Origin of the sequence: Mesorhizobium sp. C268A (assembly GCF_040324475.1) — a bacterium.
Taxonomy (GTDB): domain Bacteria; phylum Pseudomonadota; class Alphaproteobacteria; order Rhizobiales; family Rhizobiaceae; genus Mesorhizobium.
This window is the reverse complement of record NZ_JAMYVX010000001.1, coordinates 3852424-3963090: the sequence shown is the minus strand read 5'-3', so window position 1 is coordinate 3963090 and position 110667 is coordinate 3852424. Positions and strand designations below refer to the sequence as shown.

111 protein-coding genes, 1 other RNA gene, 2 pseudogenes and 1 riboswitch (2 of these 115 cut by a window edge) are annotated in these 110667 nt (G+C 63.2%); of the genes and pseudogenes, 47 read left to right on the top strand and 67 right to left on the bottom strand.

Translation table 11 applies throughout. The annotated features are described in order from the left end of the window. The 9 genes from NKL06_RS19285 to NKL06_RS19245 form a co-directional block, all read right to left on the bottom strand. Positions 1–280 carry the 5' portion of a phage holin family protein gene (locus tag NKL06_RS19285; RefSeq protein ID WP_023693628.1) on the bottom strand. 113 nt of this gene lie to the left of the window's left edge, so only the first 280 of its 393 coding nucleotides appear in the window; it begins with the start codon at positions 278–280; its stop codon lies off the left edge, out of view. Then, entirely contained in the window at positions 277–885 is a 609-nt protein-coding gene (locus tag NKL06_RS19280; RefSeq protein WP_023693627.1) for a hypothetical protein, read from the bottom strand. Before NKL06_RS19280 ends, NKL06_RS19285 begins: the two co-directional genes overlap by 4 nt. 260 nt (positions 886–1145) lie before the next feature. Continuing rightward, the gene (locus NKL06_RS19275) at positions 1146–1601 is read right to left on the bottom strand and encodes a manganese catalase family protein (RefSeq protein WP_081725537.1); all 456 of its coding nucleotides are present in this window, start codon (positions 1599–1601) and stop codon (positions 1146–1148) included. A 301-nt stretch (positions 1602–1902) separates the two neighbouring features. Continuing rightward, positions 1903–2406, bottom strand: a complete 504-nt coding sequence (locus tag NKL06_RS19270) for a DOPA 4,5-dioxygenase family protein (RefSeq protein WP_348625507.1) — start codon at positions 2404–2406, stop codon at positions 1903–1905. 262 nt (positions 2407–2668) lie between these two features. Continuing rightward, on the bottom strand, positions 2669–2827 hold the full coding sequence (locus NKL06_RS19265) for a DUF3309 family protein (RefSeq protein WP_023673853.1): 159 nt from the start codon (positions 2825–2827) through the stop codon (positions 2669–2671). 96 nt (positions 2828–2923) lie between these two features. Continuing rightward, positions 2924–6094, bottom strand: coding sequence for an efflux RND transporter permease subunit (locus NKL06_RS19260; protein WP_023693625.1), 3171 nt, complete (start codon positions 6092–6094; stop codon positions 2924–2926). A gap of 81 nt (positions 6095–6175) precedes the next feature. Further along, positions 6176–7354, bottom strand: coding sequence for an efflux RND transporter periplasmic adaptor subunit (locus tag NKL06_RS19255; RefSeq protein ID WP_023693624.1), 1179 nt, complete (start codon positions 7352–7354; stop codon positions 6176–6178). Between the two features lie 815 nt (positions 7355–8169). After that, the gene (locus NKL06_RS19250; RefSeq protein ID WP_023693623.1) at positions 8170–9300 is read right to left on the bottom strand and encodes a patatin-like phospholipase family protein; all 1131 of its coding nucleotides are present in this window, start codon (positions 9298–9300) and stop codon (positions 8170–8172) included. A gap of 384 nt (positions 9301–9684) precedes the next feature. Beyond that, positions 9685–10773, bottom strand: coding sequence for a citrate synthase/methylcitrate synthase (locus tag NKL06_RS19245; RefSeq protein WP_023693621.1), 1089 nt, complete (start codon positions 10771–10773; stop codon positions 9685–9687). Positions 10774–10866: 93 nt separating this feature from the next. Here NKL06_RS19245 and NKL06_RS19240 point away from each other — a divergent pair, with 93 nt between their 5' ends. Continuing rightward, positions 10867–12006: a citrate synthase gene (locus NKL06_RS19240; RefSeq protein ID WP_023693620.1), complete on the top strand. Its 1140-nt coding sequence runs from the start codon at positions 10867–10869 to the stop codon at positions 12004–12006. Here the strand turns inward: NKL06_RS19240 and ftrA are convergent. Further along, positions 12003–12995, bottom strand: coding sequence for a transcriptional regulator FtrA (gene ftrA, locus NKL06_RS19235; protein ID WP_023693619.1), 993 nt, complete (start codon positions 12993–12995; stop codon positions 12003–12005). The two genes, NKL06_RS19240 and ftrA, sit on opposite strands and share 4 nt — an antisense overlap. A gap of 89 nt (positions 12996–13084) precedes the next feature. On the opposite strand from ftrA, the gene NKL06_RS19230 reads away from it, so the two are divergent. Beyond that, complete coding sequence (locus NKL06_RS19230; protein ID WP_023693618.1) at positions 13085–13504, top strand: rhodanese-like domain-containing protein; 420 nt, start codon at positions 13085–13087, stop codon at positions 13502–13504. A 57-nt stretch (positions 13505–13561) separates the two neighbouring features. Continuing rightward, positions 13562–14029, top strand: a complete 468-nt coding sequence (locus NKL06_RS19225) for a GNAT family N-acetyltransferase (protein ID WP_050593023.1) — start codon at positions 13562–13564, stop codon at positions 14027–14029. A 49-nt stretch (positions 14030–14078) separates the two neighbouring features. On the opposite strand, the gene phaR is transcribed toward NKL06_RS19225, so the two are convergent. Then, the gene (phaR, locus tag NKL06_RS19220) at positions 14079–14693 is read right to left on the bottom strand and encodes a polyhydroxyalkanoate synthesis repressor PhaR (protein WP_023685813.1); all 615 of its coding nucleotides are present in this window, start codon (positions 14691–14693) and stop codon (positions 14079–14081) included. Between the two features lie 302 nt (positions 14694–14995). On the opposite strand from phaR, the gene NKL06_RS19215 reads away from it, so the two are divergent. After that, positions 14996–16180 (top strand): acetyl-CoA C-acetyltransferase, encoded by a 1185-nt coding sequence (locus NKL06_RS19215; RefSeq protein WP_023673832.1) that lies wholly within the window; start codon positions 14996–14998, stop codon positions 16178–16180. Positions 16181–16308: 128 nt separating this feature from the next. Next, the gene (phbB, locus tag NKL06_RS19210) at positions 16309–17034 is read left to right on the top strand and encodes an acetoacetyl-CoA reductase (RefSeq protein ID WP_023707257.1); all 726 of its coding nucleotides are present in this window, start codon (positions 16309–16311) and stop codon (positions 17032–17034) included. Between the two features lie 49 nt (positions 17035–17083). Here phbB and NKL06_RS19205 read toward each other — a convergent pair whose 3' ends face one another. After that, positions 17084–18334, bottom strand: a complete 1251-nt coding sequence (locus NKL06_RS19205) for an FAD-dependent oxidoreductase (RefSeq protein ID WP_023693614.1) — start codon at positions 18332–18334, stop codon at positions 17084–17086. A gap of 82 nt (positions 18335–18416) precedes the next feature. Between NKL06_RS19205 and NKL06_RS19200 the strand changes: the two genes are divergently transcribed. The 5 genes from NKL06_RS19200 (at position 18417) to NKL06_RS19180 (ending at position 25285) form a co-directional block, all read left to right on the top strand. Next, on the top strand, positions 18417–18998 hold the full coding sequence (locus tag NKL06_RS19200) for a TetR/AcrR family transcriptional regulator (protein WP_023693613.1): 582 nt from the start codon (positions 18417–18419) through the stop codon (positions 18996–18998). A 679-nt stretch (positions 18999–19677) separates the two neighbouring features. Further along, a complete protein-coding gene (locus NKL06_RS19195; protein WP_023693612.1) occupies positions 19678–23223 on the top strand; it encodes a helicase-related protein in 3546 nt (1181 codons plus the stop codon). A gap of 75 nt (positions 23224–23298) precedes the next feature. Then, a complete protein-coding gene (locus tag NKL06_RS19190; protein WP_023693611.1) occupies positions 23299–23685 on the top strand; it encodes an RNA-binding S4 domain-containing protein in 387 nt (128 codons plus the stop codon). Between the two features lie 253 nt (positions 23686–23938). Next, entirely contained in the window at positions 23939–24277 is a 339-nt protein-coding gene (fdxA, locus tag NKL06_RS19185; RefSeq protein ID WP_013529180.1) for a ferredoxin FdxA, read from the top strand. A gap of 426 nt (positions 24278–24703) precedes the next feature. After that, positions 24704–25285, top strand: a complete 582-nt coding sequence (locus tag NKL06_RS19180; protein ID WP_023673664.1) for a CarD family transcriptional regulator — start codon at positions 24704–24706, stop codon at positions 25283–25285. 197 nt (positions 25286–25482) lie between these two features. On the opposite strand, the gene NKL06_RS19175 is transcribed toward NKL06_RS19180, so the two are convergent. The 3 genes from NKL06_RS19175 to NKL06_RS19165 all read right to left on the bottom strand — a co-directional run bounded on the left by NKL06_RS19175 (position 25483) and on the right by NKL06_RS19165 (position 27838). Then, a complete protein-coding gene (locus NKL06_RS19175) occupies positions 25483–26250 on the bottom strand; it encodes an amino acid ABC transporter ATP-binding protein (RefSeq protein WP_023693609.1) in 768 nt (255 codons plus the stop codon). Continuing rightward, the gene (locus NKL06_RS19170; protein ID WP_023693608.1) at positions 26247–26927 is read right to left on the bottom strand and encodes an amino acid ABC transporter permease; all 681 of its coding nucleotides are present in this window, start codon (positions 26925–26927) and stop codon (positions 26247–26249) included. Before NKL06_RS19170 ends, NKL06_RS19175 begins: the two co-directional genes overlap by 4 nt. 137 nt (positions 26928–27064) lie before the next feature. Next, the gene (locus NKL06_RS19165) at positions 27065–27838 is read right to left on the bottom strand and encodes an amino acid ABC transporter substrate-binding protein (RefSeq protein ID WP_023693607.1); all 774 of its coding nucleotides are present in this window, start codon (positions 27836–27838) and stop codon (positions 27065–27067) included. A 397-nt stretch (positions 27839–28235) separates the two neighbouring features. On the opposite strand from NKL06_RS19165, the gene NKL06_RS19160 reads away from it, so the two are divergent. Then, on the top strand, positions 28236–29093 hold the full coding sequence (locus NKL06_RS19160; protein ID WP_023693606.1) for an RNA polymerase factor sigma-32: 858 nt from the start codon (positions 28236–28238) through the stop codon (positions 29091–29093). Positions 29094–29175: 82 nt separating this feature from the next. Here the strand turns inward: NKL06_RS19160 and NKL06_RS19155 are convergent, their stop codons facing one another. From NKL06_RS19155 to thiB, 4 genes are all read right to left on the bottom strand, one after another. After that, entirely contained in the window at positions 29176–30582 is a 1407-nt protein-coding gene (locus NKL06_RS19155) for a M48 family metalloprotease (protein WP_245260137.1), read from the bottom strand. Positions 30583–30912: 330 nt separating this feature from the next. Then, positions 30913–31677, bottom strand: coding sequence for a thiamine ABC transporter ATP-binding protein (gene thiQ, locus NKL06_RS19150; protein ID WP_031208755.1), 765 nt, complete (start codon positions 31675–31677; stop codon positions 30913–30915). Further along, positions 31674–33272: a thiamine/thiamine pyrophosphate ABC transporter permease gene (thiP, locus tag NKL06_RS19145; protein ID WP_023693604.1), complete on the bottom strand. Its 1599-nt coding sequence runs from the start codon at positions 33270–33272 to the stop codon at positions 31674–31676. The genes thiQ and thiP overlap by 4 nt, the downstream gene beginning before the upstream one ends. 220 nt (positions 33273–33492) lie before the next feature. After that, positions 33493–34500, bottom strand: coding sequence for a thiamine ABC transporter substrate binding subunit (gene thiB / locus NKL06_RS19140; protein ID WP_023693603.1), 1008 nt, complete (start codon positions 34498–34500; stop codon positions 33493–33495). A gap of 43 nt (positions 34501–34543) precedes the next feature. Beyond that, positions 34544–34658, bottom strand: a riboswitch (TPP riboswitch). Between the two features lie 162 nt (positions 34659–34820). Here thiB and NKL06_RS19135 point away from each other — a divergent pair. Genes NKL06_RS19135 through NKL06_RS19120 form a run of 4 tightly spaced genes read left to right on the top strand, consistent with a single transcriptional unit; the run spans position 34821 to position 37899 of the window. Next, a complete protein-coding gene (locus NKL06_RS19135; RefSeq protein ID WP_023693602.1) occupies positions 34821–35480 on the top strand; it encodes a thiamine diphosphokinase in 660 nt (219 codons plus the stop codon). A gap of 1 nt (position 35481) precedes the next feature. Beyond that, positions 35482–37302, top strand: coding sequence for an ABC-F family ATP-binding cassette domain-containing protein (locus NKL06_RS19130; RefSeq protein WP_023693601.1), 1821 nt, complete (start codon positions 35482–35484; stop codon positions 37300–37302). Between the two features lie 55 nt (positions 37303–37357). After that, entirely contained in the window at positions 37358–37600 is a 243-nt protein-coding gene (locus NKL06_RS19125; protein ID WP_023693600.1) for a type II toxin-antitoxin system CcdA family antitoxin, read from the top strand. Further along, positions 37600–37899, top strand: a complete 300-nt coding sequence (locus NKL06_RS19120; protein WP_023673676.1) for a CcdB family protein — start codon at positions 37600–37602, stop codon at positions 37897–37899. The genes NKL06_RS19125 and NKL06_RS19120 overlap by 1 nt, the downstream gene beginning before the upstream one ends. A 26-nt stretch (positions 37900–37925) precedes the next feature. On the opposite strand, the gene NKL06_RS19115 is transcribed toward NKL06_RS19120, so the two are convergent. Together NKL06_RS19115 and NKL06_RS19110 are read right to left on the bottom strand one after the other, a co-directional pair. Further along, positions 37926–39566 carry a hypothetical protein gene (locus tag NKL06_RS19115; RefSeq protein WP_286440138.1) on the bottom strand — a complete coding sequence of 547 codons (1641 nt, stop codon included), beginning with the start codon at positions 39564–39566 and terminating at the stop codon, positions 37926–37928. A 75-nt stretch (positions 39567–39641) separates the two neighbouring features. Next, on the bottom strand, positions 39642–40940 hold the full coding sequence (locus tag NKL06_RS19110; RefSeq protein ID WP_023684197.1) for an adenylosuccinate synthase: 1299 nt from the start codon (positions 40938–40940) through the stop codon (positions 39642–39644). A gap of 208 nt (positions 40941–41148) precedes the next feature. Between NKL06_RS19110 and NKL06_RS19105 the strand changes: the two genes are divergently transcribed. Beyond that, positions 41149–42054 carry a DMT family transporter gene (locus NKL06_RS19105; RefSeq protein ID WP_023684196.1) on the top strand — a complete coding sequence of 302 codons (906 nt, stop codon included), beginning with the start codon at positions 41149–41151 and terminating at the stop codon, positions 42052–42054. Between the two features lie 105 nt (positions 42055–42159). Continuing rightward, positions 42160–42624: a DUF2231 domain-containing protein gene (locus NKL06_RS19100; protein ID WP_023733022.1), complete on the top strand. Its 465-nt coding sequence runs from the start codon at positions 42160–42162 to the stop codon at positions 42622–42624. Positions 42625–42687: 63 nt separating this feature from the next. Here NKL06_RS19100 and serA read toward each other — a convergent pair whose 3' ends face one another. The 5 genes from serA to glmM form a co-directional block, all read right to left on the bottom strand. Then, the gene (gene serA, locus NKL06_RS19095; RefSeq protein WP_023694610.1) at positions 42688–44289 is read right to left on the bottom strand and encodes a phosphoglycerate dehydrogenase; all 1602 of its coding nucleotides are present in this window, start codon (positions 44287–44289) and stop codon (positions 42688–42690) included. Between the two features lie 58 nt (positions 44290–44347). Further along, positions 44348–45523, bottom strand: coding sequence for a phosphoserine transaminase (locus NKL06_RS19090; protein ID WP_023694609.1), 1176 nt, complete (start codon positions 45521–45523; stop codon positions 44348–44350). Positions 45524–45724: 201 nt separating this feature from the next. Beyond that, positions 45725–46585, bottom strand: coding sequence for an outer membrane protein (locus NKL06_RS19085; protein ID WP_023694608.1), 861 nt, complete (start codon positions 46583–46585; stop codon positions 45725–45727). A gap of 229 nt (positions 46586–46814) precedes the next feature. Continuing rightward, positions 46815–47660, bottom strand: coding sequence for an outer membrane protein (locus tag NKL06_RS19080; RefSeq protein ID WP_023694607.1), 846 nt, complete (start codon positions 47658–47660; stop codon positions 46815–46817). Positions 47661–47911: 251 nt separating this feature from the next. Continuing rightward, positions 47912–49264 carry a phosphoglucosamine mutase gene (glmM, locus tag NKL06_RS19075; protein ID WP_023673591.1) on the bottom strand — a complete coding sequence of 451 codons (1353 nt, stop codon included), beginning with the start codon at positions 49262–49264 and terminating at the stop codon, positions 47912–47914. Positions 49265–49611: 347 nt separating this feature from the next. Here glmM and NKL06_RS19070 point away from each other — a divergent pair, with 347 nt between their 5' ends. Both NKL06_RS19070 and NKL06_RS19065 read left to right on the top strand, forming a co-directional pair. Continuing rightward, positions 49612–50616: a hypothetical protein gene (locus NKL06_RS19070; protein WP_023808054.1), complete on the top strand. Its 1005-nt coding sequence runs from the start codon at positions 49612–49614 to the stop codon at positions 50614–50616. Positions 50617–50855: 239 nt separating this feature from the next. After that, complete coding sequence (locus tag NKL06_RS19065; protein WP_023744990.1) at positions 50856–51308, top strand: hypothetical protein; 453 nt, start codon at positions 50856–50858, stop codon at positions 51306–51308. A 73-nt stretch (positions 51309–51381) separates the two neighbouring features. Here NKL06_RS19065 and NKL06_RS19060 read toward each other — a convergent pair whose 3' ends face one another. From NKL06_RS19060 to NKL06_RS19050, 3 genes are read right to left on the bottom strand one after another with little or no spacing between them, the layout of a single operon-like run. Then, positions 51382–51906 carry an imine reductase family protein gene (locus NKL06_RS19060; RefSeq protein ID WP_245267184.1) on the bottom strand — a complete coding sequence of 175 codons (525 nt, stop codon included), beginning with the start codon at positions 51904–51906 and terminating at the stop codon, positions 51382–51384. A 32-nt stretch (positions 51907–51938) separates the two neighbouring features. Next, entirely contained in the window at positions 51939–52256 is a 318-nt protein-coding gene (locus tag NKL06_RS19055) for an NAD(P)-binding domain-containing protein (protein WP_245267183.1), read from the bottom strand. 28 nt (positions 52257–52284) lie between these two features. Beyond that, on the bottom strand, positions 52285–53049 hold the full coding sequence (locus tag NKL06_RS19050) for an SDR family oxidoreductase (RefSeq protein ID WP_023688966.1): 765 nt from the start codon (positions 53047–53049) through the stop codon (positions 52285–52287). 185 nt (positions 53050–53234) lie between these two features. Here NKL06_RS19050 and NKL06_RS19045 point away from each other — a divergent pair, with 185 nt between their 5' ends. Then, the gene (locus NKL06_RS19045) at positions 53235–53603 is read left to right on the top strand and encodes a winged helix-turn-helix transcriptional regulator (protein ID WP_031208982.1); all 369 of its coding nucleotides are present in this window, start codon (positions 53235–53237) and stop codon (positions 53601–53603) included. A 67-nt stretch (positions 53604–53670) separates the two neighbouring features. Here NKL06_RS19045 and ftsH read toward each other — a convergent pair whose 3' ends face one another. From ftsH to ybgC, 9 genes are all read right to left on the bottom strand, one after another. Further along, positions 53671–55596 (bottom strand): ATP-dependent zinc metalloprotease FtsH, encoded by a 1926-nt coding sequence (ftsH, locus tag NKL06_RS19040; protein WP_023673598.1) that lies wholly within the window; start codon positions 55594–55596, stop codon positions 53671–53673. Positions 55597–55699: 103 nt separating this feature from the next. Continuing rightward, positions 55700–57106 (bottom strand): tRNA lysidine(34) synthetase TilS, encoded by a 1407-nt coding sequence (gene tilS, locus NKL06_RS19035; RefSeq protein ID WP_023694602.1) that lies wholly within the window; start codon positions 57104–57106, stop codon positions 55700–55702. A 52-nt stretch (positions 57107–57158) separates the two neighbouring features. Then, complete coding sequence (gene ybgF, locus NKL06_RS19030; protein ID WP_023694601.1) at positions 57159–58241, bottom strand: tol-pal system protein YbgF; 1083 nt, start codon at positions 58239–58241, stop codon at positions 57159–57161. A 211-nt stretch (positions 58242–58452) separates the two neighbouring features. Then, a complete protein-coding gene (pal, locus tag NKL06_RS19025) occupies positions 58453–58959 on the bottom strand; it encodes a peptidoglycan-associated lipoprotein Pal (protein WP_023684182.1) in 507 nt (168 codons plus the stop codon). Between the two features lie 273 nt (positions 58960–59232). Then, positions 59233–60537: a Tol-Pal system beta propeller repeat protein TolB gene (gene tolB, locus NKL06_RS19020; protein WP_023673841.1), complete on the bottom strand. Its 1305-nt coding sequence runs from the start codon at positions 60535–60537 to the stop codon at positions 59233–59235. A gap of 38 nt (positions 60538–60575) precedes the next feature. After that, positions 60576–61733: a cell envelope integrity protein TolA gene (gene tolA, locus NKL06_RS19015; protein ID WP_023673842.1), complete on the bottom strand. Its 1158-nt coding sequence runs from the start codon at positions 61731–61733 to the stop codon at positions 60576–60578. A gap of 7 nt (positions 61734–61740) precedes the next feature. After that, positions 61741–62193: a protein TolR gene (gene tolR / locus NKL06_RS19010; RefSeq protein ID WP_023673843.1), complete on the bottom strand. Its 453-nt coding sequence runs from the start codon at positions 62191–62193 to the stop codon at positions 61741–61743. Between the two features lie 9 nt (positions 62194–62202). After that, on the bottom strand, positions 62203–62913 hold the full coding sequence (tolQ, locus tag NKL06_RS19005) for a protein TolQ (RefSeq protein ID WP_023673844.1): 711 nt from the start codon (positions 62911–62913) through the stop codon (positions 62203–62205). Between the two features lie 312 nt (positions 62914–63225). Further along, positions 63226–63696 carry a tol-pal system-associated acyl-CoA thioesterase gene (gene ybgC, locus NKL06_RS19000; protein ID WP_023673845.1) on the bottom strand — a complete coding sequence of 157 codons (471 nt, stop codon included), beginning with the start codon at positions 63694–63696 and terminating at the stop codon, positions 63226–63228. A 65-nt stretch (positions 63697–63761) separates the two neighbouring features. Between ybgC and NKL06_RS18995 the strand changes: the two are divergent. After that, positions 63762–65011: pseudogene (locus NKL06_RS18995) on the top strand (glycoside hydrolase family 5 protein). 144 nt (positions 65012–65155) lie between these two features. Here the strand turns inward: NKL06_RS18995 and NKL06_RS18990 are convergent. The 6 genes and pseudogenes from NKL06_RS18990 to NKL06_RS18965 form a co-directional block, all read right to left on the bottom strand. Beyond that, positions 65156–66055 carry a metallophosphoesterase gene (locus NKL06_RS18990; RefSeq protein ID WP_023726179.1) on the bottom strand — a complete coding sequence of 300 codons (900 nt, stop codon included), beginning with the start codon at positions 66053–66055 and terminating at the stop codon, positions 65156–65158. A gap of 134 nt (positions 66056–66189) precedes the next feature. After that, entirely contained in the window at positions 66190–67227 is a 1038-nt protein-coding gene (gene ruvB / locus NKL06_RS18985) for a Holliday junction branch migration DNA helicase RuvB (protein ID WP_023694597.1), read from the bottom strand. A gap of 43 nt (positions 67228–67270) precedes the next feature. Continuing rightward, a pseudogene (gene ruvA / locus NKL06_RS18980) lies at positions 67271–67892 on the bottom strand (Holliday junction branch migration protein RuvA). 10 nt (positions 67893–67902) lie between these two features. Continuing rightward, the gene (ruvC, locus tag NKL06_RS18975; protein ID WP_023668769.1) at positions 67903–68409 is read right to left on the bottom strand and encodes a crossover junction endodeoxyribonuclease RuvC; all 507 of its coding nucleotides are present in this window, start codon (positions 68407–68409) and stop codon (positions 67903–67905) included. 66 nt (positions 68410–68475) lie between these two features. Continuing rightward, positions 68476–69006, bottom strand: a complete 531-nt coding sequence (rcdA, locus tag NKL06_RS18970) for a protease adaptor protein RcdA (protein ID WP_023668768.1) — start codon at positions 69004–69006, stop codon at positions 68476–68478. 384 nt (positions 69007–69390) lie between these two features. Next, complete coding sequence (locus NKL06_RS18965) at positions 69391–69771, bottom strand: hypothetical protein (RefSeq protein WP_023668767.1); 381 nt, start codon at positions 69769–69771, stop codon at positions 69391–69393. Positions 69772–70082: 311 nt separating this feature from the next. Between NKL06_RS18965 and NKL06_RS18960 the strand changes: the two genes are divergently transcribed. After that, positions 70083–70634, top strand: coding sequence for a DUF2269 family protein (locus NKL06_RS18960; protein ID WP_023694595.1), 552 nt, complete (start codon positions 70083–70085; stop codon positions 70632–70634). Between the two features lie 7 nt (positions 70635–70641). Here the strand turns inward: NKL06_RS18960 and NKL06_RS18955 are convergent, their stop codons facing one another. Further along, a complete protein-coding gene (locus tag NKL06_RS18955) occupies positions 70642–71412 on the bottom strand; it encodes a sulfite exporter TauE/SafE family protein (protein ID WP_023668765.1) in 771 nt (256 codons plus the stop codon). A 231-nt stretch (positions 71413–71643) separates the two neighbouring features. On the opposite strand from NKL06_RS18955, the gene NKL06_RS18950 reads away from it, so the two are divergent. Beyond that, the gene (locus tag NKL06_RS18950; RefSeq protein WP_023668764.1) at positions 71644–72102 is read left to right on the top strand and encodes a GNAT family N-acetyltransferase; all 459 of its coding nucleotides are present in this window, start codon (positions 71644–71646) and stop codon (positions 72100–72102) included. Here the strand turns inward: NKL06_RS18950 and NKL06_RS18945 are convergent. After that, the gene (locus tag NKL06_RS18945) at positions 72099–72536 is read right to left on the bottom strand and encodes an Lrp/AsnC family transcriptional regulator (RefSeq protein WP_023704892.1); all 438 of its coding nucleotides are present in this window, start codon (positions 72534–72536) and stop codon (positions 72099–72101) included. The two genes, NKL06_RS18950 and NKL06_RS18945, sit on opposite strands and share 4 nt — an antisense overlap. Before the next feature lie 129 nt (positions 72537–72665). Here NKL06_RS18945 and NKL06_RS18940 point away from each other — a divergent pair, with 129 nt between their 5' ends. The 3 genes from NKL06_RS18940 to NKL06_RS18930 all read left to right on the top strand — a co-directional run bounded on the left by NKL06_RS18940 (position 72666) and on the right by NKL06_RS18930 (position 75484). Further along, positions 72666–73583 carry a DMT family transporter gene (locus NKL06_RS18940; RefSeq protein WP_023694593.1) on the top strand — a complete coding sequence of 306 codons (918 nt, stop codon included), beginning with the start codon at positions 72666–72668 and terminating at the stop codon, positions 73581–73583. Positions 73584–73725: 142 nt separating this feature from the next. Continuing rightward, positions 73726–74373 (top strand): thiamine phosphate synthase, encoded by a 648-nt coding sequence (locus NKL06_RS18935; RefSeq protein WP_023694592.1) that lies wholly within the window; start codon positions 73726–73728, stop codon positions 74371–74373. A 46-nt stretch (positions 74374–74419) separates the two neighbouring features. Further along, complete coding sequence (locus tag NKL06_RS18930; protein ID WP_023694591.1) at positions 74420–75484, top strand: tetratricopeptide repeat protein; 1065 nt, start codon at positions 74420–74422, stop codon at positions 75482–75484. A gap of 9 nt (positions 75485–75493) precedes the next feature. Here the strand turns inward: NKL06_RS18930 and NKL06_RS18925 are convergent, their stop codons facing one another. Next, positions 75494–76510, bottom strand: a complete 1017-nt coding sequence (locus NKL06_RS18925; protein WP_023711985.1) for a zinc-dependent alcohol dehydrogenase family protein — start codon at positions 76508–76510, stop codon at positions 75494–75496. A 101-nt stretch (positions 76511–76611) separates the two neighbouring features. Here NKL06_RS18925 and NKL06_RS18920 point away from each other — a divergent pair, with 101 nt between their 5' ends. The 7 genes from NKL06_RS18920 to NKL06_RS18890 all read left to right on the top strand — a co-directional run bounded on the left by NKL06_RS18920 (position 76612) and on the right by NKL06_RS18890 (position 82737). Next, positions 76612–77475 carry a LysR family transcriptional regulator gene (locus NKL06_RS18920; RefSeq protein ID WP_023694589.1) on the top strand — a complete coding sequence of 288 codons (864 nt, stop codon included), beginning with the start codon at positions 76612–76614 and terminating at the stop codon, positions 77473–77475. A gap of 142 nt (positions 77476–77617) precedes the next feature. After that, entirely contained in the window at positions 77618–78184 is a 567-nt protein-coding gene (gene efp / locus NKL06_RS18915) for an elongation factor P (RefSeq protein ID WP_023668757.1), read from the top strand. Between the two features lie 22 nt (positions 78185–78206). Continuing rightward, on the top strand, positions 78207–79007 hold the full coding sequence (locus tag NKL06_RS18910; RefSeq protein WP_023684166.1) for an inositol monophosphatase family protein: 801 nt from the start codon (positions 78207–78209) through the stop codon (positions 79005–79007). Positions 79008–79117: 110 nt separating this feature from the next. Further along, positions 79118–79834 carry a PAQR family membrane homeostasis protein TrhA gene (gene trhA, locus NKL06_RS18905; RefSeq protein ID WP_023688947.1) on the top strand — a complete coding sequence of 239 codons (717 nt, stop codon included), beginning with the start codon at positions 79118–79120 and terminating at the stop codon, positions 79832–79834. A 179-nt stretch (positions 79835–80013) separates the two neighbouring features. Further along, positions 80014–81039, top strand: coding sequence for a MotA/TolQ/ExbB proton channel family protein (locus NKL06_RS18900; RefSeq protein ID WP_023668754.1), 1026 nt, complete (start codon positions 80014–80016; stop codon positions 81037–81039). A gap of 1 nt (position 81040) precedes the next feature. Then, complete coding sequence (locus NKL06_RS18895) at positions 81041–82072, top strand: peptidoglycan -binding protein (RefSeq protein ID WP_023684164.1); 1032 nt, start codon at positions 81041–81043, stop codon at positions 82070–82072. A 239-nt stretch (positions 82073–82311) separates the two neighbouring features. Continuing rightward, positions 82312–82737, top strand: coding sequence for a hypothetical protein (locus NKL06_RS18890; protein ID WP_023688945.1), 426 nt, complete (start codon positions 82312–82314; stop codon positions 82735–82737). Between the two features lie 78 nt (positions 82738–82815). Here the strand turns inward: NKL06_RS18890 and NKL06_RS18885 are convergent, their stop codons facing one another. Further along, entirely contained in the window at positions 82816–83169 is a 354-nt protein-coding gene (locus NKL06_RS18885; RefSeq protein ID WP_023808051.1) for a DUF1304 domain-containing protein, read from the bottom strand. Positions 83170–83322: 153 nt separating this feature from the next. Here NKL06_RS18885 and NKL06_RS18880 point away from each other — a divergent pair, with 153 nt between their 5' ends. Then, positions 83323–84810, top strand: a complete 1488-nt coding sequence (locus NKL06_RS18880; protein WP_023694585.1) for a carboxypeptidase M32 — start codon at positions 83323–83325, stop codon at positions 84808–84810. A 10-nt stretch (positions 84811–84820) separates the two neighbouring features. Here the strand turns inward: NKL06_RS18880 and NKL06_RS18875 are convergent, their stop codons facing one another. Next, positions 84821–86623, bottom strand: coding sequence for an ABC transporter transmembrane domain-containing protein (locus tag NKL06_RS18875; protein ID WP_023668749.1), 1803 nt, complete (start codon positions 86621–86623; stop codon positions 84821–84823). A 204-nt stretch (positions 86624–86827) separates the two neighbouring features. On the opposite strand from NKL06_RS18875, the gene rpmE reads away from it, so the two are divergent. After that, on the top strand, positions 86828–87049 hold the full coding sequence (rpmE, locus tag NKL06_RS18870) for a 50S ribosomal protein L31 (protein ID WP_023668748.1): 222 nt from the start codon (positions 86828–86830) through the stop codon (positions 87047–87049). Between the two features lie 186 nt (positions 87050–87235). On the opposite strand, the gene NKL06_RS18865 is transcribed toward rpmE, so the two are convergent. After that, positions 87236–87877 carry a TetR/AcrR family transcriptional regulator gene (locus NKL06_RS18865; protein WP_023694584.1) on the bottom strand — a complete coding sequence of 214 codons (642 nt, stop codon included), beginning with the start codon at positions 87875–87877 and terminating at the stop codon, positions 87236–87238. A gap of 117 nt (positions 87878–87994) precedes the next feature. Here NKL06_RS18865 and NKL06_RS18860 point away from each other — a divergent pair, with 117 nt between their 5' ends. Together NKL06_RS18860 and NKL06_RS18855 are read left to right on the top strand one after the other, a co-directional pair. Next, a complete protein-coding gene (locus tag NKL06_RS18860; RefSeq protein ID WP_023694583.1) occupies positions 87995–88822 on the top strand; it encodes an NAD(P)H-binding protein in 828 nt (275 codons plus the stop codon). Position 88823: 1 nt separating this feature from the next. Next, complete coding sequence (locus NKL06_RS18855) at positions 88824–89300, top strand: anthrone oxygenase family protein (RefSeq protein ID WP_023694582.1); 477 nt, start codon at positions 88824–88826, stop codon at positions 89298–89300. Between the two features lie 33 nt (positions 89301–89333). On the opposite strand, the gene NKL06_RS18850 is transcribed toward NKL06_RS18855, so the two are convergent. The 4 genes from NKL06_RS18850 to NKL06_RS18835 all read right to left on the bottom strand — a co-directional run bounded on the left by NKL06_RS18850 (position 89334) and on the right by NKL06_RS18835 (position 91765). Continuing rightward, the gene (locus tag NKL06_RS18850) at positions 89334–89645 is read right to left on the bottom strand and encodes an Rdx family protein (RefSeq protein WP_023694581.1); all 312 of its coding nucleotides are present in this window, start codon (positions 89643–89645) and stop codon (positions 89334–89336) included. Continuing rightward, positions 89642–90430, bottom strand: a complete 789-nt coding sequence (locus NKL06_RS18845) for an RDD family protein (RefSeq protein ID WP_023694580.1) — start codon at positions 90428–90430, stop codon at positions 89642–89644. The genes NKL06_RS18850 and NKL06_RS18845 overlap by 4 nt, the downstream gene beginning before the upstream one ends. An 81-nt stretch (positions 90431–90511) precedes the next feature. Then, positions 90512–91261 carry a YebC/PmpR family DNA-binding transcriptional regulator gene (locus tag NKL06_RS18840; protein WP_023668740.1) on the bottom strand — a complete coding sequence of 250 codons (750 nt, stop codon included), beginning with the start codon at positions 91259–91261 and terminating at the stop codon, positions 90512–90514. A gap of 180 nt (positions 91262–91441) precedes the next feature. Next, positions 91442–91765, bottom strand: a complete 324-nt coding sequence (locus tag NKL06_RS18835; protein WP_023668739.1) for an ArsR/SmtB family transcription factor — start codon at positions 91763–91765, stop codon at positions 91442–91444. 51 nt (positions 91766–91816) lie between these two features. Here NKL06_RS18835 and NKL06_RS18830 point away from each other — a divergent pair, with 51 nt between their 5' ends. From NKL06_RS18830 to NKL06_RS18820, 3 genes are read left to right on the top strand one after another with little or no spacing between them, the layout of a single operon-like run. After that, positions 91817–92299, top strand: a complete 483-nt coding sequence (locus NKL06_RS18830) for an SRPBCC domain-containing protein (protein WP_023694579.1) — start codon at positions 91817–91819, stop codon at positions 92297–92299. Between the two features lie 20 nt (positions 92300–92319). Then, complete coding sequence (locus NKL06_RS18825) at positions 92320–92682, top strand: VOC family protein (protein WP_031208971.1); 363 nt, start codon at positions 92320–92322, stop codon at positions 92680–92682. Positions 92683–92710: 28 nt separating this feature from the next. Continuing rightward, positions 92711–93193, top strand: coding sequence for an SRPBCC family protein (locus NKL06_RS18820; protein WP_023694577.1), 483 nt, complete (start codon positions 92711–92713; stop codon positions 93191–93193). A 21-nt stretch (positions 93194–93214) separates the two neighbouring features. On the opposite strand, the gene NKL06_RS18815 is transcribed toward NKL06_RS18820, so the two are convergent. The 5 genes from NKL06_RS18815 to ssrS form a co-directional block, all read right to left on the bottom strand. Beyond that, complete coding sequence (locus NKL06_RS18815; RefSeq protein ID WP_023694576.1) at positions 93215–93976, bottom strand: TerC family protein; 762 nt, start codon at positions 93974–93976, stop codon at positions 93215–93217. A gap of 73 nt (positions 93977–94049) precedes the next feature. Then, on the bottom strand, positions 94050–94874 hold the full coding sequence (locus NKL06_RS18810; RefSeq protein WP_023694575.1) for a TIGR00282 family metallophosphoesterase: 825 nt from the start codon (positions 94872–94874) through the stop codon (positions 94050–94052). 56 nt (positions 94875–94930) lie between these two features. Beyond that, positions 94931–95458, bottom strand: coding sequence for a DUF3592 domain-containing protein (locus NKL06_RS18805; protein WP_196813862.1), 528 nt, complete (start codon positions 95456–95458; stop codon positions 94931–94933). 82 nt (positions 95459–95540) lie between these two features. Then, positions 95541–96125 (bottom strand): 5-formyltetrahydrofolate cyclo-ligase, encoded by a 585-nt coding sequence (locus NKL06_RS18800; RefSeq protein WP_023694574.1) that lies wholly within the window; start codon positions 96123–96125, stop codon positions 95541–95543. A gap of 92 nt (positions 96126–96217) precedes the next feature. After that, positions 96218–96373, bottom strand: a non-coding RNA gene (gene ssrS / locus NKL06_RS18795) — 6S RNA. A gap of 149 nt (positions 96374–96522) precedes the next feature. Between ssrS and NKL06_RS18790 the strand changes: the two genes are divergently transcribed. Then, positions 96523–97362, top strand: a complete 840-nt coding sequence (locus tag NKL06_RS18790) for an AAA family ATPase (protein WP_023694573.1) — start codon at positions 96523–96525, stop codon at positions 97360–97362. Positions 97363–97403: 41 nt separating this feature from the next. Here the strand turns inward: NKL06_RS18790 and NKL06_RS18785 are convergent, their stop codons facing one another. Next, positions 97404–98942, bottom strand: coding sequence for an MFS transporter (locus NKL06_RS18785; protein WP_196814135.1), 1539 nt, complete (start codon positions 98940–98942; stop codon positions 97404–97406). 141 nt (positions 98943–99083) lie between these two features. Between NKL06_RS18785 and NKL06_RS18780 the strand changes: the two genes are divergently transcribed. From NKL06_RS18780 to msrB, 6 genes are all read left to right on the top strand, one after another. Beyond that, positions 99084–99947, top strand: a complete 864-nt coding sequence (locus tag NKL06_RS18780; RefSeq protein WP_023698426.1) for a LysR family transcriptional regulator — start codon at positions 99084–99086, stop codon at positions 99945–99947. 58 nt (positions 99948–100005) lie between these two features. Further along, on the top strand, positions 100006–100452 hold the full coding sequence (locus NKL06_RS18775; RefSeq protein ID WP_023684144.1) for a GNAT family N-acetyltransferase: 447 nt from the start codon (positions 100006–100008) through the stop codon (positions 100450–100452). A gap of 35 nt (positions 100453–100487) precedes the next feature. After that, positions 100488–100748 (top strand): type II toxin-antitoxin system HicB family antitoxin, encoded by a 261-nt coding sequence (locus NKL06_RS18770; RefSeq protein WP_023684143.1) that lies wholly within the window; start codon positions 100488–100490, stop codon positions 100746–100748. Between the two features lie 9 nt (positions 100749–100757). Then, positions 100758–101948, top strand: coding sequence for a vWA domain-containing protein (locus tag NKL06_RS18765; protein ID WP_023694570.1), 1191 nt, complete (start codon positions 100758–100760; stop codon positions 101946–101948). 16 nt (positions 101949–101964) lie between these two features. After that, on the top strand, positions 101965–102762 hold the full coding sequence (locus NKL06_RS18760; protein ID WP_023694569.1) for an MBL fold metallo-hydrolase: 798 nt from the start codon (positions 101965–101967) through the stop codon (positions 102760–102762). Positions 102763–102862: 100 nt separating this feature from the next. Beyond that, positions 102863–103267 (top strand): peptide-methionine (R)-S-oxide reductase MsrB, encoded by a 405-nt coding sequence (gene msrB / locus NKL06_RS18755; protein ID WP_013529102.1) that lies wholly within the window; start codon positions 102863–102865, stop codon positions 103265–103267. 62 nt (positions 103268–103329) lie between these two features. On the opposite strand, the gene NKL06_RS18750 is transcribed toward msrB, so the two are convergent. The 7 genes from NKL06_RS18750 to NKL06_RS18720 form a co-directional block, all read right to left on the bottom strand. Continuing rightward, a complete protein-coding gene (locus tag NKL06_RS18750; RefSeq protein WP_031196451.1) occupies positions 103330–103641 on the bottom strand; it encodes a hypothetical protein in 312 nt (103 codons plus the stop codon). 7 nt (positions 103642–103648) lie between these two features. Continuing rightward, positions 103649–104089, bottom strand: a complete 441-nt coding sequence (locus NKL06_RS18745; protein ID WP_023694568.1) for a hypothetical protein — start codon at positions 104087–104089, stop codon at positions 103649–103651. Positions 104090–104182: 93 nt separating this feature from the next. After that, positions 104183–104443 carry a DUF2312 domain-containing protein gene (locus NKL06_RS18740; protein ID WP_023668722.1) on the bottom strand — a complete coding sequence of 87 codons (261 nt, stop codon included), beginning with the start codon at positions 104441–104443 and terminating at the stop codon, positions 104183–104185. Between the two features lie 148 nt (positions 104444–104591). Further along, the gene (gene pyc / locus NKL06_RS18735) at positions 104592–108050 is read right to left on the bottom strand and encodes a pyruvate carboxylase (RefSeq protein WP_023694567.1); all 3459 of its coding nucleotides are present in this window, start codon (positions 108048–108050) and stop codon (positions 104592–104594) included. Between the two features lie 279 nt (positions 108051–108329). Continuing rightward, a complete protein-coding gene (locus tag NKL06_RS18730) occupies positions 108330–109451 on the bottom strand; it encodes a branched-chain amino acid ABC transporter substrate-binding protein (protein WP_023694566.1) in 1122 nt (373 codons plus the stop codon). Positions 109452–109588: 137 nt separating this feature from the next. Continuing rightward, positions 109589–109936 carry a DUF6867 family protein gene (locus tag NKL06_RS18725; RefSeq protein ID WP_023668719.1) on the bottom strand — a complete coding sequence of 116 codons (348 nt, stop codon included), beginning with the start codon at positions 109934–109936 and terminating at the stop codon, positions 109589–109591. 112 nt (positions 109937–110048) lie between these two features. Next, on the bottom strand, positions 110049–110667 hold the 3' portion of the coding sequence (locus NKL06_RS18720; RefSeq protein WP_023668718.1) for an ABC transporter ATP-binding protein. The gene runs 110 nt beyond the window's last position; 619 of the gene's 729 nt are visible here — the last part of the coding sequence; its start codon lies beyond the right edge, outside the window — the gene reads right to left on this strand; it ends in the stop codon at positions 110049–110051.

The following is a 110667-nucleotide window of genomic DNA, read 5'->3' as shown; positions in this document are numbered from 1 at the left end:
CGCCGAGGACCGCCACGACCACACCGACCAGCAGGGAAGACCATCCCGCGCCAAGCCCTGCCCGCGTCAGTGCGATAATGAGCGCCTGCAGCAACACCAAGAGCGCGGCGAGCAGGCAAATCGCGCCGCCCAGCACTTCCGCGGCACCTGCTCCGGCTTTGGTAAGCTTTTCAGAGAGCTCGGCCCGAAACAGCCTCGCCTCGGTTTGCACCAGAGTGGTGACATTCTGGGCCAAATCGGTGACTAGCCCGGCAAGGCTGGGATTGTCCTGGTTGTTCATCTGTCCTGCTCCGCGATCTGCGTGGCCCCATCATCGCCGACCACGCCAAAATCTTGTGGACGATCAGCGGACCAACCCTGTGGCTGATCGGTGTGTGATTTGAGGCCTCCCGGAGCGGCCTCAGAATCGGGCCTTGCCGGCGGAGAAGCCTTGATGAACCGCCCGAGAGCCAATCCGGCCAACACCGATCCCGCAAGCAGGACACCGGGATTTTGCCGGCCGAAGGACTGGACGTCATCAAGGACTTGGCTAAAGGGCTTCTGTTTCAAGGACGATGAAAGCCGCTCAAGGCCACTGGCAGCATCCAAAGCGAACTTCGATGCGTTCCTTTCATCGTTGCTGGCAAGGTGATCGCTGGCCGCTCGCAGTGCACCACCCAACGCCGCCAAGCTCGATCCGATGTCGCGCTGCGCCTCCTCCGCCTTGTCGGAGATGACCTGCGTGGCTTCAGATGCATAGTCGCCAGCCTTACGGGTCACCTCGTCCCGCGCGTCGTGAAGCAACTCGCTGGCACGCTCATTTTCCTGGCGAAGTCTTTCGGAGACGTCGCTTTTCGCCTTGTCGAAATCGGTGGGCTGTCCACCCTGATCCTTCTCATGCTGCATGAGGCCACCTAGTGAAAACCGAGGAAGGAGAGGACCGCGAGCACGACGACGATAAGGCCGATAAGATAGATTACACTGTTCATGTGCACGTCCTCCGTAGCTTTCCAACTTCGACGAACCTGCGATGTTCCGTAAGTGAGAGCATTTATCTCAGCCGAAACGAAGAGCTTCGTCAGGCACGCACCCAGTCAACAGTGAGTTGCCCTGTCCCTCGTGGGCAGGAGCCGAGTGCCGGCTGCCTCCTGTATTGCAATCTTTGCCTATTCGGCGGCCCCGCCTCGGCGTACCGGCGACCAGGGAGAACTCTCCCTTGCCGTCCATCGACGGTCCATCCTCCAACGGCCCCGCGCTGGTTCGATACCTTCGACGAAGCAATTGATGAAGGCATAGGATACGTCCTGATACACACGGGAAGGAGTTGGGACCGGCAGAAACGCGTTAAGTCCGCCCATGTCTTCAATGGCCGTGAGCCACTGCTGTGGGTGCATGGTGTCGCGCGCAATAAGGAAGGACACGATGTCCTTCATGCCGGGATCGTTGGTCATGTTGTACAGGCGGGTAGCAAGTACGCGGCCACTTCCTTCCGCAGTGACGTTTGCGACCATATCTGCGCAAGATTGCCGCCGGCGTAGGGATGCGAAGCATTGAAGGGAAACGCCGTTGGCGTTTTCAGGCAGTGCGGCCAGGCCGGTCGACAAGATTTGGCGGACGTTCATCCCGTTGAGGGCCGAGCCGCCGACCTGTCGGGGAAAGGCGGTAGCGCTTCCGCGACCACCTTACCCCCGCTGCTTTGACGCCATGCCCACCAGCTCGCCGACTCTGCGGCTGGAGATTGCACTCATCGCTAATGACTGCTGGGCGTACTTTTCTGGGGTGGATCGTGCCGGTCCGCCTGTACGCTCGAATTTCTGCCTTTGGGATTCCGCTGGGGCCAGCTCAAAGACCTGAGGCATGCCTGAGCTAGGCTACTGGTGAACGCGTCTCCAAGGCCAAGTCTCTACTTTGCAGAACGCCTCCCTACGCCCCCAACGTCGGCTCCGTATTCACCTCCAGCGCCTCTTCCGCCTCATCTTCCTCGCCGAGCACCTCCCCATGCACCCCCAGCGGCCGGCCGATCCAGATCGGATCGACGAGATGGTCGCGTTTGGGGTTGGTGGTGTTGGGGTGGATGAGAATGCTCAGGCCGCCGTGGTTCAGCATCAGCCATGGGACCAGCGTGGCGAAGATCTCGGTGGCGAAGGAGACCTGGTACATGGCCTGCTCGTGCGGGCCGACCGGCTCGTCGCGCCAGTTGCCCAGGCGCACGCGAAAACGTTCGCCGATGCGCAGGCGCAGCCATTCGGCGTGTTGCCGCTCGGCTTGGCCGTCATAGTAGATGTGGGCGTGATAGCTGGCGATCTCGGCGAGCGGCCTTGCGGGTTGGCGGTGTTCACCTTGATGGCTCCCTCGGCGATTATGGTGCGGGCAGCGTATACGCAAGGGGGCGGGGTGGCCAAGGGGGGCACAGCGTGTGCTCGTCATCTCGATTTCGGGCCAATCGCATATGGAGCTCCCCCGCTCCGTCTCGGCTTCGCCCAGCCACCTCTACCCCCACATTCGTGGGGGAGAGGAAATGCTAATCGCCAAGATCGCTGCCTTGAAAAGCTTGGCATTTCCTCTCCCCCATGGACATGTGGGAGAGGTGGCCGCGAAGCGGACGGAGTGGGGGCGGGCGCCGCCGTATGCCTATTGCCAGCACTTCATCGGGCGAGGACCCGCTGATCGCAGAGGTCTCTTGCCCCAATCAAACCCTGCCCATCAGCACCAGGATCAGCAGCACCACCAGCACAATGCCGACGATGCCCGATGGCCCATAGCCCCAGGAGCGCGAATGCGGCCAGGCCGGTACGGCGCCGATCAGGATCAGGATCAAGACAATGATGAGGATGGTGCTGACGGTCATTAAGAGTCCCTCGCCTTGCTGGTCGGATACGAGGGGACAATGCAAAAGGCCGCCCGGTTGTTCCGGACGGCCTTTTGTCTGACTGGTCGAATGCAGCTATTCCGCGGCTTTCGGGAAGGCGATTGCCGGCTCGTCGAGCGGACCCGGTCTCGGCCCCATAGGCGCATCGGGCTTCTTGTCGCGGCCGAACAGCCGGCGGAAGAACGCGTAGAAGCGGCTGTTCTTGCTGCGCGTGAAGATCATCAGCATGGACGGCGTCACCACCAGCGTCAGCAGCGTGGCGAAGGACAGGCCGAAGACGATGGCCGAGGACAGCGAAATCCACCATTGCGTCGACGGCGCGTTGATCGTCGTCTCGTGATGGAAGATTTCCAGCCCGAGACCAAAGGCGATCGGCAGCACGCCGAGGATGGCCGATACCGCCGTCAGCACCACCGGGCGGGCGCGCTCGCGGCAGGTCTGCAGCACCGCCTCCATCTTGTCCCAGCCCTCTTCGCGCAGCCGGTCATAGGTGTCGATGAGCACGATGTTGTTGTTCACCACCACGCCGGCCAGCGCGATGACGCCGATGCCCGACATGACGATGCCGAAGGCCTCGCCGGTCAGGAGCAGCCCCAGGAACACACCGATCGTCGCCATGACCACGCAGGACAGCACCAGAAGCACGCTGGTGAACTTGTTGAACTGCATCAAGAGCACCAGGAAGATCAGGAAGATCGCCGCGCCGAAGGCCTTGCCGAGGAAGGCGCTGGCTTCGGCGCTGTCCTCGTTCGACCCCGCCAGCTTCCAGCGTATGCCGTTGTCGAGCTTCATGTCGGTGACCGCCTTGGTCACCTCCGCCTGCACCGCCGCAACCTGGTTACCGGCGGCGACGTTGGCCTGGACGACCACTGTGCGGGCGCCATCGATGCGGTTGAGGATGCCGACGGTCGGCTCCGGCTTGCGCACGACGAAGTTGGAGATCGGCACCGAGCCTTGCGCAGTCTGCACCCGGAGCTCGTCGAGCGTCGACAGCGTGCGGCGGTCTTCAGGCAGCCGCAGCCTGATGTCGACGGCATCGTCGGCGCCGGCAGGCCTGTACTCGGACAGCTTCAACCCGTTGGTCACCAGTTGCACCACCGTGCCGACGGCGGTCGGGCTGATACCGTATTGCGCCGCCTTGGCGCGGTCGACCTCGAGCGCCCAGTCGACGCCGGGCGGCGGCAGGCCGTCGGAAACGTCGATGACACCGGGCACCTTGGCAATGCGCGCCGCAACCGCGCGGGCCTGGTCGTCGAGCCCTTTGGGGTCGATGGCCGAAAGCCGCAGCTGCACCGCCTTGCCCGTGGGAGGACCGGCCTCCGGCACGCGCACTTCGACATCGACGCCGGGAATGCCGGCCATGACGGTGCGCAGCTCATCCAGGATGTTGTTCGCCGATTTGCGCTCGCGCCAGTCGATGAACTCATACTGGATGACGCCGACGACGTCCTCCGGCACGTCCTGTCCGCCGCCCTGCGTCTTGCCGACGCGGGTATAGACCGATTTGACGCCAGGCCAGCCAAGCAGCCGGTTTTCGGCGATCCTGGTCGCCGTGTCCATTTCGGCCAGCGAGAGATTGCCGCGGGCATGCACATAGAGCAGGCCGTAATCGGGCTCGACGCTGGGGAAGAACTCGACGCCGGCGCCATATTTCGAATAGGCGAAGCCGACGCCGGTGAGCAGCACGGCGGTGAGCACCAGCACGGTGATGGGGAAGCGCACCGCCTGTTTGACCAGCGCCATGTACCAGCCGTCGCGATTGTGTTCCTCGTGATGCTCCGGCGCCTTGGCGAAAAGCGCGCCCAGCGTCGGCGCGAACACCAGCGCATAAAGCATCGAGGCCGACAGCGTGACGATCAGCGTGATCGGCATGTATTTCATGAAGTCGCCGATGATGCCGGGCCAGAACAGCAGCGGCGAAAACGCCGCGATGCGGGTCATGGTCGCGGCGATGACCGGACCGGCCATGCGCTTGGCGGCCAGCGTGAAGGCTTCCGCCTTCGGCATGCCTTCGCCCATGCGCCGTTCGGCAAATTCGGTGACGATGATGGCGTCGTCGACCAGCATGCCGACCGCCAGGATAAGGCTGAACAGCACGATCATGTTGATCGTGTAGCCCATCATCGCAAGCAGCAGGATGCCGATCAGGAAGGATGACGGAATGGCAAGCCCGATCAGCAGCGAGGCGCGGCCCGACAGCGCATAGAGGATGACGATGAACACCAGGATGACGGCGATCATCACGTGGTTCTGCAGGTCGCCCAGCAGCTGGTTGACGAAGACAGACTTGTCCTGCGTGTAGGTGATGTTCATGCCTTCCGGCATCGTCTTGACGTAGGCGTCGGACACTTCCCGCACCTTGGCCAGCGTGTCGATCAGGTTGGCGCCAATGCGCTTCTTGACTTCGATGGCGATGGCCGGCTTGCCGTTGAGGCGAGTGATGGTCTCGGCGTCGGCGAAGGTCGAACGCACCGTGGCGATGTCCTTCGCCTGCACGACGGCATTGGGGCCGGCGACCACCGGCAAGGACGCGACATCCTCGGGTGTCTCGATCAGCGACGGCACCTTGACCGCGTATTTGCCTTCCGAACCCTCGATATTGCCGGCGGCGACCAGGCTGTTGGAAGCGCCGACCGCGCCGATCAACTGGTCGAGCTGCAGGCCGTAGGAGGACAGCTTCATCGGGTCGATGACGACCTCGACGAGATCGTCGCGCGCGCCTTGTATGGTGCCCTCAAGAACGCCCGGGACTTCCTCGATGCGGTCGCGCAGTTCGCGCGCCGCCGCCGTAAGCACACGCTCGGGCACATCGCCGGACAGCGTGACGACCAGGACGGGAAACTCGGAAATGTTGACCTCGGTAACAACCGGTTCTTCTGCCGCTTGGGGAAGGTCAGCCTTCGCGTCCTGAACCTTCGAGCGTGTATCAGTCACCGCGGTGTCGACTTTTATAGACGGCAGAAACTCAAGGAAGACAAAGGCACCGCCCTGATAGGCGGATGATTTCATCTCCTTTAACCCCTTGAGACTCTTAAGCTTTGCCTCCAGAGGCCTAAGCAGAAGTCTTTCAGCGTCTTCGGGCGCGATGCCTTGATAGGCAACATTTATATAAACATAAGGGGTAGGAACGTCGGGTTCCGCTTCCTTCGGCGTCGACTGATAGGCGACCCAGCCCGCCAGCAGCAGGAACACCAGCACCGCAATGGTCAGCCGGGCATTGTTGATCGCGAGTTTGACGATATCCATGGCCTGTTCTCAAGATTTCAGGAGCCGCATTGCCGCCGGTTGTCCCCGCCCCGGCTGTCCCCGGCCGGGGCCGCTCCGGCGCTACTGCGTTGTCGCTTCGCCCAACAGCTTCTGGATGGTCGCCCGGTCGGCCTCGACCGGCTTGACGACGTCGCCTTCCTTGACCAGTTCCTGGCCGGCGACGATGACGCGGGCATCGGCGGGAATGCCGCCAAGCACGAGCCCCTTCGGCGAGTCGTCGACCAGGTCGATCGGGAAGAACACCACCTTGTTGTCCTTGTCGACGGCACGGATGCCGAGGTCGCCCTTGTCGCCCAGCGTCACCACGGAGCGCGGCAACATGACGGCGTCGGTCGGCTGCGCGCTGAGCGAAATCTCGGCCGTCATGCCGGCCGGCACCGAGCCGTCGGCATTGGGCACGGCGATCTCGACGCGGAAGGTTCGGGTGGCCGACGAGGCGTCGCGGCTGATGTAGCGCACGGTGCCTTCGACGGTCTGGCCGCTGACCAGCCGCACAGCAGCCTTGTCGCCGAGCTTGAGATAGCCGAGGTCGCGTTCGCTGACTTCGCCGCGCGCAATCACTGGATCGAGCTTGAGGATGGTTGCCACCTCGCCGCCCTGCATGATGGAACTGCCGAGCTCCACCGGCACCCGGTCGATGACGCCGTCGAAGGGCGCCTTGACCAGATTGCGGTCGAGTTCGGCCTGCGCCGTTTCCAGCTGCGACTGCGCAGCGGTCAGGTTCGAACGCGCCGTGTCGAGCTGCAGCTTGGGCAGATTGCCGGTCTTCATGAGCCGCAGCGATGCGTCGAGTTCAGCCTGGCGCTGCGCGACGAGCTGCCTGGCACTGTCGACCATCGAGATCTTTTCTTCGGCCGCCAGCATCAGCACCAGGTCGCCGGTCTTGACGTGATCGCCCTGCTTGACCGGCAGCTTTTCGATGACGCCGGCGACGCGCGTCGCCAGCACGGCGCGCTTGTCGGCCTCGGTCAGCCCGGAAATGCGGATGGCGCGGGCATAGGTCTTGCGCGGCGGCGTCACCACAGCGACGGTGCGCAGCGGCGCCTTCGGTTCGGCCGCGGCGGTCTTGGCTCCATCCGGCGCCTTGGCCTGATCGCCCGGCTTGGCCTGATCGCCTGCCTTGCCAGCACCTTCGACAGCGGCGCTGCCGACGGACGAGAACGCGCCTGTTCCCATCCAGGCAGCAAAACCTATGAGCACGACAATAGCGGCAAGCTTGTGAAACCTGATCTTCGGCATCATTTTTTTCCACTGCGGGGTTCGGCCAAGTCGTTATCCAACAGGGTGTCCGTCGTCTAACAGCTACCGTGTCTTCCAACTCGGGCGCGTCGCCGATATGGGTGCGCGCCAGGCCGTGTTCAATTTGCCGTGAACGGCGAAGCCGCGCTTCTACATCAAAGTTGCATCGCAATACAGTCGAAAAGTTGCAGGAACATTGTGCCAGGCGATGTAGTGTGGCCAACGGGAAACGGTTTTGTCAGCGCCCCGTCAGGCGACAGAACCACAGCCGGCTTACGATCTTTTCCTGGCGGTCGGAGCGGTGAGCCACTTCTCGCCGCCGGAAGACGGCGCATAACCTTGGCGAACAGTTTACGCGCGGGATTGCTGATCCGTATACCGGCTTCGGCTGAGAACCATATCCATTCCTGTTGGCGAAGGATCAGCGCCTCTGTAATTGTTCAGTTTGAGCAATGCATTGGAATCGCTTGGAAAACGTCCACCCCATGTGGCTCGGATGCGCACCGCCAATGCCCGGTCCTTTCGGCGCCCAAGCGCTGGCCCCGGGTCTCACACAGAGGCGAACCGTGATGGATATCGCGGCGCAGAGAGATCCCAGTGCTTCTGGCATTTGCCGCCAGAATGCTGGAGCCGCTTGTAATGGAGGTGTTTTGAGCGGTGATCTCACCCCACGTCAGCACTAGATTTTGCGTTCATATATGACCGTGCCCTGCGTCGTCGCGCCTTGAATGGCAGTAGGCGTCAGTATGATTTTGTATACCGTCACACGCAGAAGTTGCGCCGCATCGGGAAACCGCCGGCGCTACTCCGAAAGCTCAGGCCCGCCGGCGTTCCGCCTCCGGCTTCTTGCGGGCGGCGAGAAATTCCTTCACCCGCCGTCCCGGTGCCGGCCCGCGCACCGGTTTGAAGCCGTCATCGAGTTCGCCGGAAAGATCGAGCGTCGGCCGCTTGCCGACGGCGTCGCAATTCTCCTCCAGCCAGTCGCTCGCCGCTATGCGGCCAAGGTCGCGCAAATAGGTCAAAAAAGCCCATTCGGCGTTGATCTTGGATGACGCCGACAGATCCTTGAACGCTTCGTCGGCATCGATGCGGTGCATGCGGATGTCGCGGTATTCGCCAGGCGGCAGCCGGCCGGCGGCGATCAGTTCCTTGACGAAGGCGATCGAGCGGAATTCGTTCAGCAGCCCGGCATTGAAGGTGATCTCGTCGATGCGGTTCTGGATCTCGTTGGCGCTTCTCGGCGTGCCTTCGCGCACCACCGGATTGATCTGCACCAGCAGCACATCCTCGGTCGCCGCCGTCTTGAAGAACGGAAACAGCGCCGGATTGCCGCCATAGCCGCCATCCCAATAGGGCACGCCCTTGATTTCGACGGCGCGGAACAATTGCGGCAGGCAGGCCGAGGCCATCACCGTGTCGAGGTCGATCTCGCCATCGGAAAAGACGCGCAGCTGGCCGGTCTCGACATTGGTCGCCGAAATGAACAGCTCCATCGACTTGCAGGCGTGAACATTTTTGAAATCGATCTCCTGCTCGACCACGTCGCGCAGCGGGTTCAAGCCCAGCGGATTGGCGACATAGGGCGAAAACACTCGAGACATGGTGTCGAAGAAGAAATAGCCGGGCGTGTTCTCGATCGACCAGTTGCCCCAGGCGACGTCCCACGGCATGCGCTGCACCGGGCTGAAGCGGCCCTTGGCCGCCACCGCGCGCCAGAAATCGTCGAGCTTTTGCCGTGCACCCTCGACGCCGGCGCGCACAAACCCATCGGCCAGCGCCACCGCATTCATCGCGCCGGCGCTGGTGCCGGACACGGCTGAAATGTCGAGCCTGCCATCCTCCAGCAGCCGGTCGAGTACGCCCCAGGAGAAAGCCCCGTGCGAGCCGCCTCCCTGCAGCGCAATGTTGATCTTCTTCGTTTCCTCCGCCTTGCCGTTTTTGGTCATGGCGTTCCTGTTCAGTTTGGTCGCTGCTGCCTCATTCCGCCCGGAAATCGGGCGGGTTCGACGGCAGCGGACTTATATTGCAGTGCAGCATATAAGGGATGACCAAGGCAAGAACACGAACACGGTCGCGTGATCACATGAAATTTTGGTCATGGGGAATGGTCCTCCACGCCCAGGTCTTCGCCCTACGAATACCCCCACCCTTGATCCCTCCCCACAAGGGGGAGGGAGACTTGGTAGACGCTGATCTCAGCAAACCACCGACGTTTCGGCGGCGCGCGCCAGCTGCCCTCCCCTTGTGGGGGTCCGAAGGACGGGCGAGATTCGTGGCTCGCCCCGGCAAGCTAGGGTGGGGTCCTCTTCGCAACAATCTGAACTTGGACCTCAGGCCACGAGGTCCGGCACCGGCCCGACATAGCGCGACTGTGGACGGATCAGCCGCCCCGTCGTCTGCTGTTCGCGCGCATGCGCGATCCAGCCGGCGACACGTCCGGCGGCAAAGACATTGCTGAACGCCTGTGGCGGAAAGCCAGCCGCCTCAAGCACAAGCGCTGTGTAAAACTCGACATTGGTCTGCAGCGAGCGCTGCGGCTTGGCGATCCGCAGCACTTCGAGCGCCGTGTGCTCGACCTGTTCGGCGAAGGCCAGGCGGCGGCCGGCTTCGCCCTCGCTGCCGAGCTGCCGCACGACGGCTTTCAGTACATCGGCGCGCGGATCGCGCACGCGGTAGATACGATGGCCGAAACCCATGATGCGCTCGCCATGCGCGACCTTCTCGCGCAGCCAACCGGCCGCGTCGCCATGCGCCTGGATTGCATCGAGCATCTCGATCACCGGGCCGGGCGCGCCGCCGTGCAGCGGCCCCTTGAGCGCGCCGAGCCCAGCCAGCACCGACGATGTCAGCCCGGCCAGCGTCGATGCGACGACGCGGGTGGCGAAGGTCGAGGCGTTGAGGCCGTGATCGCAGACGGTCACCAGATAGGTGTCGAGTGCCCTTGCCAGCGCCGGCGACGGGACGGATCCCTCGAGCATCCTCAGCATGTCGGCGGCATGATCGGCCTTCGCGTCAGGTGCGATCGGCTGCTCGCCACGCGCCAGGCGCAGCAGAGCCGGCGTCAGCACGGCGGGCGCCGCGATCAGCCGCAAGGCGTCCGTCGGTGTCTCGCCATCCGGCAGCAGCGCCATGCCGGCGCGCATGGCGCCATAGATCTCAATCGGTGCGAGCAGCGGCAGCGAGGGTGCAAGCCGCTCGAACAGCTCGACGCGAGCCTTGCCCAGCCTCGCTGCCAGTTCGGCATCGCCGGGAAGGCCGTCGAAGAAGCCGTCGAGCAACAGGCGAACCACTTGCGCATAGCGCCAGCGTCCCGCCAATTCCGGCAGCGAATGACCGCGGATCGTCAGGCGGCCGCCAAGGCCATCGACATCGGAGAGCACGGTCTCCGCCGCCACCACATCATCGAGCCCGTTCGGCATATCTCATCTCCTTGCAGCTTTTCTGCATGGGAGATAAGGGTTAGGCTGCGCCTCGATCAATCTTGATCAATATAATCAATGCATGGGCTGAAAATGTCCGAATGGCTGTCGCGGGATGAGGCGCTGGAACGGCTCAAGGTCCGGCCGCAGACGCTCTACGCCTATGTCAGCCGTGGCCGCATCGGCATGCGGCCGGATGAGAGCGACCCGCGCCGCAGCCAGTACCGCGCCGACGACATCGCGGCATTGGCGACCCGCCGGGCGCGGGGCCGCAGTCCCTCGGCCATCGCCGAGAGTGCGATCGCCTGGGGCGAACCCTCGATCGCAACAGCAATTTCAACCGTTCTGCACGGGCGCCTCATCTACCGAGGGCAAGACGCCGTTGCGCTTTCCAAAGCGGCGACGCTGGAGGAAACCGCTGCTGTGCTCTGGGCCTCGCCTGAACCGGTGGCTTTCAAAGCTCCGTCATCTGAAGCGCCTCATCCAGTCGGCCGCGCCTCGGCCTTTGCGCAGCTTGCCATGCTTGCAGGCCACGGGCGGCCTTCGCTAGGACGCAGCGCCGCCTCGCTGTGCACCGAGGCCGCGCGCACAGTCGGAGCGCTGGCGCAGTCGCTGGGCGCTGAAGCCGGCACAGCGCCCGTCCATAAGCGCCTGGCGCAGGGCTGGTCGGTAGATGCGACGGGAGCGGAAGCGATCCGCTGCGCCCTCGTCCTGCTCGCCGATCATGAACTCAACGCATCGACCTTCGCCGCCCGCGTCGCAGCGTCCACAGGGGCCTCGCCTGCCGCATGCCTGTTGGCCGGCCTGGCAACGCTGTCCGGCCCGCGCCACGGCGGCGCCGGCGAAGCGGTGATGCAACTGGCTGAAGATGCAGCAGCCCACGGCGCGGATGCGGCGATCCGGCGCTGGCTCGGCCATGATCGGCCCTTGCCGGCGTTCGGCCATCCGCTCTATCCCGACGGCGATCCCCGTGCCACCGCACTTCTGGCAGTCATCCCTGTCGACGAGACGCTGCAACAGCTGCAAAAAGCCGCCATGGCGGCAGCCGGTGCCCAGCCCAACATCGACTTCGCCCTGGCCGCACTAACGCGCGGCCTTGGCTTGCCGCGCGATGCACCGTTCCAGCTATTCGCGCTTGGACGCAGCGTCGGCTGGGCCGCGCATATGGTCGAACAGATCATTAGCGGCAGCATCATCAGGCCGCGTGGCCGCTATGAGGGACGCGTGACTTAAGCCGACCTGGCCGTGTTCCCGAAACGCGCACGGTACGCGACGGGCGTCGTGGCGAATTGCCGGCGGAAGTGATGCCGCAACGTGCCTGCCGCGCCAAAGCCGGCGGTCTCGGCAATCCGTTCGATCGGCATGGCGGTGTCTTCCAGCAGCGTGCGCGCCCGCGAAAGCCGTTCCGACAGCAGCCAGCGCGCCGGCGTGACGCCGGTTGCGGCCGCGAACCGGCGCAGGAATGTCCGCTCGCTCATCCCGGCAAGCTCGGCCAAGATGGCGACGGGATAGTCGGCGGCAATATCGGCGCGCATCCTGTCGATCAACGGTCCAAGCCGGCTGCGCTCATGTGGCTCGGGTACGGAACTCTCGACATACTGCGCCTGGCCGCCGTCGCGATGCGGCGGCACCACCAGGCGACGCGCCACCATGTTTGCCGCCTTGGTGCCAAAGTCGCGCCGGACCAGATGCAGGCAGAGGTCGATGCCCGCGGCACTGCCTGCCGATGTCAGCACATTGCCCTCATCGATGTACAAAACGTCCGGAATCACGGTGATGTCGGGGTACATCTCCGTCAGCTTCTCGCTGTAGCGCCAATGCGTGGTCGCCCTTTTGCCCGCAAGCAGGCCGGCGGCGGCAAGCACGAACACGCCCGAACAGATCGAAAGAATGTGAGCGCCGCGCTCGCTCGCCTTCCGCAGCGCCTCGATCAGCGCCGGCGGCACCGGAGCCTCCGTTCCGCGCCATCCCGGTACGATCACCGTGCCGGCCTGGCCGATCAGATCGATCCCGCCGTCGGCAACAATACGCACGCCGCCCAGCGCGCGCATTTCACCGCCATCGATCCCGGCAACGGCAAAACGGTACCAATCCTCACCCATTTCCGGCCGGGGCAAGGCGAAGATCTCAACCGCCACGCCAAACTCGAACGTGCACAGCCCGTCATAGGCAACGGCAACGACAAGAGGGTTGGCAGGGCGCGGATTGGCAGAGGATGGCATGATCTTGACGATATATGGCAAAGCTGCCAGCTGCAATCGCCCTGCTTCCTGTCTTATCTCTCCGTCGCATCAGCAATGGAGATACGAGGATGAGCCACGTGACAGACATTCCGGCGGCATCGCCGGCAATCGCCCGCGACCATTTTCTGCGCCGGCTTTCCGTCGAGACCGACTGTTCCGACGTCGCCGCCGCACTGCGTGCCGGGGAGCCGGACTTTGTTCTCCTGCATGTGGTCGGTTCGCCGGAAGCCTATGGACGCCGCCATGTGCCGGGCGCGGTGCATCTGCCGCACCGCGAAATATCGGCCGGGCGGATGGTGCAATGGCCCGAAAAGACGCTGTTCGTCGTCTATTGCGCGGGACCGCATTGCAATGGCGCGGATCAGGCGGCCTTCAAGCTGGCCAGCCTCGGTCGTCCCGTGAAGATCATGATCGGCGGCATAACCGGTTGGCAGGACGAGGACCTTCCTTTCGCTTCAGGCAAGGAGCCCGGTGTCTTGCACGCGTGAGGCCAAGGCCAGGCTGCCGCGGCAGCGTCCACGCGATATGGTCGGGCTGGAGCAAGCATGCAGAAGGCGATGGTTAGAATTCGTCCATTCGTGCGCCAGGATGTCGGTGCGGTGCTCGCCCTCATGCGGGCGCTAGCCGTCTTCGAGGGTTATGACGACAAGCTTCGCGTCACCGAAGCGAACCTCATCGAGCACGGGCTGGGGCCATCGCCCCGGTTCGGCGTGTTGGCGGCGGAGCGAGAGGGCGTGATCGTCGGCATCGCCGTCCACTACCTCATCCCCTGGACCTACGACCTGAAGCCGGTTGTCTGGCTGAAGGAACTCTACGTCACTGAAGCGACGCGCGGGATGGGGGTCGGCCATGCGCTTGTTGAACAGCTTCGCCAACACGCTTTGAGCATTGGCGCCTCCGCCATCAAATGGACGGTGCTGAAATCCAACTCGCCGGCCAAAGCCTTCTACCGCTCGCTCGACGGCCAGCCCGACGGTATCTGGGAATCGTGGCAACTGAAAATCGACCCGTGAGGCAAGGCCCAGCCGGGTTGAGCCGGTTCAGACCATTGCCCGGCCGCCTCTACGACATCGTGTCGAGCTTGCGCTGCATGGCGGCGATCTGTTGCTTCAGTTCCTGAAGGTCGTCGCCGCTTTTTTCCGGGACATCCTTGCGGGCCGGCTCGGGTGCAGCCGCGGCCGCAGCATTTGTGGCGGCGGTCGGGAAGGGCGTGAACAGGCGCATCGCGTTCTGGAACATTTCCATGTTGCGGCGTGTCTGCTCTTCCAGCGCCTTGATCGGCGTGGCGATCTTCATCACATCCAGCGGCGACTTGCCGATCGCGCCCTTCATCTGCTCGCGGAACCGCTCCTGTTCCTTGGAGAAGGCCATCATCGACTGTTCGAGGAAGCTCGGCACGATCTGCTGCATCTGGTCGCCATAGAAAGCGATCAGCTGGCGCAGGAACGGGATCGGCAGCATGTTCTGCCCATCCTTGTTCTCCAGTTCGAAGATGATCTGCGTCAGCACCGGATGGGTAATGTCGTCACCGGTCTTGGCGTCCTGGACGGTGAACTCCTCGCCCTTCTTGACCATCTCGGCCAGATCCTCGAGCGTCACATAGGTGCTGGTGCCGGTGTTGTAGAGCCGGCGATTGGCATATTTCTTGATAATGATAGGGTCGTCTTTCGCGGCCATCAGCATCCTCCCGGGACACCGGCGCGCCTGAGTAAGCCGCCGGTAACGATTGCGCCATTTTTAAGGATATGCGCAAAAGCTCTATAATTCCAAGCGCTTTGTGCAGTGCGGCATCATTTATTGCTGCATGGCCGGCCGATTATGCTGCGCAGCAAAGGTTGGGCGATCCCGCCGGCCGCTCACGCCCTGCTTGCGGCGCTTGGCCGGCATGCCCATTTCCGGTTTGACTTGGGGTGTGGAACGGGCAAGAAAAGTCCCAACAAGCCCCCAAGAACACGACACCTCGAAGTCTGGAGAGAAAAATGTCCGCTTCCAATTCAATCGTCGTTGCCAGCGCCGCACGCACGGCTGTCGGCTCTTTCAACGGCGCCTTCGCCGCCACCCCGGCGCATGAACTTGGCGCCGTCGTCATCAGGGAGCTTTTGGCGCGCGCCGGCGTCGAGCCGGGCGAAGTCGATGAGGTCATTCTCGGCCAGGTGCTGACCGCCGCGCAGGGCCAGAACCCCGCCCGCCAGGCGTCGATCAATGCCGGCCTGCCCAAGGAGACGACCGCCTGGGGCCTCAACCAGGTTTGCGGCTCGGGCCTGCGCGCCATCGCGCTCGGCATGCAGCAGATCGCCGCCGGCGACGCCACGGTGATCATCGCCGGCGGCCAGGAATCGATGTCGCTGTCGCCGCACGCCGAGCACCTGCGCGCCGGCGTCAAGATGGGCGACTACAAGATGATCGACACCATGATCAAGGACGGGTTGTGGGACGCCTTCAACGGCTACCACATGGGCAACACCGCCGAGAACGTCGCCCGCCAGTTCCAGATCACCCGCGACGACCAGGACCAGTTTGCGCTCGCCTCGCAAAACAAGGCCGAGGCCGCGCAGAAGGCCGGCAAGTTCAAGGACGAGATCGTCGCCTTCACGATCAAGGGCAGGAAGGGCGACACTGTCGTCGACCAGGACGAGTACATCCGCCACGGCGCCACCATCGACGCCATGTCCAAGCTGAAGCCGGCTTTCGACAAGGACGGCACCGTGACCGCCGCCAACGCGTCGGGCATCAATGACGGCGCCGCCGGCGCGCTGCTGATGAGCGAGGCTGAAGCCACAAGGCGCGGCATCACCCCGCTGGTGCGCATCGCCTCATGGGCGACGGCTGGCGTTGATCCGGCGATCATGGGAACCGGACCTATTCCCGCCTCGAAGCGGGCGCTCGAGAAGGCCGGCTGGTCGGTCAAGGACCTCGACCTTGTCGAGGCCAATGAAGCCTTCGCCGCGCAGGCCTGCGCCGTCAACAAGGGCATGGGCTGGGATACGTCGATCGTCAACGTCAATGGCGGCGCCATCGCCATCGGCCATCCGATCGGCGCGTCGGGCGCCCGCGTCTTCAACACGCTGGTTTTCGAGATGCGCCGCCGCGGCGCCAAGAAGGGCCTTGCCACGCTGTGCATCGGCGGCGGCATGGGCGTCGCTCTGTGCGTGGAAGCGCTGTGAAAGAGAAGTGAGTAGTGAATAGGGAGTAGTGAATGGGGAAGAAGGAGCAGCGCGGCGGGATATCGATCCCTACTCGCTACTCCCTACTCCCTATTCCCTTCTTCCGACAAAGGGAGGAAGAACTTTCAATGACCAAAGTAGCGCTCGTCACCGGTGGATCGCGCGGCATCGGCGCCGCCATATCGATCGGCCTGAAGAATGCCGGTTACACCGTTGCAGCCAACTATGCCGGCAATGACGAGGCAGCGGGGAAGTTCAGCGCACAAACCGGCATCAAGGCCTACAAATGGTCGGTCGCCGACTACGACGCCTGTGCCGCCGGAATCAAACAGGTCGAGGCCGATCTCGGCCCGGTCTCGGTGCTGGTCAACAATGCCGGCATTACCCGCGACGCCATGTTCCACAAGCTGACGCGCGAGCAGTGGAAGGAAGTCATCGACACCAATCTGTCTGGCGTCTTCAACATGACGCATCCGCTGTGGGGCGGCATGCGCGACCGCAAATTCGGCCGCGTCATCACCATCTCCTCCATCAACGGCCAGAAAGGCCAGGCCGGCCAGGTCAACTATTCCGCCGCAAAGGCCGGCGACATCGGCTTCTCGAAGGCGCTGGCGCAGGAGGGCGCGCGCGCGGGCATCACCGTCAATGTCATCTGCCCCGGCTACATCGCCACCGAGATGGTCAAGGCGATCGACGAGAAGGTGCTGAATGAACGCATCATCCCGCAGATCCCGGTCGGCCGCCTCGGCGAACCGGAAGAGATCGCGCGTTGCGTCGTCTTCCTCGCTTCCGAAGACGCCGGCTTCATCACCGGTTCGACCATTACAGCCAATGGCGGCCAGTACTTCGTCTGACGTCATGCCGCACTCGGCAACGCGCCGATTCGCCTGACCGTCGCAACTGTCAGGCGGCGAGCTTCAGCCCTGATTTGGCCTCAGGCTTGCTGGCGGCAATTAAGCCAGGCGCCTTTGCGGGCGCCGGCAGCCGGGCGTTTGAGGCCCGACTGAGACCCGACAGCTTCAGCGCAATGCGACGCTTCACGAACGGCAGAAGATTCACCAAGGAAAGCGACAGGTTGCGGACGAACCGCTTCGCCGGATTATGGGCAAGCGCCATCTCCGTCATCTTCCCCGCAAGATCGAGCACTTCCTGAGCCGCTGGGCGGCGCAGCTTTTCGTATAGGTCGAGTTCTGTCGCCGAGCGAATGCCGTTCACCACATCGCCAAGCAACTGGCCAAGCACGACCGCGTCGATGATGCCGGTATTCATGCCCTGCCCACCCGCGGGACTGTGTACATGCGCGGCATCGCCCATCAGGAACAGCCGGTCCTTGCGATAGGCCCTGACCAGACGATGATGCACGCGAAAGCGCGAACTCCACGTCAGGTCGAGCACGCGGGCTCTTGTCGTGGTTGGCCCGCGGCTATCGAGCAATGCCTGGATGTCGGCGGTGCCGGGCTTTTCCGGCGCATCCTTCATCGTCGCGACGACGCGGTACGAGCCATCCGGCAGCGGCGCCACCACCACCAGGCCCGCCGGTGCGAAAAACAGCGACACTTCGGCCGGTCCTACAGGCCAGTCCAGGCGAACGTCGGCCAGCACAAACGAACCATCATAGGCCTCGCCATCGAACTCGATGCCGGTCGACTTGCGCACCAGGCTCTGCATGCCGTCGGCTCCGACGACGTATCGCGCCGAGATGAGTTTTTCGTGGCCCTGCTCGACCACTGTCACGCGCGCGCCGTCACTGTCTTGAGCAACGGCCACAGCCTCGACCTCGCGATGAATGACGCCACCCAGGACCGCGATCCGTTCAGCGAACACCTGCTCGGTCACGTTCTGCGGCAGCATCATCAGGTAGGGATGCTTTGACGGCAGCTTGCCGAAATCGAGCTTGAGCAGCACCCGGCTCCGATCGCGGATGGCGAAATCGTCGAGATTCACGGAAAGCTCACTCAGCCGCTGCGTGAGGCCGAGCGGCTCCAGTGATTCCAGCGTTTGCGCATGGATGACCCCAGCGCGCGACGTTTGCAGACCCTGCGTCAGTCTGTCGATCAGCACGTGATCGACGCCAGCTTGATGCAGCGCGATTGATAGCGCCATACCAGTCGGGCCGGCGCCAATGATAAGGACTTCCGTTGTCTCAGGCAGCATTCCCCGTCTCCATTTATCAACACGTGTTGACTTCTAGTAAGTTGGATTGCATTTGTCAACGGCTGTTGGCATATGAATCTGGATGAACGAGAAGCAGCCGAACAAGCAGACCAAGTCGGACCGAACACGAGCCCAAATCCTTGAAGCCGCACGCCGGCTTTTCTCCGAGCACGGCTATGACGGCACCTCAATCCGCGACGTTGCGGCGCAGGCCTCGATCGATCCGGCCATGGTGATCCGTTATTTCCACAGCAAGGACGAGCTGTTCGCCAGGGCCGCCGTCGTGGACCTCCAACTGCCGGATCAGCGGATAGACCCTACCGCCATCGGTGAAACGCTGATCAGGCGCTTTCTGGTAAACTGGGAAGGTCAGGCCAACGGGCCAGGCATGATAATCCTGCTACGCTCGGCTGCGTCGAACGAGCACGCGGCCGAGAAGGTCCGCGACGTCTTCGCCAACCAGGTGAGGCCGATGGTTGCATCGATAGGCGACCCAGCGGACGCCGGACGGCGCGCCGGGCTGGTTGCCAGCCAGCTGCTGGGCCTGGCGACCTGCCGATATCTGTTGCGGCTTGAGCCCGTCGTCGCCCTGTCGCATGAGGAAATCATCCGGAATGTGGGACCGGTGTTGCAACGTTATGCAACAGGCCACGACGCGGCCTGAACCGGCGGGCACCGAGTGCTGTCGCGGCGATTGACCCGTTCCGGCACGCAAAGATTAACGATTTCCAGGCGCCCTGTGCAAAACCCGGTTCGCAAGCTGTGAATTCTCGATGGACAAGCTGTGGACAACACAAGATGTTGGGCGATTATCCGGTTGTTGTCAACCGGATAATCGCCAGATGTTGGGGTGAATAAACCAGGAAAATCCCGCGATCGCTGATTCGTCACCGATTCGTTCCGGCTTTGAGCGGAACGTTAACGACCAAGGCCGGAAACCACCGTCAAATGGTTAAGGCCGATTAAGAAAATTCAATAATTTCATAATGTTGACCGAGGCGTATCGGATCACGACGATGCCCCGCCGGCAAAGGTTAACGCCAATGGTCCCCTTGCAGGAATCGGGCCAGTTTCCGCGATTCAGCATATGGTGAGACTCAGGCTCGCAAAATCCACATGTAGCCGTGAACAAAAGCTGAATCTGCCGGAGTCACTGATTCGTCGCCGATTCGTTCCAGACTCGTTCCAACTGTTAATTGAGACCTCAAAGACGAACCGTGGGACTGCCGGCCGGAACATTCCGCTTTCGCTTCGCGCCTGAAGTCCCTATGTGTCGCCTGTCATACGCGCCATGCGAGGCGCGCTCCCGACAACACGATGCAGAAAGCCTCATCTCCAGGCCGATGAACATCCAGCCGAAACACACCGAGCCGCTGATCCTGTCGGGCCGCGACGTGACTGCCGTACTGGGTCCGACCAACACCGGCAAGACCCATCTCGCCATCGAGCGCATGGTGGCACATGAGAGCGGCATTATCGGCCTGCCGCTCCGCCTTCTGGCGCGCGAGGTCTATGCCCGCGTCTGCGAAAAGGTCGGCGCCCACAAGGTGGCGCTCATCACCGGCGAGGAAAAAATCCAGCCGCCCGGCGCGAAATATTCGGTCTGCACCGTCGAAGCCATGCCGCGCGAGACCGACGTTGCCTTCGTCGCCATCGACGAGGTGCAACTCGCCGGCGACCTCGAGCGCGGCCACATCTTCACCGACCGTATCCTGCACCTGCGCGGCCGCCAGGAAACGCTGCTGCTCGGCGCGGCCACCATGCATGGCATCCTGCAAAAGCTGCTGAGAGGCGTCTCGGTGGTGACGCGCCCTCGCCTGTCGCACCTGGCCTATGCCGGCTCGAAGAAATTGACCCGCCTGCCGCGGCGTACGGCGATCGTCGCTTTCTCCGCCGACGAGGTCTATGCCATCGCTGAGCTGATCCGCCGCCAGCAAGGAGGAGCGGCGGTCGTGCTCGGCGCGCTGTCGCCCCGCACCCGCAATGCCCAGGTGGCAATGTTCCAGGCAGGCGACGTCGACTATCTCGTCGCCACCGACGCCATCGGCATGGGGCTCAACCTTGATCTCGATCATGTCGCCTTCGCCCAGAACCGCAAATTCGACGGCTATCAGTACCGCAATCTCACGGCGGCCGAGCTCGGCCAGATCGCCGGCCGCGCCGGCCGCCATCTGCGCGACGGCACCTTCGGCGTCACCGGCCAGGTCGATCCGCTGGACGAGGAGTTGGTCAAGCGCATCGAGGGGCACGAGTTCGATCCGGTGAAGGTGCTGCAATGGCGCACCGCGCATTTCGACTTCGCCAGCCTCGACGCGCTGAAGCGCTCGATCGAAACCAACGCGCCGGTCGAAGGCCTGACGCGGGCGCTGCCGGCGGTCGATGCCCAGGCGCTCGAACATCTCTCCCGCGACGAGGACATCCGCGCGCTGGCTACCAATGCCAAGCGCGTCGCGCTGCTGTGGGAAGCCTGCGCGTTGCCGGACTACCGCAAGATCGCGCCGGCCCAGCACTCCGACCTGATCGCTTCTATCTACACCGACCTCGCCAAACACGGCCATGTCGACGAGAACTACATGGCCGAGCAGGTGCGCCGCGCCGATACGACCGAGGGGGACATCGACACGCTGTCGCACCGCATTGCGCAGATCCGCACCTGGACATTCGTGTCCAACCGGCCGGGCTGGCTGGCCGATCAGGCACACTGGCGGGAAAAGACGCGCGAAATCGAAGACAGATTGTCGGATGCGCTGCATGAGCGGTTGACGAAACGGTTTGTAGACCGCAGGACTTCCGTCCTCATGCGGCGCCTTAGAGAAAATACAATGCCTGAAGCCGAAATCAGTCCTACCGGAACCGTCCTTGTCGAAGGCCATCATGTCGGCGAGTTGCAAGGGTTCCGCTTCACCGCCGATCAGAGCGCCGGCGGCGAAGACGCCAAGGCCGTGCGTACGGCAGCGCAAAAAGCGCTGGCCGCCGAGTTCGAGGCACGTGCCGAACGCTTCGGCGCCTGCGCCAATGGCGACCTTGCGCTCGGCTCCGACGGCACGCTGCGCTGGATCGGCGCGCCGATCGGCACGCTGGTTGCCGGCGAGGACGCGCTGAAGCCGCGCCTGGTGCTTTTGGCCGACGAGCAGTTGACCGGTCCCGCCCGCGACAAGGTCGCCGCGCGCGCCGAGCGCTTCGTCAATTTCCAGATCGAATCCTTGCTGAAGCCGCTGGTCGACTTGAAGAATGCCGAGCAGATCGCCGGCATCGGCCGTGGCATCGCCTTCCAGCTCGTCGAGCATTTCGGCCTCATCAACCGCCGCGACATCGCCGAGGAAATGAAGTCGCTCGACCAGGAGGGTCGCGCCGCCTTGCGCCGGCTCGGTGTGCGCTTCGGCGCCTACCACGTCTTCGTGCCGGCGCTGATCAAGCCGGCGCCCGCCGGACTGATCACGCTTTTGTGGGCGCTGAAGAACGACGGCAAGGACAAGCCCGGCTTTGGCGACGTGGTGCACGCGCTGGCCTCCGGCCGCACCTCGGTGGTCATCGATCCGGCTTTCGACAAGAGCTTCTACAAGCTCGCCGGCTACCGCAATCTCGGCCGCCGCGCCGTGCGCATCGACATTCTGGAACGGCTGGCCGACCTGATCCGGCCTGCGACCAACTGGAAGCCCGGTCTGGGACAGCGCCCGGACGGCGCCTATGACGGCCAGTCCTTCATGGTGACGCCGCCGATGATGTCCATCCTCGGCGCAACCGCCGACGACATGGAAGAGATCCTGAAAGGCCTTGGCTACCGCGCCGAGCCGAAGCCGCCGGCAGAGGTCAAGGCGCGGCTCGAAGCGCAGGACAATGCCGCGCGGCAAGCGGCTGCGGCCAAGCTGGCGGAAGCCGCAGCAAAGGCCGAGCAGGCTCAGGCGGCGGAAGCCGTGGCAAGTGAAGCCGTCGCTGAGGCGCCGGCCGTTGGGTCGGAGCCGGATGCAGCCACCGAGATTACGGCTGAGGAGCCCGTCGCCGAAGTCGCAGCGGCCGTTGCTGCGGACGCTCAGCCGGGCGCGCCTCCCGAGGGTTCGGAGCCAACTGCGGCCGTTGAAGCCACCGCCGAAGCTCCAGCCATCGAGGAAGCAACGGCGGAGCCCGTCGCGGAAGAACAGGTCGAAGCTCCCATAGAAATCGCGGAAGAAGCTCCGGCTGTTGCAGAAGCTGACGACACCGTCCCCGAAAGCGCCGACGCCACCGTCGCCGAAAACGCCGACGCCCTTACTTCCCCCTCGATGGGGGAGGTCGCGGCGCGAAGCGACGCGGGTGGGGGTGACAGCGTTAACGAAGCAGGTGCAGACACAGCAGACACTTCAGGCGCAACCACCGACGCCGGCGCTGCTCCCACCCCGGCGCTGCGCGCCGACCCTCCCCACGAGGGGGAGGGTGGAAGCGCCGAGGCCGAAGCCCCAAAGCCCATCTTGTTGTGGCGGCAGGGCCGTTTCGAGCAGCGCCCGCGCCATCGGCAAGACAACCGCAGAGACAATCGCCCGCGTAACGGCCAGGCTAGCCGCGCCGATGCGCCGGCCGACGCTGCCGGCGGACAGCCGGCACCGGGCGAACGGCCGGCCTATCAGGGCCGGCGCGACCAGCGCGACGGTGCCGCCAAGCCACGCTTCGACCGTTCGAAGTTCAAGCCCAAGCCGCAGGCCGAGGGCGAACAGCGCCGCGACGGCAAGCCGCAAGGCGAGCGTCCGCGCGAGGGCCGGCCTGACTGGAAAGGCGGCAGGCCGGAAGGCAAAGGCGGACCGCAAGGCGCCAAGCCGGCTTTCCAGGCCAAGCCACGCGATGAACGCCCGGCGCGCTTCGATCCGGACTCGCCCTTCGCCAAGCTCGCCGCCTTGCGCGACCAGCTGAAGAAGTAGGCTCTGAGCATGATCCCGAAAAGTGGAACCGGTTTTCGGACAAGATCAAGCTCCAACAAGAGATAACTCGCTGCGATGGTTGCTGAAGGTCGTCAGCGCATCGACAAGTGGCTGTTCTTTTCGCGCGCGATAAAATCGCGCTCGCTGGCGGCCAAGCTGGTTGTCGCCGGACGCGTCCGCATCAACAGCGACAAAGCAGCGCAGGCCTCCGATCTGGTCAAGCCTGGCGACGTTTTGACCATTACGCACGAGCGCCGCATCTTCGTTTGGAAGGTGCTTGGCACCGGCGTGCGGCGCGGTCCGGCCGAGGAAGCACGCACGCTCTACGAGGACATGTCCCCGCCGCCGGCCCCCAAAGGCGAGGCTGTTGCCGATGCCATTCCGGCGCTGCGCGACGCCGGCAGCGGCCGGCCGACCAAGAAAGAGCGCAGGCAAACCGACCGGCTGTTCGGCGAAGACTGAAGCCTTGGCCGTCTGCGCCATGCCGGCGGTCTGGAATTTCATTCCGGACACGCGGGCCCCGCCTGCAATGGCTGCCCTTGCAAGCGGCAGGCAAAGGCGTTACCTCACCAAAAAAGCCGCCGCATCGGCCCGAAAATCGGAAATCGATTTTTCGGAAGGCACGATGCGCAGATTCAAAGTGTTAGAGCGTACTTTATGCGTCCAAGTGGACGCACGTCGCTCTAGCAAGAACGGGACGTCCCGGAGCCGACCAATGACCTATGTCGTGACCGACAACTGCATCAAATGCAAGTACATGGACTGCATCGAGGTCTGTCCGGTCGACTGCTTTTACGAGGGCGAGAACATGCTTGTCATACATCCCGACGAGTGCATCGACTGCGGCGTCTGCGAACCGGAATGCCCGGCCGATGCGATCAAGCCCGACACCGAGCCGGGCCTCGACAAATGGCTGCAGGTCAACACCGAATACGCCGAGAAATGGCCCAACATCACCGCCAAGAAGGAGCCTCCGGCAGATGCCAAGAGCTTCGACGGCGAGGCCGGCAAGTTCGAGAAATATTTCTCCGCCGAGCCCGGCGAAGGCGACTGAGCGCATGACCCTGGAATCGGAATCGATTTCGGAAAGGGTGATGCGCAAAGCAAAAAAGTGCGGCCTATTGGATCGTCATAACGCTGCGTAACGCGCATCATACATTAACTGCCTTGACAGGCGGCGATGGCGCTCGACCTTCGCGTTTGCAGCAAAACCTTGATTCTTCCGACTTTTTGTGCTACACCAGTTAAAACATGCCGGTGACACAACGTCGATTTATGGCGCAAGCGCCCCAAATCACTGAAAGGTGAAATCCCCAATCGGACCAGAGCGATCTGGGCCAGGCAGTCGCTATGTATGCGGTTTGCCGGTCCCGGCTTTTTCCGATGGGTTCATCTGTTGTGCGGCTAACGATCGGTGTCCCCGGTCGCATGCGTTCGGACCGGCAGGCCGCCGGTGCCACAACAAGGAGTTCAGGGCGTAATGGCAACGATCACCCCGCAGAAGAAGTCCACCTCGGCACGCCACGGTTTCAAGACCGGCGAGTACATCGTCTATCCGGCGCACGGCGTCGGCCAGATCGTCTCGATCGACGAGCAGGAAGTTGCGGGCCACAAGCTGGAACTGTTCGTCATCGACTTCCAGAAGGACAAGATGCGCCTGAAGGTTCCGGTCGCCAAGGCGACCTCCATCGGCATGCGCAAGCTGTCGGAAGAGGATTATGTCGAGCGCGCGCTGAAGGTCGTGCAGGGCCGCGCCCGCGTCAAGCGCACCATGTGGTCGCGCCGTGCGCAGGAGTATGATGCCAAGATCAATTCGGGCGACCTGATCTCGATCTCGGAAGTCGTGCGCGACCTCTACCGTGCCGACAACCAGCCGGAACAGTCCTATTCCGAGCGTCAGCTCTATGAGGCGGCACTCGACCGCATGGCGCGCGAGATCGCGGCAGTCAACCGCATGTCGGAAACCGAAGCCGTGCGCCTGATCGAGGTCAACCTCAACAAGGGCCCGAAGCGCGGCGCCAAGGCCGACAATGAGGAAGCCGAGCAGGAAGAAGCTGCCTGATCGCTTTCACCGTCGAAATCATGAAAAACCCGGCCTTGTGCCGGGTTTTTGTTTTTACCCCCTTGTGGGGTTCCAAGGACGGGCGAGACCCGTGGCTCGCCCAGGCAGGGTCGCTGCGAAGCAGCGAGGATGGGGACGACACCAGACCGCACCCGGACCTTCCGTCCGACACTCCCCACAAGGGGAACGTAGAAGGCTCAGCCGCCGGCTTCCTTCTCCGCCTCCTGCTTCAGCGTCGCAATAAAACGCTTGGTCCGTTCCCGCTCCGGATTGCTGAACACCACGGTGGACGGCCCCTTCTCGACGACGACACCAGCATCGAGGAACACCACCTCCTGCGCGATCTTGGAGGCAAGGCGAAGGTCGTGCGTGGCCATCACCATGGTGGTGCCTTCGCTGGCGAGCTTTCCCAGCACGTCGACCACTTCCTGCGCCAGTTCCGGATCGAGCGCCGAGGTCGGCTCGTCGCAGAGCAGCACTTTCGGCGACGGCGCCAGGGCGCGGGCGATCGCCACACGCTGCTGCTGGCCGCCCGACAGCGTTGCCGGCCAATCGTCCGCCTTGTGCGCCATGCCGACCTTCTCGAGCAGCGCCAGTGCCCGCTCGCGCGCCTTTGCCGTCGGCCATTTCAGCACCGTCACCAGGCCTTCCATGACGTTCTCGATCGCGGTGCGATGCGGGAACAGCTGGAAGTTCTGGAACACCATGCCGGTCTGCAGCCGCAGGCGCTGGATGTCGCGGCTGGGGATCTTGATGCCGGGACGGAATTCCAGCATCTCGTCGCCGATGCGCACCATGCCCGAGGTCGGGATCTCCAACAGGTTGATGCAGCGCAGCAGAGTGCTCTTGCCACCGCCGGAGGGACCGACAAGCGCGGTGACGCTGCCTTCGGCAATGGTGACCGTCACGCCCTTCAGCACCAGATTGTCGCCGAAGCGCTTTTCGATATCGGTGAGGCCGATCATGAGCGCGCCTCCAGGAAGCCGCCATAGCGGTTGAGCCGCTCCTCCAGCCGCGTCTGCAAGGCCGAAAGCACCGAGCTCATCGCCAGATAAAGGATCGCCGCCTCGACATAGAGGATCAGCGGTTCATAGGTGGTGGCGACGATGCGCTGCGCCGCCTGGAACATCTCCGGCACGGTGATGGCGGCGGCCAGCGACGTATCCTTGACCAGCGAGATGAAGGTGTTGGACAGCGGCGGCACGGCGACGCGGCCGGCTTGCGGCAGGATGGTGCGCCGCATCGCCTGGCTCCAGGTCATGCCGATCGAATAGGCCGCTTCCCACTGGCCCTTCGGCACCGAGCCGATCACGGCGCGGATAATTTCCGAACTGTAGGCGCCTATGTTGAGGGTGAAGCCAATCAGCGCCGCCGGAAAAGCATCCAGCAATATGCCGACCGAAGGCAGGCCGTAAAAGATCAGGAACAGCTGCACCAGAAGCGGCGTGCCGCGAAAGATCCAGACATAGAAGCGGACCACGGCAACCAGAGGCTTGGGGCCGAACAGCCGCACCAGGGCGACAACCAGGCCGACGAACAGGCCGAGTGCGAACGATAGCAATGTCAGCGGTACGGTGAAGATCAACGCCGCCCACAGCAGTGTCGGCAACGAGTCCAGCATCAGGTGTAGCCAGTGCGGCACGAACGGCTCCTCCCTCACAGACCGCCGCGGTGACGGCAGTGCGATTGTGTGCTTCTCATATCATGCGAATAACGGCGAGCCGTCAAAGACGGCCCGCCGCTATTTGTCATTGCCGGCAAACCGCCGGGAGATGGTCTTTACTGCGAGACATCCTGGCCGAAATAGGTATCGGCGATCTTCTTGTAGGTGCCGTCGGCCTTGATGTCGGCCAGCGCCTTGTTGATCGCCGCGACCAGCTCCGGATCACCCTTGCGCACGATGACGCCGGAATAGTCGGCGTTCTCTTCCTGCGCGGCGATCTTCACATTGGCGTCCGGCTTGTGCTTCTTGAAGTCGAGGAAAGACAGGCTGTCATTGATGGTGGCGTCGGCGCGGCCGGTGAGCAGCAGCTGGATCGACTGGTCGAAGCCGTCGGTGCCGACAAGTTCGGCGCCGTTGGTCTCGGCGAGCTTGCCGAAATTCGATGTCAACGACTGTGCCGACTTCTTGCCCTTGAGGTCGGCGAAGGTCTTGATGTCGGTATTGTCGCCGCGCACGATCAGCACGGCCTTGGAGGCGATGTAAGGATCGGAGAAATCGTACTTGGCCTTGCGCGCGTCGGTGATGCCGACCTCGTTGATCACGGCGTCGTAGCGGTTGGCGTCGAGGCCGGCGATCAGCCCGTCCCATTTGCCTTCGAGGAACTCGACCTTGACGCCGAGCTTGTCGCCGATCGCCTTGGCGATCTCGACATCGAAGCCGGCCAGCGCGCCGGAAGCATCATGATAGGTGAAGGGTGCATAGGTGCCTTCGGTGCCGACCTTGAGGGTGCCGGCCTGCTTGATCTGGTCAAGATTGGCGCCGGCATGGCCTGATGTAACAGCCAGAACCTGCAGCGTTCCGGCGACGATGAGCGAATTGAGCCATTTCATTTCTATGTGATCCCGTCCTTGGCCGGTATCCGGCGCTTGTGAGAGCCGGAAACTGACAGATACAGCGCAGCATAATAAGGAACCAGATTTCAAAAAAACGGCGATCCAGAAATCAGATTCTCAAAGCAGCTCGGATCCGTGCCAATAGTCCCGATCTGCGGTGTCGATGCGCCCTGTCGGACCGCACAAAACAACCGCCCTCGGCGGCGGAACCAATCCCCGGTATGGCACGTTCATGGCTTGTTGTAGGGCGCCGCGTTTCCATTTCAAGAACCCTTGGCTGCGCTAGGCCCGAAGCAATTCCAGGAAAGTGGGAAAGCGGTTTCCTTCGGAATTGCGTCAAACAGAGATAACGGCCGCCAGGCCGTCCGAAAATGTCCGGGAGCAGGAGCGCGGCATGATCGAAGACACGGCAGGACGGACCATGGTCCGCACGGCAATGAAAGCCCCTTACCTCGAGCGCGATGAGGAACATGTTCTCGCCTTGCGCTGGAAGGAAGACCAGGATCAGCAGGCGCTGCATCAGATTACCGTCGCCCATATGCGGCTGGTCATCTCCATGGCTTCGAAATTCCGACATTACGGCCTGCCGCTCGGCGATCTGGTCCAGGAGGGCCATGTCGGGCTGCTGGAAGCAGCCGCGCGTTTCGAGCCGGAGCGCGAGGTGCGCTTCTCGACCTATGCGACATGGTGGATCCGCGCTTCGATGCAGGACTACATCCTGCGCAACTGGTCGATCGTTCGCGGCGGCACCTCTTCGGCGCAAAAGGCGCTGTTCTTCAACCTGCGGCGCCTGCGCGCCCGTCTTGCCAATGGCGCCGAGCCGATCTCCAACGCCACGCTCTACCGCGAAGTCTCGGTAGCCCTCGGCGTCTCCGAGGCCGATGTCGAGAAGATGGATTCCAGGCTTTCAGCACCTGACTCTTCGCTCAACGCACCGCTCGCCGATGAGGCCGGTACCACCGAGCGGATGGACTTCCTGATTTCGGACGATCCATTGCCTGACGAGGTCGCCGGCGACACCATCGACGTCGAACGGCGCCTGATGTGGCTGAAGACGGCGCTCCGCGCGCTCAATGCCCGCGAACTCAGGATCATCGAGGAGCGTCGGCTGACAGACGAAGGTGCGACGCTTGAGGCGCTCGGCGAGACGCTCGGCATTTCCAAGGAGCGTGTCCGCCAGATCGAGGCCCGCGCCATGGAAAAGCTCAAGCTCGCGCTGGTCAAGCAGAACCCGGAATTCATGGCAGCGTGAGATTGCCAGGAACAGGGGTACCGCCCTGAGTTATCTCAGAAAAAAGCACTACGAAGGCTGGGGTTTCTGACGAAGACCGGCGCTATCTGTCCGTGACGATCTTGACCTTGTCGCCGGCCGAAACCGAGGCGCCCGGCGACATCGCGTTGAGCACGCGGAACAGATCGAGCTTGCGGTCGACGCCGACCATCTGCGCCGAAAGTGTGCCCATCGTCTGCCCGGCCTGTACCGTGACGACGCGGATATGCAGCGGCTTCAGTGCCGCTTTCTCGGCGGGGCTGAGCACGCGGAACGAACCGCTGACCGAGCGTGCCACCGGATCGAGTGTCGTGCTGGCCGAGGGGGCCGCTGTCAAAAGCCGGTAGACCTGACCGCCGGCGCGGATCACCGCAATGTCGAACTGCCAGCCATCGGCGCCGGCGTGCGCGGTCGCCGCCTGGTTGCCGTCGATCGTCTCCTGGCGCACACTGGTCTCGTCGAGACCGGCCACCCAGCCGCTTCTGATGTAGTCGGTCAGCGCACGATCCTTGTCGATCGACACACCGTCGAAGCGGATCGCCATGTCGCCGGGACCGGTCGCCGTCACTGCCGCCGCCGAATTGTCGATGATGAAGCCGTCGGGCACCGTGAACGAAACGCCGAGGCCCGGATGCAGGAAGGTCTGGCCGCGCACATAGCCCTCTTCCGGCGTGTCGCCATAGAGCAGGCCGTCTATCCCGGCCAGGAAGGAATCGCGGTCGCGGGTGCCGATGCCCGGCGCGCCGAACTGGCGGGCGTGGCGCTGCGCCAGATCAATTCGCTGCGGCGTGTTGGGGTGCGTGGCCAGGAAGTCGAGGCTGGCGTCGGTGGCGCCGCTGATCGAGCGGAAATCGGTATAGGCCGACATCGACTGCAGGAAACGCCCGGCGGCATAGGGATCGTAACCCGCCTCGCCGATCGACTTGATGCCGATCGCGTCTGCCTCCAGCTCCTGGTTGCGCGAGAACTGCGCCAGCCTCAGCTTGCCGCGGATCAATGCCTGCTTGGCGGTCGGGCTGTCGCCCAGCACATCGGAGACCACCTTGGTCGCCAGGCCTTCCTCGGCCTCGAGCTGCTGGCGCTGCAAGCCGTGATTGGCGGTGACGTGGCCCATCTCATGCGCGATGACGGCGGCGAGTTCGGCCGAATCATTGGCCAGCGCCAGCAGGCCGCGGGTGACGTAGAGATAGCCGCCCGGCAGCGCGAAAGCGTTGACGTTGGGCGAATTGAGGATGGTGATGCGATAGGTCTGGGTCGGATTGGCCGACACCACGGTCAGGCTGCCGACAACCTTGGCCACCATGCGCTCGAGCTTGGGATCGGAATATTCGCCGCCATAGGTGGCAAGGATGCGCGGATGTTGCGCCTTCGCCAGTTCGGCAAGCTTGCTGTTGGCGGCGACATTGTCGACCGTGATCGGCTTGTCGGAAGGCTGGAAGCCGGATTCCTGCACTTCGGGAGGCGTGAACATCTGGCAGCTGGCCAGCGCCACGGCAAGGCCGGCCAGCGCGAGGAAGCGCACCAGCGGTCTGCGTTTCAAAGTGTCAGTGCCGGTCGGCAGCACGGCGTTCCTTCAGCTCTCGGCGCATGATTTGGACCGGGGTCCGCGCCAGCGAAAAATCGGTTTTCGTTGGCAATCCTGCACACATCAAAAAACCTACAGCGTTTACGCATCCGGCCGGGTGCGGCGCTGTAGGGGCAAATCACGGCTCGTGCCGGACCAGTACTAAGCGGACCTAGCCACATCGACTGGACCATGGCAAGCAAGCGCCACATCACCTGTAGCCGGTTTGGTCGTAAATTATGTCCGCTTCCGGGCAATATCGCGTGATCCGCCCGAACTTGCGCCGATATAGCGCCGAAACGCTTCAGGGCCAGTGCCGTCGAAAAAATCGGCGGCAGGTCCCGTCGCGGCAACCCTGCCATTGTCCAGAAAAACCATCTGCTCGCCGATACGGCGAGCGTCTTCCGGCTGATGCGTGACGAACAGCACCGTCATCGCCCGCTCGGCATGAACGCCGGCCACCAGGTCGAGCATGTCGTCGCGCAGTGCTGGCCCGAGCGAAGCGAACGGCTCGTCGAGCAGCAGCACTGGCCGGTCGCGCACCAGAACGCGGGCGAGCGCCACGCGCTGCCTTTCGCCGCCGGAGAGTTCGCGGGGCAGGCGCATTTCCTTGCCGGCCAGGCCGACGCGGTCAAGCGCCTCGGCGATTGCGGCGCGATCGGCGTCGGTCAGGTTGAGCGATGGCGAGCGGCCGAGCCCGACATTCTTCTCCACCGAGAGATGAGCAAACAGATTGTTTTCCTGGAATACCATCGATACCGGCCGCGCCGAAGGCGGCTCGGCGCCGACATCGGCGGCGCCGATCAGCACACGACCGGACTCCGGCGTCTCGAAACCAGCCACCAGATTGAGCAAGGTCGATTTGCCCGAACCACTTGCCCCCATGATGGCGGTGATCTTAGATGTATCGAATTCGACATCGAACAGGAATGACGTTTCGCCATAGCTGAACGAGACCTTGTCCAGCCGGACAGTCGTGCCTTTCTCCACAGCGGACGTCACGATCTCTCTCCCCGTCCCAGCCAGTCTGCCGCGACCACCAATGCAAGGCAGACCGCCCCGAGCAGCAAAGCCAGCCCGGCAGCATCGGCCGTGCGATAGCTGCCCATGCGCGCCAGCAGGAGATAGGGCAAGGTCTGCACCGAATCGCTGCCGAACAGCGCGATGACGCCGAGATCGCCGAGCGACAGCGCCACGGCGAAGGCAAAGCCGGTGGCCAGCGGCCGCCGGAGCGATGGCCAGTCGACCAGAAGCAGCCGGTTCCAGCCCGCAATGCCGAGCTGCGCGCACAGCTTTTCGTGGCGCTCGCTGGCCGCATCATAGGCCGGGCGCATCGCGCGGATGGCAAAGGGCATCGCCATCACCGCATTGACGGTGACGACCATGACCGGTGCGATGGCAAAGACATCGCTGACCGTGCGCAGCAGGAGAAACCAGCCGGCGCCGATGACGACGGGCGGCACGACGAGGACGAAGCCGGCGCCGGTGTCGGTGGCATGCTCGAGCAATGAACGGGCACTGGACCGGCGGCGCAGCGACAATGCCCGACGCGCCATGATCAGCGACAGCGACAGCGCCACCGAAAGTAGCGCCGCCGAGAAGGCGAGACCGGCGCTGGTCAGCGTCGCCTGACGCACGGCACTCTCGCCCGCCAACCGGCCGAGATCGGCGTCGAGGCCGGACGCGACGGTGGCCGCCATTGGTCCGGCGACGAACAGCAAGGCGAGCACGATCAGGACGGCGTTGAACGCTGTTTCTGCTTTGCCGGCCAAGTGATAGCGGCGCGGCGCGACAGGCAAATTGGCGTCGCCGGTCACATTGGCGCCGAGCCGCGTCAGCGCCAGCATGACGGCAAAAGTCAGCGCGATCTGCAGCACCGTCAGCGTCACCGCTCGCGCCGGATCGAAGTCGAAACGCAGCGCCTGATAGATGGCGACTTCCAGCGTCGTCGCCGCCGGCCCGCCGCCGAGGATCAGCACGATGGTGAAGGAGGTGATGCAAAGCATGAAGACAAGCCCGGCGACGCCCGGCAGCGCGGCGCGCAGCACCGGCCACTCGATCAGCCGGAAGGCTGGCCTCGCCCCCATGCCGAGCTGGCTCGCCAGCCGCCATTGATCGGCCGGCACCGTTCCCAGCGCTTCGAGGAACAGCCGGGTGGCCAGCGGCAGGTTGAAGAAGACGTGGGCGACGAGGATGCCTGGCAGCCCATAGATGTCGGGCCAGCTCTGGCCACCGATCGCGGCGAAATAACCGGCGCGGCCATAGAGCGCCAGTATGCCCAGCGCTGCGACAATCGCCGGCAAGGCAAGGGGCACAGTAAACAGCTGCAGGATGAAGCCGCGTCCGAAGAAGCGCGGATGCCGCGACAGCGCGCGGGCGACGAACAGCGCCGGTACGACGGAAAGCAGAGTCGAGAGCGCAGCCTGCCAGAGCGTGAAGCGGACAACGCGCACGAGATAGAGGTCAAAGGCGGACGCGGCGCCGGAAAGGTCGTGCGCGCCTTCCCGGATAAGGCCGGCGAAGGCGCCACCGATCAGCAGCGCGATTGCCGCAAGCGCGACAATGCCGGCCGTGATGCGGGGGTCAGAGCGTTGCACTCTTTACCGGGCGTCGCGTTCCTTCGCGCCCCCCTCTGTCCTGCCGGATATCTCCCCCACAAGGGGGGAGATCAGCTATTTCCGCGCCCCGCTTATTCCTGCAACCTTGGCGACTGGCGAAATCGCCGACGATAGCCAATCTCCCCCCTCGTGGGGGAGATGTCCGGCAGGACAGAGGGGGGCGCCGTAGGGCACTCATCTTTCGATCATACAGCCAAAGCTACTTGCTCATCACCGCCAGCCATTCATCCACCCAGGCCTTGCGATTTGCCGCGACCTCTTCCGGGCTGAACAGCAAGGTCTTCGCCGGCTTGACCAGCCTATCAAAAGCCGGATTGAGCGGCTTGTCGGTTTTCCCGGCCGGGAACATCCAGTTGGTCTCCGGAATGACATCCTGGAATTTCGGCCCGGTCATGAAGGCCAGGAACTTCGCCGCCAGCGGGTTCTTCGCGCCCGTGGTGGTGATGCCGGCGACCTCGACCTGCAGATACTCGCCCTCCTCGAACGACGCCGCCTGGAAGCGCCCGGTGTTCTCGGCCACCATGTGGTAGGCCGGCGACGTCGTATAGGAAAGCACCATCGGCGCCTCGCCCTTGGTGAACAGGCCGTAGGCCTCGCTCCAGCCCGGCGTCACCGTCAGCACTTTGCCCTTGAGTTTCGCCCAGGCTTCCGGCGCCTTGTCGCCATAGACCGACTTGACCCACAGCAGCAGGCCGAGGCCCGGCGTCGACGTCCTCGGATCCTGGATGACGATCTTGTCGGCGGCATCGCCCTCGACCAGTTCCTTCAGGCTCTTCGGTGGGTTCTTCAGCTTCTCGGTGTCGTAGACGACGGCGAAATAACCATAATCATAGGGCACGAAAGTGTCGTCGCTCCAGCCGCCCGGCACGTTGTTTTCAGCCACCGGGCCATGTCGGACAAAAAGGCCGGAAGCCTTGGCTTCCGCGGTGAGGTTGGTGTCGAGGCCAAGCACGATATCTGCTTTGGTCGAGGCTCCTTCCAGCTTGACGCGGTTGAGAAGTGCGACGCCGTCGGCCGCCGAGACGAAGTCGACGCTGCAGCCGCACTCGGCTTCGAATTCCTTCTTCACCTGGGGGCCCGGACCCCAGTCGGCAGTGAAACTCTCATAGGTATAGATCGTGAGTTTTTCCTGCGCGGACGCAGAGCTTGCCAGTAGCGAAACAGCAAGCCCCAGCGCTGGGACAAGACGGGACAAAAACATGCGCATCGGCGCCTCCTTCATTCGTGTTGAAAGGAATTGAGGCGTCGGACTGTCCGAAGCGTCTAATCCCTCCGCCGGTACAAACCGGATCAGGTTCAGCGGGTTGGCGAGACTGCCTCTCAGCCGGTCCGCGAAGATCGCGTCCGGCACCCCGTTAGAGCGTTTCGACACATAGGCCCGGCCAAGGTGCCACGCAAGTGGAAGTTTGCCCGAGCATGATCCCGGAAAGTGGAATCCGTTTCCGGAAAAAGATCATGCTCCAACAAAGAGTGACGGTGCCGCTCGGCCTTCCGTTTCGTCGGCGGGGCTGGTAAGTGCCAGCGGATATGAGCACATTCACCATCCTGCTTGGCGGCGATCTCGTCCGCACGCCGCGGCTCGACCGCCAGGTCGCGGGCACGCGCGTCATCGCCGCCGACGCCGGCATCGATCATGCCCGCCTGCTCGGCGTGATGCCGGAGCTGTGGGTCGGCGATTTCGATTCCGTGCCGGCGGACCTGCCTGCCGATCTCGCCGCCGTGCCGCGGGAGGTGTTTCCTCCCGAAAAGGACAAGACCGATGGCGAACTGGCGATCGCGGCGGCATTGGAACGCGGCGCCACCAGCCTGGTGCTGGCCGGCGCTTTCGGCGGCAAGCGCGCCGACCACGCCTTCCTGCATCTGGCGCTCAGCCTTCAACTGGCAGAGACAGGCACAAAAGTGCTGTTGACCAGCGGAGCGCAGGAAGGCGCCCCTTTGCTGCCCGGCAAGGCCGGCTTCGACTATGCCGACGGAACGCTGTTTTCGGTGCTCGGCTTTTCCGATCTTTCGGGCCTCACCGTGTCCGGCGCGAAGTGGCCGCTCGACCATGTCGAGGTCGTGTTCGGCTCGTCGCTGACCATCTCGAACGAGGTCAAGTCCAACAAGACCGGGGGCGGCCTCGAAATTGAGCTCGGCCATGGCCGCGCGCTGCTGCTCGCCCACCCCTACCCCTTGCCTGAAAGCTGACATGGCCCCGCCCCTTCTCAACCTCGACGGCATAAGACTGACCTTTGGCGGCACGCCGCTGCTCGATGGCGCCGAATTGACGGCGTCCGCCGGTGACAAGATCGCGCTCGTCGGCCGCAACGGCTCCGGCAAGTCGACGCTCCTGAAGATTGCCGCCGGTCTGATCGAGCCGCAAGACGGCGAGGTCTTCCGCCAGCCTTCGGCAACGGTGCGCTATCTCCCGCAAATGCCCGACATGGACGGCTTTGCCAATGTGCGTGCCTATGTCGAGGCCGGGCTTGGGCCTGCCGACGATCCCTACCGCGCCACATATCTGATGGAGCATCTCGGCCTCGCCGGCACGGAGAACCCCAACGATCTCTCCGGTGGCGAGGCGCGCCGCGCAGCACTTGCCCGCGTCATGGCGCCCGAACCCGATATTCTGCTGCTTGACGAGCCGACCAACCATCTCGATTTGTCGGTCATCGAATGGCTGGAAGAGGAGCTCGTCCGGACGTCTTCGGCGCTGATCGTCATCTCGCACGACCGACGCTTCCTCGAACGCGTCTCGCGCGCCACTGTCTGGCTCGACCGTGGCCAGACCCGCCGCCTCGACAAGGGCTTTGGCCATTTCGAGGAATGGCGCGACCTTGTGCTGGAAGAGGAAGAGCGCGAACAGCACAAGCTGGGCCGCCAGATCGTGCGCGAGGAGCATTGGCTGCGCTATGGCGTGACGGCTCGCCGCAAACGCAACATGCGCCGGCTCGGCGAACTGCAGACCATGCGCCAGCGTTTTCGCGGCCATCGCGGCGCCGAGGGCTCGGCCACCATGGTGGCCAGCGACGCCGCCGAATCCGGCAAGCTGGTGATCGAGGCCAAGAACATCGAAAAGAGCTTTGGCGACCTCACCGTGGTCAAAAGCTTCTCGACCCGCATCCAGCGCGGCGATCGCGTCGGCCTTGTCGGGCCGAACGGCGCCGGCAAGACGACGCTGTTGAAGATGCTTACCGGCGAGATGAAGCCCGACGCCGGCTCGGTGCGGCTCGGCACCAATCTGGAAATCGCCACGCTCGACCAGAAGCGCGAGGCGGTCGATCCGGCCGAGACCCTGGCGCAGTATCTCACGGACGGGCGCGGCGAAAACCTCGTCATCAATGGCGAGCAGCGCCATGTCGTGTCCTACATGAAGGATTTCCTGTTCAAGCCGGAACAGGCGCGCACCCCGGTGCGCGAGCTGTCCGGCGGCGAACGGGCGCGGCTGCTCCTGGCGCGTGTTCTGGCGCGGCCGGCCAACCTTCTGGTGCTCGACGAGCCGACCAACGATCTCGACATGGAGACGCTGGAACTGTTGCAGGAACTTGTCGCCGGCTTTGCCGGCACGGTCATCCTGGTCAGCCACGACCGCGACTTCCTCGACCGCACCGTCACCAGCATCATCGCCCCGGACGGAGGCGGCCGCTGGATCGAATATGCCGGTGGCTATTCCGACATGCTGGCGCAGCGCGGCGGCACCCGGCTCGACGACCGCAAGGCGCGCGCCAAGGCCGAAACCAGCGATGCGCCGGCGCCGGGCAAGAGCGAGCCGGCAGCGCCAAAAGGGCCGTCGAAGAAACTGTCGTTCAAGCAGAAATTCGCCCTGGAATCCTTGCCCAAGAAGATCGAGGCGGTAATGGCCTCGATCTCGCGGTTGGAAAACAACATTGCCGATCCCGCCTATTACGAGCGCGACCCGGCCTCGTTCCAAAAGACCATCGCCGCCCTCGACAAGGAACGCGCCACGCTGGCCGCACTCGAGGAAGAGTGGCTGGGGCTGGAAATGCTGCGTGAGGAGATGGAGGGGTAGCATTGCCTGCGGTCTTTTATGCGCGTATATTGTGCGCATGAAAGGAGGCATCTCCGTGCTTCAATCGACGCCAAAAACTCAGCGGACCTCTGTCAACACGTCCATTGACTCTCAGCTGATCAAGGACGCCAAAGCGTTGGGCATCAACATCTCCCGCGCTGCCGAAGCAGGGATCGCGAAAGCGATTGCGGCGGAGAAAACGCGTCGATGGCAAGAAGAAAACAGGGAAGCCATCGAAAGCTCCAACGAATATGTCCGAAAGAACGGACTGCCATTGGCTAAACACCGGCCGTTCTGATGGCGCGTTACGATTTCTATCGGAGTACCGAGAGCGACGGTTATCTTCTCGACGTGCAGTCAGATATGCTTGAAGGGCTGAGCACCAGGGTGGTCGTTCCTTTGATGCCGCCCGAGATTGCCCCGCTTCCTGGCCGCCGCCTGAACCCGACCTTCGCTATAAACGGCAAAGATCTTGTGATGGTCACACAGTTTGTGTCGGCCTTCAGCGCGTCCGAATTGCGGATGCCAGAGGGAAACCTTTCTAGACATCACGACGACATCGTCGCCGCCCTCGACATGCTGTTCCAGGGCTTCTGAGCGAAGGCAGCCGCTACTGCCGCCCGTCAACCTGCCGTCTTGGCCTGCCAGGCCTTCAGCGCCTCGTCGAACACCTTCTCGCCCGGAATGCCCTTTTCCATGGTCAGCAGCGCCCGGCGTCCGGTCTTGTAGACCACCGGCACGTCGATCCAGTCCTGGCCTCGAAGCAAGGTCATATTGGCGTCCTCGTCGGCCTTGGTGTCGTTGAGCGCCACCAGGAAGAAGCCGTCGGCGATCTTGGCCGGAATGCCGATCAGCGGGCTGCCGGCATCCTGTTCCGAACTCTTCATGGCGACGCGCAGGATGTTGTCGACGCCACCGCCGTCAAAGCCCTCGGGCGTCAGGAAGATCATCTCGATGATGTGGCTGGCCGGCAGCGTCTGGTCGGTATTGCGGCGGATGGTCATGCGCAGCTGGATGTCCTTGCCGGGAATGGTCGCCTCGGCGCGGATCGCCGGCTCGGGCGGCAGGTCGCCGCCGGGCGATTCCTGCACCAGCGACCAGACGATGCTGCCGGGTTCGGCCGAACCTTGCGCGGTCGAGGTGCGTTCCTCGTAGAAGATCGCCTTCTGGCCGACCGCAACGGTCGGCGCGGGAGCGGCGGCCGCCGGCGCAGCGGGCGGCGTGGCGGCGGCATCAGCCGGTGCTGCCCCATTGGCCGGCGGAGCGACGCCATCGGCGGGCGGCGTTGCCGGTGGCGTGGCGGAAGCGTCGGGCGCCGGCGTGGCGGGCGCGCCCGTGGCTGCGGCGTCGCCGGCCGGCGGGGTCGCAGGCGCTGGAGCCGCAGGTGGCGCTGGAGCCGGGGGGGGCGGTGTGGTCAGCGCGGCGACGGACTCGCCCTCGCCGATGCCGCTTTGACCGGCCGCGGGACCGGGGTCGGTTTCACCGCCTTCGGGCGACAGGCGCTGGGTGAACTTCGTTCCCTCGCCGGCAGCGGCCGGTGCCGGTGCATCGGCCGCGGGCTTGGCCGGCGCCGGCTTTACCAGCGGTTCGGTCGAGACCGTCTTGGTGTCGCCGCCGAGGCCCAGCATCGAGCCAAAGGCATCCTTGTTCAGCCAGATGCCATAGCCGCCGCCGGCGACCACCAGAAGCGCGACGACAGCCGCGATCAACCCGCCATAGCTGCGCCTGCGCTCGGCTGGGCGCAGGCGCTGGAACGTGTCCGCGACCGGCTGCTCGTCATTGGCGAACACATCGGCGCTGTCGTCGTCGGCGTCCAGCTCCACGGCTTGCTTGTCGATGGTTTCTGCACGCGCCGCAGGCGACGGCGGTGTCGGCGCGGGCCTCTGCCAGCTCGGCTCTGTCCTGGCGGTCGGCGCCGGCTGCACCGGTTTCGCCGGCTGCCAGGCCGGCGCAGGCGTGGCGGAAGGCTTTACATGACTGGACTGGTTCTTGTTGCGGTCGATGGAGGAGAAGATGTGCTCCAGCTCCGCCAGCGGATCGGATGCCGGCACCGCCCTGGCATAGTCGCGCTCGACGCTCGAGATGGCATCTTCCAGGGATCGCTTCTGCGTGCTTATGGCTTCCGTGGCCAGCGGCGGCGAATACTCCGCAAGCTTCTTCGCCAGCATGGTACGAACGCTTTCATAGATCCGCGTACGCTTTTCGGGCGTTTCGTCGCCGTGCTTGTCGAGCGCCTTTTTCAGAATAGCAACGAAATCTGCCATGCTTCAGTCGACCTGTATTTGTTTCCGCGCCGGCCCCCGCAAATCGGCCGCGATGCCCGGAAAGGCTTCAGAAAACTAGTCTTGAAACGGATCGGTCACAAGTATCGTGTCGTCCCGTTCCGGGCTGGTGGAAAGGAGCGCGACGGGTGCGCCGATCAGCTCCTCGATGTAACGGACGTATTTAACGGCCTGCGCCGGAAGGTCGTTCCAGCTGCGCGCGCCGGCGGTGGTGCCTTTCCAGCCTTCGAGCGTCTCGTAGACCGGCTCGACACGCGCCTGCGCGCCCTGGCTGGCCGGCAGATAGTCGATCGTTTCGCCGTCGAGACGGTAGCCGGTGCAGACCTTGATCTCATCCAGCCCGTCGAGCACGTCGAGCTTGGTCAACGCGATGCCCTTGATGCCGTTGACGGCGACGGCCTGGCGCACCAGCACGGCGTCGAACCAGCCGCAACGGCGTTTGCGCCCGGTGACGACGCCGAATTCGTGGCCACGCGTACCGAGAAATTCGCCGATCTCGTTCTTCTGCTCGGTCGGGAACGGGCCTTCGCCGACACGCGTCGTATAGGCCTTGGTGATGCCCAGGACATAGCCGATGGCGCCGGGGCCCACCCCCGAGCCGGCGGCTGCCTGGCCGGCAACGGTGTTGGACGAGGTAACGAACGGATATGTGCCGTGGTCGATGTCGAGCAGCGTGCCTTGCGCGCCCTCGAACAGGATGCGTTCGCCGGCGCGGCGCTTGTCGTCGAGGATTTTCCAGACGCGGTCCATATAGGGCAGGATCTCATCGGCGACCGAGGTCAGCTCGGTCATGATCGCCTCATGCGTGACTTCGCCATGGCCAAGCCCGCGACGCAGCGCATTGTGATGCGTCAGCAGCCTGTCGACCTTGAGGGGCAGCGTTTCCAAATCCGCCAGATCCATCACCCGAACCGCGCGCCGGCCCACCTTGTCTTCATAGGCTGGGCCGATGCCACGACGCGTCGTGCCAATTTTCGTCCCGGAATTGGAGGCGGCGTCCTCGCGGAATCCGTCCAGCTCCCGGTGCAGCGACAGGATAAGCGCGGTGTTTTCGGCTATTTTCAGGCGGTCCGGCGTGACCTCGACGCCTTGCGCCTTGAGTTTTGCCACTTCGGCGACAAAGGCGTGCGGGTCGAAGACGACGCCATTGCCGATGATCGACAGCTTGCCTTGCCGCACCACGCCCGACGGCAGCAGCGACAGTTTGTAGACCTTGCCATCGACGACCAGCGTATGGCCGGCATTGTGGCCGCCCTGGAAGCGCACGACCACGTCGGCGCGCTCCGACAACCAGTCGACGATCTTGCCCTTGCCTTCGTCGCCCCATTGCGAGCCGACGACCACCACATTGGCCATGTTTCTTTTCCCTTGAGATGCCGCCCTGGCGGCCTGGATATGGTTCGAAACGACAGGCCTCTATAGCGTCAAGACCTCGCAAGCGCGACCTTTCTTTGCCGTCGAAAATGCCCTGAGGCACAACAATTTTCGGCTTTGACATCATTTACTTGCGTCGGCGGGGGCAATAGGCCGGCAAACACAACTTCCCAGGCGGCCGGAATCCCGCATGCATCGACGCGCCTACCTTTTCCTGCTGCTGACCACCCTGCTGTGGGGCGGCAATTCCGTCGCCGGCAAGCTGGCGGTCGATCACGTCTCGCCGATGACGCTGGTCTTCCTGCGCTGGGTGCTGGCCGTCGCGATCCTGCTGCCGATCGGCTGGCGCACGATCAGGGAGGACTGGCAGGTGGTGCGCAAACACTGGTTCGTGCTGGCTGCACTTGGCGCCAGCGGCTTCACTCTGTTCAACACCATTTTTTACACCGCGCTCAACTACACGACCGCGATCAATGTCTCGATCGAACAGGCGGCGATGCCGGTCTTGATCATCATTGCCAATTTCTTCTTCTTCCGCCTGCGCGTGAGCTGGGCGCAGATTGCGGGCGTGGTGCTGACCATCTTCGGTGTCATCTTGACTGCCTGCCACGGCGATCCGCGCCGGCTGCTCACATTGGAACTCAATTTCGGCGACGCCATCATGCTGGTCGCGGTCGTCCTCTACAGCGGTTATTCGGTCGGGCTGCGGCTGAAGCCGGTGATGCGCTGGCAGAGCCTGATGTTGTCCCTGGCGATCGCTGCCCTCATCACCTCGCTGCCGTTCTTCCTGTGGGAGGTCGCCGCCGGCAAGGTTATCGTCCCCGATATCAGCGGCTGGGTGGTCATCGTCTATACCGCGATCGGCGCTTCGGTCATTTCGCAGATCACTTACATCAGGGGCAACGAACTGATCGGCGCCAACCGTGCCGGGCTGTTCATCAATCTGGTGCCGATCTTCGGCACGCTGCTGTCAGTGCTGATCGTCGGCGAGACATTCCAGCTCTACCAGGCGCTGGCGCTCGTCCTGGTGCTGGGCGGCATTTCGCTCGCCGAATACAGCGGGCGCAAGATGGCGGCACCGAACCGCCGCGGATAACATTTGGCTGCTGCCGCGCTGCGCCGCCGTCGCGATAACTGCTGCCGCGCGCCGACCTGGAACATTTTACCTCTGGCGGAGTTTGCTTGCGTGGGAGGCAACAAGATGAGCCATAACCCTCGCAGCACGGCAAGCATTGCCGGTCACCCCATTCATCCAATGCTGATTCCGTTTCCGATCGCCTTCTTTGTCGGCACCTTCGTTTGCGATCTGATTTTCTGGCAAACAGCCGATCCCGGGTGGGTCACCGGATCGCTTTGGCTTCTCGGCGCCGGCCTGATCATGGGCGCCTTGGCCGCTCTTACCGGCCTGACGGACGTTCTCGGCGATGTTCAGATCCGCAATCTCACGACGGCATGGCTCCATGCCGGCGGCAACGTGCTCGTCGTGCTGATCGAGCTTTATAACTGGTACTCGCGTTATGTCGGTGGAGCGGCGGCTGTGATCCCGACCGGCTTTATCTTGTCGCTGATCGTGGTTCTGGTCCTGCTGTTTACAGGCTGGAAGGGCTGGGAATTGGTCTATCGGCATCGCGTGGGCGTCTCCGACGGCACAGATGAATTGACCTGAACCGGCCTGTGCGGCGGCCGCCCCAATGATGGGGGAGGACCGCCGCGTCCGCCACGACGTCAACTACATCGCGTTGACGTCGAACTGCAGCCGCTTGGCCGAGTCTATCGACTTGTGCGCCTTGACCTGTTCCAGCACTTTTTCCGGGAACGGCGCGTCGAGATAGAGCAGCGCAATCGCGTCGCCGCCCGGCCGGTTGCGGCCGAGCTGGAAGTTGGCGATGTTGACGCCGTTCTCGCCGCACACCGTGCCGAGCAGGCCGATAATGCCGGGCGCATCGGCATTGGTTGTGTAGAGCATGTGCTGGCCGACCTCGGCGTCGAGATTGATGCCCTTGATCTGGATGAAGCGCGGCTTGCCGTCGGAGAAGCAGGTGCCGGCGATCGAGCGCGTCATGTGCTCGGTCTTCACCGTCAGCTTGATGTAGCCGTCGAACACGCCCGACTTGTCGCGCTTGACCTCGGCGACGATGATGCCGCGCTCCTTCACCATGATCGGCGCCGACACCATATTGACGTCGGCGACCTGCGGCCGGATCAGTCCGGCAAGCGCGGCACTGATCAGGGCACGCGTGTTCATCGTCGCGGTCGAGCCGTCGAACAGGATCTCGACCTCGTTGATCGGGTCCTCGGTGACCTGGCCGACAAAGGCGCCGAGCACTTCGGCGAGCTTGACGAACGGCTTCAGCCGCGGTGCTTCCTCGGCCGTGATCGAGGGCATGTTGATGGCATTCGAAACCGCGCCCTTGATCAGATAGTCGGCCATCTGCTCGGCCACCTGGAGCGCGACATTTTCCTGCGCTTCCGCTGTCGAGGCGCCGAGATGCGGCGTTGCCACCACATTCTCCATGCCGAACAGCGCGTTGTTCTCCGCCGGTTCGACCTCGAACACATCGACGCCGGCGCCCGCCACCTTGCCGCTCTTCAGCGCCGCGACCAGGTCGGCTTCGACGATGAGCCCGCCACGCGCGCAATTGATGATGCGCACGCCGTTCTTCATTTTGGCGATCGCCGCCGCGTCGATGATGTTGCGCGTCTTGTCGGTCAGCGGCGTGTGCAGCGTGATGAAATCGGCGCGGGCGAAAAGCTCGTCCAGCTCGACCTTGTCGACGCCGAGTTCCTCGGCGCGCTTGTCCGACAGGAACGGATCGAAGGCGACGACATGCATCTTCAGGCCGACGCCGCGCGTGGCAACGATCGAGCCGATATTGCCGCAGCCGATGACGCCCAGCGTCTTGCCGGTGATCTCGACGCCCATGAAGCGGTTCTTTTCCCATTTGCCGGCATGGGTCGAGGCATTGGCCTCCGGGATCTGCCGGGCGAGTGCAAAGATCATCGCCACCGCATGTTCGGCCGTGGTGATCGAATTGCCGAAGGGCGTGTTCATCACGATGATGCCCTTGCGGCTCGCCGCGGGGATGTCGACATTGTCGACACCGATGCCGGCGCGGCCGACGACCTTGAGTCTTGTCGCTGCGTTGATCAGTTTTTCCGTGACCTTGGTCGCCGAGCGGATGGCAAGGCCATCATACTGGCCGATGACTTCGAGCAGCTTTTCCTTGTCCTTGCCGAGATCGGGCAAATAGTCGACCTCGATACCGCGGTCCTCGAATATCTGGACGGCGGTGGTGGAGAGTTTGTCAGAGACGAGAACGCGGGGCGCCATGGCGGCCTCCTTGAATTGGATTGTCGGGAAAGGGCGGCCCGCAGGCCACCACGAAATCTCAGGCTGCGGCCTTCAGCGAAGCCTTCTGCGTGGCGAAGGCCCAGTCGAGCCAAGGCAGCAGCGCTTCGAGATCGGAGGTCTCGACGGTGGCGCCGCACCAGATGCGCAGACCGGGAGGTGCGTCACGATAGGAGCCGATGTCGTACGCGACGCCTTCCTTGTCGAGCACAGAGACGATCGCCTTGGCGAAAGCCGCCTGCCCGTCGGCGTCGAGCGCCGCGACATCGGCGTCGGTGAAGGACAGACATACGGACGTGTTGGACCGTGTCGCCGCATCGACCGCGAGATGGCCGAGCCAGGACGACTTGTCGACAAAGCCATCGAGCACGGCGGCATTGGCATCGGCTCTGGCAATCAACGCATCGAGACCGCCGATCGACTTCGCCCAATGAAGCGCATCGAGATAGTCCTCTACGCACAGCATCGACGGCGTGTTGATGGTCTCGCCCTTGAAGATGCCTTCGATCAGCTTGCCGCCCGAGGTCAGGCGGAAGATTTTCGGCAGCGGCCACGCCGGCTTGTAGGTTTCCAGTCGCTCGACGGCGCGAGGCGACAGGATCAGCATGCCGTGTGCGCCCTCGCCGCCCAGCACTTTCTGCCAGGAGAAGGTGACGACATCGAGCTTCTGAAAATCGAGCCTCTGCGCGAATGCGGCCGAGGTCGCGTCGCAGATGGTCAGACCTTTGCGGTCGGCTGGAATGAAATCGCCATTTGGCGCGCGCACGCCTGAGGTCGTGCCGTTCCAGGTGAAGACCACATCGCGGTCGAAATCGATCTTGGTGAGATCCGGCAGTTCGCCATAGCCTGCCTCGATCTTTCTGATATCGGCGAGCTTCAGCTGCTTGACCACATCGGTCACCCAGCCGGAGCCAAAGCTTTCCCATGCCACCATGTCGACACCGCGTTCGCCGAGCAGCGACCACAGCGCCATCTCGACAGCACCCGTGTCCGACGCCGGCACGATGCCGATGCGGTAATCCGCCGGAACCTGGAGAATTTCGCGCGTCAGCTCGATCGCCTGTTCGAGCTTGGTCTTGCCGATCTTGGCGCGGTGGGAACGGCCGAGCGCGGCATTCTTCAGTGCCTCGACCGACCAGCCGGGGCGTTTTGCGCAGGGACCTGAGGAGAAATTGGGGTTTGCCGGACGGAGTCCGGGCTTCGTATGCGTCGTCATCGTGGTCTATCCTTCCAGATAGTGGCCCCTCGTTGGGGAGGGGTGGCCCACGGACGGCGATATGCGTTCAGCCCTCAGGCGTCAAGAGGAAAGTTTTTGTCGCTGACAAGATAGAAGCAGTCCGGGATCAGGATGTCGTGAGCCCAAACGCAAACGGCGGATCGAAGAGATCCGCCGTCGGGTTTCGTATCTGCAGCCAGCCTACCAGAGGTCGTAGCGCAGCCCGAGCTTGACCGTCTGATAATTGATGCCCTTGTGGATGTTGAAGGCGCCGCTGTCATAAGCGACGTATTTGGCGCCCGGCACCGAGAAATATTCGTAGCCAAGGTCAACCGACACGTTCTTGGCCACCTGATAGGAAAGACCGCCCCCGATCGAATAGGCAAGGTTGAATTTGCCCTCCTTATCCGTTGCACCCTCGTAACCGGCCGGATCATCACAAGAGAACCCGCCCGTGCCGGACGAATTGGGGGCCACTTCCACGCAATCCTTCGCCCCAATGCTCCTGTAATATTTATTGTATGCGACACCGACCCCTCCGCCAAGATATGGAGTGATTCCAACATAGGTGCCGAGATCCACATAGCCATTGGCCATGATGCTGTAGCCTTTGTTGGAAGCATTGTCGGAAAGATCGCATGCCTGCGTAGCCGCGACGGAATTGATGGTGCCAAAACCGTCGTCCACAAGCGTATGGCCGTCGCAAGTGGCTGCCAACTTGGCGTGTTCCCCGAATTTGTCGGTCGGAAGAATCCCGCCGTTCAGTTCGACCCGAAGATAGTCGTTGACATGATACCCCATACCGAAACTGCCTGTGAAAAGGCTGCTCTCATCGGTAAAGCTGTTAAGCGGGCCGGTTGTCGCTTCCTCATGCTCGAAGGGATGGCTGAACGCGTAGCCGACATCCCCCCGCAGATACCAGCCCGAGCCGACCTCGACCGGTTGATAGTCCGGCGCCTGATCGACATAGATCGGCGGGTCGTAGTCCGCGGCTTGCGCCGGCGTCAGCAGCGCTAGCGCGAGTGCGGCAAGTGCCGGCGCTGTCAGCAATTTGAAATTCATGGGTCCCCGGCTCCTGAAATTGGCGCCCGTCCTTAATCGCGGGCGCCGTTTCAGCAAGCATTGTTAACCATAGTGGTTAAGTCAGGGTTAAGGATAACGGAGCGTTACCGAATTGATTTCGCCGGGCTTTTTCCTGGCGGTCAACGCCGTCTGGAAGGTCTCTTTGAGACCACAAACGAAACCGCCCGGCAAAAGCCGGGCGGTTCGCGAACTGGAAGTTTCGAAGCGTTTACTTGGTGTAGATCGGCTCGGGCTCGGGCTCGTAAGGCTCCGGCGGCGGGGCGCAGTCCGACCGGCCGAACTGGTAGCGCAGGCCGCCGCGCACTTCGTGCACATTGATGCCGCGATCGAAGCCCGGACCAGCGCCGGTGGTGCCGCCCAGTCCAGAAGCGTATTCGAACATGCGGCCGCCATTGATGTGGCTGTAGCGATAGCCGACATCGAGCTTGACGCGGTCGGTCAGGCAGTAGGAGGCGCCGGCCATGAGGGCGTAGGCGAAACGCCAGCCTTTGCCGCCGCGGTGCTCGAACGAACCGTCCCTGTCGGTGTTGTGCAGCGTATCCCACTTCAGCCATGCACCGCCGATGCCGGCGCCGACATAGGGCGTCACGCCGTGCCAAGTACCGATATCGACATAGGCATTGGCGAGGAGCAACAATGCCGAATAGGACGAAGTGTCGACGGAAGTACAAGGAAGCAGATCGCCGCAGGTTCCGCTGGTCGAGCCGCGGAATTTGGACTTGCTCATCCAGTCGAGTGTGAGATCGGTACGGAAATGCTGGTTGATCTGGTAACCGACACCGGCGCCGGCCGAAAATGCGCTTTTGAGCTTGCCGGTGTCGAAGTCGTTCGTGCCGGGTCCGTAGGTAATATAGTCACCACCGCGGAACTTCGACCAGTGATAGTCGATGTCGCCGCGGATGTACCAGCCGCCGAAATCGGCCGGCTGCTCGTAGGCGATCGGCGCCGGCGCCTCTTCGACCACTGGCGGCTCCGCCAGATCGGCGGCGAATACTGGCCCGGCCACGCCTGCGAACAGCGCGGCAAGGAAAGCCATTTTTGCTGCATTGAACATGTTTGTCACCCCTGAGAACCCGTCGGAACTTTGAATCCGCTCGAATGTGTTTGACCTCAGTTGTGGATAATGGATTGCAAAAGTTAAAACGCGTTTAACCCTGTCGATTAACCACGAATTCTCGACATTTTAGCGAACGGCCTCCGCCGGCATGACGCTGGGACCAACCCTGGCCGAAACAAAAAGCCCGCCTGCAGGCGGGCTTGAAGTCTTGAGCCGGCAGTTCGCCCCTGCCGTTGGACGCAGCGCAATCAGGCGGCGCTGCGCGTTTCCGAAATAATGTCGACGATGTCGTTGACCACGGCCTCGACCAGCTGTGGGTCGTCGCCCTCGGCCATGACGCGGATCAGCGGCTCGGTGCCGGAGGGCCGTATGACCAGGCGGCCGGCCTTGCCGAGACGGTTGCGCGCGTCTTCGATCACCGCCTTGACCGTGGCTTCCTCAAGCGGCTTGCCGCCGGCGATGCGGACATTCTTCAACAGCTGCGGCACCGGCTCGAATTTCTTCGACAATTCGCTGACCGGCCGGTTCTGCCGCTTGATGCAGGCCAGCACCTGCAGAGCCGAGACCAGCCCGTCGCCAGTGGTCGAGAAATCGGACAGCACAATGTGGCCCGACTGCTCGCCGCCGACATTCAACCCGTGCGCGCGCATATGTTCCACGACATAGCGGTCGCCGACCTTGGTGCGATGCAGCTGCAGCTTCATGTCGCCAAGGAAGCGTTCGAGGCCGAGATTGGACATCACCGTCGAGACGACGCCGCCGCCGGCCAGTCGCCCGCTCTGGTGCCAGGACTCGGCGATCAGCGCCATGATCTGGTCACCGTCGACGATGGTGCCGTTCTCGTCGACGATGACGACACGGTCGGCATCGCCGTCGAGTGCGATGCCGATATCGGCGCGCACTTCATGCACCTTCTTCTGCAGGCCGGCCGGATGGGTCGAGCCGCATTCCTTGTTGATGTTGAAACCGTTCGGATCGACATTGATGGCAATGACCTCGGCGCCCAGTTCCCAAAGTGCTGCTGGCGCCACCTTGTAGGCTGCGCCATTGGCGCAATCGACGACGATCCTGAGACCCGACAGCGACATTGAGCGCGGCAGCGTGCGCTTGGCGAATTCGATGTAGCGGTCATGCACGCCGTCGACGCGCTTGGCGCGGCCAAGTCCGTCGGAATCGGCGAGCGCCAGTTCGATATCCTTGTCGAGCATGCTCTCGATGCGCTCCTCGATCTCGTCGGAGAGCTTGTACCCGTCGGGACCGAACAGCTTGATGCCGTTGTCGTAATAGGGATTGTGCGAGGCCGAGATCATGACGCCGATATCGGCACGCAGCGAGCGTACCAGCATGGCGACCGCCGGTGTCGGGATCGGGCCGAGCAGGAACACATCCATGCCGGCCGCGCACAGGCCGGACACCATGGCGTTTTCGATCATGTAGCCGGACAGCCTGGTATCCTTGCCGAGCACGACGCGGTGGCGATGGCTGCCGCGCTGGAACGAGAGGCCGGCGGCCATGCCGACCCGCATCGCGATCTCAGCCGTCATCGGAAACTTGTTGGCGCGCCCGCGAATGCCGTCGGTGCCAAAATAACGTCCTGCCATGCTTGCCAGAATCCCCGTCGGTTTTTCAGCCGGCTCGTAATGCCACAATTGGTCCGAGCCCGACTATCACATTGTGTGATTGTATATTACCAATTCTTAGAAAATCATTGTAGCAGGCTGTTCGGAGCGTTGGGCAACGTACCATGACACGGTGTTGCCGCAATATAGCATTCACACTGGGCCACACCGCGCAGATTGGGCCGGTAAGCCGGACTGTTGGAGGGGGCAGATCGCAATGGATCCATCACCTTATCGGGAGAACGCCGTTTAGCATCTGGCGCAGCCTAGCGTTGAGAGCTATTGATTGACACAGATACAACCTATGGGCGCAGCAACGGGAGAACGCCATGCTCATCCACCGACTTGCAACTTTGACGGGTCTTGCCGTCGCAACCTTGTTCATGGCGGCGCCCGCCAGCGCGCTGACCATGGCCCAGTGTAGTACCAAGTATAATGCCGCCAAGGACGCCGGCACGCTGAACGGGCAGACCTGGAATCAGTATCGGAAGGCCGAGTGCGGCACCGACGCGGCGGCCACCACCGAGACCGCAAAGCCGGCAGCCAAGAAGGCCGCTGCGGCCAAGACGGACACGACCAAGGCCGCCGCCGCTGCTGATGACGGCGCCAAAGGTCTGACGGCCAAGGAATGCAGCGCTAAATACCAGGCTGCCAAGGCCGCCGGTACGCTCAATGGCGCAAAGTGGAACGACTTCCGCAAGACCGAATGCGCCGCCGGCGCATCCGCCGCGGCAGAACCCGCCAAGGCCACGACCAAGGCCGCAGCCACAACCGACGATGGCGCCAAGGGCCTGACGGCCAAGGAATGCAGCACCAAGTACCAGGCGGCAAAGGCCGCCGGCACACTGAACGGCGTGAAGTGGAACGACTTCCGCAAGACCGAATGCGCCGCCGGGGCCTCGGCCGCGGCAGCACCCGCCAAGGCAACCACCAAGGCAGCTGCCGACAGCAGCGGCAAGGGCCTGAGCATGGCCGATTGCAGCGCCAAGTACAAGGCTGCCAAGTCTGCCAATACTCTGGGCGGCAAGAAGTGGAACGACTTCCGCAAGGCCGAATGCGGCGCAGGCGCAGATGACGACGACACCGTGCCCGCTCCGAGCGAGGCGACCTATACCAGCGAGCCCGAGAAGCCCTCGGTCACCGCTCCCAAGGGCGTGAAGTTCCCGGCCGCGATCTCGAAGAAATACGCCGGCGAGACGCCGGCCAAGGGCCGCATGCACACCTGCCTCGAGCTCTACTACGCCAACAAGGATGCCAACACGCTGAATGGCCTGCGCTGGATCCAGAAGGGCGGCGGCTTCTACAGCCTCTGCAATGCCAAGCTGAAGAGCTGATCGCGTAGCCATATTCTCCAGACAGAGGCCCGCGCATCGCAGCATGCGCGGGCCTTTTTATTGCGCTCGAACACACCCGGCGTTGATCGCGTTACATATCGCGGAAGCTGTCGGCATCATCTATTCGCCCACACTGCCCACCCCAGACATATCGGTGATTCGCAAAGATTCCAATTGAACATATGCAGAACAAATGGTATACAAAAGGACATCGAATTTTTGTCAACCAGGAGGGTCTTATGTCCAGATTGAAATTGGCGGCATTGGCTGTGACGGCATGGATTGCGTGGAGCGTCACCCCTGCAAGCGCACTGACAATGAAGGAATGCGGCGAGGCTTATCGCACAGCCAAGGAAGGCGGCACTCTGAACGGCATGGATTGGACCGCTTTCCGCACCGAGAAGTGTGCGACGTCAGCTGCGGAGAGTGCCAATGCGGATGCGGTCAAAACCGAGCCGCAGCCGCAGAAGGAAACCAGCGCGGCGGTCGCCCCCGCTGTAGCGCCGACGGGCGTGACATTCCCGACCACCCTCGCCGCCGAATTCAAGACCGAGAAGCCCTCGAAGGCGCGGATGAAGACCTGCCTGCAGGGCTACCACGGCAACAAGGACGCGGGTACGTTGAACGGCCTTCGCTGGATCCAGAAGGGCGGCGGCTATTACAGCCTCTGCAACGCCAAGCTGAAGAGCTGATCGACCAGCAGCGTTTGAAGATCGAAGGCCCTCAACCGCAAGGTTGGCGGGCCTTCTCTTGGGTCTTGCCCCGTCAAGCGCCTTGTTTCGAGAGCTGGAGCAGTGCGACCAGGCTTGTAAGATCGGCATTGGCCTGGCCGGCAGCCACCCCGCGCTTCATCAGGCTTTGCATCGGCAAGACGAGTTCGGTGCTGACATCAGCCGACCTGCTGGCATCGATGACATTGACGTAGGCATCAGCCTGTATGCCCAGGTTGGAAACGACATTGCTGGTGTGATCGCCACTGTCGATCTGTTCCGCCCATTTCGGCAGCAGGCCTTGCATCGACTGAAGCCAGGAGGCCAGCAGCGGCATGAACTCGCCGGCCGGGATCCCTGCTGCGCCCGTCAATGCCAACGCCTGCAGAACGCCCGCGAACATGCCGTACATGCCGGTCAGAAGCGAGATATCATAGAGCGGCGCGAGCCCAGCATCCTCACCGAGGAATTTGCTGGTGCCGAGCGCTCCGAGCTGCCCCGAACAGGCATCGAACGCCTGGCGCGAACCGCTGTAGAGAATCAGGGCGTGCGGCCCGCCGATCATCGGCGGCACCGCCATGATGCCGCCGTCGATATAGCTGGCGCCCTGGCTCACCGCCCAGCCCGACATCGCCCGCGCCTGCTCGGGCGTGCCGTTGGTGAGATTGACCAATGTGCGCCCGACAGCGCCTCTCGGCTTGGGCCGAGCACCTCACGAACGGTGTCATAGACAAGCAGGCACGCCACGATCAGTGGACTCGATCTGACGGCTTCCTCGACACTCTTGGCCACAATGGCGCCCTTGGCTGCCAAAGCCTCAGCCTTTGCCGGAGAACGGTTCCACACCGTCACCGCATGTCCCTGGTTCAGAAAGGCTTCGGCAAGCGCAGTGCCCATGGCGCCGAGACCGATTACTGTTATGTCGCTCATTCTGCTTCTCCTTGGTTTGGTTGCGCGGTTACGCCGGTGTCGGGGTCAGGTCCTGGCCAAGGCCACCGTCCACGGTCAGCCGCGCGCCCGTGGTGAAGGTCGCGTCGAACGCCAGGAACAGCACTGCGCGCGCCACCTCCTCCATCGTGCCGTGGCGCTTCATCGGCGTGACCGCGTCGCCGATCGCCATGAAGGCGGCCCGCTCCTCGGCCGAGGCGTCGGCCACACCCATCGTCGGCGTATCGATGAAACCAGGGCTGACCACATTCACGCGGATCCGGCGCGGCAGAAGCTCGGCGGCCAGGACCTTGGCGAAGGCGCGCAGTGCCGCCTTCGATCCGGAATAGACGCTCATGCCGCCAGTGCCGGATTCGTCGGCGATCGACGAGGTGAAGACTATGGCGCCACCATCCCTGATGAGGGGCAGCAGGCGCTGCGCGGTGAAGAAAGCGCCTTTGGTGTTGATGTCGAAGGTGCGATCGTAACTGTCCTCGGTGACCCGCTCGACGGGTTCGAGATTGGCCACCCCGGCATTGACGTGAAGGAAGTCGATCTGGCCAAGCTTCTGCCCCACTTCGGCACCGAGCGTGACGATATCGGCCATGTCTGAGATATCGGACCGCACGACATGAGCTCGCGAAAGCAGCTTGGCTCGCGCGGCCTCGATGTTGCGCTGGTCGCGGCCGGTGACCAGGACCTCGGCGCCGCTTTCGATCAGGGCTTCGGCAACGGCGAGCCCCATGCCGTGCGTCCCGCCGATGACAACGGCCTTCTTGTTTGCGTATCGTGTCATGATCCATCCGTTTTTGACAAAATCCGGCCGCCGACGGCCTTTGCAGGTCGAAGCGAGGTACCGATATGATGTTGTGGTGTTCGCCGATGCCGGCGAGCTGGTTTGAAGCTATGGACCGGCTTGGTTTTTCTCAAGTACCGACAAAAATGTAAGCTACCCACCGATTGCTCAGAATTGGATGAAACATGGGAAAGAAACAGCCAGATAGTTGCGGATTGGGGCCGGCGCTGGAGGTCATCGGCGGCAAATGGAAGGCGCTACTGCTCTGGCAGATTCACAAGGCGCCGGCACGATTCGGTGAGCTGAAGCGGCTGGTGCCTGACATCAGCGAAAAGATGCTGATCCAACAGCTGCGCGAAATGGAGGCCGACGGCATCGTCCATCGCGAAATCTTTCCCGAGGTGCCGCCGAGGGTCGAATACTCGATTACCGAATTCGGCATCGAGCTGGACAATGCCCTGATCCCGCTGGCCAAATGGGGCAAGCAACATGCTGGCCGGACTGACGGTGTGCGCCCCGGCAAAGCAAATGCATCCGCCCCGCATGCTCTTTGATCAACCCTGAACAGCAAAACGCCGCGGATCGAAGCCGCGGCGTTTTCTTGGATCACATGATGTCAGCTCAGCTCGACGGCTGAGGCTCCATGCCGCCTTCGGGCTCGGGACCCTTCTTGCGGCGGCCGGACTTCGGCACAGCCGAGCCGCGGCTTGTGGGGGTATCATCCCCCAAATCTCGCGCGGGCTTCTGCCCGGCGATCAGCTGCTTGATCTCTTCGCCCGAAAGCGTCTCGTATTCGAGCAGGCCCTGCGCCAGAGCGATCCATTCCTTCTTCTTCTTGGTCAGAATGGATTTGGCCGTGACATAGGCCTCGTCGATCAGGCGGCGTACTTCGGCGTCGATGATCTGCGCAGTCTCTTCCGAGACGTTCTGCGTGCGCGCCACCGAATGGCCGAGGAAAACCTCTTCCTGGTTGTCGCCATAGGCGACGTGGCCGAGCTTGTCGGAGAAGCCCCAGCGCGTGACCATGGCGCGCGCCAGCTTTGTCGCCTGCTCGATGTCCGAGGACGCGCCGGAGGTGATGTTCTCCTTGCCGAACTTGAACTCCTCTGCGACGCGGCCGCCCATCATGATGGCAAGCCGCGAGATCATGTATTTGTAGCTCATCGAATAGCGGTCGCCTTCCGGCAGTTGCATGACCATGCCGAGCGCGCGACCGCGCGGGATGATGGTCGCCTTGTGCAGCGGATCGGCCGACGGCACGTTGAGCGCCAGGATGGCGTGGCCGGCCTCGTGATAGGCCGTGAGTTCCTTTTCGGCCTGAGTCATGGCCGACGAGCGGCGCTCGGCGCCCATCATGATCTTGTCCTTGGCGTCCTCGAACTCGGCCATGGTGACAAGGCGCTTGTTGCGGCGCGCCGCCATCAGAGCGGATTCATTGACAAGGTTCATCAGGTCGGCGCCCGAGAAGCCCGGCGTGCCGCGTGCGATCACCTTGAGGTCGACATTCGGTGCCAGCGGCACGTTGCGCACATGCACCTTGAGGATCTTCTCGCGGCCGACGATGTCGGGGTTCGGCACCACCACCTGGCGGTCGAAGCGACCCGGACGCAGCAGCGCCGGATCGAGCACGTCGGGCCGGTTGGTGGCGGCGATAAGGATGATGCTCTCGTTGGACTCGAAGCCGTCCATCTCGACCAGCAGCTGGTTCAGCGTCTGCTCGCGCTCGTCATTGCCACCGCCGAGACCGGCGCCGCGATGGCGGCCCACAGCGTCGATTTCGTCGATGAAGATGATGCAGGGAGCATTCTTCTTGGCCTGGTCGAACATGTCGCGGACACGGCTTGCGCCGACGCCGACGAACATCTCGACGAAGTCGGAACCCGAAATGGTGAAGAACGGCACATTCGCTTCGCCGGCGACGGAGCGGGCGAGCAGCGTCTTGCCGGTGCCGGGAGGGCCGACCAGAAGCACGCCGCGCGGGATCTTGCCGCCGAGGCGCTGGAACTTCTGCGGATCGCGCAGGAACTCGACGATCTCTTCCAGATCTTCCTTGGCCTCGTCGACGCCGGCGACATCCTGGAAGGTGACGCGGCCATGCGCCTCAGTGAGAAGCTTGGCCTTCGACTTGCCGAAACCCATGGCGCGCCCGGAGCCGGACTGCATCTGGCGCATGAAGAATATCCACACGCCAAGGATCAGGATCATCGGCAGGTAGGAGATCAGATAGCTGAACAGCGAGTTGGAACCGTCCGACTCAGGCCGCGCATTGATGGTGACGTTCTTGTCCTGCAGCCGCGAGACCAGCTGCGGATCGCCAGGCGAATAGGTCTGGAAGCCATTGGCGTTGTCGGCGTAGGTGCCCGTGATGCGGGCGCCGGCGATGACCACCGTCTTGACCCGGCCGGCCGCGACCTCTTGCAGGAACTGCGAATAGGGAACGTCGGTCGAGGCCCCGCGAGTCTGCGGCGTCTGGAACAGATTGAAGAGAGCAATGAGCAGGACCGCTATGATCGCCCAGAGCGCGAGATTGCGATAATTCGGATTCATCAATTGTCCCGTTGGTGCCCGCTGGGACACGCGTCATGAGAGGAAACTTGCGCCTAACATAGGGAGAGCGCCCCCCCTTGCCAAGCATAACAGCACGTATGGGTTAAGCTTTCGCGCCATGATCAACCGGCACTGTGGCGGCCAAAGGGCAAGCCGAGACAGGCGGTGCGCCGATCAACTCGGCCACGGCCTGCGCCAACACCAGATCGAAGCACGGCAGAAAACGGGCAAAGGGCGCAACGGCGGGACTGACGGCGATTGCCGCCGCCGCCGCTACATCCCCTGCAAAACCAAGGCATTCGCCGCCGCGCCATAGCGCCGGTTCCGCAGCCAGGGCGGCGCGCACAAGGCTTGGCGGCGCGCCATCCCCGGCAATCGGCGTTTTGGCGGCGGCAGCAGCGCCAAGCGGCGCGATCAACCATGCACCCGAACTGTCGCCCAATGTGATCGCCCCGGCTTCGATGTCTGGCGTGATCCGCCGGCGACCGTCCCAAAGCAGAGTGCCAGCTATCGGCGCGGAACGCGGCAGGTCGCGCGATTCACGGCGCAGGAAGATGCCGTTTCGCCTGATATCGACGACCGCCCGCGACAATGTGGCGCAAAGCCGACCGGCCCGCATTTGCTCGAACAGCGCTTCGCCGCGCGCCTGGTCCGGCAACAAGGCGGTGCCGCCCGTCGCCGCCAGCAGGACACGCAGCGCATAGACCGCGGCTCGCGTGTCGTCAGCTTCGGCAAGACCGGGATCGAGACGGATGAGACCCCTCGCCGGCCGGCTGGCAAATTCACCGATCAGGGCGGCGGCGCGGCGACCGAGTTGTTCGCGCTCGCCGGCGGCCCGCCTGGCCAGGCCGATCGCTTCGGCAAAACGCTGCCCGCTCCGGTCTTCGCCGAGCACGGCGCGGATGCGCGGGCGTTCGAAATTCGTGTCGATGTTGGTCGGATCCTCGACCCAGCCGACATGTTCGCGCTGCAGGAAGGCGCGCAACGCCGCGCGCCGAGCGCCGAGCAGCGGCCGCGCGATCCAGATCCGCCAGTCATAGAGGGTGGCAGGCGCCATGCCGGCGAGACCTCGGCCTGCAAGCTCTCGCCCGTCATTCCGCGCGGCTCGCATCAGGACGGTCTCGGCCTGGTCGTCGGCGGTGTGGCCGGTCACGATCACACCAATGCCTTGCGCCTGCGCTGCCTCGGCCAGCAACCGGTAGCGCGCCTCGCGCGCCGCCGCGGGCAGGCCGGCCGACGGCTTGGCGCCGGACCAGTTGAGCGTCCGGTGCGCGATGCCGCGCTCGGCACAAAGCTTTGCCACGCTGCGCGCTTCGGCTGCTGCTTCCGGACGCAGGCCGTGGTCGATCGTCACCGCCAGCAGCCGGGCTGTCGGGGCGCTGCGGTCGAGGTGAGCCTTGAGGAGAAGAAGGAGGGCGGTCGAGTCGCTGCCGCCGGACACGGCCGCAAGCGCGCCGTTGGTAAAGTCGATCTGCGAAAAATTCGAAAGGTCAGGCTCGGTATCGAGCATCAATGCATGTCGCGCAAAAGCGGTCCCGGTTCAGGGACGACAAAGGCAAAGACTAGCACGCCGCCAGCGCCCTCTCCTGCTTGACGCGTTCCTTGAGCGCGGCCGAGATATCGGGGTAGCGCTTGCCGATCTCGCCGAAGGTGGCGCAGGCGACATCCTTCTGCTTGAGGCCGACCAGCGACACGCCAAGCTTCAGGAGCATGTCAGGCGCCTTCTTGGCCTTCGGATAGTCCTTGCTGGCGGAGAGGAAAACCTCGGCAGCGTCATGATACTTCTGCTGGCCAAGCAGCGATTCGCCAAGCCAGTAATGCGCGTCCGCCGCCTTGGCGTCCTTCGGGAAGCGGGCGATGTGGTCGCGAAAACCCTGCTCGGCGGTGCTGTAGTCGCCCGACAGGATGAACTGGTAGGAGTTGCGGTAGATCTCTTCCGGGTTGTTGGTGGCAGGCAGCGCCGCCACCACCGTGCCGTCCGACTTGCCGGTCTTAGCCCCGGCAGCCGGCGCCTCGGCGGCGGGAGCCGCACCTTCCGCCGGCGCCGCTGCCTGCGTGTTGCCGCCGGCGTCGATTACATTGCCGTTCTTGTCGACGGTAATGGTGCCGAAGGTCTTGGGCGGCGTGCCGTTGATCACCTTGCCGGGATCGCCGGTCTGCGATTCGACGATGACCTCGCCGACGCTCTGGCCGCCATCCGGCTGCGCGCCGGCATCGGCCGGCGCCTGGTCTGCCGGGGCCTCGGCGACGCCGGTGCCCGCGCCACCGTCCTGCGGCGCGGCCTCCGATTTCTTCTGGGCCGGCGGCTGCCCGCTGGAGCCGCCTTCCAACTGCTGGAAGCGGAACTCGTTGTCTTCCTGCTGCTTGCGCATCTGCTCCTGCATCTGCAGGATCTGGAAGTTGAGTTCCTCGAGCTTGCCGTTCATCTGCCGGAGCTGATCTTCCAGCCCCGCGGCGGCGGTGCCGTCCTGCTGCTGCGCGATCTGTTGCTGCTCCGGCTTCTCCTTCTTGCCGAAAATGCCGAGCGTCGGCAGATGGAAGGAAAAGCCGCTATCCGCGGGTTGTCCGGTGCCGCTCGCGGAAGCCGCGAAGCCTGATACGAGCAGCAGCGCAAGCGTGCCGCTCAAGACCGATCTGAAATGCATGTGCCTCTCGCCGTGAATATCGTGAGCCTGTTCGCGCCTTCCGATCACAGTGGGACCGGCACGACGCCCTCGGCTCTTAGCAGGAGGCGAGACTTCGGCCAAATTTTGTTTCCGGGTTTGTTTCCGGGGCCGAAACTGAAAAAGGCGGCCACAAGGCCGCCTTTCGCATGGAGGTGTTGCAATTATGCGACTAAGGCCGCCGTCTTACTCATCAGGAGCCGGCGCCGGAGAGCGTGGTGACGGCGCGGCGATTCTGCGACCAGCAGGAGATGTCGTCGCAGACCGCGACCGGACGTTCCTTGCCGTAGGAAATGGTCTTCAGGCGGCTCGCCGAAACGCCCCTGGCGACCAGGAAGTCGCGGGTGGCGGCGGCGCGGCGGGCGCCGAGAGCCAGATTGTATTCACGCGTGCCGCGTTCGTCGGCATGGCCTTCGACGACGATGGCGTACTGCTTGTACTGGTTGAGCCACTGTGCCTGGCGCGACAGCGTCGTCTGCGCATCGGCGCGGATCGCGGTCGAGTCCGTGTCGAAGAAGATGCGGTCGCCAATGTTGACGGTGAAGTCCTGCGCCGAGCCCGGCGTTGCGGCACCCGCGCCATTGAGACCGAGATCGGCAGCGTTGTTCGGGGTTTTCTTCGAGGCGCAACCGGTGATGGCGAGCATTGCGATCAGGGCGATCATCGCCGGGTTTCTGGTAAGTGCTGCGATACGGCCCATGCCGCCTCTCCTTCGTATTCGAGTGATCGTATTTCGAGTGATTTCGTTGATCACCCAGTAACCACGTTTGGGTTAACCGGCATTCAAGAAACACGGTTAAAATTTGGTTTCAGCCGCCGTCCCGGCCAAAATGACCTGATGCCACGATGGTCGCGGACCGTAGGCGGAAATGCGGCCAAAACGCGACTTTGGCGTGAAAAAAGCCCCAAAACGGGGCTTTTGAGGTAGTGTTGCCGAGTTGCAACGAAGCGAGCGGGCCAGGCCGAAACTTAGTTACTCCAGCAGCGGCGACCACGCCGGGTCGGAAGCAAAATTCGCGGTCGGGATCGACTGTTCGTTGCGGCCGGTGAGATCGACGGAAACCAGTTTTGGGCCGCCGGCGGAGTCGCGGAAGAACATCAGCACGCGGCCGTTGGGCGCCCAGGTCGGTCCCTCCTGCTGGAAGCCCGAGGAGAGGATGCGCTCGCCCGAACCGTCGGTCTTCATGACGCCGATCTGGAATTCGCCGCCGGTCTGCTTGGTGAAGGCGACGAGGTCGCCGCGCGGCGACCACACCGGCGTCGAATAGACGCCGTCGCCGAACGAGATGCGGGTCTGGCCCGAGCCGTCGGCGCCCATCACATAGATCTGCGCGCGGCCGCCACGGTCGGAAGTGAACACCACTTTGCTGCCGTCGGGCGAATAAGACGGCGAGGTATCGATCGCCGTCGAATTGGTGAGCCTGGTGGTCGAGCGGCTGCGCAGGTCCATGGCAAAGATGTTGGAATTGCCGTCGTCGCGCAGCAGGCTCATGATCACCTTCTGGCCGTCGGGCGAAAAGCGCGGCGCAAAGGTCATGCCGGGAAAATTGCCGACCAGTTCGCGCTGCCCGGTCTCGATCTGCAGCAGATAGACCCGCGGCTGGCCGCTTTCGTACGACATGTAAGTGATTTCCTGCCGGTTGGGCGAGAAACGCGGCGTTAGCACGATCGAGCGGCCATCGGAGAGATAGCGCACATTGGCGCCGTCCTGGTCCATGATGGCGAGCCGCTTCTTGCGCGCATTCTTGGCGCCGGATTCGTCGATGAAGACGACGCGTGTGTCGAAATAGCCCTTCTCGCCGGTGAGCTTCTCATAGATCGCATCGGCGATGATGTGGGCGACACGGCGTTGATTTGCGTCGTTGGCGAAAAACTGCTCCCCGGCTATCTGCTGGTTGCCAAAAATATCCCATAGTCGGTACTGGGCGCGGATTCGGCCGTCCGCCTCCTTGCTCACGCTGCCGGTGACCAGCGCCTGCGCATTGATCACCTTCCAGTCGTCGAAACGGGGCTGCGCATCCGGATTGGCGATCTTCTCGATGAAGGCGTTCTTGTCTATCGGTGCGAAGAGACCGGAGCGCTTCAGGTCGGCGGTGACGATCTCGGAAATCTGCGCGCCGAGCCCTCCCTGGAAATCTGGGATGGCGATCGGCATCGGTTCGACATTGCCTTTGTTGACGTTGAGCTCGAGGGTTGCTCGAGCAGGCAAGGTGACGACGGCGTTCATGCCCATCGCCATCGCGGCGACCATCAGGAGCGGCTTGAGGATGGATTTCATGTCTTCTCGCTTCTCTTGCTGATTTCTGGGTGCTCAGGCTACAGGCCAAGCATCGCTCTGGGATCGAAGTTGACGCGAACGTCGGACCAAATGTCATGCTTTCCGGCGGGCACCTGCAGGCCGGCGACATCGCATTTCTGCACAGCGCGAACCGCGCTGCTGTCGAATTGGGGGTTGCCGCTGGACTTCTCGACGGTCGGACGGCCCTCCAGCTTGCCGGAGGCATCCAGGCTGAAACGGATCACCACGGTGAAATCCTCAGAACCCTCAAGCCCAACCGGGAGGGTCCAGCAGCCACCGAGCTGTTCTTCCAATGCCCCTTGCTCGGACTTCGACAGCTTCTGGCCTTGATCCTTGTCGCCGCCTAGCGATGCCTGCTGGGTCGAGCGCTTGGCGCCGCCGCCGGATGGCTTCTGCTTGTCGAGCAAAGCCTTGATGTCAGCCTCATTGAACTGCTTGTCATCCGACTTCGGCTTCGACGAGGCTTCCTTGACCGGCTTGTCGGTGTCCTTGCGGTCCGGAGCCTTCGCGCTTTCGGCCTGCGCCGGCTGCGGCTTCGGCCGTGCTTCGGGAGCAGGAGCGGAAGTCGGAAGCTGCGCTTCTTCCAGAGGCTGCTGATCCGATATGGCTTCGGCGACCGCATCGGGCTTCACGCGTGGCTTCGGCTCTATGGCGGCGGTCGTGTCCGGCTGCGGTGTTGGTGCAGGCTCCTTCACCGGGGTCGGCTTCGGTTCAACCTGCTTCACCGGCTCGGGCTTGACCTCTTCCTTCGGCTGCGGCTCCGGCGCCACCTCCGTCGCAGGTGTCGGCTTCGGCGCTTCCTTTGGCTTCGGCGTGTCCTCGGTCTTCGGCTTTTCGGTCGGGGTCGGCGCCGGAGCAGCCGTCGCTGTTTTCTCCACCGGCTTCGGCTTGGGCTCGTCCGTCACCGGCTTGTCGGTATCAACGCTGTTCTCGCCGATTTTCTGTGCATCTGGCACGATGTCGGGACGCTTGGTCGGCATCGGCGCCGGCTTTTCGTGCATCACCGCCTTCTTGTCGCCCTGCAGCGTCTGCGCAATGGCTTCCATGGGAACGATGTCGACCGCTATCGACTCCACATCCGTGGACGGCAGCGCGGCCGGCGCCGACAGGGTGAACAGGCCGAAAGCCAGTGCCACCGTATGCAGTATCACCGATGTGGTGAGGCCGGTCTTCATCGTGCGTCTACTGATCCTGTTGCTGCAGTGAAATTAGGCCGATATTCTTGTAGCCGGCGGCCTGGATGAGGGCCATGACCTCCATCGCGGCGCCATAGTTGGTCGCCTTGTCGCCGCGGATGAAGATGCGCTCTTCGTAGCCGGTCTTGGAAATCGCCTGCAGTTTGGCGACCAGCTCTTCCCTTGGGATTTCGGTCTCCTGCAGGAAAATCTTGCCGGCCGCGTCGATCGAAACGGTGATCGGCTGGGTGTCGGCGTTCATAGCCTTGGCCTTCGTCTCCGGCAGGTCGACCGGCACTCCGACCGTCAACATAGGTGCGGCGACCATGAAGATAATCAAGAGCACCAGCATCACGTCGACCATCGGCGTGACGTTGATTTCCGACATCAATGCATGGTGGCGGCCGCGCCGCCTGTGTCCGCGCCCGCCGCGTCCTGCCATGCCAACCGACATACCCATCTTCTTACCTCAGCCCTTAGGCGCTACTTTTTCATCGATTTGGCGCGAGAGTATGGCGGAGAACTCATCCGAGAACCCTTCCATCCGCACCGCGATCTTGTTCGCGTCGGATGACAGCTTGTTGTAGGCGATAACCGCCGGTATGGCGGCGAGAAGACCGATGGCCGTCGCCAGCAGCGCTTCGGCAATGCCGGGTGCAACAACCGCGAGACTGGTGTTCTTCGAACCGGCAATCGCCTGGAACGAGGTCATGATGCCGATGACGGTGCCGAACAGGCCGATGAAGGGTGCGGCCGAACCAGTGGTGGCGAGAAAGCCGAGACGGCCCTCCAGCTTCTCCATCTCGCGCGTCAACGCCAGGTCCATCGCCTTGTCGATGCGGGTCTGCAGGCCGAGCGGCGATTTGGCCCCCTTCTCGAAGCTCTTCTTCCATTCGCGCATGGCCGCAACGAAGATCGCACCCATGCCCGTGGTCTTGCGGTCGGCAAGCGTGCGATAGAGCTCTTCCAGCGACTGCCCCGACCAGAACACCTGTTCGAAGCGATTGAGCGACAGACGCATGCGGGCATAGCTGACCAGCTTGTCGACGATGATCGCCCAGGTCCAGACCGAGGCGCAGAGCAGACCGATCATGACCAGCTTGACCACCCAGCTGGCCTGTGTGAACAGCGCCCAAATCGACAATTGCGCTGCCGGATCGGCGAGTGCGGTAGTTTCCATGCTTCAGTCCTTAAGATTTTCCGGGCATCGCTGGCGGCTGGCCCATGGGCATCCCTTGTGGTCCCTTCGCGCTTGGCTTCCGGATTAACCCCAAAATGCACCGTTGGCGGCCTTTTCAGGGCAAATATTGGTGAAAGGAAGGCGCGCGGATTCTTCCAATCTTCACCGATCTCTTCATGAACCGTTATGGTTAAGGATGGGTTAGGAAATATGGCGCGGCGCATTGCCGCGCCAAGGCACGACGCGGGCCATCCATCCACAATCGAATGCGCTGCCGATTGGCCGCTCGTTGCCGGCCGGCAGGCCTGGATATCAGCTTGCTCCTGGTAGAAAGGCCGCGATCCATTCTTTCGGAAAGCGCTTCGGCCGGCCGTTCTCGCCGATGATCGCCGCCTCGACCTTTGCTTCGACCAGAACCTCTGTCCCGCGTTTCAATTGCTGCGCCATGACGATGCGGGCGCCGGAAATATCCTGCGTTGATGTGTCGATGGTCAGGATGTCGTCCATGCGGGCAGGCGAGCGGAAATCTATCTCCATCCGCCGCACCACCCAGACGATCCGTTCGCCGTGCTTGCCTTCGTGAAGTTCTGTGTGGTGGACGCCCGCCAGCCTGAGATAGTCCGAGCGGCCGCGCTCGAAGAATTCGAGATAGCGCGCGTGGTAGACGACGCCGGAAAAATCGGTGTCGGCATAATAGACTCGCGCCATCAGCCGATGGCCGAATTCCGTCAAGGCTCCGGAAAGCCCGCCGGCAAGCGCCGCCGATTCACCATGATCGTCCATCGCGCTTTCCTTTTTGCCCCCGGCGGGGCACCTGTCTTGCCAAAATCACCAGCGCAGCAAACCGGATGGCACTGTTGACGGCGATGATCAAGACCGTGATGGCAGCGCTGCTGGTGCTGGCGGCGTCTGCGCTTCCCGGTCAGGCCGCTAGCTTTTCGATGAAGCGCGGCCTCAACCTCGACCAGTGGACGACCTGGGTCGGGGAAGACAAATGGAACGACCGACAAGCCATCCTGCCCTATCCGGAATGGCGCAAGTTCCTGAACGAGGATGACCTCAAGGCGCTGAAGGCCGCCGGTTTCGACTTTCTGCGCATGCCGGTCGACCCCTCGCCGTTTATGTCGGACCAGACGCTGGCGCTGCGCGACGACCTCTATGCCAGCGTGCGAGACTCGGCGCGCATGATCAACCGGGCCGGTCTGAAAGTGATCGTCGACATGCACCTGATCCCGGCCGGCGGCGGCCGCGAGATCGGCATGGGCCAGGTGATGGACGATCCCGCAACCTTCGAGGCCTATGTCGAGGTCGTCCGCAAAATGGCGCGCACGCTTGCCACTGAGGACCCGGCGCAGGTCGCTTTCGAGCCGATGAACGAGCCTATCGTCGACTGCGACAGCGAGGGCACCAGCCTGTGGCCGGAGCGTCAGCAAAAGCTGTTCGCGGCCGCGCGCGCCTCGGCCACCAGGCTGACGCTGATCCTGACCGGCGCCTGTTATTCCAGTGCGGCTTCGCTGGTCAGGATCGACCCAAAGTCGATCCCCGACGACAACATCATCTGGACCTTCCACTCCTACGACCCGTTCCTGCTGACGCATCAGGGCGCGACCTGGGCCGGCGATTTCATTCTCTATGTTACCGGCCTGCCCTATCCGCTGACCGCGGTGCCGCGCGCCGAGCTCGATGCGACGCTGGATGCGATCCGCGCCAAGATAAAGCCGAGGCGCCACGGACCAGACGGAACGGCCTGCTCGCCTATCTCGATGAACAAGTCGCCAGCATGGACACGGACGAAAAGCTGCTCGGCGTCATGGATGCGCCGTTCGAAAAGGTCGAGGCCTGGGCGAAGGCCAACGCCATCAAGCCGGAAAACATCACGCTGGGCGAGTTCGGCATGATCCGCCAGGAATATGGCAATCCCTATGTGATGCCGCCCAAATACCGCGCGGCCTATGTCAAGGACATGATCGCGCGCGCCGAGGCGCATGGCTTCTCATGGTCGGTGTGGAGTTTTGGCGGCGCCTTCGGCATCGTCGACGCTTTCAACGGCGAAAAGGCCGAACCCGCCGTGATGGATGCGATCCGCTCGCTCCATTAGCCCTAGGGCATGTCGAGATTCAGGTCAGGCCGAGTCGAAAATGAGGGGTCCGAAAACCGGAACGGAGCGGACTTTGGTCCGTGACTACCGGAAGCGCAGGAACACCTCATTTGCAGGCCGGCATCACCTGAATACCGGCATGCCCTAACCGAGGTCGATCTGCAGGATCTCCGGCCGCATGCCAAAGCGCACCGGCGCGATGCTGAAGCCGAGTCCGCCTGACACGATCAAATTGCGGTCATTCTCGACGACATGGCCATAGGCAAAGCGGTTGCCGAAGCGGGACGGCACCACCGGTGAATAGCCGAACAGCCTGACCTGCCCGCCATGTGTGTGGCCCGACAGCGTCAGCGAAACCCGCCACGGCACTTTCGGGAAAATGTCAGGCTCATGCGCAAGCAGGATGATCGGTGCCTGGTCGGTGATCTTGGCCAGCGTGCCGTCGAGATCGTCCAGGCCTTCAAATCTGTCGCGGCCTGCGGCCTTGTTCGGTAACAGTGCCAGCTGGTCGGCGAGCCCGGCGATCCAGAAGCCGTATCCATCCTTTTGCAGGCGCACGGCGTCGTTCTCCAGAACCGAGATGCCGGATTCCTCCAATGCCTTGCGCGCCACAGTCCCCGCTCCGGCCTGCTGCGCGAAAGGATCGTGCCACCAGTCGTGATTGCCGAGGATCGACAGCACACCAAGCGGCGCCTTCAGTCCTGACAAGGCCGGCGCCCATTCATGGGCCTCCACCCGGTTCGTCACCAGGGACATGCCTGAGAAATAGTCGCCGAGCAGTACGATCAGATCGGGCTTCAGCACGTTCGCATCTTCGACGAGCGAAGCGATCCGCTCAGGCGTCATCCAGGGACGGCAGGCGTGAATATCGGCAAGTGCTACGACGCGCAGCTTGAGATCTGCAGGCCAATGCGGCGGCGTCAGCTGGTAGCGCTTCACATGCGTCAACAGCATCGGCTCGATGCCGACCGCATAGGCACTGAGCGAAGCCAGCGAGAGGAACGAACCTCCGGCGAATTTCAGGAACCCGCGTCTGGTGATCACTTTTCTGGCTCCGACCTTGATCGGAGCAGTTCGCGCCGACATTGCGACGCCCGATACAATCGAGGAATGCGCCTTCACGCTGGCAGGTTTGAGGAGATTCTGCACAGAAATCCGTTCCGAAGAACAAATGTCCGTTACTCTTCCTGGAACAGGTTGATCTGCTGCTGTGCCAGATCCTTTGGCGCGTCGAGGCCGAGATGGCGCCAGGCGTTGGCGGTCAGCACGCGGCCGCGTGGCGTGCGTTGGATGAAACCCTGCTGGATCAGATAGGGCTCGATAATGTCCTCGATGGCGTCGCGCGGCTCGGAGAGGCCGGCGGCGATGGTTTCGATGCCGACCGGCCCACCACCGAAATTGCGCGCGATCATCGAGAGATAGCGGCGGTCGAGTGCGTCGAGGCCGAGCGCGTCGACCTCGAGCCGGGTGAGAGCTTCGCCGGCAATCTGCTTGTCGACGTGGCCGTCGCCGGCGACGGAGGCGAAATCGCGCACGCGGCGCAGCAGCCGGCCGGCGATGCGCGGCGTGCCGCGGGCGCGACGTGCGATCTCCAGCGCGCCATCGTCGCCAAGCGGCATTTGCAGGATGCGGGCGCCGCGCCGCACGATCTGCTCCAGTTCCTCGACAGAATAGAAATTGAGCCGCACCGGAATGCCGAAACGGTCGCGCAGCGGGTTGGTCAAAAGGCCGAGCCTGGTGGTGGCGGCGACGAGCGTGAAGCGGGCAAGATCGATCTTGACCGAGCGTGCCGCCGGACCTTCGCCGATGATCAGGTCGAGCTGGAAATCCTCCATCGCCGGGTAAAGGATCTCCTCGACTGCCGGATTGAGCCGGTGGATCTCATCGATGAACAGCACATCGCGGTCTTCGAGATTGGTGAGAAGTGCGGCGAGATCGCCGGCCTTGGCGATCACCGGACCGGAGGTCGAGCGGAAATTGACGCCGAGCTCGCGCGCCATGATCTGCGCCAGCGTTGTCTTGCCAAGCCCCGGCGGCCCGACGAACAGCACATGGTCAAGCGCCTCGCTGCGGCCCTTGGCGGCCTCGATGAAGACTTTGAGATTGGCCCGCACTGCGGCCTGGCCGACGAAATCGGCGAGCGTCTGCGGCCGCAAGGTCTGCTCAGCATCCTCGCCGCGCTTTTCCGGGGCAATGAGGCGGGGTGAAAGGCTCATGCGGCCTTCCTCGCACAGGGCAAAGGACCGGACAAGCAATCACTCACCGCGCCAGTTCCTTCAGCCCGAAACGAATGAGCTTCGAGGCATCGGCGTCCTCGCCGGCCGTCTTCAGCGCCGCCGCGACAGCATTGGCTGCTGTGTCGCGCGAATAGCCGAGATTGACCAGCGCCGAGACGGCGTCGGTAATCGGCGCCGGCGCCACGCCTTCGCCGAGCTCCTGCTTAAGGCCGATGGTGCCGGAGGCGGTTCCGGCATAGGCCGGCGCCTTGTTCTTCAACTCGGTGACGATGCGCTCGGCCACCTTCTTGCCGACGCCGGGGCGCGCGGCTGACCATGGCGATGTCGCGCAGCGCGATCGCATTGGCGAGGTCTGCCGGCGCCAGCGTCGACAGGATGGCCAGCGCCACCTTGGCGCCGACGCCTTGCACATTGCTCATCAACAGCCGGAACCATTCGCGCTCAAGCACCGACTGGAAACCGTAGAGCCGGATCATGTCCTCGCGCACATAGGTCTCGATGAACAGCACCACCGCCTCGCCGGGCGAAGGCAGCGCGGCCAGCGTGCGCGCCGAGCAATAGGCGACATAGCCGACGCCGTGCACATCGACGAGGCAGAAATCCTCCTCGATCTCGTCCAGCGTGCCTTTCAATTTGCCGATCATGCGTGATCCCTCATGCCAGCGCCATCCTGTAGGCGACGCTTTGCCGGTGATGCGCGTGGCAGATGGCGATAGCCAACGCGTCTGCGGCATGTTCGGTGTCGAAAACGGCTTTCGGCAACAGCACCTTTACCATCATGTGGATCTGCTTCTTGTCGCCATGGCCAACGCCGATCACCGCCTTTTTGACGGCATTGGGGGCATATTCGGCCACAACAAGGCCGGCGCGCGCCGGCACCAGCATGGCTATGCCGCGCGCCTGGCCGAGCTTCAGTGTCGCCACCGCATCCTTGTTGACGAAGGTTTGCTCGACGGCCGCTTCCTGGGGCATGGCCGCATGCAGGATCTCGGCCAGCCCGTCATGCAATTGGCAGAGCCGTGTCGCCAGCGCCGCCTTGTCGTCGGAGCGTACAGTGCCGGAGCTGATAAAGCGCAGCGAGTTGCCGAGGCTCTCGACGATGCCCCAGCCGGTGCGCCTCAGCCCCGGATCGATACCGATAATGCGAATCGCTTCCCTCATGCGCGAAGTCTACCTCCGGCGCACAGCGATGTCAGCGAAATGTGAACAAACCGGAAACGGAGGCGTTTAACCTCGAGCAAAAGCCGTGTTCAGCAGCGTGATCTGGTCGGAAACCGGATTGGCGCGGCGGGCGGCGGCAGGCGTCTCGGCAAACGCGCCGCCATAGATCTCTTCGTCCATGCGGCGCACCAGCGCCTGCAGGCGCAGCGAGCGGGTGACGAGGTCGAGGAAATCCTTCGGCAGTTCGCCCCAGCCGACCGCTTCGTCATGCGCCGAGGCGGTGTCGAGACGCACCTTGGATTTTTCCGAAGCGACCTGGTCGCGGGTCATCTCGCCGGAATTTGCCGCCCGCTGCAAAAGCAGCCAGGAGGCGACTTGCATCAACCTTGTGGTCAGCCGCATCGATTCGGCCGCATAGAGCGTCGCCGCCAGCCTGGACAGCTTCTTGGCCTCGGCCCGGCCCTTGCCGTCAAGATACTCGGCTGCCTGTTCGACCAGGCCCATGCCTTCCTGGTAGAGCGGTTTGAAGGATTGGGAGAAAACCCGGCGTTCCGCCAGCTTGATGGTTTTCGCGATGCCCTTCGAAGGCTCGTTCATCGATACGCCCCTGCACTGCCCCGTCGGCTGATTCGGCTTCTCGCCGTCACGCCGGCACCCTAGATGACTGAAGCTTGAAAATGCGCTTCGCCGCCGGCGAAGGCAAGCACATGTTTAACAAACGGTTAACGCCTGCGCAGGGGCGCCAAGCGGACCAAAAGCAGACAAAAAAGAGCCGCGGATAAGGCGGCTCTCAGGAGTTTAACAGGGAGGCGTCAAACGAAGTGGCTCCAACCACTCGGTAAGAATCCAGATCACTGGATGGACATAGTAAACACCTGTAAAGCTTAATGAACCCTTAACGGCGCGGATATTTCTTGATCGACCGCTGCCCTTCTGTGCCGTATCAGCACAACGGTGCCCTAAGCCTGATCGTCGGCTTGTTCATGCCTTCTTCCACACAGCCGGCAAGGAAATGAAGGCGAACAGCAGCATTGCCGCATAAAACCCCATCGAGGAGGAAGCCAGCACCGGCTCGATCTCCGGATGGCCGGCAAGTTCAAAGTAAAGCCCAATCATCAGTGCGATGCCGCAGATTGCCGTCAGCCAGAAATGCACGACGGCAATCGTCTTTTGCCCGACCGCTGGAAACAGGTGGTAGAAGAAGGCAAACACCGCCGACATCAGCCAGCCCGCCACCATGGTGTGCGCGTGGGTCGGCATCTGCCCATGGTCATTGGAGATCGCCATATGCAGGCCGAGCGCCATGCCGCACAGGGAATAGATGACGGCCAGGGTGAAGAAATTTCGTGCTACGCCTTGCATGGGATACCCTCGTTGGTTGTTGCAGACTTGGTCCGACCGCGCGCGGCCAAAATGGAGCGTCGGTCGCGAGCGGCTTAGTCCCCGCAGGTTTCAGGATCATGCCGCGAAACCAGCCAATGCCGACACGGCGTCTATCCGGCAAATGCCGGGTATTGTGCGGGCTGGCGGTAAAATCCGGCGACGGCGCCACCGCAACAAGCCGGCACCCACGCGGCATCTTCTGGATACATGTACGGAGATAATCCGCCCTCCTTCGGAAGCAGACGCGCGATAGCAGCGTTTACCCCCGGAACGATGCACAAGGAGCGGCAATGGACTGGTATTCTCTCTTCAAATTCCTGCATGTCATGGCAGCGATCCTCTGGCTCGGCGGCGGTTTCGCCATGCTGCTGGTTTCGATACTCGCCGATCGCGACGGCGACGACGAGACGCTGATGGTCATGCTGAGAACGACGGACAAACTCGGCTTGCGTCTGTTCGTGCCGGCGTCTATCGCGACCCTGGCTTCTGGTCTGGTGCTGACTTCGCTATGGACCGGCTTCTCCGACCTTTGGGTCGTCATCGGCCTTTGCGGCTACGCCGCCGCGTTTCTGACCGGTATCCTCGTGCTGAAGCCTTCGTTCGAAAAGCTTGCCACAATGCTTGCCGCGGACGGCATGACCCCGGCTGCCATAGCGTTTGGGCGCCGCATGATACGGATCGTCAAGTTCGATTTCGTCATCATGATCGTCGTCGTCGCCGACATGGTGCTGAAGCCGACCGCGCACGACATCGCCACTCTCGGCGCCATGGCGGTCGTGGTCGTTGGTGGTGCATCGCTGACCTTTGCGAGCGCCCCGCGAACCAAACCGGCAGCCGCCTGAGCGGGATTTAGAGCAGGCCGGCGATCCCGTCCCAAAGCAGCTTGACCGCGACCACGGCCACGGTCGCGTAGGTGAAGGGATAAAAAATCTCCGGCCGCATGCGCCGCACCAGCCAGGCGCCGGCGATGGTGGCCAGCGGCGCCAGCGGCATCAGCACGGCCGACGCCGTCAGGTTGGCGGTGTCGAACTGGCCAAGCGCGAAGTAGGGGATCAGCTTCAGCGCGTTGGTGGCGGCAAAGAAGATCGCCGATGTCCCCGACAGCACCTTCGGATCGAGCCGGATCGGCAGCGCATAGACCTGGAAGGGGGGCCCGCCGACATGGGCGACGAAGCTGGTGAAGCCGGCGACGGTGCCCCAGAAGGCGGCGGCGATGCGGTTGGGCGCCGCCGCATGGTCGGAACCGTGGCGGAACTGGAGATAGAGCCAGCGCAGCACGAAGATCAGCGCGACAGCGCCGACGATCAGCCGCACCATCTCTTCGGTTACGAGCGCTGCCGTCAGCCAGCCGAGCCCAATGCCGATCACCGCGCCCGGCATCATGTCGACCAGCATCTTTCTGTCGTAGACGCCCCACCACGTCCACACCGAAACGATGTCCATCAGGCACAGGATCGGCAGCAGGATGGCCGCCGCCTGCACCGGCGGCATGGCCAGCGCCATCAAAGGCACGCCAACGAAGCCGACAGCGCCGCCGAAGCCGCCTTTCGACAGCCCGACAAGTATCACCGCCGGAATGGCGGCGGCATAAAACCACGGATCGGCGAGCAGACCTGACATGAACTGGAAATGCTGGAGGGAAGACGGTTGCCCTGCAATAGCCCAGAAACCCTTGCGCCGCGACCGGGAAAATGCCGGCCGTGTCGATCAACTGTGCGTAAAGCGACGGTTCCGGATTTACGGCAAGATCGCCGCCGATGCATAAGGGCGCCGTCCGATGCACATCAGGTTTTGACCCCAGGTTTTGGCCCCAGGTTTTGACCCCAGGTTTTTGACCCCAGGTTTTTGACAATGAGCGAACCCCACATCCGCCGCGCCGAAGCGGCCGACCTGCCTGCCATCGTAGCCATGCTCGCCGACGATCCGCTTGGCCGCAGCCGCGAGGATGCGACCGAGCCACTCGCCAAGGCCTATCGCGACGCCTTTGCCGCCATCGACGCCGACCCCAACCAGTTTCTTGCCGTGATGACGGATAGCGGCCGCGTCATCGGCACGTTGCAGATCAGCTATCTCGCCGGGCTGTCGCTGCAGGGCGCCTTGCGCGGCCAGATCGAGGCTGTGCGCGTCGTCGCAGACCGCCGCGGCGAACGGCTGGGACAGCGTCTGCTGGAATGGGCGATCGAACAGTGCCGTGAACGTGGCTGCAAGATTATCCAGCTGACCACCAACAAGAGCCGCCAGGACGCGCATCGCTTCTATGACCGGCTCGGCTTCAAGGCCAGCCACATCGGTTACAAATTGGAGCTTTAGTTCAGCGGTGGAGGACGGCGCCGGATCGGCTGCGCCTTGATGATGGCGGTGCTGGTTTCCGCCTTGTCGGCGATGCGGTCGAGAAGCTTGTCGAGCTCGCCGATGGAGCGCACGTAGAGCCGGGCCACGAAACAGTCGTCGCCGGTGACCTTGTCGCATTCGCCGAATTCCGGGATCTCCTCGATCAGCTTCTGCACGATGTGCAGCTTGCCCGGCAGTGGCCGCACCCGCACGATCGCCTGCAACGGAAACCCCAGCGCCTCCGGGTCGATCTCGATGGTGAAGGCGCGGATGACGCCGCGTTCCTCGAGCCGCCGCAGTCGTTCCGAGACGCTCGGCGATGACAGCCCGACCTGCTGCGCCAGATCCTTCAACGAAGTCCGCGAATCCAGGATCAGGATGTCGAGAAGCTTTCTGTCCAACTCGTCCAGCATTTTCATCTCCTCGCAAAAGGGCAGCGCGCGCCTTGTTAAATAAGGTCCTGCCCCCCTATCACCTTTCATAGGGTATATAAACCCTCAAGACGGCATGAGATTATGGCCTCAACAGATAGAGGTATTGTCATGGACAACACGGTACGCGGCACGATCGAGATGACGGCGGCGATGACGATTGTCGGCACGATCGGCTGGTTTGTCGTCATGTCGGGCCAGCCCGTTATGGACGTGGTGTTCTGGCGCTGCGCCTTCGGCGCAGTGGCGCTGCTGATCACCTGCGCGGCACTCGGGCTGCTGCGCGGCAGGCTGACGCTGCGCATTGTTGCCATCGCCGCTCTTGGCGGCGCGGCTATCGTCATCAACTGGCTGTTGCTGTTCAGCGCCTTCTCCCGCGCCTCGATCTCGATTGCCACGGCGGTCTACAACACGCAGCCCTTCATGCTGGTCGGCTTCGGCGCGCTGTTCTTCGGCGAGCGGCTGACCCTGGCCAAGCTGACCTGGCTCGGCATCGCGTTCGCCGGCATGCTGCTAATCGTGCAGACAGGGCCCGATGCGGGTGTCGGTTCCGGCATAACCGGCACAGATTATGTCATCGGCATCGTCATGGCGCTCGGAGCGGCCTTCTTCTGGGCTGTCGCGGCAATCGTCGCCAAGAAGCTCAAGGGCACCCCGCCGCATCTGATCGCGCTGATCCAGGTCTGCGTCGGCGTCGTCATGCTGGCGCCCTTTGCCAACCTCTCGCATTTGCCCGCCGATGCCTGGAGCTGGGCCATGCTGGCCACGCTTGGCGTCGTTCACACCGGCCTGGTGTACATATTGATGTACGCCGCCATCCAGAAACTGCCGACGCATCTGCAGGGGTCGCTGTCCTTCATCTATCCTGTCGTTGCGATCCTGGTCGATGTGATGGCCTTCGGCCACCGGCTGCATCCGGCCCAGCTCGTCGGCGCAGCCGCGATCCTGATCGCCGCCGCCGGCATGAATCTCGGCTGGACTTTGTGGAGGGCCAAATCGCCGGCCAAAAGCCCGCAAGCCGTCAAATGAGCCGCAGAGCGTCGGCTCGCCGGCGATCGTAAACCAAAGCCAGCGCATCGTTCCCCGCCCGCCTGTTCAAGGCGGGCGCTTTGTTCTATGCCGCAATGCAACCATCTTCGCCCGGCATAGGCGAAACCCGGGATCGAAAGCCATGAACGACGCAACACCCCCCAACCGCTGCCGCATCGTGCTGATCGCACCCAAGGACGCTCCGGCGCAGCGCATTGCGGCTGCCTTCGACGGCGGTGATATCGCTTCCCTGATCCTGCCTGAGAACGGCATGGACGAGGCTGCCTTCCAGGCCTTCGCAGAACAGATCGTACCGGCCGCGCAAGCGGCCGGTATCGCCGTCATCATCGCCGGCGATACCCGCATTGCCGGCCGTGTCCAGGCCGACGGCATTCATGTCGAGGTTTCCAAGGACGCGCTCGCCGAGACCATCGAACACTTCCAGGGCAAGATGATGGTCGGCGCCGGTGGCGCCAAGACGCGCGACGACGCGCTGGAACTCGGCGAAACCAGGCCCGACTACATCTTCTTCGGCCGCTTCGACTACGACAACAAGCCGGAACCGCATCCGCGCAACCTGTCGCTCGGGCAATGGTGGGCGGACGTGATTGAGATCCCTTGCATCGTCATGGCCGGTTCCGCCATCGCTTCGGTAGAAGCGGTGGCCGCCACTGGCGCCGAGTTCGTGGCGCTGTCCAGCGCCGTCTTTGCCGAAGGCGCCGATCCGAAGGCGGCGATTGCTGCCGCCAATGCGCTGCTCGACCAAACCGCGCCGCGCTTCGAGGGCTGACGTGGGCCGACCTGGACTTCCTCTCGCGGTTCTCGTTGCGGCCTTGATGAGCGGGGCAGCGATCGCGGCGGAGACCGTTCCGCTGCCGCAGCCGAGGCCGGACACCAGCGCGCCCGCCCTCAGCGTGCCGGATGCGGTCGCCCCCGATGCGGGTGCCCCAAAAGCCGGTGCCACGGATTCCGGCGTCCATATCGACAAGCCGATCGACACCCCGCTGCCGCAGCCGGCGACAACCGCGCCGCTGCCGTCGGCCGACGCGATCAACCCCGAACGTTTCGGCGCCAAGCCGGCGGACCCCGCCTATGGCGCTTTCCAGCGCGGTCTTTACAAGACCGCCTACAATCTGGCGTTGGTGCGGGCCAAGAATGGCGACCCGGCGGCGCAAACGCTCGTGGCCGAGATTCTGTCGCGCGGGCTGGGCGTGCCGCTCAACCCGGCTGAGGCCGCCAAATGGTATGCGCAGGCCGCCGAGCAGGGGATTCCTGAATCGCAGTTCCAGTATGCGCTGATGCTGCTCGACGGCCGCTACGTCAAGAAGGACGAGAAGGGAGCCTATGCGCTGATGCAGGCCGCCGCCGAGGCCGGCAACCGGCTGGCGCAGTTCAACTTCGCGCAATTGCTCGTGCAGCAGGATCCGGGCGATGCCGGCATCGCCCGGGCTGTGCCCTATTATGAGCGTGCCGCGGCGACAGGGCTTGCCGACGCCCAGTATGCGATGGCGCAGGTCTATGCCAATGGCGTCGGCGGCAAGACGCGGGACGATGCAAAGGCGCGCAGCTTGCTGGCACAGGCTGCCAGGCAGAACTACGACACCGCGCAGATCGATCTTGCCGCCTGGATGATCGAGGGCCGGGGCGGTGTTCGCGACCTGAAATCCGGCTTCAACTGGATGAAGCAGGCAGCTGAAGGCGGCAATGTCGCTGCCCAGAACCGGTTGGCAAAGCTCTATATGGGCGGCATCGGCACCGACCCCGACCTGATCCTGGCCGGGGCCTGGTATGTGGTCGCCCGGCGCGCCGGCCTTATCGATCCGGAGATGGACGATTTCCTGCAAGGGCTGACCGACGACCAGACAAAGCAAGCCTTGCAGAAGGCCAACCGCCTGCCCTGACACGCAACGTCACTGTGTATGATCCAGCACGACCTTACCGAAGGGAGAGCCGTGTTCGAGATGGCGAAGGGCCTGTGCTGCCTCTGCCCAGGGGAAGACCCGGTCGATCACCGGCCGCAGCCGATGGACGGCGAGCGCCCGGTTCATCGCTTCGAAGGACTCGCGCGAGCCGACCGGTATGCCGCGTGCTTTCACCTGGCGGCGGAAGATGTCGAGCGGATTGATCACCCCTTCGCTGCCGCCGAGATAACCGATGACGTTGATCTGGGCGCCGCGCGCCGACGCCTTGAGCGACTGCGCGAAACTTTGGGGACCACCGACTTCGATGATGTGATCGGCGCCGCGGCCATCGGTCAGCGCCAGCACGGCCGACGACCAATCCGGATCGTCGCGGTAGTTGACGCCATCATGCGCGCCAAGCCCCTTCGCCCAGGCAAGCTTCTCATCGCTGCTCGACGTAACAATGACGCGCGCTCCGGCCGCCCTTGCGAACTGCACGGCAAACAGCGACACGCCGCCGGTGCCGAGGCTGAGCACGGTTTCGCCTGGCTTGAGCTTGCCCTCGGTGAACAACGCATGCCAGGCAGTGACGGCGGCGCAAGGCAATGTCGCCGCCTCTACGTCGCTGAGATGCGCCGGCGCGATGACAGCCGCCTGTTCGTCCAGCCGGGCGAATTCGCTCAGCAAACCGTCGATCGGGCCGCCGCGCTGGTAGGAAGGTTCGGCCATGGCGAAGCTGCCGCCGACCCATCGCTGCCAGAACGTGCCGCAGACCCGGTCGCCAACCTTGAAGCGGCTGACCTCGGGGCCAAGCGCGACGACCTCGCCGACGCCGTCGGAAAGCGGCACCAGCGGCAAGGGGAATGTCGTGTGATAGCTGCCGCGCGCGATCTCGACATCGCGATAGTTGAGCGCCGTCGCCTTGACGCGGACGATCATCTCCTGACGGCCGGGCTCCGGCATTGGTCGTTCGACCATCTTGAGATTGTCGATGCCGCCCGGCTTCTGCAGTTCGATTGCCTTCATTGTCGTCGTCCTTTCGTTTGAAAGGAAAATTGCTTGCCAGGCGATGGATTTCAAATTCATAATGTTTACAATGATTATGCTTACGAAACATAGTTCTAGCTATGCTTGAGGAATTGCGCACGCTCGCCCTGTTTGCCGAGGAGGGCTCGATCCAGAAGGTCGCCCGGCGCCTGCCGCTGACGCAGCCGGCTGTGACCCGGCAAATCCAGCGGCTGGAGGACATGCTTGGCACGACGCTGCTCGACCGCCGGCAAAAGCCGCCGCGACTGACGCCGACGGGGCTGGAAGTGCTGGCGCGCGGACGCGATATCATCGCTTCCGTAGAAGCGCTGAAATCCTTCGCCGGAAAGACCGAGCCGGAAGGACTGTTCCGCCTGGGTCTCGCCCATGGCCTCTCGGACCGCGACATCGCCGGGGCCATCGCCAACGCCGCGGCGGCGTTCCCGAAAGTGTCGCTACGGCTCAAGACGGGCTGGAGCGCCGAACTAATCGGTCAATTCGAACGCGGCGAGCTCGATGTGACGATTGTTCTGCGATCGTCGGATAAGCCAGGCCCGGAAGCGCTTGGCACTGAACGTCTTGGCGTCATAGCTGCGTCCACCGTCCCCGATCCGGAAGACGGTGGCCGGACACCCATGCCGTGGGTGCTTAGTCCGGCCCCTTGCGACGCGCGCCAGAAACTCATGTCCGTTCTGGTCGGCGGAAGGCGTTATTTCGAGATCGCGGCGGAGATACAGGATCCGGCCTTGCAGATGGAATGGGTCCGTCGGGGGCACGGCCTTGGGCTAGTGCCGTTGCGTCTTGCAAGGCGCGGACTTCCCGACGGCCTCATGCTGGTCAACACGGAAGATGTCGACCTTTCCTTGCAGGTCGCCGCACTTCGTTCGCCTCATCTCAACCGGCTGACTGAGGCTGCGGACGCCATCGTCGAGGCTGTCGGCAGAGTCATTGCGGCCCAGGTTTGAGGCTACCAGCCCTTGTCGGGCGATCTGGCATCCCCTTGCCTCTCCTGCCGATTTGTGGTCTTGGGAGCCCGAAATCGCTTGTCCAGCGACCATCCCCATACCAACGGCCAAGCCGTTGGTAGCATCCCGGATCAATCTCATCATGGCCAAGATCAATGGCAACGAAATCCGTCCCGGCTATGTCATCGAGCACGATGGCGGCCTTTGGGTGGCGGTCAGGACCAACACCGTCAAGCCCGGCAAGGGCGGTGCCTATAACCAGGTCGAACTGAAGAACCTGATCAACGGCACCAAGCTCAACGAGCGCTTCCGCTCGGCCGAGACCGTCGAGCAGATCCGGCTCGACCTGAAGGATTTTTCCTTCCTCTACGCCCAGGACGACGCACTGGTGTTCATGGACACGCAGAGCTACGAGCAGCTCGAGCTGGCGAAGGATTTCGTCGGCGACCGCGCCGCCTTCCTGCAGGACGGCATGATGGTGACGGTCCAGCTCTATGAGGACAGGCCGATCGGCATTTCGCTGCCCGACCAGGTGACGCTGACCATCACCGAGGCCGACCCGGTGGTGAAGGGCCAGACGGCCGCGTCCTCGTACAAGCCGGCGGTGCTGGAAAACGGCATCCGCGTGCTGGTGCCGCCATTCATCGGCGCTGGCGAACGCATCGTCGTCGACACCAACGAACTCACCTACATGCGCCGCGCAGACTGACGCGTAGGCAGGAACAGATACGATGGCACGCTCCGCACTTCTCAATGTCATGGTCCAGGCCGCCATGAAGGCCGGCCGCTCGCTGTCGCGCGACTTCGGCGAGGTGCAGAACCTGCAGGTGTCGATGAAGGGACCGGGCGACTATGTCAGCCAAGCCGACCGCAAGGCCGAGGACATTCTGTTTGCCGAACTGTCGAAGGCACGGCCGGGCTATGCCTTCCTGATGGAAGAGCGCGGCATGATCGCAGGGGACGACGACCAGCACCGTTGGATCGTCGACCCGCTCGACGGCACCACCAATTTCCTGCACGGCATTCCGATCTTTTCCATCTCGATCGCGCTGGAGCGACAGGGCCAGTTGGTCGCCGCCGTCATCTACAATCCGGCAATGGATGAGCTCTACACCGCCGAGCGCGGCGGCGGCGCCTTCATGAACGATCGCCGGCTGCGCGTTGCCGGCCGCAGCAAGCTCACCGACTGCGTCATCGGCTGCGGCGTGCCGCATCTCGGCCGCGGCCAGCACGGCAATTTCCTCGTCGAGTTGCGCAATGTGATGGCCGAGGTCTCGGGCGTGCGCCGCCTGGGTTCCGCCGCGCTCGATCTCGCTTATGTCGCCGCCGGCCGCATGGACGGCTTTTGGGAAACCGGCCTTTCGGCCTGGGACATTGCCGCCGGCCTGCTGCTGATCCGCGAGGCCGGTGGCTTCGTCTCCGACATGGATGGCGGCCAGGATATGCTCGAAGCGGGTTCGCTCGTCGCCGGCAACGAGGTCATACAGCGCGCGCTGCTCAAGGCGGTGAAGAAGCCGCTTTCGGCGCGCTGATCACTTGGCATGCCGGCGCGGCGTGCTGAAGCGCCGCAGTCGCAAAACCGCAATCAAAGCTTGAAATACTGCCCGGCGGCCGCCCAGATAAGGGTGACGCAGGATTTTTTATGACGAGCATACCTTCACTATCCTCGCGAGAAGCGCAGCCAGACCAGCCAGTTGAAATCCCTTATGTCGGGCGTTGGCACTACTCGCGTGCGGAGATGATCGCCGATGGCATCGTCCATGCGGTCGGCATCGTGCTGGCGATAGCCGCCGGCTCGGCGTTGCTGGCGCTGGCCGCCTTCCATGCCGGTCCCGGCGAATACATCGCCGCCGCCTTCTTCGTGGTGTCGCTGCTGACTGTGCTGTCGATTTCGCTGACCTACAATCTGTGGCCGGTGACGTCGCCGGCGAAGTGGATCTTGCGGCGCTTCGATCATGCGGCGATCTATCTCCTGATCGCCGCGACCTACACGCCCTTTCTGGCCCAGCTCGACGGCTCGCCGCTGGCGCTGCCGATGATTGTCCTTGTCTGGACCGCTGCTTTGACCGGCATTGCCATGAAAGTGTTCCTGCCCGGTCGCTTCGATCGTCTGGCCATTGTCTTCTATCTCGCCATCGGCTGGAGCGGCGTCGTCCTGGTCAAGCCGCTGGTGGCGACGTTGCCGACGACCTCGATCGCGCTGATTGTCGCCGGCGGCATCGTGTACTCCTGCGGCGTCATCTTCTTCGCCTGGAAACGCCTGCGCTTTCACAATGCCCTCTGGCACGGCTTTGTCGTCACCGGCGCCGGGCTGCATCTTGCCGCCATGGTCGACTGCCTGGTCGTCAACCGCCTCTGAACGGCGTGGTGCGGCCCGACAGTCGGGCAATATTGCCAAGCGCCATTCAATTTGGTCACAATTCCGTTTAGAGTCGCGAATTACGTGATCGGCGGCACTGGAGCGGTTCCAGGGAAGTATGAGCGGCTTCCCGTTCGGAATTGCGTCAAGGCAAATAGAGCATCGGAAACGGGGCACGGATGGCTTTTCTCAGATCCTTCGGCGTGGGCAGGCGTTCTGATGTCCTGATGTACGATCCGCACAAACTGTCGAGCCCGCAGGTCTTCCTCCTGACCATGGTCATCTTCCTGGTCATCGTCGCCTTCATCGCCGCCATCCTCACCCGCCAGATCTCGACCGCTTTCGGGAGCAATCCCGGCCTCAACGGCCTGATCGTCGGCGTCCTTGTGGTCGGCATCCTGCTTGCCTTCGCCCAGGTCGGACGACTGTTTCGCGAAGTGCGCTGGGTCAATTCCTTCCGCGCCGGTTCCGAAACCACCGAGCCGGTGCTGCTGGCGCCGATGAAGGCGATGATCGGCCGCTCCTCGACGGTCGCCTTCTCGACGTCTTCGATGCGCACCATGCTGGATTCGATCGCCACCCGCCTCGACGAAAGCCGCGACACCTCGCGCTATCTCGTCGGGTTGCTGGTGTTCCTCGGTCTGCTCGGCACCTTCTGGGGCCTGCTCAACACCATCGGCTCGATCCGCGAAACCATCGAATCGCTCGATCCCGGCACCGGCGACGCCGCCGCCGTGCTCGATTCGCTGAAGCAGGGGCTGTCGGCGCCGCTGGCCGGCATGGGTACGGCCTTTTCGTCCTCGCTGTTCGGCCTTTCCGGGTCGCTGGTGCTAGGCTTCCTCGACCTGCAGGCCGGCCGCGCGCAGACCCGCTTCTATACCGAGCTTGAAAACTGGCTGTCCTCGGTCACCGATCTCTCCTCCGACATCGCCGTCGCCGACCCGGCCAAGACTGAATCCTCCGACGAGATCCGGGTCCTGTCGGAACGGCTGCGCAGCATGCAGGAAAGCGGCGGCGGCTCCAATCCGCGCGTCGCCACCGCCATGGCCAATCTCGCCGACGGCATTTCCGGCCTGGTCAAGAACATGCGCTCCGAGCAGCAGATCATGCGCGACTGGGTCGAGGCCCAGTCGGACGAGCAGAAGGCGATGCGCAACACGCTGGAAAAGATCGCCGACGCGCTGAAGAAACCCGGGGTCCACTAGCATGGCTCTCGCCAGGGGCCGGCGCACCGATCGCCGGATCGACTATTGGCCGGGCTTCGTCGACGCGCTGTCGACGCTGCTGCTCGCCATCATGTTCCTGCTCACCGTTTTCGTGCTGGCGCAGTTCCTGCTCGGACGCGAACTCTCCGGCAAGGATACGGCGCTCACGCGCCTCAACTCGCAGATCAACGAACTGACGCAGTTGCTGGCGCTGGAGCGCTCGAGCGCGCAGGACAAGGACGATTCGCTGGCCAATCTGCAGGCGTCGCTGTCGGCCGCCGAAGCTGAGAAGAGCCGGCTCGAGCAGCTGCTGGCGCAAGGTGCCGGCGCCGGCGACGCCGCCACCCAGCGCGCCGCGGAACTCGGCGGCGAACTCGACAGCCAGCGCCAGATCAGCCAGCAGGCGCTGAGCCAGGTCGAGATCCTGAACCAGCAGATCGCAGCACTGCGCAAGCAGATCGGCGCGCTCGAGGACGCCCTCAATGTGTCCGAAACGCGCGACCGCGATTCCAACACCAAGATCGCCGATCTCGGCCGTCGGCTCAACGTCGCGCTGGCGCAGCGCGTGCAGGAGCTGAACCGCTATCGCTCCGACTTCTTCGGCCGCCTGCGCGAAATCCTCGCCGACCGCGAGAACATCCGCATCGTCGGCGACCGCTTCGTCTTCCAGTCGGAAGTTCTGTTCCCGACCGGGTCGGAAGTGATCAACGATGCCGGCAAGGTCGAGATGAAGAAGCTCGCCGATGCCATCATCGAGTTGCAAAAGGAAATCCCGCCCGAGATCAACTGGGTGCTGCGCGTCGACGGCCACACCGACAACAAGCCGCTGTCCGGCGCCGGCCGCTATCGCGACAATTGGGAATTGTCGACGGCGCGTTCGACCTCGGTGGTCAAGTTCCTGATCGAGAACGGCGTGCCCGCCAACCGGCTGGTTGCGGCCGGCTTCGGCGAATTCCAGCCGCTCGACCCCGCCGACACCGAAGACGCCCGCAACAAGAACCGACGCATTGAACTGAAGCTCACCGAACGGTGATTTTCAGTCACGCGAAATTGTTTGCCGGCTCAACTCTAGGGCGCAACGCCAGGTCGGCAAGGCCTGAAAACATTATCTTTCTTTAATTACACTTCGCGTTTCCGGGCTCCTACTTTGACGCGCAGGGCCGAGAACCGCCGGCGATGCCTCCCATCGCGACGCGACGGAACCGGACGGCCCGCTTCCGGAAGGCGGAGCGAAAGCGCTTGCCCCTTCCATAACAGGAGGAGACGCACATCATGCGCTCTTTGAAGACTCTCAGGACCGCAACCCTCACGACACTTCTGATCACTGTTCCACTCGCCGGCGCCTATGCCGCCGGACATCACAAGGGCGCCCTCGACGCCAGCGACCCGACCGACATGACCGGTCCGCGCGTGACCGGCCTGATCGAGCAGGTGCGGGGCGTCGAACAGGGCATCACGGATGCGCGCGAGACGAAGGGCATCTCGACCTCGGAAGCGCAGTGGCTGCATCTGCGTGCTGCGCATATCGGCCAGGCCGCCGAACGGGTCGCCGCTTCGGACCATGGCCGGATCCCGGCCGCGCAATATCACGATCTGCTGCGCCGCCTCGACAATGTCGATCAGAGGCTGATGTCCGACACCGGCAGCGGCTTCATGATCGGTGATGGCTCCGACGGCGGAAATTATCCGAACGGCTGAGATCCGCTCTGATATCTCCAGGAATGAGGAAGGGACTGTCTGACGCCCCCGGATCTGGCTCCGAGGGCGTCTTTTTTGTCACCAGCCCAGCCACAGCGCAGCGAGGGCCAGCACCGCCGGCACGGTCTGAATATAGAGGATCTTCCGGCTGGCAGTCGCCGCGCCATAGAGGCCGGCGACGGCGATGCAAAGCAGGAAGAACACCTTGATCTGGAATCCGGCTGCGCCGAGATAGAGGCCCCAGATCAGCCCGGCGGCAAGGAAGCCGTTGTAGAGCCCCTGATTGGCGGCGAGCACCTTCGATGCGCTGGCGAAGTCCGGCTTGAGGTTGAACGCCCTGTGCCCGCGCGGTGTGTCCCACGCCACCATCTCCAGATAGACGATGTAGACGTGGATCAGGGCCACCAGCCCGACCAGGATATTGCCGATCATCTTAGTCTCCCCTGCATGGCGGTGTTCCACCGCCAGCCAGCATTCCACGCACAAGCTCATCGGCGCAAGCTGCATCGGCGAAAGCCACCTTTGAGGGTTGCCAATCCTGGCGCGTTGGTATCTTTTCCCGCGGTCCAAAACGCGGAACCTGCCATGTCTTTTCAGAAGCTCGATGATCTCGGCCACAAGCTCGAAGCGCTGGAACATGCGCTCGCTATCCTCGGCGCCGACGAGGCGACCCACATGGCCGTCGGCGGCGGCGAGAAGCGCGCCGAAGCCATGTCGTCCCTGGCCGGGATGCTGCATATCAGGGCTACCGCGCCGGAGATCGCCGACTGGCTCGCCGCCGCCGAACAGGAGGCGCTGAACGAGGAGCAGCAGGCGGCGGTCCGCGAACTGCGTCGCCAATACACCAACCTGACCTGCCTGCCGGTCGAATTCGTCGAGCGCCAGACGGTGGCGCGTATGCGCTCCGAGCAGCTCTGGCGCGACCTGCGCGCCAAGAATGACTGGGCAGGCTTCCTGCCGGCGCTCGAAGGTGTCATCGCGCTGGTGCGCGAGGAAGCCGCTTTGCGCGCCGACGCGCTCGGCCTCGATCCCTACGACGCACTGATGGAGCAATACGATCCTGGCAACCGCGCCGCCGACATCACGCCGGTCTTCACCGAGCTGAAGACATTCCTGAAGGGCTTCGTGCCGGAAGCCCTGGCCGCGCAGGAAGCGCGCCTGGCCAGGCATCCCGTGAAGCCGCTCTCCGGCAGCTATGCGATCGACCGGCAGCGCGAGCTTGGTCTCGCCATGATGGCTTCGGTCGGCTTCGACCTCACCCACGGTTCTCTGTCCGTATCGCACCATCCCTTCTGCGGCGGCGTGCCGAGCGACGTGCGCATCACCACCCGCTACAAGACGTCCGACTTCCTGTCGGCCTTGATGGGCGTGCTGCACGAGACCGGCCATGCGCTCTACGAGCAGAACCTGCCGAAGGCCTGGGCGCACTGGCCGCTCGGCAAGGCGCGCGGCATGGCGGTGCATGAAAGCCAGAGCCTGTTCGTCGAGAAACAGGTCGGCCGCAACCCCGAATTCTGGCGCTGGGCGCTGCCCGTGGTCGAAAAGCATCTCGGCGAAGCCTGGTCGCTCGACGACATCCTGCCGCATGTGCACCGGGTCGAGCGCGGCCTGATCCGCGTCGACGCGGACGAGGTAACCTACCCGCTGCATGTCATCCTGCGCTACGAGTTGGAGCAGGAGCTGGTCTCGGGGCGGCTGCAGGCGGCCGACCTGCCCGAAGCGTGGGACGCCAAGATGCGGGAGTATCTTGGCCTTTCGACCATCGACAACCCAGCCGACGGACCGATGCAGGACGTGCATTGGCCGGGCGCCGCCTTCGGCTATTTCCCGTCCTATACGCTGGGCGCCATGATGGCGGCGCAGCAATGGGCTGCGCTGACGCGCGACCATCCTTCAGCCGACAGCGATCTCGCCAGGGGCAATTTCGCCGCCATCAATGACTGGCGCCGCGACAAGATCTGGTCGCAGGGATCGCGCTGGTCGACGCCCGAACTGCTTGAGCGCGCCACCGGCGAGAAACTGAATGCCGCGCATTTCACCGAGCATCTCCGCAAGCGGTATGGTCCCGCCTGATTGCGGGTTGCTACTCCGCGGCACCCCTGAAGGCGCTTGCTCCGGTTTCGAACTGCAGCTTGGCCAGCCTTGCATAGATTCCGCCCTTGGCGACCAGGCTCTGGTGCGTGCCTTCCTCGACGATGCGGCCGCCATCCATGACCAGGATGCGGTCGGCCTTCAGCACGGTCGCCAGCCGGTGGGCGATGACGATGGTGGTGCGGCCCTGCATCAGCCGTTCCAGCGCCGTCTGCACCAGCGTTTCGCTTTCGGCGTCGAGCGCCGACGTGGCCTCGTCGAGCAGCAGGATCGGCGCGTCGCGCAGGATGGCGCGGGCGATCGCCACGCGCTGGCGCTGGCCGCCGGACAAGGTGACGCCGCGCTCGCCGACCTGGCTGTCGTAGCCCTTGTCGAGCCTGAGGATGAACTCGTCGGCCAGCGCGTCCCTGGCGGCGGCCTCGATCTCGGCATTCGTCGCGCCCGGCCGGCCAAAGCCGATATTGTCGCGCGCGCTTGCCGCAAAGATGGTGACATCCTGCGGCACGATCGCAATGCGCTCCCGCACTTCAGCCGGATCGGCTTCGCGCACGTCGACGCCGTCAATGGCGATGCGGCCGGTTTCTGGATCGTAGAAGCGCAGGATCAGCGAAAAGACGGTGCTCTTTCCGGCGCCCGACGGGCCGACGATCGCCACCGTCTCGCCGGGCTTGACCTGAAAACTCAAGCCGTGGACGGCGGCACGGTCCGGCCTTGCCGGGTAGGAGAAGGAGACGTCGTCGAAGCTGATCGCGCCTGTCGCCTTGGCGGGCAGCGGCAGCGGATTGGCCGGCGGTTGAATCGCCGGCGTCTCGTCGAGTATCTCGGTCAGCCTTTCGGCCGCACCCGCCGCCTGGGCAAGCTCGCCCCAGACTTCCGACAGTGCGCCCAGCGCGCCTGCGGCAAACACGGAGTAAAGCAGGAACTGGCCGAGCGTACCGGGCGACATCGTGCCGGCAAGCACGTCACGCGAGCCGAACCACAACACCGCCACGACCGAGGAAAAGATCATGAAGATGGCAAAGAAGGTGAGCAGCGAGCGGGAGAAGATCGACGAGCGCGCCGCTTGGAAGGCGGCTTCCACCGCGGCCGAGAACCGCCCGGTGACCAGCGTCTCGTTGGTGAACGCCTGCAGCGTGCGCACCGCGCCGATCTGCTCGCTGGCATAGGCGGTCGCTTGCGCCAGCGTATCCTGCGCCTGCCGTGACCGGCGCCTCACCGAACGGCCGAACGCGACCAGCGGCAGCACGATGAGCGGAATGGCCGCGATCACCAGGCCCGACAGTTTCGGGCTGGTGACGACCATCATCGCCACCGCGCCAAGGCCGAGGATGACGTTGCGCAACGCCACGGAGGCGGTGGCGCCGACGGCGGATTTCACCTGCGTGGTGTCGGCGGCAAGCCGCGAGACGATCTCGCCCGACTGGGCGGTGTCGAAGAAGGACGGCGAAAGCGTCGTGACATGCGAAAACACGTCGCTGCGGATGTCGGCAACGACCCGCTCGCCGAGCGTGATGACGAAGTAGTAGCGTCCGGCCGATGCCGCCGCCAGAATGGCTGCCATCGCCACCAAAGCGGCGAAATATTCGGCGATGAAGACGGTGCCGGAAGCGCTGAAACCGTGGTCGATCATGCGCCGCACGGCCAGCGGCAGCGCCAGCGTCGTCGCTGCGGCGATGGCGAGCGAAATGAGGGCGCCTATGACCAGTTTGCGGTAGCGGAATATGTAGGGATATAGGCGCCTGAGCGGCCCGAGCGAGCGCCTGCGCCCGTCTTGCTCGCCGCTGATGTCCGCCATGACCGTTTCCTCTGGCCGCTCCAGGTGGGCGCGTTCAATATGCGCCTGCCGTGGCCTTGTGATTCAATTCCGGCTGATGTATAGGCTCGCCGACCGTTTTAGAAGCCGTGGCTTTTCAATAGCTGCGGCTTCGAGTTTTAAAAAGGGGCGCATCGACGCAGGCCGCGGGCCCGTCTGTAGCGCCGCAAGCCAGGAAGCACGACAATGAAGGCCGATATCCATCCCGACTACCACACCATCAAGGTCGTCATGACCGATGGCACCGAATACTCGACCCGTTCGACCTGGGGCAAGGAAGGCGATACGATGAACCTCGATATCGATCCGACCACGCACCCGGCCTGGACCGGCGGCCAGCAGACCCTGCTCGACCGCGGCGGCCGCCTGTCGAAGTTCAAGAAGCGCTTCGAAGGTTTCGGCCTTTAAAGTTTACCTGTATCGCTGAATAAAGAACCCGCCTTTGTGGCGGGTTTTTTGTTGCCGTCAAAGTCAGTCGCTTCAAGCTAACGCGCCGATACCTCCCGCTTGTGGGGAGGTCGGCCCAAGGGTCGGGTGCGGTCCGACGCCTCCACCCTGCTGCTTCGAAGCGACCCTTCCCAGAGTGGTGCGAGCCTACCCGTCCACCAATTCCCGCAGCGCCATGCGCTTGTAGGCGGCGACCAGCCTGTCGCCCTCCTGCCGATCGACCGAGATCGCCAGCCGCACGGCAGCCTCGCCCATCTGCCAGACCAGAAACGCTGTGGTCTCCAGCGCCACCGGATCGGCGCCGGGATGCAGCCGCTTCAGCACCATGGTCAGGAATTCGGCATTTGCCCGGCTGTCGGCGAGTTCGAGCTGGCGCAGCGCCTTGTCGGCCTGCGTGCCCGACCAGATGTCGCGCATCACCGGCTCGGCCAGGAACAGCTGATAGTAGATATCCACCAGCTCCGAAAACGCCTGCCGCAGGCCCTCGGCGTCGACGACATCCTTGAGCGCCGAGGAGATGCAGGCCTGGCTTTCGGCGGTGTAGCGCTCGGCCAGCGCCCAGACGATCGCCCGCTTGTCGGGAAAGAACTGGTAGAGCGAGCCGATCGACACCGCGGCCCGTTCCGCCACCTCGCCCATGCGCATGGCGTCGCTGCCTTGCTCGGCAATCAGCGCCGAGGCTGCGGCCAGCATGCGCTCGACCCGCTCGCGGCTGCGCTGCTGGGTGGGCGCCCGCCGCGGCGATGCTACCTGCTCCTGGGCAGATGCGGGCGCTGCTGTGTCTTCCATGACTGCCTCCGGTTCCGACAAAATTGCCAACAAACGGCTTGACTCGCAAAATACGAGGGTTTATCACGTTTTGCAAATGTGAGGATCACTCATATTTTCAAGCAAAGGAGAACCACAATGACTGACACCAAACCAATCCTGATCCTCGGCGGCACTGGCAAGACCGGCCGTCGCCTCGCAGAGCGGCTGACCGCACAGGGCGTTCCCGTGCGCATCGGCTCGCGCTCCGGCAGCCCCCGCTTCGACTGGGAGGTTCCGGCGACCTGGGAGCCTGCCATGCAAGGCGTGAGTGCCGTCTACATCAGCTACTATCCCGACATCGCCGTGCCGCGCGCCGCCGAGACAGTCGGCGCCTTCGCCAAGCTTGCGGTGGCAAATGGCGTCACCCGCCTGGTGCGGCTCTCCGGCCGCGGCGAGACCGAGGCCCAGCGCGCCGAAGAGATGGTCAAAGCCTCGGGCGCCGACTGGACGATCCTGCGCTGCGCCTGGTTTTCGCAGAATTTCAGCGAAGGTTTTCTCGTCGAGTCCCTGCTGCAAGGCGAAGTGGCCTTGCCTGTCGGCCCTGTTGGCGAGCCCTTCGTCGATGTCGACGACATCGCCGATGCTGCCTTCGTCGCGCTGACCGAGCCGGGCCATGTCGGCCAGCTCTATGAGCTGACCGGGCCGCGGCTGCTGAGCTTCGCCGACGCGGTCGCCGAGATCGCCAAGGCGACCGGCCGCGACATCCGCTATATCAAGATCTCGCATGACGAATTCACCGCCGCGACGGCGGCACACGAACTGCCGCCCGAAATCGCCTGGCTGCTCAACGAGCTGTTCACCGAAGTGCTTGACGGCCGCAACGAGACGCTGACCGACGGTGTCCAGCGTGTGCTCGGCCGCGCGCCGAAAGACTTTTCCGCCTACGCAAATGAACCCGCCGCAACCGGCATCTGGAGCAACTGAGATGATCAAGCTTCTTCCCACCCTCACCATCATCGCCGCCATCGGCTCGGGCGTCGTCGGCGGCGTGTTCTTCGCCTTTTCCAACTTTATCATGTCGGCGCTTGCCCGGCTGCCGGTCCCCCAAGGCATCGCAGCGATGAATTCGATCAACATCACGGTGATCACGCCCACCTTCATGACGGCGCTGTTCGGCACCGGCGTGCTCTGTCTGGTGCTTATCGCCGCCGTTCTCATGGGGTGGAGCCAGTCCGGCTTATACTGGCTGCTTGCCGGTGCCGTGATCTATTTGATCGGCAACCCGATCGTGACCATGGTCTTCAATGTGCCGCTCAACGATGCGCTCGCCGCCGTCGACCCGGCCAGCGCCAATGGCGTAGCCGTGTGGGCGAACCATCTGAATCAATGGGTGATGTGGAACCACGTCCGCACCATCACCGCCATCGTGTCGATGGCCTGCTTTATGTTCGCATTGCTCTGAAAAATGGCACTTCGCAAACGCAAGGACCTCGCCTCAAGCGGAGTCCTTTTGCGTGTGACCCTTGCGGTCGGAATGACCGAGATCCCGGTCCGGATCGATGACGTCGCGCACCAGCTGCTTGAGCTTGGCGGCATCGGGAAAGCCGCCGTCGCGCTTGCGGTCCCAGACCAGCACATCGTTGCAGGAAACGGTGAAGATGCCGCCTGTGCCCGGCACCAGCGTCACTTCGCCAAGATCCGTGCCGAAGGTGGAGAGCAGTTCCTGCGCCATCCAGCCGGCCCGCAACAGCCACTGGCACTGCGTGCAATAGGTGATGACCACGCGGGGCCTCTCCGGCACACTCATGTCTGGGCCTCCTGTATGCGCACCGTGGTATTTGCGAATCGATCGTGTATCGGGTCGTCGCCCAGAGCTATGGATATCGCAATCCAGACCGGCCAGATCAACACCGAAACGAGGGCAGCGGACGCAACCACTATTTCCAGGCTGGAGTAATCCTGCACGCCACCGGGAGCGGTGCCCCAAGCCTGAAAAGCATACCAGCTTCCCGTCAGGACGATCGGTAATGCGCCGAGAAACTTGATAAGTTGCCGCCGAACAGCCTTTCTCGCCGGCAGGCCGACCCTATGTCTGTCGTCCTCATCATGTACAGTGAGCTCCGTGAGCCGCTTGCCGATTGATTGGCCGGACTTCAACTCCATAATGAGGAGATAAGACGCCAGAGCGATCAGCTCGAGGAAACCCAGGTCCAATGCTGCAGGCCTGAAATTCCCTTGCGAATCCAGATCGATCGAGATGGAGGAGGTTTCTCCAGGCTTTGAGCCCGGCGCCGTACCCACGCTCCATATGGCGACCGGCAAACCAAGTACTGATGTTCTACACACCTGCCAATCATAACGGGCAAGTGTCGGGGCACCGTGAACCGTACCCTCCTGGCATAGTTTCCAGTTCAGCCAAAAGCTGCCTTTTACGCCACCGTTGGTCAGCAGAAATAGAGCCCCTACGAGCAAATAGAGGGCGATCAGGATTACAAGGTAGTCGATGAGTGCAGCGAGAAACCGTCGCCATATGCCGGGCCGGCGAGGCCAGGCCACCGCATCGGCAAAACTTGCCTCTTTATAGTCGGTCATCGGCCCCCCCTGATAACTGACTAATCTATAGGCAGGCCGCCGTCATACAGCAATATTCGCATCCGACTGTATTGCACGGACCTACGCCGCGCTGAGCTTGGCCATGGTCTCGTCGTCGACCTCGAAATTGGCGTAGACGCTCTGCACGTCGTCATCGTCCTCGAGCGTTGCCACCAGTTTCATCAGCGATTGCGCCCGCTCTTCGTCGACCGGGACATTGTTCTGCGGCTGCCAGATCGGCTTCACCGATTCGGCCTCGCCAAGCGAGGCTTCCAGCGCCTTAGACACTTCGCCCATACTCTCGAACGCACAGTAGATGGTGTGGCCTTCCTCGTCGGACTCGACGTCATCGGCGCCGGCCTCGATCGCCGCGTCCATCACCTTGTCGGCGCTGCCGGCGGAGGCCGGATAGTAAATCTCGCCGGCGCGGTTCCACATGAACGACACCGAGCCGGTTTCACCAAGCGCACCCCCGGCTTTGGTGAAGGCGGCGCGCACGTTCGAGGCCGAGCGGTTGCGGTTGTCGGTCAGCGCCTCGACGATCAGCGCCACGCCGCCTGGCCCATAGCCTTCATAGCGCACCGCTTCGTAGTTCTCGGCATCGCCCATCGATGCCTTGTTGATGGCGCGCTGGATGTTGTCCTTCGGCATCGACACCGCCTTGGCGTTCTGAATGGCCAGGCGCAAACGCGGGTTCATCGACGGATCCGGTGTTCCGCTCTTGGCGGCGACGGTGATTTCGCGCGCCAGCTTGGAAAACATTTTCGACCGCACCGCGTCCTGCCGGCCCTTGCGGTGCATGATGTTCTTGAACTGTGAATGGCCGGCCATGGCACCCCTGTCGTCTTCGGCTAGAGCATCCCGAAGCGAGGTGGTCTCACCTCGTCCTCCCGGGTACTCGAATTCAAATTTTCAGAGCCGTCCAAGGTGCAACGCGATGGATGCACGGCGTTCTCTGTCGGAATGGCCGGCTTATAGATAAATCGGCTCAATTCGTCCAGCCGCGCCGGTTCAGCCCTCCAGATCGGACTTCAGCCGGTCGATAATGCTGAGCGCATGGCCGGCATACTGGCTGATCCAGCGGTCGTGGATGTGCTTGATCGGCAGCGCGTTGAGATGGTTCCAGCGCTCTCGCCCTTGGCGCTTTGCCACCACCAGTTCGGCTTCTTCCAGCACCTTGAGATGCAGCATGACGGTGCAGCGATCGATGTCGGGAAACGCCTCGCACAACATGCCGGTCGTCTGCGGTGCATCCTTCAGCCGATCCAGCAATTCGCGACGGCGCGGATGCGCCAACGCCTTGAAAACGTGATCGTCTGCGGTTTGGCTTGACATGTTATGTTTCTATAACATATCGTCGAGCCAATCAAGGAAGGAGCTGTGGATATGTCTCTTGGATTCAGAGTTTCCGGGCGCATCGGCAAACCGGTCGCCGAAGTCTTCGACGCCGTCGTCAATCCTAAAAAGCTGAGTGGCTATTTCACCACCATCGGCGGCGCCAGCGCGCCGCTGAAGGCCGGCATCGGTGTCGTCTGGTGGGGAAAAGTGCCGGTCGAGGTCGATGAAGTGGTCAAGGACAGCCGCATCGTGTTGCGCTGGGATGCCACAGATGCCGACGACAGGCCCGCCTACAAGACACGCATCGAGATGAACTTCGAGCCGCTGGACGATGGCGGCACCCTTGTGACCATTGCTGAATCCGGCTGGCCGGAAGGCGTGGTCGGCCTGCAGAAATCCTACCTCAATTGCGAGGGCTGGTCGCAGATGCTGGCCTGCATGAAGGCCTATGTCGAATACGGCATCAACCTGCGCGACGGCTACTACCGCGGCGAGATGAGGGGCGAGCCGGCCAACGAGACAAACAGATGAACAGCGCAACGGAGCCCGCAATGACCGCGAAAATGACAGGTGGAATCAACATCGCCATGAAGGTGCCGCCGCACCAGTACGAGGCGACGATCGCCTTCTATCGTGATGTCGTCGGCTTAAAGCCATTCACCGCCAAGACGCCAGCCATCGGCTTCGAGCTTGGCCCAAACCGTCTGTGGATCGACGAGGCGCCGATGCTGAGCCAGGCCGAAGTCTGGCTTGAGCTTTTCACCGACAATTCTGCAGCCATTGCGGATCATCTCGCCAAGGCCGGCGTCGTCCGTTGCGACGCGGTCGAGCCCCTGGGCGAAGGCTTTCGCGGCTTCTGGATCGCCAACCCGGCCAGCATCGTTCACATGGTGCGCGAGCCTGACGCATGGTGAGCGCAAACCGGACAAGGAAGGAGCATCGATGGAAATTCACAAAACGCCGACTGCCGAAGCCGGCATGCTGATTAAGCGGCCGGTCGCCGATGTCTTCGAGGCGATGGTCGACCCGGCCATCACCACGAAATTCTGGTTTACCCACAGTAGCGGCCGGCTGGATAGCCGCAAAGAGGTTCGCTGGGAGTGGCGCATGTACGGCGCCTCGGCGATGGTCAATGTCAGCGAGATCGTCGAGAACAAGATGATCGTCATGCAATGGAGCGATCCGCCGACCACTGTGGTCTGGACATTCCCGGAGATGCCCGGCGCCGAAACGCCTGACGGTGCGACCTTTCTTGAGGTCAGCAATTTCGGCTTCGCCGGCACCGCCGACGAGCAGGTCAAGCAGGCGGTCGGCTCGACCGACGGCTTCGCACTGGTTCTTGCCGGCGCAAAGGCATGGCTGGAACAGGGCCTGTCGCTTGGCCTGATCGGCGACCGTTATCCGAAGGGCGTGCCGGGGCGCTAGGATCGCCCCGATCGCCCAGCCTCAATGCCCACCGCTGGATTTCTTCCTTCGCCGCGCCAGCATGTTGAGGCCCTCGACCAGGGCGGAAAAGCCCATCGCGGCGTAGATGTAGCCCTTCGGCACATGATAGCCCATGCCGTCGGCGATCAGCGTCATGCCGATCATCAGCAGGAAGCCCAGCGCCAGCATGACGATGCTCGGGTTCTTGGCGATGAAATTGGCCAGCGGCCCGGCCGCCAGCATCATCACGCTCACCGCCACGATCACGGCGATGTACATGATGGCAATCTCGTCGGTCATGCCGACGGCGGTGATGATCGAATCGATCGAAAAGACGAGATCGAGCAGCAGGATCTGGAAGATGGCGCCGGCAAGCGAGATCTGCAGCGTCTCGCCCATCATCGTATCCTTGTGGTCGTCGGGATCGACGGTGTGGTGGATTTCCTTGGTCGCCTTCCAGACCAGGAACAGGCCGCCGGCAATCAGGATCAGGTCGCGCCAGGAAAAGCCATGGCCGAACGCTGTGAACACCGGCGTCGTCAGCTGCACGATGATGGAGATGGTTGCGAGCAGCACCAGCCGCATGATCAGCGCCGCCGAGATGCCGAGACGGCGGGCGCGGGCGCGCTGCGCCTCAGGCAATTTGTTGGTCAGGATCGAGATGAAGATCAGATTGTCGATGCCGAGCACGACCTCGAGGACGATCAGCGTCAGCAACGCGACCCACGCGGTTGGATCGGAAACAAATTGAAAATGCGGCGCAAAGAACTCGATCAGCTGCATGGAGGTCGTCCCCTCTTTAACGATCTAGAGCAGTTTCGTCGCCAGTTAGGTACTTTACTCGACTATATCAATGTCAAGACCAGAAGGATGGCGCGGTTTCTTCGAGCCGCGGCCCGCGACGAAAAGGCGCGATCTTCTCGGTCAGGCCGGTGCGGTCGGAAATAGTGACGCCGACGCCGCACAATGTCGCCGGTCCGGTCGCCGCCTCGAAGCGGCCTTTCGGCACTTTCGACAGGAAGCGGTTGAGCGGCTCTTCCTTGTCCATGCCGAGCGAGGAATCATAGTCGCCGCACATGCCGGCATCGGACATGTAGCCGGTGCCGCCGTTGAGGATCTGGTGGTCGGCCGTCGGCTGGTGCGTATGGGTGCCGATGACGAGGCTGGCGCGGCCGTCGACGAAATGCGCGAAGCACATTTTCTCCGAGGTCGCTTCGGCATGGAAGTCGATGACCACGGCATCGGCCTGCTCGCCCAGCGGACAGGCGGCCAGCTCGCGCTCGCCGGCCTGGAACGGATCGTCGAGCTCGGGATGCATGAACACCCGGCCCATGATGTTGGCGACCAGCACGCGCGCGCCGTTTTTGGCGATATAGACGCCGGAACCGCGCCCCGGCGTGCCCTCGGGGAAGTTGGATGGGCGCAAAAAGCGCTCCTCGCGCGGCGCGAAGATCAGTGCGTCGCGCTGGTCCCAGACATGGTTGCCGGTGGTGACGACATCCGCACCGGCGGCGATGGTGTCGCGAAAAATGTCTTCGGTGATGCCGAAGCCGCCGGCGGCGTTCTCGCCATTGACGATGACGAAGTCGAGTTTGAAATCCGAGATCAGGCCGGGCAGTTGTTCCCACACCGCCGTACGTCCCGATTTGCCCACCATGTCGCCGAGGAAGAGAAGTCTCATGCCCACTTCTATCCAGAGGCACGGACGCTAGGCAAGCGCTACCCGGGCGATTGGCGCTAACGCCGGCCGAAAGTACCACGCTGCTGTTGAGGCGGCTTGGCGCTCGCGCCCGCAACGCGAACTGCCGAAGGCATCATCGGTGACGCCGGCGGTGCGGTGCGTCCGCGCAGCCAGAAGAACCACACGTAAAAAACAGTGAACCCACCAGTAGCGGCCAGGAGCAACAGCCCGCCGCGCCAGCCCTTCATCGCCGCGGTATCGAGGATCGATGGATTGGCAGGGTTGTAATACAACTTCACCGCGTCGCCTTTGGACGCCGTGTAGAGGCCGATGTCCTTTCCCTTGCCGGACCACGTCATCGGTGCATCGTTCGCGACATAGGTGACAGCGACGTTGATGCCTTTCGCGGTGAGGCCATTACCCTGGGCTTCGCTGTAGGAACTGACATCCGTCACTGTGGCAACCGTCTGATGCCAGGCGAACTGGTGGTGCAGGGCCGTTCCGGAAATGTGCAATGCCATCGCGAACAGCGTTACCGCGATGAGGACGAACGGCATCAGCAGGAAGCGTGCGAAGACAAACATGATGGCCGCCATCGGCTCGGACTGTGTTGCCGGAATACTATCCGGCACGTCTTGGAAACGCGTTAAGCGGGATCGCGGTCTTTTAAGCGATGTCGAAGCGGCGCAAACCGCTCTCGGTGAGTATTTCCGGGATGATGACGTCGTGCGCCTCATCCGGCACCAGACCCACCTCCTGGCAATCGAAAGCGATGCCGATCAGTCGTGGCGGCTGGCCCTTGTCGATCAGCCTGGCGATGGCGCGGTCGTAATAGCCGGCGCCATACCCGATGCGATGACCGCGGCTGTCGAAGGCCGCGAGCGGCACCAGCATCACCGCGGGATCGAGAACCTCGGCCTCCGCATGCGGACCGACCGTGCCAAAACCCATCTCGACCATCGGCGCGCCGCGCACCAGTTCGCGAAAGACGATGGTGGTCTTGTCGAGGATGGCCGGCAGGCAAAGCCTGGCCCCGTTCTCGCGCAAGGCGGACATCAGCGGCCTGACGTCGACTTCCGATCGCATCGGCCAGAAAGCTGAAACGATCTGACCCGGCTCGATGGCGAGGTGGTCGCGCGCCGTCTCGGCCATTTCAAGCGCGATCTCCACCCGCCACAGCGGATCGAGCGCATCGCGACGGCCGAGTGCCTCGAGGCGCAACTGCTTTTTCAGGTCTTTGGGAGATGTCATGCGCGGACGATAGAAAAGGTCGGATCTGGGTGACGTTTCATGAGCGACGTTTTCTACCACATCATCCGCCAAACTGGGCGGATAGAGGTAAGTGACGATCCACACAACCGGTGGAGAGAGCGATCCCGGGAACCTACAAAGTAGGTGGGCGCCGTATGAGAAAACCCACGGGTCTTCCCAGGGACAGCTCCCTAAGGATCGTTAAGGCCCCGGGGAAAATGTTCTCCTGCCGGGAAGCGCAGACCGCCAAGCCCAATATAGGCGGCTGGTCGGTCAAGCGCTAGTGACATGAGCCGATGTTTCCATTTCGATCTCACACGCTTTGGTCGCAGCCGGCTCGCCCTTGCACAGGTCAAGCAGCGTCCTTACGCTCGCGCTGACCAACCGAGGAGCAAGTATGCGTTTCGAAGGCACGGCGGCCTATGTCGCCGACAAGGATCTGATGGTGGCGGTGAACGCCGCGATCGCGCTGGAGCGGCCGTTGCTGGTCAAGGGCGAGCCGGGCACCGGCAAGACCGAGCTTGCCCGCCAGGTGGCATCGGCGCTCGGCCTCGACCTGATCGAATGGCACGTCAAGTCGACCACCCGTGCGCAGCAGGGACTGTATGAATATGATGCTGTCTCGCGGCTGCGCGACAGCCAGCTCGGCGATGCCAGGTTCAACGACATCAAAAACTACATCAAGCGCGGCAAGCTCTGGCACGCCTTCGCGGCCGGTAAGAAGGTCGTGCTGTTGATCGACGAGATCGACAAGGCCGATATCGAATTCCCCAACGACCTGCTGCAGGAACTCGACCGGATGGAGTTCTTCGTCTACGAAACCGGCGAAACGATCCGCGCCGCTGTGCGCCCCATCGTCATCATCACTTCCAACAATGAGAAGGAACTGCCCGACGCCTTCCTGCGCCGGTGCTTCTTCCACTACATCCGCTTTCCCGATGTCGACACGCTGCACAAAATCGTCGACGTGCACTATCCCGGCATAAAGCAGAATTTGGTGCGTGCTGCCCTGACCCAGTTCTACGAGATCCGCGATGTGCAGGGGTTGAAGAAGAAGCCGTCGACCTCCGAGGCGCTCGACTGGATCCGCCTGCTGGTCGCCGACGACATCGCACCCGAGGATCTGCGCGCCGACCCCAGGAACGCGCTGCCGAAGCTGCACGGCGCACTGCTCAAGAACGAACAGGACGTGCATCTGTTTGAACGCCTGGCCTTCATGGCCAGACGGCAGGGGTGAGGATCGAGGGTTGGCTGACAGCTACGGGCGGCTTTGGCCGCTTACTCCGCGGGAGCAAACCCTCTCTCCTGCGGCGCGACGCGCTTCGGCCCGAAGATGACGAAGCCGATGACCGACAGGGCGAGAACGCCGATCCCGCAATAGAGCATGACCCAGCCGAAACCGTTGACCAGGGCGGCATGCACGATGGCGCCGGATGGGTCGAGGGCTGCGAGCTTCGGCGTCCCCTGCGCAAGGCCCTCCAGATTGCCGGTGGCGATCCTTTCCGCCAGTGCCCGCAACTCATCCGGCTCCAAAGCCGCGCCGAGTGTGGCCCGCAGGTGGGAAACGATACCTTGCGTCAGCAGCAGGCCGAGCACCGCGATGTTGATGGCAAGCGTGATCAGGCGTGCGCTGATGTCGATGCCGGACGCCATGCCGGCACGATCCGGCGATACCGCGCCGGTCGTGGTATTGGTGGTCGGCGAATTGGTGAGACCGATGCCGATGCCGGCAATCAGCGTGCCGGGCAGCATGGTCAGCCAGGTGGCGCCCTCGAGCCCGGAGCCGATCCACATGGCGATGAAACCGATCCCTAGCGTCAGCAGACCGAGCGGGATGGCAATTCGCGCCTGATAGCGCGCGCGCAGGCGCTCGGCGATCGGCGGCATCACCATGAAGGGCAGCGTGTAGACGAGCAACAGCAGGCCGGTCGTCGTGCTGTCATAGCCGAGAACGCCCGAATAATAGATCGGCAGATAGATGATGAACGGCCAGTAACTGAAATTCATGCCGATGGCGCCCATGATCGCGCCGGAAAACTGGCGGATGCGGAACGCGGAGAAATCGAACATCGGATAGGGATTGACCCTCTCGGCCACAAGGAAAGCGATGAACGCAGCCACGGAGGCTAATATCACGCCGATGCGGGCGCTGGTCCCGAGATCCGCACCCTGCGTGATCAGATAGGAGAAGCCGAACACAGAAACCGACAGCGTCAGCATGCCGGCCCAGTCGAGCTTCTGGGCATTGTGATCGCGCGATTGCGTGACACCGGCGCCGATAAAGGCGAGCGCCAGGAGCGCCAGCGGCACGTGGATGAGGAACACCCACTGCCAGTTCGACAGCGCCACGATCAGGCCGCCAATGGCGGGACCGAAACCAAGCCCGATGCCTGAGACGACGCTCCAGGCAACAAAAGCCTTGCCGCGTTCGCGGCCATCCTGGAACTGATGCGACAGCACGGCGACGCTGCAGGTCAGCATCGCGCCGCCGGCGAGACCTTGCAGGAAGCGGGCGGCGATCAGCAGCGCCGCACTCGGCGCCAGGCCGCACAGCAGCGAGGCGAGGCCGAAGGCGACGGTGGTGATCACCATCACGCTCTTGCGGCCGAAACGGTCGGCCAATGTCCCTGTCGCCATCAGCACCGTGGTGCAGGCAATGGTGTAGGCGTTCATGATCCATTGCAGGTCTTTGAAATCGGCGGCGAGCACGCTTTCCAGTTTCGGCAGGATCACCGGCACGCTGGAGATTTCGAGCCCGAACAAGAGCGACGCCAAGCACACGCCGGTGAGCGCGATGGTGTTTCGTTGAATTGGCATATCGATCTCTTTCCATCGGAACATGCGGCGCTCTTCAAACCGCGACCAGTTTGACATAGAGGAGACTTGACCATGAAAAAAGACTATGCTCGGCTATATCAGAAATGACAAAATCGAATGGTTGGCCAATGGAGTGCTGCGATGACCAGTCTTGATGTGGACGCCGTACGAACCTTTGTGATGGTGGCCGATCTGCAGAGCTTCACCCAGGCGGCATCGGCGCTGGGCAGCACGCAGGCGACGATCAGCGTCAAGCTGCGCCGCCTTGAGGAGAAGCTGGGCGCGCGATTGATTGAAAGAACGCCGCGCCGCGTCAGCCTGTCGGCACGAGGCGCCGTCTTCCTCCCCGCCGCGCGCGACTTCCTTGCCGCGCACGAGCGCGCCATGGCGGAGTTTGCGTCAGCACCGTGCCGGCTTGCGCTCGGCTTTGTCGATCATGCCGCCGGTCCGGCGCTGTCCATTCTGATTGCCCAGCTCCATGCGCACGATCCATCGCTGACGCTCAGTTTGAGGATCGATACCAGCACGGTGCTCAAGGAAGCTTTCGATCACGGCGAGCTCGACGCGGTTATCGTGCACCGCGAAGGCGACAGCCGTCCTGGCCGGACCTTGTCGCGCAACCACTATGGCTGGTTCGCCGCACCTTCCTTCGAGTGGCAGCGCGGAACGCCGTTGCGCCTCGCGCTCTTAAGCACCGTGTGCAACTGTCCGGATCGTGTGCGGGCGGTCGAGGCGCTGGACAAAGCAGGCATCGCCTGGGAGGAGGCCTTCGTCGGCGGCGGCGGCGCGGCCGTCAACATTGCGATATCGGCGGGCTTTGCCGTTTCGGCGCTGGCTCACTGCGTCGCTCCGCCCGGCCTGATCGAGGTTGGCCGCAAGCTCGGCCTGCCGTCGCTTGACCCCTCCGAAGTGGTCCTGCATTCGCACAATCTGGCGCCGCGGGCGCGTGACGCGCTGCAAATGCTGGCGACCGCATTTCGCGAGTACAATTCGCCGGTGGATTAGGCGATGGTGTTTCCGATCTGATTCCGCCGGAATCCGATAAGGCTTTGGAGGAACCGAAATGACCGAGATCACCGTCCGCCCGCTGGCGCTGGCCGACCATGCCGACTGGCGGCGGCTGTGGACTGCCTACCTCACCTTCTACGAGACCAAGCTGCCGGACGAGGTCTACGACATCACCTGGAAACGACTGTTCACGGAAGGTGAATTCGAACCGAAGGGGTTTATCGCCACGCTCGACGGCAAGGCAGTCGGCCTGACCCATTATCTCTATCACCGCTCCGGCTGGTCGGAGAAAAACAACTGCTACCTGCAGGACCTGTTCGCCGACCCTGATGTGCGCGGCAAGGGCATCGGTGCGGCCCTCATTGAAGCGGTCAAGCAGGAAGCCGACAAGATCGGCGTCAAGAACGTCTATTGGATGACCCACGAAACCAACGCCACAGCGCGCAAGCTCTACGACCATGTCGCGCGACGGACGGGCTTCATCGAGTATGATCTGCTATGATGCGAGCGCGATCGAAATAACGCGGAAGGAGCCGAATGATCCGCTATGTCGGAATCCTGGATGGCAGTGACGGCGTTTGGGGAGTGCGGATGCCCGGTCTCGCCGGCTGCCACGGGGCCGGCGCAAACCCGGCGGAAGCGATAGCCGACGCCGCCTCGGCTATGCGCGAATGGGCGGAAGCCCGCATCGCAAAGCACTTGCCCATGCCCAACCCACGTACTGTGGCAAATCTTCTGCAATCCGGCGAAATCGACAGTGCCCGTGGCGACTCCGCCGTGACCGTTCGGCATAGATAACGGCCAACCATGTTCCTCCCCTTCTTTCTCGAACTAAAGGCCGCGCGGGTTCCCGTTTCGCTCAGGGAATATCTGTCGCTGCTGGAAGGGCTGGAGGCGGGGCTGGTCGACTATGACGTCCAGGGTTTTTACTACCTCGCCCGCGCCGCGCTTGTGAAGGACGAACGCCATATCGACCGCTTCGACCAGGTGTTTGCGCATGTCTTCAAGGGGATCGAGGCGCTCACCGGCCCCGATGCCGTCGGTGTCGCCAACATCCCTGAGGAATGGCTGCGCCGGCTCGCCGAAAAGCACCTGACCGAGGAAGAGAAGAAACTGATCGAGGCGCTCGGCGGTTTCGACAAGCTGATGGAGACACTGAAGCAGCGGCTGGAGGAGCAGAAAGGCCGCCACCAGGGCGGCTCGAAATGGATTGGTACCGGCGGCACCTCGCCTTTCGGCGCCTATGGCTACAATCCCGAAGGCGTGCGCATCGGCCAGCATGAAAGCCGCAATCGCCGTGCGGTGAAAGTCTGGGACAAGCGCGAGTTCAAAAATTTCGACGACGCCGTCGAGCTCGGCACCCGCAACATCAAGGTGGCGCTGAAGCGCCTGCGCCGCTGGGTGCGCGAGGGTGCGGAGGAAGAGTTCGACCTGCCCGGCACCATCCATGCCACCGCCGAGCACGGCTATCTCGATGTGCAGACGCGACCCGAACGGCGCAACGCCGTGAAGCTCTTGATGTTCTTCGATGTTGGCGGCTCGATGGACGACCACATCAAAAGCGTCGAGGAGCTGTTTTCGGCCGCCCGCGCCGAATTCCGCCGGCTCGAATATTTTTACTTCCACAACTGCCTTTACGAGGGCGTCTGGAAGGACAACCGGCGCAGGCATGCCGAGGCCATCCCGACCTTCGATCTGCTTCACAAATACGGCCCCGACTACAAGGTGATCGTCGTCGGCGATGCCTCGATGAGCCCTTACGAGATCGCGCATCCCGGCGGTTCGGTCGAGCATTGGAACCCGGAAGCCGGCAGCGTCTGGCTTGGCCGGCTGCTGCAGCAATGGCCGAATGCGGTCTGGCTGAACCCCGAAAACCAGAAAAACTGGGGCTTCACCCATTCGATCGCGATGATCCGCGATCTCTTCGGCGGCCGCATGTTCCCGCTGACGATGGCCGGGCTGGAAGCCGCGACCAAGCAGCTTTCACGCAAGCATTGATATGAGAGGAAAACCGATGACCTGCTTTCTTTGCCCGCAATGCGGCGTCCAGTTCGCGGCAACGCAGACCCCTCCAGAACATTGCCCGATCTGCGAGGACGAGCGGCAATATGTGCGCTGGGAAGGCCAGGCCTGGATCACTGGGGAAGAACTCTCTGCCGGGCATAGGCTTGTGATGAAGGACGATGCCGGCGTTCTCGCTTTCGGCATCGAGCCGCGCTTTGCTATCGGCCAGCGGGCGCTGCTGGCGCAGACGCCGCACGGCAATGTGCTGTGGGATTGCATCTCGATGGTGAGCGACGAGGCGGTAGCCGAAATCAACCGGCGCGGCGGCCTGGCCGCGATCGCCATTTCGCACTGCCACTATTATTCGGTGATGGTCGAGTGGAGCGAGGCGTTTGGCGGCGTGCCGATCTATCTCCATGCCGACGACCGCCAGTGGATTATGCGGCCGCACAACGCCATCGTCAGCTGGGCGGGCGAGACGCTGGCCATAAACCCGTCGCTGACACTCGTGCGTTGCGGTGGCCATTTTGCCGGCGGCCAGGTGCTGCATTGGAAACGCGATGACGGTAACGCCCTGCTGTCCGGCGACATATTGCAGGTGACGCCGACGCGTCGCCATGTCAGCTTCATGTACAGCTATCCGAACTACATTCCGCTCAATGCGCCGGCCGTGCGACGCATCGCGGCGGCACTTGAGCCTTTCGAATTCGACGACATCTACGGCGCGTGGTGGCAGCAGAACATCATCGGCGCCGCAAGAACGGCATTTCATGCGTCGATCGCCCGCTATCTTCAGGCGATTGGGTAGGAGCTCGGCTGAAAATGCGAGCAAAACACGTAACAAACGCCTATCTCTAAGCGAATATAGCTTGCAACCAACAACAAGCCGCCAAGGCTGAGGAGATCAAATGGACACCCACACCTACCCTGTCACCCGCACCGACGCCGAATGGCGCGCCCGCCTGACGCCCGAACAATATGCGGTCATGCGCGGCCATGGCACCGAACGGCCCGGAAGCTGCGCGCTGCTCTACGAAAAGCGCGCCGGCACCTTTTCCTGCGTCGGCTGCGACCAGCCGCTGTTCGAATCCAAGCTCAAGTTCGAGAGCGGCACCGGCTGGCCGAGCTTCAATGATCCGGTGCCCGGTTCGGTCGAAAACACCGTCGACCGCAGCTACGGCATGGTCCGCACCGAATGCCACTGCGCCCGCTGCGGCAGCCATCTCGGCCATGTCTTCGAGGACGGCCCGCCGCCGACCGGCCTGCGCTATTGCATCAACGGCGTGGCGCTGAAATTCGAGCCGGCGGCTTAAGCCGCGGCTTGACCACCATCTTCAAAGGGCGGCTTCGGCCGCCCTTTTTCGTGTCAATCTTCTCAGACAACCACCACCAGGATCAGCCAAAGCGTAGCCCCGAGCGTCATCAACGAAGCCTTGGCGCCACTGGATTTTTCCGTGGTTCGCCAGACGGCAAAGGTCAGAAAGATGTTGTAGGGCACGGGCGCGAAATGCACCGCCAGGACGACGGCGAGCGGCAGCTTCAAGCCGAGCAGAATGAGCGCGGCCACCGACGAGGTGATGTTGATCGCCGTGCCGACAAGGACTAGATCGCGCCAGAACAACCGCTCGACCGGAACCGCGCCTTGCCAGCGCGAGCCGAAGAAGGATCCGATGCTTTGCACCAACACCTGATAGCTATCCCTCTCTCAGCACGTCGGTGACGGCGCGCTCGAAGCGCGAGCATTCCGTCACCAGCCAGTCGGCCATGGCCGGCCAGTTGTCCTCGGCATAGCAGTTCACCCGCCACATCGAATTGATGCCGAGGGCCTCGCAGCTCTGCTCCGGCCTGAGCTTCAGCCTGTCTTCGATTGCCGGTTGGAACGGCTTCAGCCGCGACCAGACCCCGGTCGCGCCGAACTTCTCGTTACGGCCGAAAAAGACGCCAACTTGGCTTTGCGCCGGCGCGACATACATGGACAGGACCAGAGCGAAGTCGGGCAGCCCGCGCTGCCAGAACCAGGGTCCGCGCCGCGCCATGGAAGCGCGTTCCTCCGGATGCCGTTCGGCGAACAGCGCCCAGAAGCTGCGTTGGCGGAATTCAGAGGCGCGGCGGGCGCCGAAGTCGAATTCGCTCATGGTTCGATGCCCGTTCCAGCATCATTCCTTGGCCCGAGACTGTTTCGAAATTCGCTCTGGCGATATCAGCCGGAGTAGAATTTCCAGACAGCCTTACACCATGCCGAGCGCGGCCTTGTAGAGATCGAGGATGGTTTCCTCTTCCTGGCGCTCGGCCTGGTCCTTCTTGCGCAGCCGGATGATCGACCGCATCGCCTTGGTGTCGAAGCCGGTGCCCTTGGCCTCGGCGAACACTTCCTTGATGTCGTCGGCGATGGTCTTCTTTTCTTCCTCGAGCCGCTCGATGCGCTCGATGAAGGCGCGCAACTGGCCGGCGGCAACAGTCTGGCTGGTATCTGTGATGTCGTCGGCCATGTTTTTTCTCCACTACTTTTTCGCACCGCGATTCTGGCGCGGTAAATTGGAGCGGGTTCGATGCCCGAGCAGGCGCGGCGGGTCAAGCCATTATCGGCGCTTCGTGAACGGCTGCTGCCAGCCGTCCCCAGTGTGATGGATCCGCGCGTCAGCCAAACGCGATCAACAGATCCTTCGCATCGATCTGATCGCCGGCCTTGACCAGCACTTCGGCCACTGTGCCGTCGCGCTCGGCATGCAGGGCCGTCTCCATCTTCATGGCTTCGATCGACAACAGCACGTCGCCGGCCTTGACAGCTTGGCCGGCGGCAACCGAAAGGGCGGAGACCACGCCCGGCATCGGCGCGCCGACATGCGCCTCGTTGCCGGGCTCGGCCTTGCGCCGAGCCTTGGCCGCCGAGGCGCCATGCGCCCTGTCCGGCACCCGGACACGGCGCGGCTGGCCGTTGAGCTCGAAGAACACGGTGACCATGCCCTTCTCATCGACGTCGCCGATCGCAAGGCAGCGCACTACAAGCGTCTTGCCTTTTTCGATGTCCAGGAAGATCTCATCCTCGGACTTCATGCCGTAGAAATAGGTCGGCGTCGGCAGCACACTGACCGGCCCGTAGGTTTCCTGCGCGGCGGCGAAGTCGGTGAACACCTTCGGATACATCAGCCAGGAGGCGAATTCGTACTCCGAGAGCTTGCGCTCCAGCTTCTGCTCGATCTCCTTGCGGCTGGCCTTGAGGTCGGCTGGCTTGAGCAGCGAGCCCGGCCGTACGGTGATCGGCTTGGTTTCCTTCAATGCCTTCTTCTGCAGCTTCGCAGGCCAGCCGCCGGGCGACTGGCCGAGATCGCCGCGCAGCATCGAGACGACCGAGTCCGGGAAGGCGATGTCCTTGGCCGGGTTTTCGACGTCGGCAACGGTCAGATCCTGGCTCACCATCATCAGCGCCATGTCGCCGACCACCTTGGACGACGGCGTCACCTTGACGATGTCACCGAACATCAAATTGACGTCGTGATAGGCTTGTGCCACCTCGTGCCAACGCGTTTCCAGCCCCAGCGAACGCGCCTGTTCCTTGAGGTTGGTGAACTGGCCGCCCGGCATTTCGTGCAGATAGACTTCCGAGGCTGGCCCCTTGAGGTCGCTTTCGAAGGCGGCATACTGGTTGCGCACCGCTTCCCAGTAGAAGGAGATTTTGCGGATCCATTGCGGATCGAGGCCGGGATCGCGCTCGGTTCCCTTCAGCGCCTCGACGATCGAGCCCAGGCAAGGCTGCGAGGTGTTGCCGGAGAAGGAATCCATCGCCGCGTCGATGGCGTCGACGCCGCTTTCCACGCCGGCCAGCACCGTCGCCGCCGACAGGCCTGACGTGTCGTGGGTGTGGAAATGGATCGGCAGGTCGGTCGCCTCGCGCAGCGCCTTGAACAGCACGCGGGCGGCAGCCGGCTTCAAAAGCCCGGCCATGTCCTTGACGGCGATGATATGGGCGCCGGCTGCCTGCAATTCCTTCGCCAACCCGACATAGTATTTAAGGTCGTATTTGGCGCGCGCCGGATCGAGGATGTCGCCGGTGTAGCAGATCGCCGCTTCGACCAGCTTGCCCTCCGCGCCCACCGCGTCCATGGCGACGCGCATATTCTCGACCCAGTTCAGGCAGTCGAAGACGCGGAACAGGTCGACCCCACCGGCCGCTGCCTGGCTGACGAAATGTTGCACGACATTGTCGGGATAGTTGGTGTAGCCGACGCCATTGGCGCCGCGCAGAAGCATCTGCAGCAAAAGGTTGGGGGCCGCTTCGCGCACTTTGCTCAACCGCTCCCACGGATCCTCGGTGAGGAAGCGCATGGCGACGTCGAAAGTGGCGCCGCCCCAGCATTCCAGCGACAGCAGCCGCGGCAGCGCGCGCGCATAGGTACCGGCAATGCCGGCAATGTCATGCGTGCGCATGCGGGTGGCGAGCAGCGACTGGTGACCGTCGCGCATCGTCGTGTCGGTGACAAGCACCTCTTTTTGCTCACGCATCCAGGCAGCGAATTTCTCCGGCCCCAACGCGTCTAGCTTCTGCTTGCTGCCATCAGGCACATTGCCGTTGAGATAGGGCACGACAGGCGCTGCCGCATCGGTCTTGGGCATCGGTCGGCCGCGGGTTTCGGGATGGCCGTTGACGCTGACGTCGGCCAGATAGTTGAGCAGCTTGGTGGCGCGGTCCTGCCGCTTCACCTGCGCGAACAGCTCCGGCGTCGTGTCGATGAACCTGGTCGTGTAGGAATTGTCGGCGAAGCGCGGGTGGTTGATGATTGCCTCGAGGAAGGTGAGGTTGGTGGCCACGCCGCGGATGCGGAACTCGCGCAGGGCCCGATTCATGCGGGCGATCGCCTCGGCCGGTGTCGGCGCCCAGGCAGTCACCTTCTCCAGCAGCGGATCGTAGAAGCGGGTGATGACCGCGCCCGAATAGGCGGTGCCGCCGTCGAGGCGGATGCCGAAACCGGCGGCTTCGCGATAAGCGGTGATGCGGCCGTAGTCCGGAATGAAACTATGCTCCGGATCCTCGGTCGTGATGCGGCACTGCAGCGCATGACCGTTCAGCCTGATGTCGGCCTGCGCCGGCACGCCCGACTCTTTCGTGCCGATGGCAAAGCCGTCCAGTATGTGGATCTGCGCCTTGACGATGTCGATGCCGGTCACCTGCTCGGTGACGGTGTGCTCGACCTGGATGCGCGGATTGACCTCGATGAAGTAGAATTTGCCGGTGTCGGCGTCCTGCAGGAATTCCACCGTACCGGCGCCGATATAGCTGGTCTCGCGCGCGATCTTGAGCGCATAGCCGCAAAGCTCCTGGCGCAATGCCTCGCTGAGATAGGGCGCCGGCGCCCGTTCGACGACCTTCTGGTTGCGGCGCTGGATCGAGCAGTCGCGCTCGAATAGATGTACAGCGTTGCCATGCGTGTCGCCGAGCACCTGGACCTCGACATGGCGAGCGCGCTCGATCAGCTTTTCGAGATAGACCTCGTCCTTGCCGAAGGCGGCCTTGGCCTCGCGCTTGCCTTCCATCACCTCGCGGGCGAGGTCGGCTTCCGCGCGGATGGCGCGCATGCCGCGCCCGCCGCCGCCCCATGATGCCTTGAGCATCACCGGATAGCCGACTGTCTTGGCGAGCTGCTTGACTGCTTCCATGTCGTCCGGCAGCGGTTCGGTTGCCGGCACCACCGGCACGCCGACCTCGATGGCCAGATTGCGCGCGGCGACCTTGTTGCCGAGCCGGCGCATCGTGTCGGGCTTCGGTCCGATGAAGGTGATGCCGGCCTCGGCGCAGGCATCTGCGAATTCAGGGCTTTCCGACAGAAGGCCATAGCCTGGATGGATGGCGTCGGCGCCGGACAGCCTGGCGACGCGGATCACTTCCTCGATCGACAGATAGCTTTCGATCGGCCCCATGTCCCTGGCCAGATGCGGCCCGCGCCCGACCTGGTAGCTTTCATCGGCCTTGAACCGATGCAGCGAATATTTGTCCTCCTCGGCCCAGATCGCCACGGTTTTGAGGCCGAGCTCGTTGGCCGCGCGAAAGACGCGGATGGCAATTTCGGACCGGTTGGCGACGAGGATCTTCGTGATGGCCAAGGAAGCAGGCTCCGGACAGGAGGGTGGGGCAGAGGCATGATTAACGCGAAAATGCTGCAGTGCAACCAAAATCGGGGAGAGGTTAAACCGATTTAAATGCGATTCTAGCACCACCGATCGAAAAGATGCGTGCGATTGGCGTCGCGAGGTGACGCTAATTGTCGTGCCCGCACAAATTCGACCCAGCTAGCGGCTTATCCAGCCACCCTCGCTGCGCCCTGTCACCAAAGAAAAATGCCCGGCGCGAGCGCCGGGCATTCCATAGAGCTGTGTCCCGAATTACGACTTCGGGAACCAGGAGATCTTGCCTTCCGGACCCTTCTTCCATTCGTACATGATGTAGCCCGGGAGCTTCGGATCGCCCTTCGCGTCATAGGCGAGATCGCCCAGAACGGTCTTGAACGGACCCTTCTCGTGCAGCGCCTTGGCCACTTCCACGGGGTCGTTCGACTTGGCCACGGCAGCGGCCTCGGCGATCACCTGCATGGCGGCGTAGGAGTAGAGAGTGTAGGCTTCCGGCTCGAAGCCCTGGGCGCGGAACTTCTCGACCAGTGCCTTGTTCTCGGGGATCAGACGCGGATCTGGACCGAAGGTGTTGAGCGTACCGATAACCGCATCGCCGGCGATCGCAGCCAACTCGTCGGTAACGATGCCGTCGCCTGACATCAGGGTAGCCTTGAGGCCCTGGTCCGCCGACTGGCGGATGATCAGGCCGGCTTCAGTGTGCAGGCCGCCCCAATAGATCAGGGTGACGCCGGCGTCCTTCATCTTGGCGATCAGCGCCGAGAAGTCCTTGTCGCCGACATTGACGCCTTCATACATGACTTCGGTCAGACCGGCTGCGTTCATCGCCTTCTTGGTCTCGTCGGCAAGGCCCTGACCATAGGGGGTCTTGTCGTGGATGACGGCAACCTTGGCGTCCTTGAAGTTGGTCGCGATATAGCCGCCGGCGATGCCGCCCTGCTGGTCATCGCGTCCGCAGGTGCGGAACACGTTCCACAGGCCGCGCTCGGTGAATTTCGGGTTGGTCGCCGCCGGGGTTACTTCGACGATGTTGTTGTCGACGTAGACTTCCTGCGAAACCGGGATCGAGACGCCCGAGTTGAAGTGGCCGATCACGAACTTCACGCCGTCGCCGACGAACTTGTTGCCGACCGAAATGCCCTGCTTCGGATCGGAGACGTCGTCGCCGACTTCGAGCTTGATCTGCTCGCCGTTCATGCCGCCTGCGGCGTTGATGTCGGCAACGGCCGCTTCCGCACCCTTCTGCAGCTGCGCACCGAAGGCCGCATTCGGACCGGTGATCGGACCTGCGACGCCGACGATAACGTCAGCCCATGCATTGCCACCGAACGCGACAAGCGCGGTCAGGGCAACGGCGGACAAAAGTGATTTCTTCATTTAAACGCTCCCATTTACGAGGTGGGCGTGGATGAAACTTTCATGCGATGCCCACCCTTATCGCAGAAAGCGTACTTTGCCGATTTTCAGGCCCTTGTCACGCCGATTCATCCCCGGAACGGCGTTAATGATGAACGTCAACCTTTCGGTTTCCAGCTTAAGATCGAAGCCCGTTCGTAAAGCCAATTATACTGCGTCACCATCTGGTTCGTACGCGTGTATTGATAGCCGACAAACCCCAATATCATGAGCACGATTGTGTCCACGACATAGTATTGCAGCGAAAACATCGTGCCGCCGAACAAGGCATGATGGATGAACCTGATGCCTATGCCGAGACCCAGCAGATAGGCGAACAGCGCCGGCAGGCTGCGCCATGTCTGGGCGCTGGCCTTGCCGGTCATCCATGCCGCCCAGCCGCCGAGCAGACAGGTGACGAAGAAGAACTGCCAGATGGAAGGTTCCTCGTGAAGAATGCCTTGCATGATGAAGACTCCCTAGCATGATCCCGAAAAGTTGCAGACTTTTCGGACAAAGGTCATGCGACAAACAAACAAGTTGGAGCGGAATACCGTATGCATACATTCCGCTCCAAAATCAGTGATGGCCGCCTTCGAGATAGGCCGCCCGCACTTCCGGATTGGCGAGCAATTCCTTGCCTGTGCCGCTCATGGTCACGTTGCCGTTGACCATGACATAGCCGCGCGTGGCGAGTTTGAGCGCGCCGAAGGCGTTCTGCTCGACCAGGAACACGGTCAGCCCTTGCGTGCGGTTCAGCTCGCGGATGGCATCGAAGATCTGCTTGACGATCAGCGGCGCCAGACCCAGCGACGGCTCGTCGAGCAACAGCAGCTTAGGCCGCGCCATCAGCGCACGTCCGATCGACAGCATCTGCTGCTCGCCGCCCGACAGCGTGCCGCCGCGCTGGGCAATGCGCTCCTTGAGGCGCGGGAACAGCGCGAACACCTTCTCGGCATCTTCGTCATAGTGCTTGAGATTGTCGAGACCGGCGCCCATCTGCAGGTTTTCCATCACCGTCATGCGCGGGAAAATGCGCCTGCCTTCCGGCGACTGCGCAATGCGCATGCGGGCGATCTCGTGCGTCGGCATCTGGGTGATGTCGGTGCCGGCGAAAGTGATTGAGCCGGCACGAGCGCGCGGCGCACCGAAGATGGTCATCATCAGCGTCGACTTGCCGGCGCCGTTGGCGCCGATC

Excerpts from the sequence above, each read along its gene's own strand:
- NKL06_RS18730 (WP_023694566.1), bottom strand. The coding sequence starts at position 109,451 with ATGAAGAAATCACTTTTGTCCGCCGTTGCCCTGACCGCGCTTGTCGCG.
- NKL06_RS19250 (WP_023693623.1), bottom strand. The coding sequence starts at position 9,300 with ATGACCAAAAACGGCAAGGCGGAGGAAACGAAGAAGATCAACATTGCG.
- NKL06_RS19175 (WP_023693609.1), bottom strand. The coding sequence starts at position 26,250 with ATGATCGGCCTCACCGATATCGAAAAGCGCTTCGGCGACAATCTGGTG.
- NKL06_RS19155 (WP_245260137.1), bottom strand. The coding sequence starts at position 30,582 with ATGTTCACGCCTCCCGAAGTGCAGGAATCCGGCTTCCAGCCTTCCGAC.
- NKL06_RS19270 (WP_348625507.1), bottom strand. The coding sequence starts at position 2,406 with ATGACGAGCACACGCTGTGCCCCCCTTGGCCACCCCGCCCCCTTGCGT.
- NKL06_RS19255 (WP_023693624.1), bottom strand. The coding sequence starts at position 7,354 with ATGCCGAAGATCAGGTTTCACAAGCTTGCCGCTATTGTCGTGCTCATA.
- NKL06_RS18745 (WP_023694568.1), bottom strand. The coding sequence starts at position 104,089 with ATGAGCGAATTCGACTTCGGCGCCCGCCGCGCCTCTGAATTCCGCCAA.
- NKL06_RS18760 (WP_023694569.1), top strand. The coding sequence starts at position 101,965 with ATGACCTGCTTTCTTTGCCCGCAATGCGGCGTCCAGTTCGCGGCAACG.
- NKL06_RS18930 (WP_023694591.1), top strand. The coding sequence starts at position 74,420 with ATGAGCGGGGCAGCGATCGCGGCGGAGACCGTTCCGCTGCCGCAGCCG.
- NKL06_RS19245 (WP_023693621.1), bottom strand. The coding sequence starts at position 10,773 with ATGCCGAACGGGCTCGATGATGTGGTGGCGGCGGAGACCGTGCTCTCC.
- NKL06_RS19105 (WP_023684196.1), top strand. The coding sequence starts at position 41,149 with ATGCATCGACGCGCCTACCTTTTCCTGCTGCTGACCACCCTGCTGTGG.
- NKL06_RS18810 (WP_023694575.1), bottom strand. The coding sequence starts at position 94,874 with ATGAGACTTCTCTTCCTCGGCGACATGGTGGGCAAATCGGGACGTACG.
- NKL06_RS19135 (WP_023693602.1), top strand. The coding sequence starts at position 34,821 with ATGAGCACATTCACCATCCTGCTTGGCGGCGATCTCGTCCGCACGCCG.
- NKL06_RS19100 (WP_023733022.1), top strand. The coding sequence starts at position 42,160 with ATGAGCCATAACCCTCGCAGCACGGCAAGCATTGCCGGTCACCCCATT.
- NKL06_RS19060 (WP_245267184.1), bottom strand. The coding sequence starts at position 51,906 with ATGGCGGTGCCGCCGATGATCGGCGGGCCGCACGCCCTGATTCTCTAC.
- NKL06_RS19280 (WP_023693627.1), bottom strand. The coding sequence starts at position 885 with ATGCAGCATGAGAAGGATCAGGGTGGACAGCCCACCGATTTCGACAAG.
- NKL06_RS18845 (WP_023694580.1), bottom strand. The coding sequence starts at position 90,430 with ATGACCGACTATAAAGAGGCAAGTTTTGCCGATGCGGTGGCCTGGCCT.
- NKL06_RS19120 (WP_023673676.1), top strand. The coding sequence starts at position 37,600 with ATGGCGCGTTACGATTTCTATCGGAGTACCGAGAGCGACGGTTATCTT.
- NKL06_RS19110 (WP_023684197.1), bottom strand. The coding sequence starts at position 40,940 with ATGGCCAATGTGGTGGTCGTCGGCTCGCAATGGGGCGACGAAGGCAAG.
- NKL06_RS19080 (WP_023694607.1), bottom strand. The coding sequence starts at position 47,660 with ATGTTCAATGCAGCAAAAATGGCTTTCCTTGCCGCGCTGTTCGCAGGC.
- NKL06_RS19240 (WP_023693620.1), top strand. The coding sequence starts at position 10,867 with ATGTCCGAATGGCTGTCGCGGGATGAGGCGCTGGAACGGCTCAAGGTC.
- tilS (WP_023694602.1), bottom strand. The coding sequence starts at position 57,106 with ATGCTCGATACCGAGCCTGACCTTTCGAATTTTTCGCAGATCGACTTT.
- NKL06_RS18920 (WP_023694589.1), top strand. The coding sequence starts at position 76,612 with ATGCTTGAGGAATTGCGCACGCTCGCCCTGTTTGCCGAGGAGGGCTCG.
- NKL06_RS19115 (WP_286440138.1), bottom strand. The coding sequence starts at position 39,566 with ATGGCAGATTTCGTTGCTATTCTGAAAAAGGCGCTCGACAAGCACGGC.
- NKL06_RS18815 (WP_023694576.1), bottom strand. The coding sequence starts at position 93,976 with ATGCAGCTGATCGAGTTCTTTGCGCCGCATTTTCAATTTGTTTCCGAT.
- NKL06_RS19050 (WP_023688966.1), bottom strand. The coding sequence starts at position 53,049 with ATGACACGATACGCAAACAAGAAGGCCGTTGTCATCGGCGGGACGCAC.
- NKL06_RS18890 (WP_023688945.1), top strand. The coding sequence starts at position 82,312 with ATGCGCTCTTTGAAGACTCTCAGGACCGCAACCCTCACGACACTTCTG.
- NKL06_RS18885 (WP_023808051.1), bottom strand. The coding sequence starts at position 83,169 with ATGATCGGCAATATCCTGGTCGGGCTGGTGGCCCTGATCCACGTCTAC.
- NKL06_RS18790 (WP_023694573.1), top strand. The coding sequence starts at position 96,523 with ATGCGTTTCGAAGGCACGGCGGCCTATGTCGCCGACAAGGATCTGATG.
- NKL06_RS18935 (WP_023694592.1), top strand. The coding sequence starts at position 73,726 with ATGAACGACGCAACACCCCCCAACCGCTGCCGCATCGTGCTGATCGCA.
- NKL06_RS18840 (WP_023668740.1), bottom strand. The coding sequence starts at position 91,261 with ATGGCCGGCCATTCACAGTTCAAGAACATCATGCACCGCAAGGGCCGG.
- thiB (WP_023693603.1), bottom strand. The coding sequence starts at position 34,500 with ATGCGCATGTTTTTGTCCCGTCTTGTCCCAGCGCTGGGGCTTGCTGTT.
- NKL06_RS18835 (WP_023668739.1), bottom strand. The coding sequence starts at position 91,765 with ATGTCAAGCCAAACCGCAGACGATCACGTTTTCAAGGCGTTGGCGCAT.
- NKL06_RS18925 (WP_023711985.1), bottom strand. The coding sequence starts at position 76,510 with ATGAAGGCAATCGAACTGCAGAAGCCGGGCGGCATCGACAATCTCAAG.
- msrB (WP_013529102.1), top strand. The coding sequence starts at position 102,863 with ATGGACACCCACACCTACCCTGTCACCCGCACCGACGCCGAATGGCGC.
- tolA (WP_023673842.1), bottom strand. The coding sequence starts at position 61,733 with ATGAAGACCGGCCTCACCACATCGGTGATACTGCATACGGTGGCACTG.
- NKL06_RS18740 (WP_023668722.1), bottom strand. The coding sequence starts at position 104,443 with ATGGCCGACGACATCACAGATACCAGCCAGACTGTTGCCGCCGGCCAG.
- NKL06_RS18860 (WP_023694583.1), top strand. The coding sequence starts at position 87,995 with ATGACTGACACCAAACCAATCCTGATCCTCGGCGGCACTGGCAAGACC.
- NKL06_RS18825 (WP_031208971.1), top strand. The coding sequence starts at position 92,320 with ATGACCGCGAAAATGACAGGTGGAATCAACATCGCCATGAAGGTGCCG.
- NKL06_RS18855 (WP_023694582.1), top strand. The coding sequence starts at position 88,824 with ATGATCAAGCTTCTTCCCACCCTCACCATCATCGCCGCCATCGGCTCG.
- NKL06_RS19195 (WP_023693612.1), top strand. The coding sequence starts at position 19,678 with ATGAACATCCAGCCGAAACACACCGAGCCGCTGATCCTGTCGGGCCGC.
- rpmE (WP_023668748.1), top strand. The coding sequence starts at position 86,828 with ATGAAGGCCGATATCCATCCCGACTACCACACCATCAAGGTCGTCATG.
- NKL06_RS18775 (WP_023684144.1), top strand. The coding sequence starts at position 100,006 with ATGACCGAGATCACCGTCCGCCCGCTGGCGCTGGCCGACCATGCCGAC.
- NKL06_RS18880 (WP_023694585.1), top strand. The coding sequence starts at position 83,323 with ATGTCTTTTCAGAAGCTCGATGATCTCGGCCACAAGCTCGAAGCGCTG.
- tolB (WP_023673841.1), bottom strand. The coding sequence starts at position 60,537 with ATGAAATCCATCCTCAAGCCGCTCCTGATGGTCGCCGCGATGGCGATG.
- NKL06_RS19070 (WP_023808054.1), top strand. The coding sequence starts at position 49,612 with ATGCTCATCCACCGACTTGCAACTTTGACGGGTCTTGCCGTCGCAACC.
- pal (WP_023684182.1), bottom strand. The coding sequence starts at position 58,959 with ATGGGCCGTATCGCAGCACTTACCAGAAACCCGGCGATGATCGCCCTG.
- NKL06_RS19090 (WP_023694609.1), bottom strand. The coding sequence starts at position 45,523 with ATGACGACGCATACGAAGCCCGGACTCCGTCCGGCAAACCCCAATTTC.
- NKL06_RS18820 (WP_023694577.1), top strand. The coding sequence starts at position 92,711 with ATGGAAATTCACAAAACGCCGACTGCCGAAGCCGGCATGCTGATTAAG.
- NKL06_RS19260 (WP_023693625.1), bottom strand. The coding sequence starts at position 6,094 with ATGGATATCGTCAAACTCGCGATCAACAATGCCCGGCTGACCATTGCG.
- NKL06_RS18725 (WP_023668719.1), bottom strand. The coding sequence starts at position 109,936 with ATGCAAGGCATTCTTCACGAGGAACCTTCCATCTGGCAGTTCTTCTTC.
- efp (WP_023668757.1), top strand. The coding sequence starts at position 77,618 with ATGGCCAAGATCAATGGCAACGAAATCCGTCCCGGCTATGTCATCGAG.
- NKL06_RS18800 (WP_023694574.1), bottom strand. The coding sequence starts at position 96,125 with ATGACATCTCCCAAAGACCTGAAAAAGCAGTTGCGCCTCGAGGCACTC.
- NKL06_RS19055 (WP_245267183.1), bottom strand. The coding sequence starts at position 52,256 with ATGAGCGACATAACAGTAATCGGTCTCGGCGCCATGGGCACTGCGCTT.
- NKL06_RS18955 (WP_023668765.1), bottom strand. The coding sequence starts at position 71,412 with ATGTCAGGTCTGCTCGCCGATCCGTGGTTTTATGCCGCCGCCATTCCG.
- NKL06_RS18830 (WP_023694579.1), top strand. The coding sequence starts at position 91,817 with ATGTCTCTTGGATTCAGAGTTTCCGGGCGCATCGGCAAACCGGTCGCC.
- NKL06_RS18765 (WP_023694570.1), top strand. The coding sequence starts at position 100,758 with ATGTTCCTCCCCTTCTTTCTCGAACTAAAGGCCGCGCGGGTTCCCGTT.
- NKL06_RS18960 (WP_023694595.1), top strand. The coding sequence starts at position 70,083 with ATGGACTGGTATTCTCTCTTCAAATTCCTGCATGTCATGGCAGCGATC.
- NKL06_RS18965 (WP_023668767.1), bottom strand. The coding sequence starts at position 69,771 with ATGCAAGGCGTAGCACGAAATTTCTTCACCCTGGCCGTCATCTATTCC.
- NKL06_RS18805 (WP_196813862.1), bottom strand. The coding sequence starts at position 95,458 with ATGTTTGTCTTCGCACGCTTCCTGCTGATGCCGTTCGTCCTCATCGCG.
- ybgC (WP_023673845.1), bottom strand. The coding sequence starts at position 63,696 with ATGGACGATCATGGTGAATCGGCGGCGCTTGCCGGCGGGCTTTCCGGA.
- NKL06_RS18780 (WP_023698426.1), top strand. The coding sequence starts at position 99,084 with ATGACCAGTCTTGATGTGGACGCCGTACGAACCTTTGTGATGGTGGCC.
- NKL06_RS18950 (WP_023668764.1), top strand. The coding sequence starts at position 71,644 with ATGAGCGAACCCCACATCCGCCGCGCCGAAGCGGCCGACCTGCCTGCC.
- NKL06_RS18785 (WP_196814135.1), bottom strand. The coding sequence starts at position 98,942 with ATGCCAATTCAACGAAACACCATCGCGCTCACCGGCGTGTGCTTGGCG.
- tolQ (WP_023673844.1), bottom strand. The coding sequence starts at position 62,913 with ATGGAAACTACCGCACTCGCCGATCCGGCAGCGCAATTGTCGATTTGG.
- NKL06_RS18940 (WP_023694593.1), top strand. The coding sequence starts at position 72,666 with ATGGACAACACGGTACGCGGCACGATCGAGATGACGGCGGCGATGACG.
- NKL06_RS18945 (WP_023704892.1), bottom strand. The coding sequence starts at position 72,536 with ATGCTGGACGAGTTGGACAGAAAGCTTCTCGACATCCTGATCCTGGAT.
- ftsH (WP_023673598.1), bottom strand. The coding sequence starts at position 55,596 with ATGAATCCGAATTATCGCAATCTCGCGCTCTGGGCGATCATAGCGGTC.
- rcdA (WP_023668768.1), bottom strand. The coding sequence starts at position 69,006 with ATGAACGAGCCTTCGAAGGGCATCGCGAAAACCATCAAGCTGGCGGAA.
- NKL06_RS18850 (WP_023694581.1), bottom strand. The coding sequence starts at position 89,645 with ATGAGTGTGCCGGAGAGGCCCCGCGTGGTCATCACCTATTGCACGCAG.
- NKL06_RS19130 (WP_023693601.1), top strand. The coding sequence starts at position 35,482 with ATGGCCCCGCCCCTTCTCAACCTCGACGGCATAAGACTGACCTTTGGC.
- NKL06_RS18900 (WP_023668754.1), top strand. The coding sequence starts at position 80,014 with ATGGCTTTTCTCAGATCCTTCGGCGTGGGCAGGCGTTCTGATGTCCTG.
- NKL06_RS19180 (WP_023673664.1), top strand. The coding sequence starts at position 24,704 with ATGGCAACGATCACCCCGCAGAAGAAGTCCACCTCGGCACGCCACGGT.
- NKL06_RS19275 (WP_081725537.1), bottom strand. The coding sequence starts at position 1,601 with ATGAACGTCCGCCAAATCTTGTCGACCGGCCTGGCCGCACTGCCTGAA.
- NKL06_RS18865 (WP_023694584.1), bottom strand. The coding sequence starts at position 87,877 with ATGGAAGACACAGCAGCGCCCGCATCTGCCCAGGAGCAGGTAGCATCG.
- NKL06_RS19230 (WP_023693618.1), top strand. The coding sequence starts at position 13,085 with ATGAGCCACGTGACAGACATTCCGGCGGCATCGCCGGCAATCGCCCGC.
- fdxA (WP_013529180.1), top strand. The coding sequence starts at position 23,939 with ATGACCTATGTCGTGACCGACAACTGCATCAAATGCAAGTACATGGAC.
- phbB (WP_023707257.1), top strand. The coding sequence starts at position 16,309 with ATGACCAAAGTAGCGCTCGTCACCGGTGGATCGCGCGGCATCGGCGCC.
- NKL06_RS19165 (WP_023693607.1), bottom strand. The coding sequence starts at position 27,838 with ATGAAATGGCTCAATTCGCTCATCGTCGCCGGAACGCTGCAGGTTCTG.
- NKL06_RS19065 (WP_023744990.1), top strand. The coding sequence starts at position 50,856 with ATGTCCAGATTGAAATTGGCGGCATTGGCTGTGACGGCATGGATTGCG.
- NKL06_RS19215 (WP_023673832.1), top strand. The coding sequence starts at position 14,996 with ATGTCCGCTTCCAATTCAATCGTCGTTGCCAGCGCCGCACGCACGGCT.
- NKL06_RS19200 (WP_023693613.1), top strand. The coding sequence starts at position 18,417 with ATGAACGAGAAGCAGCCGAACAAGCAGACCAAGTCGGACCGAACACGA.
- trhA (WP_023688947.1), top strand. The coding sequence starts at position 79,118 with ATGACGAGCATACCTTCACTATCCTCGCGAGAAGCGCAGCCAGACCAG.
- NKL06_RS18910 (WP_023684166.1), top strand. The coding sequence starts at position 78,207 with ATGGCACGCTCCGCACTTCTCAATGTCATGGTCCAGGCCGCCATGAAG.
- NKL06_RS19045 (WP_031208982.1), top strand. The coding sequence starts at position 53,235 with ATGGGAAAGAAACAGCCAGATAGTTGCGGATTGGGGCCGGCGCTGGAG.
- NKL06_RS19205 (WP_023693614.1), bottom strand. The coding sequence starts at position 18,334 with ATGCTGCCTGAGACAACGGAAGTCCTTATCATTGGCGCCGGCCCGACT.
- ruvB (WP_023694597.1), bottom strand. The coding sequence starts at position 67,227 with ATGAGCCTTTCACCCCGCCTCATTGCCCCGGAAAAGCGCGGCGAGGAT.
- NKL06_RS18895 (WP_023684164.1), top strand. The coding sequence starts at position 81,041 with ATGGCTCTCGCCAGGGGCCGGCGCACCGATCGCCGGATCGACTATTGG.
- NKL06_RS19160 (WP_023693606.1), top strand. The coding sequence starts at position 28,236 with ATGATCGAAGACACGGCAGGACGGACCATGGTCCGCACGGCAATGAAA.
- NKL06_RS19225 (WP_050593023.1), top strand. The coding sequence starts at position 13,562 with ATGCAGAAGGCGATGGTTAGAATTCGTCCATTCGTGCGCCAGGATGTC.
- tolR (WP_023673843.1), bottom strand. The coding sequence starts at position 62,193 with ATGGGTATGTCGGTTGGCATGGCAGGACGCGGCGGGCGCGGACACAGG.
- NKL06_RS19265 (WP_023673853.1), bottom strand. The coding sequence starts at position 2,827 with ATGACCGTCAGCACCATCCTCATCATTGTCTTGATCCTGATCCTGATC.
- ruvC (WP_023668769.1), bottom strand. The coding sequence starts at position 68,409 with ATGAGGGAAGCGATTCGCATTATCGGTATCGATCCGGGGCTGAGGCGC.
- phaR (WP_023685813.1), bottom strand. The coding sequence starts at position 14,693 with ATGGCCGCGAAAGACGACCCTATCATTATCAAGAAATATGCCAATCGC.
- glmM (WP_023673591.1), bottom strand. The coding sequence starts at position 49,264 with ATGGCAGGACGTTATTTTGGCACCGACGGCATTCGCGGGCGCGCCAAC.
- ftrA (WP_023693619.1), bottom strand. The coding sequence starts at position 12,995 with ATGCCATCCTCTGCCAATCCGCGCCCTGCCAACCCTCTTGTCGTTGCC.
- NKL06_RS18770 (WP_023684143.1), top strand. The coding sequence starts at position 100,488 with ATGATCCGCTATGTCGGAATCCTGGATGGCAGTGACGGCGTTTGGGGA.
- NKL06_RS19190 (WP_023693611.1), top strand. The coding sequence starts at position 23,299 with ATGGTTGCTGAAGGTCGTCAGCGCATCGACAAGTGGCTGTTCTTTTCG.
- NKL06_RS19085 (WP_023694608.1), bottom strand. The coding sequence starts at position 46,585 with ATGAATTTCAAATTGCTGACAGCGCCGGCACTTGCCGCACTCGCGCTA.
- ybgF (WP_023694601.1), bottom strand. The coding sequence starts at position 58,241 with ATGCATTTCAGATCGGTCTTGAGCGGCACGCTTGCGCTGCTGCTCGTA.
- serA (WP_023694610.1), bottom strand. The coding sequence starts at position 44,289 with ATGGCGCCCCGCGTTCTCGTCTCTGACAAACTCTCCACCACCGCCGTC.
- NKL06_RS18875 (WP_023668749.1), bottom strand. The coding sequence starts at position 86,623 with ATGGCGGACATCAGCGGCGAGCAAGACGGGCGCAGGCGCTCGCTCGGG.